99 protein-coding genes, 1 tRNA gene, 6 rRNA genes and 2 riboswitches are annotated in these 115,343 nt (G+C 46.8%); of the genes, 14 read left to right on the top strand and 92 right to left on the bottom strand.

The features are described from left to right. The first annotated feature begins 219 nt into the window (after positions 1–219). Positions 220–2,298: a transglycosylase domain-containing protein gene (locus tag AC1VYS_RS00530; protein ID WP_482912595.1), complete on the top strand. Its 2,079-nt coding sequence runs from the start codon at positions 220–222 to the stop codon at positions 2,296–2,298. A gap of 187 nt (positions 2,299–2,485) precedes the next feature. Here AC1VYS_RS00530 and AC1VYS_RS00525 read toward each other — a convergent pair whose 3' ends face one another. Further along, positions 2,486–2,989, bottom strand: a complete 504-nt coding sequence (locus AC1VYS_RS00525; protein WP_445648387.1) for a YwhD family protein — start codon at positions 2,987–2,989, stop codon at positions 2,486–2,488. Positions 2,990–3,090: 101 nt separating this feature from the next. Here AC1VYS_RS00525 and AC1VYS_RS00520 point away from each other — a divergent pair, with 101 nt between their 5' ends. The 5 genes from AC1VYS_RS00520 (at position 3,091) to AC1VYS_RS00500 (ending at position 8,190) form a co-directional block, all read left to right on the top strand. Then, positions 3,091–5,082, top strand: a complete 1,992-nt coding sequence (locus tag AC1VYS_RS00520) for a M1 family metallopeptidase (protein ID WP_482912594.1) — start codon at positions 3,091–3,093, stop codon at positions 5,080–5,082. A 10-nt stretch (positions 5,083–5,092) separates the two neighbouring features. Beyond that, positions 5,093–5,947 (top strand): hypothetical protein, encoded by an 855-nt coding sequence (locus AC1VYS_RS00515; protein WP_482912593.1) that lies wholly within the window; start codon positions 5,093–5,095, stop codon positions 5,945–5,947. 294 nt (positions 5,948–6,241) lie between these two features. After that, positions 6,242–6,379, top strand: a riboswitch (cyclic di-AMP (ydaO/yuaA leader). A gap of 3 nt (positions 6,380–6,382) precedes the next feature. Further along, positions 6,383–6,853 (top strand): C40 family peptidase, encoded by a 471-nt coding sequence (locus AC1VYS_RS00510; protein WP_441930924.1) that lies wholly within the window; start codon positions 6,383–6,385, stop codon positions 6,851–6,853. Positions 6,854–7,186: 333 nt separating this feature from the next. Then, entirely contained in the window at positions 7,187–7,684 is a 498-nt protein-coding gene (locus AC1VYS_RS00505) for a GNAT family N-acetyltransferase (protein WP_482912592.1), read from the top strand. A 149-nt stretch (positions 7,685–7,833) separates the two neighbouring features. Continuing rightward, positions 7,834–8,190: a c-type cytochrome gene (locus AC1VYS_RS00500; protein WP_482912591.1), complete on the top strand. Its 357-nt coding sequence runs from the start codon at positions 7,834–7,836 to the stop codon at positions 8,188–8,190. 125 nt (positions 8,191–8,315) lie between these two features. Here the strand turns inward: AC1VYS_RS00500 and AC1VYS_RS00495 are convergent, their stop codons facing one another. Continuing rightward, entirely contained in the window at positions 8,316–8,612 is a 297-nt protein-coding gene (locus AC1VYS_RS00495) for a 4a-hydroxytetrahydrobiopterin dehydratase (RefSeq protein ID WP_441930928.1), read from the bottom strand. Between the two features lie 213 nt (positions 8,613–8,825). Beyond that, positions 8,826–9,119, bottom strand: a complete 294-nt coding sequence (locus tag AC1VYS_RS00490; protein WP_441930929.1) for a hypothetical protein — start codon at positions 9,117–9,119, stop codon at positions 8,826–8,828. Between the two features lie 234 nt (positions 9,120–9,353). Here AC1VYS_RS00490 and motA point away from each other — a divergent pair, with 234 nt between their 5' ends. Both motA and motB read left to right on the top strand, forming a co-directional pair. Continuing rightward, positions 9,354–10,154 carry a flagellar motor stator protein MotA gene (motA, locus tag AC1VYS_RS00485; protein WP_342556189.1) on the top strand — a complete coding sequence of 267 codons (801 nt, stop codon included), beginning with the start codon at positions 9,354–9,356 and terminating at the stop codon, positions 10,152–10,154. Beyond that, a complete protein-coding gene (gene motB / locus AC1VYS_RS00480) occupies positions 10,141–10,959 on the top strand; it encodes a flagellar motor protein MotB (protein WP_482912590.1) in 819 nt (272 codons plus the stop codon). The genes motA and motB overlap by 14 nt, the downstream gene beginning before the upstream one ends. 201 nt (positions 10,960–11,160) lie before the next feature. Here the strand turns inward: motB and AC1VYS_RS00475 are convergent, their stop codons facing one another. Both AC1VYS_RS00475 and AC1VYS_RS00470 read right to left on the bottom strand, forming a co-directional pair. Further along, a complete protein-coding gene (locus tag AC1VYS_RS00475; protein ID WP_441930931.1) occupies positions 11,161–11,862 on the bottom strand; it encodes a pseudouridine synthase in 702 nt (233 codons plus the stop codon). Positions 11,863–11,880: 18 nt separating this feature from the next. After that, the gene (locus tag AC1VYS_RS00470) at positions 11,881–14,220 is read right to left on the bottom strand and encodes an ATP-binding protein (RefSeq protein WP_482912589.1); all 2,340 of its coding nucleotides are present in this window, start codon (positions 14,218–14,220) and stop codon (positions 11,881–11,883) included. A 331-nt stretch (positions 14,221–14,551) separates the two neighbouring features. On the opposite strand from AC1VYS_RS00470, the gene tadA reads away from it, so the two are divergent. Next, positions 14,552–15,052 (top strand): tRNA adenosine(34) deaminase TadA, encoded by a 501-nt coding sequence (tadA, locus tag AC1VYS_RS00465; RefSeq protein ID WP_482912588.1) that lies wholly within the window; start codon positions 14,552–14,554, stop codon positions 15,050–15,052. A gap of 60 nt (positions 15,053–15,112) precedes the next feature. Further along, a complete protein-coding gene (locus tag AC1VYS_RS00460; protein WP_482912587.1) occupies positions 15,113–15,679 on the top strand; it encodes a GNAT family N-acetyltransferase in 567 nt (188 codons plus the stop codon). 115 nt (positions 15,680–15,794) lie between these two features. Here AC1VYS_RS00460 and AC1VYS_RS00455 read toward each other — a convergent pair whose 3' ends face one another. From AC1VYS_RS00455 to AC1VYS_RS00390, 14 genes are all read right to left on the bottom strand, one after another. Then, positions 15,795–16,892: a hypothetical protein gene (locus tag AC1VYS_RS00455; protein ID WP_482912586.1), complete on the bottom strand. Its 1,098-nt coding sequence runs from the start codon at positions 16,890–16,892 to the stop codon at positions 15,795–15,797. Between the two features lie 270 nt (positions 16,893–17,162). Further along, the gene (locus AC1VYS_RS00450; RefSeq protein WP_123067169.1) at positions 17,163–17,315 is read right to left on the bottom strand and encodes a small acid-soluble spore protein P; all 153 of its coding nucleotides are present in this window, start codon (positions 17,313–17,315) and stop codon (positions 17,163–17,165) included. Positions 17,316–17,337: 22 nt separating this feature from the next. Continuing rightward, on the bottom strand, positions 17,338–17,514 hold the full coding sequence (locus AC1VYS_RS00445) for a hypothetical protein (protein WP_482912585.1): 177 nt from the start codon (positions 17,512–17,514) through the stop codon (positions 17,338–17,340). 25 nt (positions 17,515–17,539) lie between these two features. Beyond that, complete coding sequence (locus AC1VYS_RS00440) at positions 17,540–17,881, bottom strand: hypothetical protein (RefSeq protein WP_482912584.1); 342 nt, start codon at positions 17,879–17,881, stop codon at positions 17,540–17,542. 136 nt (positions 17,882–18,017) lie between these two features. Beyond that, positions 18,018–18,106 (bottom strand) — tRNA-Ser (locus tag AC1VYS_RS00435). 210 nt (positions 18,107–18,316) lie between these two features. Next, on the bottom strand, positions 18,317–19,600 hold the full coding sequence (gene serS / locus AC1VYS_RS00430) for a serine--tRNA ligase (protein WP_482912583.1): 1,284 nt from the start codon (positions 19,598–19,600) through the stop codon (positions 18,317–18,319). Positions 19,601–19,882: 282 nt separating this feature from the next. Further along, positions 19,883–20,470: a pyridoxal 5'-phosphate synthase glutaminase subunit PdxT gene (gene pdxT / locus AC1VYS_RS00425; protein WP_482912582.1), complete on the bottom strand. Its 588-nt coding sequence runs from the start codon at positions 20,468–20,470 to the stop codon at positions 19,883–19,885. Positions 20,471–20,488: 18 nt separating this feature from the next. Further along, positions 20,489–21,370, bottom strand: coding sequence for a pyridoxal 5'-phosphate synthase lyase subunit PdxS (gene pdxS, locus AC1VYS_RS00420; RefSeq protein WP_062329598.1), 882 nt, complete (start codon positions 21,368–21,370; stop codon positions 20,489–20,491). Between the two features lie 182 nt (positions 21,371–21,552). Next, the gene (locus tag AC1VYS_RS00415; RefSeq protein ID WP_482912581.1) at positions 21,553–22,944 is read right to left on the bottom strand and encodes a D-alanyl-D-alanine carboxypeptidase family protein; all 1,392 of its coding nucleotides are present in this window, start codon (positions 22,942–22,944) and stop codon (positions 21,553–21,555) included. A gap of 422 nt (positions 22,945–23,366) precedes the next feature. Next, complete coding sequence (guaB, locus tag AC1VYS_RS00410; protein WP_090924897.1) at positions 23,367–24,824, bottom strand: IMP dehydrogenase; 1,458 nt, start codon at positions 24,822–24,824, stop codon at positions 23,367–23,369. 358 nt (positions 24,825–25,182) lie between these two features. Further along, a 5S ribosomal RNA gene (gene rrf, locus AC1VYS_RS00405) occupies positions 25,183–25,299 on the bottom strand. A 152-nt stretch (positions 25,300–25,451) separates the two neighbouring features. After that, positions 25,452–28,376: ribosomal RNA gene (locus AC1VYS_RS00400) — 23S ribosomal RNA — on the bottom strand. Between the two features lie 338 nt (positions 28,377–28,714). Continuing rightward, a 16S ribosomal RNA gene (locus tag AC1VYS_RS00395) occupies positions 28,715–30,270 on the bottom strand. Together the 16S, 23S and 5S rRNA genes form the textbook arrangement of a ribosomal RNA operon. 465 nt (positions 30,271–30,735) lie before the next feature. After that, a complete protein-coding gene (locus AC1VYS_RS00390; protein WP_482912580.1) occupies positions 30,736–31,284 on the bottom strand; it encodes a hypothetical protein in 549 nt (182 codons plus the stop codon). 87 nt (positions 31,285–31,371) lie between these two features. On the opposite strand from AC1VYS_RS00390, the gene AC1VYS_RS00385 reads away from it, so the two are divergent. Beyond that, entirely contained in the window at positions 31,372–31,968 is a 597-nt protein-coding gene (locus tag AC1VYS_RS00385) for a TetR/AcrR family transcriptional regulator (protein WP_482912579.1), read from the top strand. A gap of 132 nt (positions 31,969–32,100) precedes the next feature. Here AC1VYS_RS00385 and AC1VYS_RS00380 read toward each other — a convergent pair whose 3' ends face one another. The 37 genes from AC1VYS_RS00380 to pth form a co-directional block, all read right to left on the bottom strand. After that, positions 32,101–33,438 (bottom strand): TrkH family potassium uptake protein, encoded by a 1,338-nt coding sequence (locus AC1VYS_RS00380; RefSeq protein ID WP_482912578.1) that lies wholly within the window; start codon positions 33,436–33,438, stop codon positions 32,101–32,103. Positions 33,439–33,597: 159 nt separating this feature from the next. Then, positions 33,598–35,109, bottom strand: coding sequence for a lysine--tRNA ligase (gene lysS / locus AC1VYS_RS00375; protein WP_482912577.1), 1,512 nt, complete (start codon positions 35,107–35,109; stop codon positions 33,598–33,600). 114 nt (positions 35,110–35,223) lie between these two features. Further along, a complete protein-coding gene (gene greA / locus AC1VYS_RS00370) occupies positions 35,224–35,703 on the bottom strand; it encodes a transcription elongation factor GreA (RefSeq protein WP_090924651.1) in 480 nt (159 codons plus the stop codon). Between the two features lie 251 nt (positions 35,704–35,954). Continuing rightward, positions 35,955–36,974 (bottom strand): tRNA dihydrouridine synthase DusB, encoded by a 1,020-nt coding sequence (gene dusB, locus AC1VYS_RS00365; protein WP_441930317.1) that lies wholly within the window; start codon positions 36,972–36,974, stop codon positions 35,955–35,957. Between the two features lie 157 nt (positions 36,975–37,131). Beyond that, the gene (locus AC1VYS_RS00360) at positions 37,132–37,326 is read right to left on the bottom strand and encodes a helix-turn-helix domain-containing protein (RefSeq protein WP_482934450.1); all 195 of its coding nucleotides are present in this window, start codon (positions 37,324–37,326) and stop codon (positions 37,132–37,134) included. After that, positions 37,287–37,835 carry a 2-amino-4-hydroxy-6-hydroxymethyldihydropteridine diphosphokinase gene (gene folK, locus AC1VYS_RS00355; protein ID WP_482912575.1) on the bottom strand — a complete coding sequence of 183 codons (549 nt, stop codon included), beginning with the start codon at positions 37,833–37,835 and terminating at the stop codon, positions 37,287–37,289. Before folK ends, AC1VYS_RS00360 begins: the two co-directional genes overlap by 40 nt. Positions 37,836–37,844: 9 nt before the next feature. After that, positions 37,845–38,207, bottom strand: a complete 363-nt coding sequence (gene folB, locus AC1VYS_RS00350) for a dihydroneopterin aldolase (protein ID WP_482912574.1) — start codon at positions 38,205–38,207, stop codon at positions 37,845–37,847. Positions 38,208–38,331: 124 nt separating this feature from the next. Then, positions 38,332–39,198 (bottom strand): dihydropteroate synthase, encoded by an 867-nt coding sequence (folP, locus tag AC1VYS_RS00345; RefSeq protein ID WP_482912573.1) that lies wholly within the window; start codon positions 39,196–39,198, stop codon positions 38,332–38,334. Continuing rightward, positions 39,195–40,088, bottom strand: coding sequence for an aminotransferase class IV (locus AC1VYS_RS00340; RefSeq protein ID WP_482912572.1), 894 nt, complete (start codon positions 40,086–40,088; stop codon positions 39,195–39,197). Before AC1VYS_RS00340 ends, folP begins: the two co-directional genes overlap by 4 nt. Further along, entirely contained in the window at positions 40,089–40,667 is a 579-nt protein-coding gene (gene pabA, locus AC1VYS_RS00335; RefSeq protein WP_482914873.1) for an aminodeoxychorismate/anthranilate synthase component II, read from the bottom strand. It abuts the gene before it with no gap. Positions 40,668–40,779: 112 nt separating this feature from the next. Beyond that, a complete protein-coding gene (locus tag AC1VYS_RS00330; RefSeq protein ID WP_482912571.1) occupies positions 40,780–42,366 on the bottom strand; it encodes an anthranilate synthase component I family protein in 1,587 nt (528 codons plus the stop codon). Positions 42,367–42,596: 230 nt separating this feature from the next. After that, complete coding sequence (gene cysK, locus AC1VYS_RS00325; RefSeq protein ID WP_482912570.1) at positions 42,597–43,535, bottom strand: cysteine synthase A; 939 nt, start codon at positions 43,533–43,535, stop codon at positions 42,597–42,599. Positions 43,536–44,117: 582 nt separating this feature from the next. Next, positions 44,118–45,068, bottom strand: a complete 951-nt coding sequence (locus AC1VYS_RS00320) for a peptidyl-prolyl cis-trans isomerase (protein ID WP_482912569.1) — start codon at positions 45,066–45,068, stop codon at positions 44,118–44,120. Between the two features lie 23 nt (positions 45,069–45,091). Continuing rightward, the gene (gene hslO, locus AC1VYS_RS00315; protein WP_482912568.1) at positions 45,092–46,009 is read right to left on the bottom strand and encodes an Hsp33 family molecular chaperone HslO; all 918 of its coding nucleotides are present in this window, start codon (positions 46,007–46,009) and stop codon (positions 45,092–45,094) included. A gap of 77 nt (positions 46,010–46,086) precedes the next feature. Beyond that, positions 46,087–46,857, bottom strand: coding sequence for a type III pantothenate kinase (locus tag AC1VYS_RS00310; protein WP_482912567.1), 771 nt, complete (start codon positions 46,855–46,857; stop codon positions 46,087–46,089). A gap of 6 nt (positions 46,858–46,863) precedes the next feature. After that, positions 46,864–47,730, bottom strand: coding sequence for a carboxylating nicotinate-nucleotide diphosphorylase (gene nadC, locus AC1VYS_RS00305; protein WP_482912566.1), 867 nt, complete (start codon positions 47,728–47,730; stop codon positions 46,864–46,866). Continuing rightward, positions 47,727–49,364, bottom strand: coding sequence for an L-aspartate oxidase (gene nadB / locus AC1VYS_RS00300; RefSeq protein ID WP_482914872.1), 1,638 nt, complete (start codon positions 49,362–49,364; stop codon positions 47,727–47,729). Before nadB ends, nadC begins: the two co-directional genes overlap by 4 nt. A 35-nt stretch (positions 49,365–49,399) precedes the next feature. Further along, positions 49,400–50,338 (bottom strand): quinolinate synthase NadA, encoded by a 939-nt coding sequence (gene nadA, locus AC1VYS_RS00295; protein WP_482912565.1) that lies wholly within the window; start codon positions 50,336–50,338, stop codon positions 49,400–49,402. 297 nt (positions 50,339–50,635) lie between these two features. Then, positions 50,636–52,681 (bottom strand): ATP-dependent zinc metalloprotease FtsH, encoded by a 2,046-nt coding sequence (ftsH, locus tag AC1VYS_RS00290; protein WP_482912564.1) that lies wholly within the window; start codon positions 52,679–52,681, stop codon positions 50,636–50,638. Positions 52,682–52,781: 100 nt separating this feature from the next. Next, positions 52,782–53,321, bottom strand: a complete 540-nt coding sequence (gene hpt, locus AC1VYS_RS00285; RefSeq protein ID WP_482912563.1) for a hypoxanthine phosphoribosyltransferase — start codon at positions 53,319–53,321, stop codon at positions 52,782–52,784. A 52-nt stretch (positions 53,322–53,373) separates the two neighbouring features. Further along, complete coding sequence (tilS, locus tag AC1VYS_RS00280) at positions 53,374–54,813, bottom strand: tRNA lysidine(34) synthetase TilS (protein WP_482912562.1); 1,440 nt, start codon at positions 54,811–54,813, stop codon at positions 53,374–53,376. 50 nt (positions 54,814–54,863) lie between these two features. Beyond that, positions 54,864–55,811 carry a protein kinase domain-containing protein gene (locus AC1VYS_RS00275; RefSeq protein WP_482912561.1) on the bottom strand — a complete coding sequence of 316 codons (948 nt, stop codon included), beginning with the start codon at positions 55,809–55,811 and terminating at the stop codon, positions 54,864–54,866. Then, positions 55,795–56,547 carry a VWA domain-containing protein gene (locus tag AC1VYS_RS00270; RefSeq protein ID WP_482912560.1) on the bottom strand — a complete coding sequence of 251 codons (753 nt, stop codon included), beginning with the start codon at positions 56,545–56,547 and terminating at the stop codon, positions 55,795–55,797. Before AC1VYS_RS00270 ends, AC1VYS_RS00275 begins: the two co-directional genes overlap by 17 nt. 127 nt (positions 56,548–56,674) lie before the next feature. Further along, positions 56,675–59,182, bottom strand: coding sequence for a stage II sporulation protein E (gene spoIIE / locus AC1VYS_RS00265; RefSeq protein WP_482912559.1), 2,508 nt, complete (start codon positions 59,180–59,182; stop codon positions 56,675–56,677). A gap of 498 nt (positions 59,183–59,680) precedes the next feature. Next, complete coding sequence (locus AC1VYS_RS00260) at positions 59,681–60,208, bottom strand: S1 domain-containing RNA-binding protein (protein WP_090924622.1); 528 nt, start codon at positions 60,206–60,208, stop codon at positions 59,681–59,683. A gap of 198 nt (positions 60,209–60,406) precedes the next feature. After that, a complete protein-coding gene (locus tag AC1VYS_RS00255; RefSeq protein ID WP_482912558.1) occupies positions 60,407–60,742 on the bottom strand; it encodes an FtsB family cell division protein in 336 nt (111 codons plus the stop codon). Further along, the gene (gene yabQ, locus AC1VYS_RS00250) at positions 60,735–61,328 is read right to left on the bottom strand and encodes a spore cortex biosynthesis protein YabQ (protein ID WP_482912557.1); all 594 of its coding nucleotides are present in this window, start codon (positions 61,326–61,328) and stop codon (positions 60,735–60,737) included. The genes AC1VYS_RS00255 and yabQ overlap by 8 nt, the downstream gene beginning before the upstream one ends. After that, the gene (yabP, locus tag AC1VYS_RS00245) at positions 61,325–61,609 is read right to left on the bottom strand and encodes a sporulation protein YabP (protein WP_441930342.1); all 285 of its coding nucleotides are present in this window, start codon (positions 61,607–61,609) and stop codon (positions 61,325–61,327) included. Before yabP ends, yabQ begins: the two co-directional genes overlap by 4 nt. Before the next feature lie 180 nt (positions 61,610–61,789). After that, complete coding sequence (locus AC1VYS_RS00240; RefSeq protein WP_090924618.1) at positions 61,790–62,068, bottom strand: RNA-binding S4 domain-containing protein; 279 nt, start codon at positions 62,066–62,068, stop codon at positions 61,790–61,792. Next, positions 62,068–62,340, bottom strand: coding sequence for an HU family DNA-binding protein (locus tag AC1VYS_RS00235; protein ID WP_090924617.1), 273 nt, complete (start codon positions 62,338–62,340; stop codon positions 62,068–62,070). The genes AC1VYS_RS00240 and AC1VYS_RS00235 overlap by 1 nt, the downstream gene beginning before the upstream one ends. Before the next feature lie 304 nt (positions 62,341–62,644). Then, complete coding sequence (gene yabN, locus AC1VYS_RS00230; protein ID WP_482912556.1) at positions 62,645–64,138, bottom strand: bifunctional methyltransferase/pyrophosphohydrolase YabN; 1,494 nt, start codon at positions 64,136–64,138, stop codon at positions 62,645–62,647. A gap of 306 nt (positions 64,139–64,444) precedes the next feature. Next, complete coding sequence (locus AC1VYS_RS00225) at positions 64,445–66,283, bottom strand: putative polysaccharide biosynthesis protein (RefSeq protein ID WP_482912555.1); 1,839 nt, start codon at positions 66,281–66,283, stop codon at positions 64,445–64,447. 301 nt (positions 66,284–66,584) lie between these two features. Continuing rightward, positions 66,585–67,127, bottom strand: coding sequence for a stage V sporulation protein T (gene spoVT, locus AC1VYS_RS00220; RefSeq protein WP_090924614.1), 543 nt, complete (start codon positions 67,125–67,127; stop codon positions 66,585–66,587). Positions 67,128–67,472: 345 nt separating this feature from the next. Beyond that, positions 67,473–68,618, bottom strand: coding sequence for a peptidylprolyl isomerase (locus AC1VYS_RS00215; protein ID WP_482912554.1), 1,146 nt, complete (start codon positions 68,616–68,618; stop codon positions 67,473–67,475). Further along, a complete protein-coding gene (gene mfd / locus AC1VYS_RS00210) occupies positions 68,602–72,129 on the bottom strand; it encodes a transcription-repair coupling factor (protein ID WP_482912553.1) in 3,528 nt (1,175 codons plus the stop codon). The genes AC1VYS_RS00215 and mfd overlap by 17 nt, the downstream gene beginning before the upstream one ends. Positions 72,130–72,467: 338 nt before the next feature. Then, a complete protein-coding gene (fin, locus tag AC1VYS_RS00205) occupies positions 72,468–72,698 on the bottom strand; it encodes an anti-sigma-F factor Fin (protein ID WP_482912552.1) in 231 nt (76 codons plus the stop codon). Between the two features lie 109 nt (positions 72,699–72,807). After that, positions 72,808–73,368 carry an aminoacyl-tRNA hydrolase gene (pth, locus tag AC1VYS_RS00200; protein WP_441930348.1) on the bottom strand — a complete coding sequence of 187 codons (561 nt, stop codon included), beginning with the start codon at positions 73,366–73,368 and terminating at the stop codon, positions 72,808–72,810. 116 nt (positions 73,369–73,484) lie between these two features. Here pth and AC1VYS_RS00195 point away from each other — a divergent pair, with 116 nt between their 5' ends. Then, on the top strand, positions 73,485–73,685 hold the full coding sequence (locus tag AC1VYS_RS00195; RefSeq protein ID WP_110899227.1) for a hypothetical protein: 201 nt from the start codon (positions 73,485–73,487) through the stop codon (positions 73,683–73,685). Between the two features lie 107 nt (positions 73,686–73,792). On the opposite strand, the gene AC1VYS_RS00190 is transcribed toward AC1VYS_RS00195, so the two are convergent. The 14 genes from AC1VYS_RS00190 to AC1VYS_RS00125 all read right to left on the bottom strand — a co-directional run bounded on the left by AC1VYS_RS00190 (position 73,793) and on the right by AC1VYS_RS00125 (position 86,824). After that, positions 73,793–74,746, bottom strand: coding sequence for a ribose-phosphate diphosphokinase (locus AC1VYS_RS00190; protein WP_441930349.1), 954 nt, complete (start codon positions 74,744–74,746; stop codon positions 73,793–73,795). Positions 74,747–74,845: 99 nt separating this feature from the next. After that, positions 74,846–76,237, bottom strand: a complete 1,392-nt coding sequence (gene glmU / locus AC1VYS_RS00185) for a bifunctional UDP-N-acetylglucosamine diphosphorylase/glucosamine-1-phosphate N-acetyltransferase GlmU (RefSeq protein WP_482914871.1) — start codon at positions 76,235–76,237, stop codon at positions 74,846–74,848. 11 nt (positions 76,238–76,248) lie between these two features. Then, positions 76,249–76,389, bottom strand: a complete 141-nt coding sequence (locus AC1VYS_RS00180) for a hypothetical protein (protein WP_482934449.1) — start codon at positions 76,387–76,389, stop codon at positions 76,249–76,251. 203 nt (positions 76,390–76,592) lie between these two features. Next, complete coding sequence (gene spoVG / locus AC1VYS_RS00175) at positions 76,593–76,877, bottom strand: septation regulator SpoVG (RefSeq protein WP_017691372.1); 285 nt, start codon at positions 76,875–76,877, stop codon at positions 76,593–76,595. Positions 76,878–77,065: 188 nt separating this feature from the next. Continuing rightward, positions 77,066–77,893, bottom strand: a complete 828-nt coding sequence (gene purR / locus AC1VYS_RS00170) for a pur operon repressor (RefSeq protein WP_482912551.1) — start codon at positions 77,891–77,893, stop codon at positions 77,066–77,068. Between the two features lie 97 nt (positions 77,894–77,990). After that, on the bottom strand, positions 77,991–78,845 hold the full coding sequence (ispE, locus tag AC1VYS_RS00165; RefSeq protein ID WP_482912550.1) for a 4-(cytidine 5'-diphospho)-2-C-methyl-D-erythritol kinase: 855 nt from the start codon (positions 78,843–78,845) through the stop codon (positions 77,991–77,993). A 149-nt stretch (positions 78,846–78,994) separates the two neighbouring features. Next, on the bottom strand, positions 78,995–79,171 hold the full coding sequence (locus AC1VYS_RS00160) for a small, acid-soluble spore protein, alpha/beta type (RefSeq protein ID WP_090924606.1): 177 nt from the start codon (positions 79,169–79,171) through the stop codon (positions 78,995–78,997). 259 nt (positions 79,172–79,430) lie between these two features. After that, a complete protein-coding gene (gene veg, locus AC1VYS_RS00155; protein ID WP_145336376.1) occupies positions 79,431–79,706 on the bottom strand; it encodes a biofilm formation stimulator Veg in 276 nt (91 codons plus the stop codon). Between the two features lie 221 nt (positions 79,707–79,927). Next, entirely contained in the window at positions 79,928–80,824 is an 897-nt protein-coding gene (yabG, locus tag AC1VYS_RS00150) for a sporulation peptidase YabG (RefSeq protein ID WP_482912549.1), read from the bottom strand. 57 nt (positions 80,825–80,881) lie between these two features. Continuing rightward, positions 80,882–81,784 (bottom strand): 16S rRNA (adenine(1518)-N(6)/adenine(1519)-N(6))-dimethyltransferase RsmA, encoded by a 903-nt coding sequence (gene rsmA, locus AC1VYS_RS00145; RefSeq protein ID WP_482912548.1) that lies wholly within the window; start codon positions 81,782–81,784, stop codon positions 80,882–80,884. 4 nt (positions 81,785–81,788) lie between these two features. Next, the gene (gene rnmV / locus AC1VYS_RS00140; protein WP_441930356.1) at positions 81,789–82,334 is read right to left on the bottom strand and encodes a ribonuclease M5; all 546 of its coding nucleotides are present in this window, start codon (positions 82,332–82,334) and stop codon (positions 81,789–81,791) included. 155 nt (positions 82,335–82,489) lie between these two features. Then, positions 82,490–83,674: a ubiquitin-like domain-containing protein gene (locus AC1VYS_RS00135; protein WP_482912547.1), complete on the bottom strand. Its 1,185-nt coding sequence runs from the start codon at positions 83,672–83,674 to the stop codon at positions 82,490–82,492. 269 nt (positions 83,675–83,943) lie between these two features. Next, positions 83,944–84,197: riboswitch (cyclic di-AMP (ydaO/yuaA leader) on the bottom strand. 241 nt (positions 84,198–84,438) lie between these two features. Next, positions 84,439–85,206: a TatD family hydrolase gene (locus AC1VYS_RS00130; RefSeq protein WP_482912546.1), complete on the bottom strand. Its 768-nt coding sequence runs from the start codon at positions 85,204–85,206 to the stop codon at positions 84,439–84,441. 340 nt (positions 85,207–85,546) lie between these two features. Beyond that, positions 85,547–86,824, bottom strand: coding sequence for an HD domain-containing protein (locus AC1VYS_RS00125; RefSeq protein ID WP_482912545.1), 1,278 nt, complete (start codon positions 86,822–86,824; stop codon positions 85,547–85,549). Between the two features lie 328 nt (positions 86,825–87,152). Between AC1VYS_RS00125 and AC1VYS_RS00120 the strand changes: the two genes are divergently transcribed. Further along, entirely contained in the window at positions 87,153–87,407 is a 255-nt protein-coding gene (locus AC1VYS_RS00120) for an AbrB/MazE/SpoVT family DNA-binding domain-containing protein (protein ID WP_017691383.1), read from the top strand. Positions 87,408–87,643: 236 nt separating this feature from the next. Here the strand turns inward: AC1VYS_RS00120 and rsmI are convergent, their stop codons facing one another. The 16 genes from rsmI to gyrA form a co-directional block, all read right to left on the bottom strand. Further along, the gene (gene rsmI / locus AC1VYS_RS00115; protein WP_482912544.1) at positions 87,644–88,528 is read right to left on the bottom strand and encodes a 16S rRNA (cytidine(1402)-2'-O)-methyltransferase; all 885 of its coding nucleotides are present in this window, start codon (positions 88,526–88,528) and stop codon (positions 87,644–87,646) included. After that, positions 88,529–89,308, bottom strand: coding sequence for a tRNA1(Val) (adenine(37)-N6)-methyltransferase (locus AC1VYS_RS00110; RefSeq protein WP_482912543.1), 780 nt, complete (start codon positions 89,306–89,308; stop codon positions 88,529–88,531). A 75-nt stretch (positions 89,309–89,383) separates the two neighbouring features. Next, a complete protein-coding gene (locus AC1VYS_RS00105; RefSeq protein WP_184190182.1) occupies positions 89,384–89,752 on the bottom strand; it encodes an initiation-control protein YabA in 369 nt (122 codons plus the stop codon). Positions 89,753–89,780: 28 nt separating this feature from the next. Then, positions 89,781–90,581, bottom strand: a complete 801-nt coding sequence (locus AC1VYS_RS00100) for a PSP1 domain-containing protein (RefSeq protein WP_090924595.1) — start codon at positions 90,579–90,581, stop codon at positions 89,781–89,783. 114 nt (positions 90,582–90,695) lie between these two features. Further along, positions 90,696–91,667 (bottom strand): DNA polymerase III subunit delta', encoded by a 972-nt coding sequence (holB, locus tag AC1VYS_RS00095; RefSeq protein WP_482912542.1) that lies wholly within the window; start codon positions 91,665–91,667, stop codon positions 90,696–90,698. Between the two features lie 9 nt (positions 91,668–91,676). After that, entirely contained in the window at positions 91,677–92,120 is a 444-nt protein-coding gene (locus tag AC1VYS_RS00090) for a YaaR family protein (protein WP_090924593.1), read from the bottom strand. Positions 92,121–92,473: 353 nt separating this feature from the next. Continuing rightward, positions 92,474–92,803 carry a cyclic-di-AMP receptor gene (locus AC1VYS_RS00085; RefSeq protein WP_047914178.1) on the bottom strand — a complete coding sequence of 110 codons (330 nt, stop codon included), beginning with the start codon at positions 92,801–92,803 and terminating at the stop codon, positions 92,474–92,476. A 62-nt stretch (positions 92,804–92,865) separates the two neighbouring features. Beyond that, entirely contained in the window at positions 92,866–93,513 is a 648-nt protein-coding gene (gene tmk / locus AC1VYS_RS00080; protein WP_482912541.1) for a dTMP kinase, read from the bottom strand. A 445-nt stretch (positions 93,514–93,958) separates the two neighbouring features. Then, entirely contained in the window at positions 93,959–95,746 is a 1,788-nt protein-coding gene (locus tag AC1VYS_RS00075) for an aminotransferase class I/II-fold pyridoxal phosphate-dependent enzyme (protein WP_482912540.1), read from the bottom strand. A gap of 187 nt (positions 95,747–95,933) precedes the next feature. Then, positions 95,934–96,119 (bottom strand): sigma factor G inhibitor Gin, encoded by a 186-nt coding sequence (locus AC1VYS_RS00070; RefSeq protein ID WP_482912539.1) that lies wholly within the window; start codon positions 96,117–96,119, stop codon positions 95,934–95,936. 1,275 nt (positions 96,120–97,394) lie between these two features. Beyond that, a complete protein-coding gene (locus tag AC1VYS_RS00065; RefSeq protein ID WP_482912538.1) occupies positions 97,395–97,835 on the bottom strand; it encodes a hypothetical protein in 441 nt (146 codons plus the stop codon). Between the two features lie 228 nt (positions 97,836–98,063). Continuing rightward, a 5S ribosomal RNA gene (gene rrf, locus AC1VYS_RS00060) occupies positions 98,064–98,180 on the bottom strand. Between the two features lie 148 nt (positions 98,181–98,328). Continuing rightward, positions 98,329–101,253, bottom strand: a 23S ribosomal RNA gene (locus AC1VYS_RS00055). Positions 101,254–101,597: 344 nt separating this feature from the next. Next, positions 101,598–103,153 (bottom strand): 16S ribosomal RNA (locus AC1VYS_RS00050). Between the two features lie 438 nt (positions 103,154–103,591). Beyond that, positions 103,592–104,707, bottom strand: coding sequence for an HD-GYP domain-containing protein (locus AC1VYS_RS00045; protein WP_482912537.1), 1,116 nt, complete (start codon positions 104,705–104,707; stop codon positions 103,592–103,594). Positions 104,708–104,936: 229 nt separating this feature from the next. Continuing rightward, positions 104,937–107,495, bottom strand: a complete 2,559-nt coding sequence (gyrA, locus tag AC1VYS_RS00040; RefSeq protein ID WP_482912536.1) for a DNA gyrase subunit A — start codon at positions 107,493–107,495, stop codon at positions 104,937–104,939. A 426-nt stretch (positions 107,496–107,921) separates the two neighbouring features. On the opposite strand from gyrA, the gene AC1VYS_RS00035 reads away from it, so the two are divergent. Continuing rightward, positions 107,922–108,881 (top strand): YheC/YheD family protein, encoded by a 960-nt coding sequence (locus AC1VYS_RS00035; RefSeq protein WP_482912535.1) that lies wholly within the window; start codon positions 107,922–107,924, stop codon positions 108,879–108,881. Positions 108,882–108,954: 73 nt separating this feature from the next. Here the strand turns inward: AC1VYS_RS00035 and gyrB are convergent, their stop codons facing one another. The 6 genes from gyrB to dnaA all read right to left on the bottom strand — a co-directional run bounded on the left by gyrB (position 108,955) and on the right by dnaA (position 115,343). Beyond that, positions 108,955–110,865: a DNA topoisomerase (ATP-hydrolyzing) subunit B gene (gene gyrB / locus AC1VYS_RS00030; RefSeq protein WP_482912534.1), complete on the bottom strand. Its 1,911-nt coding sequence runs from the start codon at positions 110,863–110,865 to the stop codon at positions 108,955–108,957. Positions 110,866–110,955: 90 nt separating this feature from the next. After that, on the bottom strand, positions 110,956–111,204 hold the full coding sequence (remB, locus tag AC1VYS_RS00025; RefSeq protein ID WP_090923610.1) for an extracellular matrix regulator RemB: 249 nt from the start codon (positions 111,202–111,204) through the stop codon (positions 110,956–110,958). A 13-nt stretch (positions 111,205–111,217) separates the two neighbouring features. After that, positions 111,218–112,330: a DNA replication/repair protein RecF gene (recF, locus tag AC1VYS_RS00020; RefSeq protein WP_464679107.1), complete on the bottom strand. Its 1,113-nt coding sequence runs from the start codon at positions 112,328–112,330 to the stop codon at positions 111,218–111,220. 58 nt (positions 112,331–112,388) lie between these two features. Next, positions 112,389–112,604, bottom strand: a complete 216-nt coding sequence (yaaA, locus tag AC1VYS_RS00015; protein ID WP_272038174.1) for a S4 domain-containing protein YaaA — start codon at positions 112,602–112,604, stop codon at positions 112,389–112,391. Positions 112,605–112,620: 16 nt separating this feature from the next. Further along, positions 112,621–113,763 carry a DNA polymerase III subunit beta gene (gene dnaN, locus AC1VYS_RS00010; protein ID WP_464679106.1) on the bottom strand — a complete coding sequence of 381 codons (1,143 nt, stop codon included), beginning with the start codon at positions 113,761–113,763 and terminating at the stop codon, positions 112,621–112,623. 233 nt (positions 113,764–113,996) lie between these two features. Next, complete coding sequence (gene dnaA / locus AC1VYS_RS00005) at positions 113,997–115,343, bottom strand: chromosomal replication initiator protein DnaA (RefSeq protein WP_090923606.1); 1,347 nt, start codon at positions 115,341–115,343, stop codon at positions 113,997–113,999.

Below are 115,343 nucleotides of genomic sequence, written 5' to 3'. Positions count from 1 at the left end.
TTAAAATGCATAATCACTGGTCTGTTCGTCCACACATGCTTTAGTATGTTGTGCCGAACCCTACCTTTTCATTACCCTTTTGCATTATACGCGATAGACGATTCAACTGTAAAACGGTTTTCAGGCCAAAATTGGCTAGAATTTGTTCACTTCGCAGCCCAATTGAATATCCCGGTTATTCCCGTCCCATACTGGAAAGAAAAGAGAGGAGCCCGTTCCATGAACAAGCAAAGTGTCAAGACCCGCAAACGCGGGTTCCGTGTACTCCAATTCATCAAATATCTATCCATACTTATGGCGCTCGGCCTGATCGCTACAGCCGCTATTCTGGTATATCTATACGCTACCAGCCTTCCCCTGGCTGACTCGGATCGCAACTCCAGACTACTTGATAGCCAGGGCGAGGTAATTGCCACATTTTCCGCTGGCGGCAAGGATTCGATTCCCGTTCAACTTCAGGATATTACCCCTGATTTGGTGAACGCTACACTAGCCGTAGAAGATCGTAAATTCAGGCAGCACTTCGGATTCGACATTCAAGGCATGGGACGAGCGGTCCTTGTCAATATTCAGCACATGCGGATGTCTCAAGGAGCAAGTACACTGACCCAACAGCTGGCACGTAATCTCTACCTGTCCCACGAGAAAACGTGGACACGTAAAGCCAAAGAAGCTATGTATACTGCACAGCTTGAGATGAAATACAGCAAAGACGAAATTTTGCAGATGTATCTGAATGAAATTTATTACGGTCACGGTGCCTATGGTATCGAAGCGGCTGCGCAGATGTATTTTGGTAAATCCGCTAAAAAGCTGGATCTGGCCGAGAGCGCCATGCTTGCAGGTATTCCGAAGGGACCGACTTATTACTCACCCTACAACCATATGAAAAACGCCAAGGATCGGCAGAAAATCGTGCTAAAAGCCATGATCGAAACGGGTAAAATTACGCAAAAACAAGCAGACTCCGCCTATGAAGAGATGCTGAACTTCAAACCGGAGAGCGAGCGCAAGACGGTGGAGAACGCGCCTTATTTCCGGGATTACATTCGAAGTCTCGCAGTGAAGGAGCTCGGCATCAGCGAAGCGATGCTGGATCACGGCGGGCTGAACATCTACACGACACTGGATTTACGTGTGCAGAAAGCTGCGGAAACGGCTGTTGTCAAAGGCATGGATGCGAAAAGCGAGCTGGAAACAGCCCTCGTGTCCATCGACCCTCGTACTGGCTACATCAAAGCTATGGTTGGCGGCAAAAACTATCGTACTAATCAGATCAATCACGTGCTGGCAACAACACGTCAGCCGGGATCAGCCTTTAAGCCGATTATGTATCTGGCTGCTCTCGAATCGAAGCAGCTTACCAGTGCCTCCATCTTCAACAGTCAGCCTACGCTCTTTCATTATGACAACGATCGCAAAACCTACAAACCCGGAAACTTTGGTGATAAATACCTGGGTGAAATCGATCTCAGGCAAGCCATCGCTGCGTCCGATAATATCTATGCAGTGAACACCATTATGAAGGTTGGCCCAGAGCAGGTCGTGAATATGGCCCAGAATCTTGGCATCACAAGCAAACTAAGTCCTGTGCCTTCTCTTGCACTGGGCACTTCACCTGTCAGTCCGCTGGAGATGGCTTCTGCCTTTTCCGTTATCGCTGCCGGGGGACAACGGACACCACCAATAGCCATTTTACAAGTGACAGATGCTGCCGGACGGGTGCTGTATGAATCCCCACAGACCAAAGCGGAAACGGTGGTTGAACCGGCAGCAGCCTATGTATTGACACGTCTGATGGAGAGTGTGTTCGAGAACGGAGGCACGGGCAATCGGGTATCTGCTACTATTAAACGCCCGGTAGCTGGCAAAACGGGAACAACGAATACCGATGCCTGGTTGGTTGGGTTCACCCCTGAGCTGTCCACTGCCGTATGGGTTGGTTATGATCAGGGCAAAGCCATCTCCACATCGGATGGTCGCCGGGCTGCCCCGATCTTTGCCCAGTTTACGGAACAAGCCCTTGCAAGCGTACCACCCAAAATCTTCTCCGTACCTGATCAGGTCGTGAGTGTATACATTAATCCGGAGACCGGAAAACTCGCAGGCAACGGCTGTGAAGAGAAGCGGCTGGAAGTGTTTATTCAAGGAACCGAGCCCACTGAAGTCTGCCGTGGCGAGGAAGAGAAACGGGATGCTGCGCAGGATGAAAAAGAACGTGCGGCAGAGAATCAAAAGGGAATTCAAGAGCAGAAGCATTCCTGGTGGAGTGATTTCAAACGCTGGTGGGTAGAGTGACGCATATCCGTAATGACTTAATTGCGTCATAGAGCCTCATGTATAATGATTCCATTTACTGAAATGGACATCTCATAAATATGCAGATGTGTGTATAGACCCTCCTCACATCTGCACTGAATACAAAACAAGCCCTGAACCAGAATAACTGGGTTCGGGGCTTGTTTTGCTTTGTTCTTTTTTTACTCTAAGCAAGCGCCTCTTTCAATTCATCGGGAGATGCGTTCCACCACTCTTCATTATGGGAGATCAGCAGGGTCTTCAATGCCGCTCGGTCTTCTGGTCCCAGTTCATCCAGCATAAATCGGCGTTTCATCGCATAATCCATCCGGTTGACGTGATCCGCAAGTAGTTTCCAACCCCGTTTGGCTTCCGTATCAATCCACATCTCACATGCAGTTGCCCCGCCATACAGCTGTCCTTGCTCCGTGCGATCTACAGCGACCCATACCAGCCATACTTGGCGTCCATTTGGAACATCTTCACGATTGGTTGAAAATTTGATGCCTCGTTCCACTTTACTCTTCGCGTGCATTGCACCAACGTCGATTTTGGCTTCGCCCTGATCAATGATGACCGGTGAAAGGTTGTTCAGATCAATGGAACCTGCACCGAAACCTTTATGTTTGCTCTTCGCACTCACGATATTCAAGGCAATCTGTTTCTTGCCGTTTTGCTCATTTTGGTCCATGTTCATAGCCTCCAAGAGTTGATATAAATATTTTAACTAATAATCAGCCCATTGCAAACATATACATGCTGTAGATGCTTGTCAACGGGAGGTATTTAACGATGATTCCACGACGCGCCAAGAGCTGGCTCACCGCATCCCTGGCCTTGTGTTTGCTTGCCGGAGGGATATGGATCACACTCGGTTACAATCGCTCCATTTCATCTGAGTTACCCGTACTCGCTCCAGAATCGGGCAAGCCTCCAGCCAAAACCGGAGCGCCCGCCCCCCCGGAAAGTGTACAATCCCCTACAGCCGAGGTATACAGCAAACGTGTGGTTGAATACCACATGGATGTGAAGCTGAACGAGGGAAACAAACTGCAAGGCACACAGACCATAACCTGGACTCATCCGGGTAAAAAAACGGTGAACGAGCTTTATTTTCATATGTACCCGAATGCATTCTCCTCTGCGGATACTACATTTATGAAAGAATCCGGCGGTAAGCTTCGCGGCGATGTCATGCCTACAGATGGTTATGGCTCCATGAAGTTTATCGACATGCAGACGGAGGACGGGCTTTCCCTGCTGCACCGGATGCAGTATGTACAACCGGATGATGGGAACATCAAAGATAAAACGCTGATCAAGGTTCGTCTGCCCAAACCTGTCAAAGGTGGGGAAAGCATCACAATCCGCACAAAGTTCGAAGTGAATTTGCCAAAAATCTTCGCACGAATGGGCAAAACGGATGATTTTGTCATGGCAGGCCAGTGGTTCCCCAAACTCAGTGCTTACGAGCCTGCTGGAAGACGGGGCCGTACCATAGAAGGCTGGAATCTGCACCAGTATCACGGCAATTCCGAGTTCTATGCTGACTTCGGTATCTACAGTGTGCGTATTCGAGTACCCGAAACATACAAAGTGGCAGCAACCGGATTTCCAACGCAGCAGGCGGTCTTGAAGAATGGCGAGAAAGTATATCAATTTTATGCCGATGATGTGCATGACTTTGCTTGGGCGGCCTCCCCTGACTTTGTCTATACAGAAGAACCCTTCTCTGCCCCCAACGTACCCGGCGTACGTATTAAACTCTACTTGGACCCGGCACATCAGGATCTGAAAGAGCGTTACCTTTTTGCTGCCAAAGCTGCATTGACGAATTACAGCAAGTGGTTCGGCCCTTATCCTTATGCCACATTATCTATCGTTGTCCCGCCAAAAACCGCAAACGGTGCCGGAGGTATGGAGTACCCCACTCTCATTACAGCCTTTGGAGCCGATGACACAACACCGGGTTACGATCTGGAGCGCACAGTTGCACATGAAATTGGACACCAATACTTCTATGGTATGGTTGCCAGCAATGAATTTGAAGAGGCTTGGCTGGATGAAGGATTCACCTCCTACGCAGAAGATAAACTGATGGAACAGGAATACGGATTGATTCCGAATCTACCGGTACAATCAGGTCTGATCACATCTCCTGCTCCTCTAACCCAGCCCTCGTGGAAGTTTGATTCGCAGAATCAATATGCTTCCAACGTATATACCCGAGGCAAGCTCGTGCTTCTCGGCATCGAACAGCAAGTCGGAGCGAAGACCATGGAACGAATCCTTTCGACGTATGTCAAAAAATATCGTTTTAAACATCCCGCAACGGTCGATTTCCAGAAGGTGGTTGAGCAAGTCACCCGCACCTCTTGGGCGGATTATTTTGACCAGTACGTCTACCAAAGCGGCATGGCCGATTTTGCTGTGGAGAAGATCAACGTTTCTTCTATAGAAAAGGACGGCCAAAAAATGTACGAGTCCTCTGTCACTATTGTCAAAAAAGGCAGCGACTTCCCAAATGTTCCTGTCCGGATTGCTTTTGAGGACGGCCATACCGTAACTAAGGAATGGGATGGCCGCGAGGAGCGCATTACCTATAAGCTCACATATACATCTCCTGTCACCTGGGCCATGACCGACCCTTTGTATGACATTGTGCTCGAAAATCGCCATATGAACAATTTCCTGAGAACCGGACTGGATGAGCAAGCCAAATCCCGCTGGAACATGAGTGCTACGAAATTAATTGAAGCCATATTCGGAGGTCTGTCATGGTGAGGTGGAGACAGTGAAAGCAAAAATTCGTGAAGGCTGGTTTCTCGTCCGTCAGCATATGTTTATTGCCGCACTTTTATTTGTCTATCAATTAATCTGGGGATATTTTATCTATCGGCTTGTTCAATCGGCTGTCGTTCCTCTTCTGCTACGTTACCCAACAGACGATGTCGGAGAGCTAAGCACACTTTTATTCAAAATGGAAAGCCAGCTGAGTCTGTCTGGCCCGGAAGTCCAGCGCTATCTATGGATTCTGGGTGCCATGTTGCTGCTTCGCCTGTTGATCAGTCCACTCATTCAAGCAGGATTGCTTTACTCCCTTCAACATTACAATTCTACAGAAGAACGCATTCCTTTTATTCAGGGCATTAAAAAGTTATGGAAACCGATGCTCCTGACGCACACCATACGTACAGTACTCATACTACTTCCTGGATACTGGCTCGTTCCCATTTTGTATTCAACAATAATGGATAGCTTTCATTCTCTTCATCTATTACTTCCTGGCATCCCATATGTAGCAAGCTGGATCATCTATGGCTGGATTGTACACCATGCCGTGCTCTATATGCAGTTTGGCATTTCTGACCCTGAAGGAGAAGGACGAACTCACGGTACATTTAAGGGACTGTGGATTGCTGTACGCCGCATCTTCCCTGTCATCGGCATTGCGCTGGCGCTCGGAGTTGTTCATTTGTTTGTCTTTGGTGCATTCACATCTGCCTCATGGTTCCTGACAGGACTCTCCGGGCTGATCTTGCAACAAACCTACCCCCTTGCCCGCAGCCTGCTCAGCATGTGGAAAATTTGTAGTCATTTTCGCTTATGGCAATCGACATCAACCAGAAATGAAGATCATATAGGTTAATCCCACAATTTCGCATGCAATCTGATATCGCTTTCAAAAATAAAAATTTGTTACCATCTCATGTTAAACATTTCATTCGTTATTGCGTATAAATACACAAACCTCGACCTTTCCCCGTCAAAGGTCGAGGTTTTTTTTGCTAATTTTGCTGCTAAACGTTGCCAAAGTACTAAGCCTCTGGTACAATAATCGCAGTGAGCTTTTAGTAACAACTTTGTAATCTTTAAATCCTTATTTGTAACAACTTAAAATTAAATCCTTAAAATTAAATTTTCTTTTCTTTTTCAGGTGCAATAACTAGCATAGCCAAATTCTTGGCACCTGGGAAGCGGGGGAACCAGTTATGGGTGAATTGATCTTGAAACAGAGGGATCATAGGGGACCTTCAACCGAATCCTTAAGCTAACCTCGCAGGCGTTGGAAGGGGTATATCACTTGTTTAAGAAGAAACTTACAGCAGCAGTACTTAGCCTCACATTTGCATTATCACTTGGAGCAGGCAGCGCGTTTGCAGATTCTAAGATGGATAAAGTCATTGATTCAGCAATGGGAACTACATACAAAAGCGGAGGAACAACACTTGATGGTTTTGACTGCTCCGGATTCACACGGTATGTATTCGACAAACTAGGTATTGATTTGGCTCGTCAATCTAGCTCTCAATACGACATGGGGGATTCCGTATCTCGCATGGAGATGAGACCTGGAGATCTGGTGTTCTTTAACACAACAGGTAAAGGCGTGTCTCACGTAGGTATTTTTGTAGGAAGTGGCAAGTTCGCACATTCTTCTTCTTCCAAAGGTGTAACGATCAGCTCATTGAGTGAAGATTACTGGGCTAACCGCTACATTGGCGCTAAACGGATTATGAGCACGGACGCGTATGAGTCTTTGGCCCTCGACTAGGGACAAGCCGGAATCAACATCATACTGTAACGAAGTATAAACAGAACCGCCCGGTACATTCTCCGCAGGAATGTATCCGGCGGTTTTTTTATGCTTTCTGATCCCATGTGGTTGCTGATGCTACAATTCATGTATATGTTCCTGAACCAACATGTTATCTTCCTTCGTTGATCCGTGCCCTTATGATGTTTTTACCCAACCCGTTATAATATAAACGGAGTGATCCGTACTTTTGTTTCATTTTTTTCTGAGAATTGAAGACTTGTCAAATGGACAGGTCTTTTGTAGAGTGAACAATGAACGGATAACGGAGAGAGGAGCATGCGCTTTTATATGAAGAATGAAGCCCCTTTGACGTTTCATGTGGTGCCTATGCAGGAAGGTCATGCAGAACTCATCTGTAGCTGGCAATATGATCCGCCTTACAATATCTATAGCTGGTTGCCGTGGGAACAGATGAAAGCACTGGAAGTCGAGTTTGGAGATGCACAACTGCGAGAAGAGCAATATGCCATTGTCCTGAATCAGGATAATCATGTGTATGGTTTTGCACAGTATTTTCCGCTCCAGAATGTTACACGTATTGGCCTCGGCATGCACCCGAATCAATGTGGTCAAGGTCATGGCAAAGCTTTCGTTGAAGCCATCGTACAAGAGGCCATCCGCCGCAATCCGTACAATGAGATCGATCTTGAAGTACTTACTTGGAACAACCGTGCTATTCAAGTATATCTAAAGAGCGGATTTATCATTCAGGATACATATGAACGCCAAACCCCAAGTGGTTTAAAGCCCTTCTATTGCATGGTCTATGAAGGCCCTAGAGCGTAAAATAATGATTAAAATGGTTTCAATTTGTCTCTCTTTGGTGATTAGTTCAAAAAATTACCACAAAATGCTATGATGTAATGACAGCTTCCGTTATAATGATAGGGATAGTTTGAGTTAGATGATCTTTCATTCTGGAGGGGACATAAGGGATGCACAAATGGATCATGAGCGGGGTATTTTTTGCAGCATGTGCTTTAGCTATTGTTTTAATGTTTACGCTTCCAGGTAAAGAGGAAGTAGAAAAGGAAGCCAAACCGTCCATGCCTGAAGTAGCTATGGATGCTGGACAGGCTGAAACACTGGTGAAAGCCAACTGTATTTCCTGTCACGGTGATCAGCTTCAAGGTGGCGTAGGCCCGGCTCTTGCAAACATTGGTAGCAAGGACGATGTGGAGAAAATTTATTCCACGATTGTCAAAGGTAAAGGCGGCATGCCTTCCTTCAAAGGCAGACTGCAGGATGAGGAAATCGCCCATATCGCTATGTGGTTGGCAGAGAAGAAATAAGTGTCACGACGCAAGGCATCAAAGAGAGGCTCTCGTTTTCCCGTTTGGGAAGCAAGAGCCTCTTTTTTTAGTGGTTAAGGGCAATATTCTGTAGGCAGATTTTAGAACTAGGATGCTACTGCAGATTATTCTGTTCTCATTTTCTCAAATGCTTCATTGTATTGCTCTGCTTCCTTAATGTCTACCGATGTAATGCCGCCCTCATCCCATGACGTAAGACGCAGCGTAACCGTTGTATAATCAATAGTAATAAAAGGATGATGATTGAATGCTTCCGAAATCGCGGCGACTTCGTCTACAAATGCAATCCCTTTCATATAGTTAGAAAACATAAATTTGCGGACAATCCACCGTCCCTCTTCCAGTTCCCAGCCTTCCAGCCTTCCCAGATGAGCTTCGACTTCCTCTTGCGTAAAAACCATGCGTTATCTTCCTCCCCATATGATGAGACATCGCGGACTTGAATCCACGTGACCATCGACACCTTCGCACGCTGCCCTACAGCTTTAAAGGCAGGCCACCGCCCTGCGGCACCTTTTTTCATGAGTATCATCTTACCACGTCAAAGCGCCAAAATCCATAGAACAGACGGCTCAGCGCCTTGATGCGCAAGGTCTTATCGTCGATACATTTTCTTAAATTAAAGGAACAAATGTTAATTCTTCTTCTCCAATTAAAATATGAATTCGATGCTGTTCCTTATCATGGATCACGACGCCGCTACCAACCGGTATGACCGCTTCCTCCCCGAGAGCATAAAACAGATCCTCTGCCAGGGCCTCATCTACTTCATGCTGTTCCGTTTCCCCCAGTCTCCCCCACTCTTCCGCATCCATTTCAAAGAAAACATAGCGATCCGGGATGCGCCCGATGGCCACAGTTAAATCTGTCAATATTCCTTCATAATCACGTCCATGCTTTACGCCCATTGACTTTTCACTCCTACTCACCCCGAAAGAGGCGGATTTGTTCTTATTATACCTGAAAATAACCCTTAAAAAAAAAGGCCCTCTGGTCGATAAATACTATACATGACCGTTTCAATCGTTTCGGCAGCCATGGAGGCAGCCAAACATGCAACGGATTGCGGCAGAACGTTCGTCCGGAAGCCCGAATTCAGCCGCTTGAAAGGATTCAATTTTATCTCATGGATGAGGTGTATGATGGAAATTTCAACGATTATCGGACTAGTTTTGGGTTTAGTCTCCCTTGTACTTGGTATGTTTCTGAAGGGTGCCCCGCTGATCAACCTCGTTAATAACCCGGCAGCTTACGTTATTATCTTCGTTGGTACGGCAGGAACCATCTTTATGGCGTTTCCTATGTCTGAAGTTAAGAAGATTCCGAAGTTATTCGGTATCCTTTTCAAAAAGCAACAATTGATTGACCGCGTCTCTCTGATCGGCACATTTATGGACTGGGCTTCCACTACCCGTCGTGAAGGTTTGCTAGCACTGGAGTCAAAAGTAGAAGAGATTGATGATCAATTCCTTCGTGGCGGTATGCGGATGATTATTGACGGCAACGATCAAGAATTTGTAAGTGACGTCCTGATGGAAGATATTCATGCGACCGAAGAGCGGCATCGCGGCGGTGCACTGATCTTCGCTCAAGCAGGGATGTATGCACCAACACTGGGGGTTCTCGGGGCTGTAGTAGGTCTCATCGCTGCACTTGCCGACCTCAGTGACATGGAGAAGCTCTCTCATGCGATTGCAGCCGCATTCATTGCAACACTCCTTGGTATCTTTAGTGGTTACGTGTTGTGGCATCCGATGTCCAACAAGTTGAAACGGATGTCCAAGAAAGAGATGGAAATCAAGTTGATGATGGTTGAAGGGCTCTTGTCTATTCAATCGGGTGTATCAACCATTGCCATCAACCAAAAGTTATCCGTATTCCTGACACCTTCCGAACGTAAACAACTGGAAGAGAAGGAGGGATCATCAGGTGAAAAAGGCTAAAAAGCACGAACCGCATGAAGAACATATCGATGAAAGTTGGTTGCTTCCCTATTCCGACTTGATGACCTTGCTGCTCGCCTTATTTATCACCCTGTTCTCCATGAGCTCACTTGATGCTGCCAAATTCGAGCAAATGGCTTCAGCACTAAGCAGTGCACTCAACGGAGGCTCAGGTGTCCTGGATCATACCTCCATGAATCCGACTGAATCCAGTACGGATCTTGGCAAGAACAAGGATATCCCTAAGGAAATTACGAAGAAGACACCTGCACAGATCACTGATGCTCAGATGGCTCAGAAGGAACAAGAAAATCTGGAGAAGCTGAAGAAACAACTCGACAAGTATATTGCTCAAAATGGGCTTTCAGACCAGTTGAACACGAAGCTCAACCAGTCTGAACTGAAGATCACCATCAGTGATAAGGCCCTGTTCTCCTCCGGACGGGCAGATGTAAAACCTGAATCACGCTCACTGGCCAAGGCGATCTCCAGCATGCTTCAAGAGTTCCCTGAGTACGAAATTGTCGTATCTGGTCATACCGATAATGTGCCCATTTCGAATAACCAATATAAGGATAATTGGGATTTGAGTGCAGATCGTGCCTTGAATTTTCTGAAAATCCTGTTATTAAATACTCAGTTGGACCCTTCGAAGTTCACGCCTAGTGGATATGGCGAGTATCACCCAGTCGCCAGCAACGATACAAATATCGGAAGAGCGCAGAATCGGCGTGTAGAAGTGTCGATTATCCGGAAGTATCAAAGTAAGAATACCAATGCAAAATCCGTGAGTGGCAGCAATTAGAAGCCCTCAGCAATACATGAGTTCAAGACCGTTCTCCATTAAGCTTAAGGGGAACGGTTTTTCTCTCTTTTAAACCATAGTATAGGTCGTCCCCCTGTATTTAAATCAAAAAAGCATTGCCTCCTCTTGTAAGGAAACAATGCTTCTCTTCACTCTTACTAATGCAGAACAAATCATTGACTGATTCTCGTTCTTCACTTCCTATTCCAGCGAATAGTCCAGCAAGCTGCCCAGCTCTGCCTTTTCAGCGGCTGTAAGCTCCCTCCATGATCCTGTCGCCTGTTCTCCAAGGTGAATGTTCATAATGCGAATCCGTTTCAGCTTGCGAACCTCGTATCCGAATGCACTAACCATGCGGCGAATCTGACGATTTTTTCCTTCCGTCAAAATAATTCGGAACACACGATCTGTCATTCTGGTTACTGTACAAGGCAAAGTCATTTCACCCAGAATTTTGACTCCTGTACTCATGCCTTTAAGGAAACTCGGCGTAATGGCTCGATCAACCGTAACGATATATTCCTTTTCATGACGGCCTTCCGCTCTCAGAATCCGATTCACGATGTCACCATCATTCGTCATCAGAATCAAGCCTTCCGAATCCTTGTCTAGACGTCCAATAGGGAAGATCCGTTCATGGTGACCAACAAAATCAACGATATTTCCCTGAATATGCTGCTCGGTCGTGCTGGTGATGCCCACGGGCTTGTTCAGCGCGATGTAAACATGCTTTTTCTTCTCACTAATGGGCTTGCCGTTAATTCGAACATCATCGCCCTCTTCTGCTTGACTGCCCAGCTCCGCCTTAACGCCATTAATGGTCACCTGACCACTCTCAATTAACTTATCAGCTGCTCGACGGGAGCAGTAACCTGTCTCACTAATAAACTTATTAATACGCAAAAGGTCATCTCACCTCATCTAGTTCTCTTCGTCTGGTTGTTGTTCTTCCGCTGTCTGTTCTGCCTCTTGTAACTGCGGGTGGAGTTCAGAGGCTGGCAGTTCAATAATGACCGTCGTTCCTCTCTTCATTACACTCTTAATATCCATCATGCCCTTATGTGATTGAATAATGCGTTGACTGACCATGAGGCCGAGTCCCGTGCCTGATTCTTTATTGGTGAAGAACGGCTCCCCAAGCTTTGACATCATCTCTTCAGGAATACCGATCCCTTCATCCTTGATTTCAATTCTTACCCGCTTGGCAAGCTCATCAGCCTTAAGTTTGATATGGATGCTTCCTCCATTCGGCATCGCTTCCATTCCGTTTTTCAGCACATTGATAAATACTTGCTTCAACTGATTCTCTTCACAGTGTACCATAGCCGAGTCTGATGAGGCATGCAATACAAACTCTACCCCGTGCAGATGAGCCTGACTATCCAGCAGCGAGATGACATCTCCAAGAATGAAACGAATATCCCGTTCCTGAAAATGAACGGCCTGCGGCTTGGCCAAAATAAGAAACTCACCTACAATCAGGTTGATTCGATCAAGCTCGGATAACATCAGATCCAGATGGCGATGGTTTAATTTGTTGCTTTCCTGTTGAAGTTGTAAAAAACCGCGCAGTGTCGTAAGGGGGTTACGAATCTCATGAGCTACACCAGCTGCGAGCTGTCCAACCGTTGTTAACTTCTCGGACCGTCTAAGCAGCTCTTCCATCCGATTACGGCTAGTAATATCCCTTGAGACACTGATGAGTGCTGTAATCTCACCAGCCTCGTCCCTCACAGGCGCTGTACTAACACTGACCTCGACCCTTGTCCCATCTTTCTTCATCCAGATTGTTTCGTTGGACGTAATTGACATGCCCTCAACCAGCTGTGCATGCTGCTTCTTCATTTCCTCTTCCGCCTCTGGCGGGATAATCTTCAGCAAACGCCCTTCTACCTCACGGCTACGGAAACCATATAGTTGTTCAAAAGCTCGGTTGACCCGCAGCACTTTTCCTTCGAGATCTGTTATATGAATTGCATCGGCGGTTTGATTGATGATAGACTCCAAATGCTCCTTAACTGCCCGGTTTTCTTCATACATCTGTTTCAAGCGGCTTGTGTAGTGACCAAGATTTCGAATCATGGCATTAATCCGGTTGGCAAGTTGTCCAAGCTCATCCTTGCGTTTAATTTTCAAACGGAAATCAAAGTGCCCATCCGCCACATCATTCACCTTGCCCAGGATCGATTGGATTGGCCGCGTGATGTAACCAGCCAGCAAGTAACTACCAAAGATCACAATCTCCAGCAACACCAAAGATATGGAAGCATGGCTGACCAATTGCTCAGAGACCATCGAGGATATTTGTTTATAATCCATGACAATACTGATCACATAGGAAGACTCATTCGGTGTGAAGATCGGAATAAAACTCTTCAAAACCTTCTGATCATGTGTCTCACTAACAAATGATACATTCTGCCCGGTGCGAACAGCCCTTACTACAGCGCGATGATCTTCATCTACCGAGCCATACTGATATGTACCAAAACGAATCGGTCTGTTGTTCAGTTTGCTAAAGTTCGTATCTCTTCCGTCACCACTCATCTCCGGACTGGCAAACGTCAACGGATTAATGCCTGTAATCTCCAGAATGGAAGGATTGACTTCACGAATTTTATTTAAAATTTCATCCGGGCTAGAGATTTTCACATAGTCATCTACTTCAGTATTATTATAGAAGGGATTGATTATGTAGTTTCTCTTTCCATCATGGTAATATCCCCAGATATCAATATCTGTAGGACTGGAAGTCGAATATTCGAACCCATCTGACCAGAAATGATCCAGTTTCTGCCCTTGGGGAATCGTTACCTGATGCTTCTCAAATAACTGCTTAAACGCCTGGTACCAGTATGTCATCGATTTTGTAGACAAACCAATCTCTCTTGGATCAGAAGAACGGTTAACCACGATGTCATCATCCGTCTGTTCCAGAAGGGAGATATGAGATACACCTACTCTTTTACTCAAACGAACCAGGTCTTCATTGGTAATATTTTTGATGTCTGGATCTAATTCATCTGCTGCCATTATAGAAGCAAGCCACAAGTTGTTGCCGATCTGCCTTTTTACATATTCAGCACTGTACTGATTCTGTTCGACAGAAATTGCAATCTGTTTGGCTGTGAGCACCATCTTGTTCTCACTATCCTGCCTCAGATTCTCTTCTGTAGTATAATAGCTCAGTGCGATATTTAATACCAAAATAACAAGCACAGAGCACGACATAATCATGGATAATTTCGTTTTAATAGACAAATTTTTTGTTCACCTCTCGGCTTATGCCCTCTGGCGATATATGGCAAAACCTATATCCATCATAACGCTTGTATGACTATTTGAAAAGGATAATTGCCCTTTGCCCAAAAGTTACCGCTCAGGCTGAACAGGTCGAATATTGTTGTTTATTCAATTTCCATGAAATGCAATGAAATTTATCACTTGATTTATTCACAAATCCACAGGGTTGTGGATAGTATGTTCATAACTATGTGATTAACTACTAGTTATCCACAATTCTATACACAACATGTTAACAAACCGAATACTTGTTCGCTGAATAAACGGGAACGGAAGGAGTTTTTCACTTATGAATGATGATTTTTCCCAGCCTGATCTCATAAAGATGACCGAGGAAGAGCTGCATGAGTATTGGATGAGACAAGCGATCGCAGAAGCCCAGAAAGCTGAAGCGCTTGGTGAGGTACCTATAGGAGCCGTCATCGTGCGTAACAACGAAATTATCGGACGTGGGTATAATCTGCGGGAAACTACACTGGATTCTACGGCACATGCGGAGATGGTAGCCATTCGTGAGGCCAGCAAAGTCATTGGAGCTTGGCGCTTACTGGACTGTTCACTGTATGTTACTCTAGAACCTTGTCCAATGTGTGCTGGTGCGATTGTACAATCCAGAGTTCCACGCGTCGTCTTCGGTACTGCTGATCCCAAAGCAGGCTGTGCAGGGACACTGATGAATTTGTTGCAAGAACCACGTTTTAACCATAGAACCGAGGTTATTGCGGATGTTCTGCAACTGGAGTGCTCTTCCATGCTGACCCAATTTTTCAGACGTTTACGTAAAAAATAAGTTTCAAGACACACCATAATTCCATCGCAAAAAACTGCATAAGAAAGGAAGTCTGCTGGAATGACACTAACACTTTATGATACAGCCCATGGAATAAGTCTTCGGTTACTCACCACCCAGAATGCACAAGCCTATCTTGAATTGATTAGTCTTACCCGAATCCCTTATCAAGCAGTTGAACCGGTTCGGGAGAATGATTTTTATACACTTGAAGCGCAGACTCGGCGGATCCAGGACCGTGTGCAAGCGGCTGACGAGGGTAACGGTTATCAGTTCGGAATTTTCAACATTAAGGATGACCTGCTCATCGGGCAGATCAGTCTGAACAATGTTGTACTCGGCGTTGCTAACTACGCAGATATAGGTTACTTTATCCATCCGGACTATCAAGGCGGCGGTCGTATGTCAGCAGCTGTGAAGCTAGCTGTAGCCTATGGCTTTCGCGCTCTAAAATTAAATCGTGTACAAGCTGCTGTACTGCCTTCAAACCACGGCTCAAAGCGGGTTCTTGAGAAAAACGGATTTCAGCCTGAGGGGATCGCTAGGAAATATTTGAAAATCAACGGGATCTATCAAGACCACCAAATATACGCTGTGCTTGCTGAGGATTTGGAGAAGGACTTTTAGCGCTGGTTGATGCGATATGTGGCATTGGGTCAACATAATAAAACCGTCTGACATTCAGGCTGGAGAAGTTCATCCTCCAGTTGAATATCAGACGGTTTCGTTTTAATTCTAGGTTTTAGTACCCGCCGTAAGAGGAATTCATCATTTTCTCGAACTCTTCCATCGTGATTACATCATCACCCGTTGGGATATTGATTTTGAATTCAGGTTTTTCGTTAATCTTAGTGTACGTATTCGATCCCGTAAACGCCAATTTCACTTCGTCTTTGGTATCTTCCGGTTTGATCAGCATATCAGCAACCATTTTTTGATATACTGGGAAGTCATTTTTATCCAAAGCAAAATCGATGTTAAATGTGTTGATTGTCAGAACATCTTTTAATTTATCCAGATCTTTCGTCATCTTAGCTTGATCTGCTTCGGAAATTTTCAAATCTTCTTTGGCTTTATCGATATCCGCTTGGCTCAGTTGCAGCATATCCCGGTACTCTTCTTTGGAGACAATGTCCATTACCTTAGGCAATGCTTTGGTTACTAGTACTGTAAGAGCTTCTTTCACATTGTCATTGTTCACCGAAAATTGTACAACTTGCTTTGCATCTACGCCTTCTGGCAGCTTAGCATCTTTGGTATCGAGATTTTTGAAAAATTTATTTTGATCATATTCACCCAATACCGCATCCATGATTTCATTGCTCAGCTTTTGTGTTTTGGCAGCATCCAGTGCATCAGGGTTAAATTCAGTACCCTCTTGCTCCGCCAACTTTTTCAAGTCAAATTCAATGAATTTGTTCACGATATTTTCCGGAATTGGCAGGAATGGAATGTTTGGCACCTTCACATACATTTTCTCTTTAGTCAACACCATAGGAATATTAAAGGTCATTCCCATATCACCTTTAAGCTCGATGCCAACGGTCATCTCTGTCTGCATTGGCTCGCTTTGGTATACACCTGTGACATTCAGTTGCGCATCTTTCAGCATGCTCATAAACTGGGTCATGCTTGGATCCGTCTGAGATGCATCACCAGGTTTATAACTCAATTCATTAATTGTAAAGTTAGAACTCATTTCATACGATGTTAATTTAGAAGCATTTGCTGCAGCCGTCTTCAATGCCTCTTTTGGCTCTTGCTTGCTACTACATGCTGTTAAAGCCAAAGATACCGTTAACAACAACGTAAGAAGAAGCGCCCCCATGCGTTTAGTCATTTGTTTCTCTCCTCTCGTGATAACCCCAAAAAAATAATTCAATATCAATGATATACCATCTCGGCTGATACTGAAACCTCATTTGGGAAAATTGTGTTTTTTCCTCTTGAAAATGGCTACAAAGACCTAGGTCAGGAACGGGATGATCTGACTGCTAGTCTTTCCATATGTATGAATACGCAAAAGCCCCCTGTTTGGTAACAAGGGACTTTTGAATTTTTATATTTTTATATGTGTGATACTTATCTTATGACCAAACACTTGATAGGGTTATCCCTCTGGATTCAGATGATCCACATGGTTCTGATTCTTCACTTTTTTAGAGCCAGACAATGGTTCCTGCATGGAAGAGCGCTTGGATGAATGACGTTGCTGATGGTTATCCTGAGCTTCAGGTACAGGAATTGCTTTGGGTTTACTCATACAAGTGCCTCCTCATCATAAGTCAAGAATGGGATGGGTCTCTGTCTTCCGTTTTATCATGATTTAAAGCATCCTGATGACGGCGATCATTGGAATCCTGCTGTATTTGATTGGCATGATGACTATTAACTCCAGTTTGGTCGAGATCTCCAACAACATTTTGTAGGTTTTTGTCCACACCTGACTTAGCTTTAGTCACACCATTCAACTCCTTTTGGTTCACGTTAAGATTTCGTTATCGACTGCAGAGACTGGGCACATTCGTGAATATGTCTGGTGTAATCATGCGCCAGTTCCTGAATGGGCTCTGTACGTTCATCCGTTGCTCGCCCATCCCGTTCCACATCCACCAGCTCTACACGAACTTCACGGGAATCAACATATTGGCATTTAAAATCAAAAGAATACATTTCATGACCTGCTGTTGCAATGTGTATCCGTATCGCCTGGTTATCAGCTTCATCAGCCATGATCTGTGCCTGATCACCCACATTCAGGACTTGGGGCAAACGATCCTGCCATGCACCTACAAGTTCGTTCTGTTCGATGTTTAGCTCGCGGTTCATCTTTACCACCTCCACTTCTATAACGTGTGGAAATGATGTTGTTTTTATGCATGCTAAGTTTGCACTCTTTTTTATATATAAAATACAAAAAAAGGACCTGAGCATTAACGCTCAAATCCTTGTTATAAGTGTGGTATGGCGGAGAGGGTGGGATTCGAACCCACGTGGGCTTGCACCCTAACGGTTTTCAAGACCGCCCCGTTATGACCGCTTCGGTACCTCTCCATACATTCATTTATAAACTTGCCACGAAAAGTATCATACCATAGATCGATATCAGAGTGCAAGTTTTTTATTATCTTTTTTTAATCAAAAACCAACTTCTATTCTCAACCTTCTAGCCAACGTTCTATTGCATCACCCATTCCGCCCGTCACCATGCAGATGACGGATGGAGTCAGATGATAAATATAGTGTCCGATCTCGTTTCCGGCTTTACGCGCGGCGAGCGATGACGTCAATCCCGCCCATATAAGGACGTAATGCTTCAGGAATAATTACCGTACCGTCTTCCTGCTGATAGTTCTCCAGGATCGCTGCTACCGTGCGTCCCACAGCCAGTCCAGAACCGTTTAATGTGTGTACAAATTCTGGCTTCGCCTTAGGCTCTCTGCGGAAGCGGATATTCGCACGACGTGCTTGGAAGTCTTCACAGTTGGAACAAGATGAAATCTCACGATATGTGTTGCTTTCTGGCAACCATACCTCGATATCATATGTTTTGGCTGAAGTGAAGCCCATATCAGCTGTACAGAGCGTCAAGACACGGTAAGGCAAGCCCAGAAGCTGCAGCACACGCTCTGCATTCTGTGTCATTTTCTCCAACTCGTCATAGGATGTCTCTGGTGAAGACAGCTTGAGCAGCTCTACTTTGTTGAACTGATGCTGACGAATCAAGCCACGAGTATCACGTCCAGCCGAACCGGCTTCAGAGCGGAAACACGAACTGTACGCCACAAAATGCTTCGGCAGATCATCTGCATTCAAAATCTCTTCTCGATGGTAGTTCGTTACCGGCACTTCTGCTGTTGGAATCAGATAATACTCTGTATCTCTAAGCTTAAACAGATCTTCCTCAAACTTCGGCAGTTGTCCTGTTCCAAACAAACTGTCCCGATTCACAATGTATGGAGGCAAAATTTCTTCGTATCCATGCTGATCACTGTGCAAGTCCATCATGAAGTTAATCAAAGCACGCTCTAACCGTGCTCCAAGCCCTTTGTAGAAGGTAAAACGGGAACCTGTTACTTTGGCTGCTGCTTCAAAATCAAGGATGTCCAGCTCCTGTGCAATCTCCCAGTGCGCTTTAGGCGTGAAAGAGAATGACTTTGGCTCTTCCCAGCGACGAATCTCAACGTTGTCCTCTTCCGATGTACCGATAGGCACACTCTCATTAGGGATGTTGGGAATCGCCATTGTCAGATCATTAATTTTAACCTCAAGTTCACGTACTTCTTCATCCATCGCTTTGATGCGATCAGATACCTCACGCATTTCGACAATTAAATCATCCGCGTTTTCACGGTTCTTTTTCAGTCTGGCTACCTCTGCAGATACCGTGTTGCGGCGGCTCTTCAGATTCTCACTCTCCTGAAGGAGCTCCCGGCGCTTTGCATCCAATTCGGTGAATCCAGCAATCAGGTCTAGTGATTTGCCACGGTTGTTTAATGCTTCCTCTACTCGTGCATATTCATTCCGCAATATTTTAACATCAAGCACTACGTACCCCTCCTAATAAACCTACAATATCTGGCCTCATGTTAGACCCATTCTCGAAACCTTCAATATAAAAGACAATATATTTATTATAACCTACTTCATAGCAATAACCGAAAAAACAACCTATGTCCTCAGGTCTGCCTACTGCTGCAATTCCCGCTATGCAGCAGTGACAAGCAACATGAGGCATCCGTTCAGATGCAGCTGCCACAGCAGCCTGAAACAGACGTCTGAGGAAGTGATCCGATGACCGGGAGATCATAGGTTGTACATCATACTTTATTATAGTTCTTCCGATTGTTGATATGCTCTGGCCATGTCTACAAAGTAAGCATGCAAACGATAATCATCCGTTAGCTCCGGATGGTAGGAGCAAGCCAGCAGATGCCCCTGGCGAGCTGTCACAATCTCATCTTTGTACGTTGAAAGAACCTCCACCTGGTCGCCAACACTTTCAATTAACGGCGCACGTATAAATACCGCTCGCACCGTCTGATCAATGCCTTTGACTGGCAGATCCGTCTCAAAGCTTTCTCTTTGTCGTCCAAAAGCATTACGGGATACCGTCATATCCATAAGCTCCAGATGAGCCTCATCCTGACCCTGAATGTGCTTCGCCATGACAATCAGACCTGCACAAGTGCCGAATACCGGCTTTCCTGCTGCCGCAAAGGATCGAATGGCTTCCATGAACCCATACTTGCGCATAAGCTTACCGATAGTCGTACTTTCTCCACCCGGCAGAATCAGGCCATCCAGTTCTTCTAGCTGCTGGACTTGCTTGATTGCTATGCCCTCGGCCCCAGCACGTTCAATACTACGTATATGCTCTGTAACAGCACCCTGAAGTGCCAAAACGCCGATCTTCATCTGTTAATTCCCCTTCTCTTACCAGCCGCGATCCTGCATACGCTCGGAAGGTGCAAGTTTGGAAATTTCGATGCCTTTCATTGGTGCTCCAAGATTTTTGGAAACCTCGGCAATCAATTTATAGTCTGTATAATGTGTTGTTGCTTCAACGATCGCACGAGCAAACTTCTCCGGGCTATCGGATTTGAAAATGCCGGAACCTACGAATACACCGTCTGCTCCAAGGTGCATCATAAGAGCTGCGTCTGCCGGAGTAGCTACGCCACCCGCTGCAAAGTTAACTACTGGCAATTTCCCGTTCTCATGTACATCAAGCAAAAGCTCGTATGCAACGCCAAGGTTCTTTGCTTCTGCATATAGCTCGTCCTTCGACATATTAGTTACTTTACGAATTTGGCTGTTGATGAAACGCATATGGCGTACCGCCTCAACAATGTTGCCTGTTCCCGGTTCACCTTTCGTACGAATCATGGATGCTCCTTCACCGATCCGGCGAAGTGCTTCACCCAAGTCTTTCGCTCCACATACAAAAGGTACAGTGAACTCGTGCTTATCAATATGGAATACTTCATCCGCAGGAGTCAGTACTTCACTCTCATCCAAGTAATCCACACCCAGTGATTCAAGTACTTTGGCTTCTACATAATGACCAATACGTGCCTTTGCCATAACAGGAATCGTTACGACCTTCATCACCTCTTCAACAATCGTTGGATCAGCCATGCGAGCTACTCCACCTGCTGCGCGAATATCGGAAGGAACACGCTCAAGTGCCATTACTGCTGTTGCACCTGCTGCTTCCGCAATTTTAGCTTGCTCAGCGTTCATGACATCCATGATTACGCCGCCTTTTTGCATTTCAGCCATACCTCTTTTAACGCGTGATGTTCCCGTTTCCATATTCCTAGCCCCCCGTAGTGTATGTGTTGTCTCCCATTTTTCAATAAGCATAATGACGCTTCTATTCAGATGAAAGAACCTTAGACTTTTATACTGTAATACGTAGAATTCTAACTTGATATTTTACCGGAAAAGTTGTAAATATACAATCCACTCATGCAGTATTAGTTTGTATTTTTCGGTTAAAACAAGTTTTTGATTCCATCGAACAGATCAACGAAGAAGTCTTTGATCGCACGGAAGAATAGACGGAACCAGCCACCTTTTTCTGCCTCTTCGGCTGTAATCAGGTTTACCGTTTTTTCCTGAGACTCCATTCCCTCTGCTTTGTATGTGTAAGTGACCGTACCAACCTTAGTACCTGCTTTGATTGGTGCAACCAGTTTATCCGCTTCGGTTACACTTGCTTTGAATGTTACGTTCAGGTCTTGAGTACCTTTAGGGATAACAAAACTTACCGCGTTATCAGTCACGACAGGAACTGTTGTTTCTTTCCCTTTTTTCAAAGGTACCGTTTCCCATCCCTTGACTTTGGTTTTACCTGCAACAGCCTGTTTTACTTCAAAGTTATCAAAGCCATAATCCAGCACCTTTTTTGTTTCTCTAAAACGTGCGGATTCGGAATCTGTACCCATCACCACGCTGATCAAACGCATGCCGTTACGCTCAGCCGTACCCGTAAAGTTATTCCCTGCATTGCTCGTATGGCCTGTTTTCATGCCATCCAGACCTTCATAGGCGTAGCTTTTGAAGTTGGTTATATTTTTATTCGCTTCCAGCATCCAGTTATAGTTGATAATCGGTGCTTTGTCGTTTGGGCGGAATTTGTAGGATTGAATCGTTGTAAAATCTTTGTAGTCCGGATGATCTCTAACGATATATCTACACAAAATAGCAGCGTCCAAGGCAGACATCACCGTTTCCTTGTCTTCCGCTGGACGGAATTCAGCCGGCATATCCGCACGATCCAGACCGGTAGAGTTAATGAAGTGGGTATCTTTCATGCCCATTCTCTTCGCTTCTTCATTCATCATTTTCACGAATTCAGCTTCCGAACCCGCAACATATTCAGCCAAAGCAACAGTTGCATCATTGGCCGATCCAACAGCCATGGCAATATACAGATCTTTCACAGTGTGTTTGTCACCTTCGGCCAGGAAAATACGTGATCCGATGCTTTTAGATGCATTCTTTCCGACCGTAACTACTGCATCCCAGCCGAATTTCCCTTGTTTAACCTGTTCTGCAACAATATACTCCGTCATCATCTTCGTCATACTCGCTGGCGGCATTGCCTTATCTGCATCAACTGACAGTAAAATCTGGCCTGTGGAAGCTTCCATCAGGACTGCCGATCTTACATCAAGTCCAAGCGAGTCTACTGAGGGAATGCTGACAGCCTTTGCTGGCGTTTTCGTTGTTGTCGCTGCCGCGGTCAGAACCTGGCCAGAGTCGCTTGCTGCGGCCATAACAGGCATCACTGCAGACATGCATAGCATGTTAAGGAGCATAACCGAGGCTACGCTCTTTTTGAGGATCTGACGTTTTTTCTTATTCATGTGTTTGGCTTTCAATGATGAATACTCCCTTCGATCTGAAGCTTCTGGAATGATGCCTCAGAGCAGCTCAAGCTGCTATTTTCATAGTCCCTGTCATTGTGTCAAATGGATATGTGATTCTCTGCTGAATGCGCTGTATCGAAATGAGCAAGTTCGTTGCTCTATTATTCAGATCAATTGTCACTTCGCTCGCATCTTGCTGAATGCTTATCTTATGTAAAACGTAATAAACATTCTTTCTAGTAGGATAAGCCGTAATTGGCTTACCTTAAGTCGTATAAAAAGTTCATGGCTCACGTCAAAAAATCGCCGCAACGCCCAATTCCATCCTAGGACGGTCACCGCTTGTTCTATTCTATCACAGGGGTATCCGCAAAAAAAGACAAGCCCAGCGAAAATCGCCGAGCTTGCCTTGGAAATCATTAACTCTCTTCGGATTACAACGAGTAGTTAGGTGCTTCTTTTGTAATCTGTACATCATGCGGGTGGCTCTCACGAAGACCAGCGCCTGTAATACGGATAAAGCTTGTATCATTCCGCAATTGATCCAGATTGCTTGTTCCGCAGTAACCCATACCGGAACGAAGACCACCGATTAACTGATGGATTGTATCAGACAGTGGACCTTTGTAAGCTACGCGGCCTTCAATACCCTCAGGTACCAATTTCTTGTCATCGTCTTGGAAGTAACGGTCTTTACTGCCTTGTTTCATTGCAGCCATCGAACCCATACCACGATATACTTTATAACTACGTCCTTGGAAAATTTCCGTTTCTCCTGGACTCTCTGCTGTTCCTGCAAACAGGCTTCCCAGCATTACCGCATGAGCACCGGCAGCAAGAGCTTTGGTGATCTCACCAGAGTATTTAATACCGCCGTCAGCAATGATAGGTACGCCGTATTCACGCGCCACACTTGCACAATCATATACAGCTGTAACTTGAGGAACACCAATACCCGCAATAACACGAGTTGTACAGATGGAGCCTGGGCCAATACCTACTTTGACAACCGAAGCCCCAGCTTCAATCAGATCACGTGTGGCTTCACCTGTAGCGACGTTGCCTGCAATGATGGTGAGCTCAGGGAAACGTTCGCGCAACTTGCGAACCGCTTCAATAATGTTAATATGATGGCCATGAGCTGAATCTACTGTAATCAGATCCACACCCGCTTTGACCAGAGCGTCTGCACGTTCAAAAGTATCTTTCGAGATACCAATTGCTGCACCAACCAAAAGGCGACCTTGCGCATCCTTCGCAGCTTGCGGGAACTGAATGGCCTTCTCGATATCTTTAATCGTGATAAGGCCCTTCAATGTGTTGGACTCGTCCACCAATGGAAGTTTTTCAATTTTATGCTTCTGCAAGATACCTTCTGCCTCTTGCAGTGTTGTACCGACAGGAGCTGTAACCAAATTTTCACGAGTCATAACTTCACTAATCTTGATGTTGAAATCATGGATAAATCTCAAGTCACGGTTTGTCAGAATCCCTACGAGCTTCTGATCTCCTTCAACGATAGGCACACCAGAAATCCGGTATTTTGCCATAACTGCCTCAGCATCAGATACCAGGTGTTCAGCCGTTAATGAAAAAGGATTGGTGATAACACCGCTCTCCGAGCGTTTAACCCGATCCACTTCTTCAGCTTGTTGCTCGACGGACATATTTTTATGAATAATACCGATACCGCCCTCACGCGCAATGGCAATCGCCAATGTCGCTTCAGTAACAGTATCCATCCCTGCACTAATCAAAGGAATATTCAATTTGACGTTATCGCTCAAACGAACGGATACGTCTACTTCTTTTGGCAGTGTCTCGGATTTCCGCGGCACTAGCAATACATCATCAAAGGTGAAGCCTTCCTTACCAAATTTATCTTCCCACACGCAAGTGTTCCTCCTTATGTTTGCTCAGCTTTACCGACCAAAACCCGAAGATTCCAGGCTGTATTGTATGCCGAAAATTCGTTTTCTGAAAATATATTATTGTCCATCTTAGCAAAGCGATATTTACAATGTCAAGGGAAACTCCTTGGAACAATTCGTTGTACTCCCCCATGTATACAACTGTATCCCTTAGGTGGACACACTTAAATAATATAGCAAAAAAGCGCCCTTTCATTCAGATCGGTACGCATGCTTTCATTGTCTTTTAAGTATTCCTTGAATGAAGACTTTTATGTTCTTCACGTACTAATTAAACAAAATAAAAACCACCACCGAATTGCATCGGCAGTGGTTCTTTGCTTGGCGGCGTCCTACTCTCCCAGGACCCTGCGGTCCAAGTACCATCGGCGCTAGAGGGCTTAACGGTCGTGTTCGGGATGGGTACGTGTGGAACCCCTCCGCCATCGCCACCAAACGCGATTGGTCGAAGAAATGCTTCTTCCATTCATTTTGGAATTGAAAATCAACCACACAGTCAGTGATGTACCGATTTTCATTTCACCATTCAGAGTGTTGTTCTCTGAAAACTAGATTCGAAACGAAACGTACGCGATTTAAAACTTGCTATTGGATAAGCCCTCGACCGATTAGTACTGGTCAGCTCCATGCATTGCTGCACTTCCACCCCCAGCCTATCTACCTCGTCGTCTTCAAGGGGTCTTACATACTGGGAAATCTCATCTTGAGGGGGGCTTCACGCTTAGATGCTTTCAGCGCTTATCCCGTCCGTACATAGCTACCCAGCGGTGCTCCTGGCGGAACAACTGGTACACCAGCGGTACGTCCATCCCGGTCCTCTCGTACTAAGGACAGCTCCTCTCAAATTTCCTACGCCCACGACAGATAGGGACCGAACTGTCTCACGACGTTCTGAACCCAGCTCGCGTACCGCTTTAATGGGCGAACAGCCCAACCCTTGGGACCTACTTCAGCCCCAGGATGCGATGAGCCGACATCGAGGTGCCAAACCTCCCCGTCGATGTGGACTCTTGGGGGAGATAAGCCTGTTATCCCCAGGGTAGCTTTTATCCGTTGAGCGATGGCCCTTCCATGCGGTACCACCGGATCACTAAGCCCGACTTTCGTCCCTGCTCGACTTGTAGGTCTCGCAGTCAAGCTCCCTTATGCCTTTGCACTCTTCGAATGATTTCCAACCATTCTGAGGGAACCTTTGGGCGCCTCCGTTACTCTTTAGGAGGCGACCGCCCCAGTCAAACTGCCCACCTGACACTGTCCCCGTACCCGCTAAGGGCACCAGGTTAGAACCTAGATACGATCAGGGTGGTATCCCAACGGTGCCTCCACGCAAGCTGGCGCTCACGCTTCAAAGGCTCCCACCTATCCTGTACAGATCGTACCCAAATTCAATATCAAGCTGCAGTAAAGCTCCATGGGGTCTTTCCGTCTTGTCGCGGGTAACCTGCATCTTCACAGGTATTAAAATTTCACCGGATCTCTCGTTGAGACAGCGCCCAAGTCGTTACGCCATTCGTGCGGGTCAGAATTTACCTGACAAGGAATTTCGCTACCTTAGGACCGTTATAGTTACGGCCGCCGTTTACTGGGGCTTCGGTTCACAGCTTCGGATTGCTCCTAACCACTCCCCTTAACCTTCCAGCACCGGGCAGGCGTCAGCCCGTATACTTCGCCTTACGGCTTCGCACAGACCTGTGTTTTTGCTAAACAGTCGCTTGGGCCTTTTCACTGCGGCCCCCTCGTGCTATTCACACTACCGGGGCACCCCTTCTCCCGAAGTTACGGGGTCATTTTGCCGAGTTCCTTAACGAGAGTTCTTCCGCGCGCCTTAGAATTCTCTTCTCGCCTACCTGTGTCGGTTTGCGGTACGGGCACCTTCATCTGGCTAGAGGCTTTTCTTGGCAGTGTGAGATCATGACCTTCGCTACTGTAATTTTCACTCCCCATCACAGCTCAGCCTTACGGTTAGCGGATTTGCCTACTAACCAGCCTTACTGCTTGGACAGGCATCCATCAGCCTGCGTCACTACCCTACTGCGTCCCCCCATCGCTCGTAACGATTTACGGTGGTACAGGAATTTCGACCTGTTGTCCTTCGACTACGCCTTTCGGCCTCGCCTTAGGTCCCGACTTACCCTGAGCGGACGAGCCTTCCTCAGGAACCCTTAGGCTTTCGGCGGATCAGATTCTCACTGATCTTTTCGTTACTCATACCGGCATTCTCACTTGTATGCTCTCCAGCGCTCCTTACGGTACACCTTCAACGTACATACAACGCTCCCCTACCCCTGATGCAAGCATCAAGCCATAGCTTCGGTGGTGTGTTTAGCCCCGTTACATTTTCGGCGCAGAGTCACTCGACCAGTGAGCTATTACGCACTCTTTCAATGGTGGCTGCTTCTAAGCCAACATCCTGGTTGTCTGTGCAACTCCACATCCTTTCCCACTTAACACACACTTGGGGACCTTAGCTGATGGTCTGGGCTGTTTCCCTTTTGACAATGGATCTTAGCACTCACTGTCTGACTCCCGGAAGTAAGTCTATGGCATTCGGAGTTTGACTGAGCTTGGTAACCCTTGCGGGCCCCGCACCCAATCAGTGCTCTACCTCCACGACTCTGTTTTCCGAGGCTAGCCCTAAAGCTATTTCGGGGAGAACCAGCTATCTCCGAGTTCGATTGGAATTTCTCCGCTACCCCCACCTCATCCCCGCATTTTTCAACATGCGTGGGTTCGGGCCTCCAGTGCGTGTTACCGCACCTTCACCCTGGACAGGGGTAGATCACCCGGTTTCGGGTCTACGTCCACGTACTATGTCGCCCTATTCAGACTCGCTTTCGCTACGGCTCCGGCTCTTCACCTTAACCTTGCACGGGAACGTAACTCGCCGGTTCATTCTACAAAAGGCACGCCATCACCCCTAAAACGGGCTCTGACTTTTTGTAAGCACACGGTTTCAGGTTCTATTTCACTCCCCTTCCGGGGTGCTTTTCACCTTTCCCTCACGGTACTGCTTCACTATCGGTCGCTAGGAAGTATTTAGCCTTGGCAGATGGTCCTGCCGGATTCATACGGGGTTTCACGTGCCCCGCACTACTCGGGATCCGTCTCGGAGGGAACAGACTTTCAATTACAGGGCTTTTACCTTCTTTGGCGGGCCTTTCCAGACCTCTTCGCTTAATCGGTTCCTTTGTAACTCCATGTGAGACGTCCCACAACCCCAAAGAGCAAGCTCTCTGGTTTGGGCTTCTCCGCGTTCGCTCGCCGCTACTGACGGAATCACTATTGTTTTCTCTTCCTCAGGGTACTTAGATGTTTCAGTTCCCCTGGTATGCCTCTACATAACCTATGTATTCAGTTATGAGTAACTGGAAATTACCCCAGCTGGGTTTCCCCATTCGGACATCCCCGGATCAAAGCTTGCTTACAGCTCCCCGAGGCAGTTTCGTTGTTCGCCACGTCCTTCATCGGCTCCTAGCGCCTAGGCATCCTCCGTGTGCTCTTAGTAGCTTAACCAGGTCGCTCGTGTTCGAGCTGTCGCTTCCCTTGTTTTGGACTACGTCCAAAGCCAAAAGTCACTCCATTTCGATCACTCGCTCCAGCAATCTACCGTTTTTATTGAAACTTGTTGAACACAAGTTCAGCTAAAAAGGAATGTTCTAATTCGCGTTTGTTTCGTTTCGATATCTAGTTTTCAAAGAACAAATCGTTTGGTTCGGGCCGTTCACGGATGTGTCGGTCGAATAAACGAGTTGGTTTGAGAGTTTGAGCTCTCAAAACTGAGCAACGAGTGAGTCGTTTGCAGCTGAGCTGCTTATTTGAATGTCTTCGTTGCAGAAGACGATTCTCCATAGAAAGGAGGTGATCCAGCCGCACCTTCCGATACGGCTACCTTGTTACGACTTCACCCCAATCATCTATCCCACCTTCGGCGGCTGGCTCCTTGCGGTTACCCCACCGACTTCGGGTGTTATAAACTCTCGTGGTGTGACGGGCGGTGTGTACAAGACCCGGGAACGTATTCACCGCGGCATGCTGATCCGCGATTACTAGCAATTCCGACTTCATGCAGGCGAGTTGCAGCCTGCAATCCGAACTGAGACCGGCTTTGGTGGGATTAGCTCCATCTCGCGATTTCGCAGCCCGTTGTACCGGCCATTGTAGTACGTGTGTAGCCCAGGTCATAAGGGGCATGATGATTTGACGTCATCCCCACCTTCCTCCGGTTTGTCACCGGCAGTCTATCTAGAGTGCCCACCCGAAGTGCTGGCAACTAAATATAAGGGTTGCGCTCGTTGCGGGACTTAACCCAACATCTCACGACACGAGCTGACGACAACCATGCACCACCTGTCTCAACTTTCCCCGAAGGGCACCTAATGCATCTCTGCTTCGTTAGTTGGATGTCAAGACCTGGTAAGGTTCTTCGCGTTGCTTCGAATTAAACCACATACTCCACTGCTTGTGCGGGTCCCCGTCAATTCCTTTGAGTTTCAGTCTTGCGACCGTACTCCCCAGGCGGAGTGCTTAATGTGTTAACTTCGGCACCAAGGGTATCGAAACCCCTAACACCTAGCACTCATCGTTTACGGCGTGGACTACCAGGGTATCTAATCCTGTTTGCTCCCCACGCTTTCGCGCCTCAGCGTCAGTTACAGCCCAGAGAGTCGCCTTCGCCACTGGTGTTCCTCCACATCTCTACGCATTTCACCGCTACACGTGGAATTCCACTCTCCTCTTCTGCACTCAAGTCACACAGTTTCCAGTGCGATCCGGGGTTGAGCCCCGGGATTAAACACCAGACTTACATGACCGCCTGCGCGCGCTTTACGCCCAATAATTCCGGACAACGCTTGCCCCCTACGTATTACCGCGGCTGCTGGCACGTAGTTAGCCGGGGCTTTCTTCTCAGGTACCGTCACCTTGAGAGCAGTTACTCTCTCAAGCGTTCTTCCCTGGCAACAGAGCTTTACGATCCGAAAACCTTCATCACTCACGCGGCATTGCTCCGTCAGGCTTTCGCCCATTGCGGAAGATTCCCTACTGCTGCCTCCCGTAGGAGTCTGGGCCGTGTCTCAGTCCCAGTGTGGCCGATCACCCTCTCAGGTCGGCTACGCATCGTCGCCTTGGTGAGCCGTTACCTCACCAACTAGCTAATGCGCCGCAGGCCCATCCCCAAGTGACAGATTGCTCCGTCTTTCCAGTTCTCTTCAGGCGAAGAAAACAAGTATTCGGTATTAGCTACCGTTTCCGGTAGTTGTCCCAAGCTTGAGGGCAGGTTGCCTACGTGTTACTCACCCGTCCGCCGCTAAGTATCAGGAAAGCAAGCTTTCCATCAACTCCGCTCGACTTGCATGTATTAGGCATGCCGCCAGCGTTCGTCCTGAGCCAGGATCAAACTCTCCAATAAAGATGAATTTCGCAGCGTCGTTAAACGCTGTGCAACTCATCGGGGTATTGAAAAGAGCGATAAGCTCATTTTGAATCTGACGAGATTAAAAATCTCAATTTTGATCTTGCAAGCAAGATCGATACTCACTCGTTGTTCAGTTTTCAAAGATCAAACTTGTTTAGTCACTGTCACTCATTCGCTTCAGTAACTTTTATATCATACCATTTCCGAACCAACTTTGCAAGCTCTTTTTTTCAAGTTTCTTTCGAAGCTTGTATCATTCGCTTGCCGCACCGTGTAAACCGTGTTTTCTTGGCCGGAATTAGAATATACCATGTATGATTTTTGAATGCAAGCTTTTTTTCACTTTTATTACTTTTATCTAGAATCTTGATCATTTCCTAAGAAAACCTCAACTACCTGAGCAAATAGGACATTAAATGAGTAATACATCTTATATATACCGGTTACCCTTATGGAACATTAACCTATATTTTTAGCAGGAGCTTTCCTCGGCCAAAAGCTATAACTAATACTTATCATGAGGTCGATCCCCAGCACCATTGCCCATACTCGGATTAGACCTGAAAATACCTCTGTTCGATCCGGATCACCAATCCACCATATCATAATATACAAAAGCGCACTTCCAATACTCCAAGCCAAAAGATGTCTGACCCACCCTATACGCTCGCTCCTCGCATGCTCTCTTCCATATAACTTATTCTGCCTAGGATTCTCTCCCCCTCTAAACCAGTATTGAAAGTAACGATCAGCCCAAGCGATCATCTGATGTCCAAAAGCAATGCTTACTCCAATATAGATAGCTGCTATACCATGAACCATACTTGCTGTTGCTCCGCGTTGAAGATCTACTACAGTAGCTACGAGCAACAAAACATCAACAATCGGTGTGGCCGCAAGCAGAGCCAATCCCAATCGCTTCTTACCCAGCATATACCGAACACTTAGCCCTGCCGCGACAAATATCCAAAATGCAATCTCACAGGCAATAATGAAATAAGCAATCATAATTACACCCCTTTTATATAATACGACTGTATTACAATTAATTTAACACATTTGTACCATAATATTCAACGGTGTTATAATCATGACATGCCTAAAATCGTTGATCATGACAAACAGCGCTTGCTCGTAGCCGAGGCCGCTTGGCGTATTATCCGGAAAAATGGTATGGAACAAGCTTCTGTTCGAAACATCGCTGAGGAAGCTGGAATCTCGGTCGGATCCATGCGCCACTATTTTTCCACTCAATCGGAACTTCTGTTATATGCAATGAATCTGGTTTCGGAACGGGTGACTGCCCGGATTCAAAGCATGTCTTTTGACGGGCCTCCGATGGAACATATGAAACAGTTACTGCTTGAATTCATACCTAATACGGATGAGAAAATGGCTGAAATGGAGGTGTGGTACGCTTTTACTGCCAAATCCAAAACGGATCCTGGACTCAAAAAACTGGCTGACACTGTATATAATGATATTAGACAAGCTGTCGAGATTGTTATTACTTCTCTGGTGAAGCTCGGCATCTTCAGACCAGATCTAAATCAGGAACTTGAGATCGAGAGACTATATGCTCTCATTGATGGCTTGGCTATCCATGCCGTACTTAGACCCGATCAGGTAAATGGTCAACTTATGGACGAGGCTATCACCCTACATCTGGCGTCTTTATGTCCTAGAACTTAGCCCACGTCGGGAATTTCTTTCTAAGGTTATTCAGGCGTGGACGTGTAGAGCAATAGAAAAAAACGCAGCGCATTCAATGTCGTCCCCTTTTTCCATATAAGGAGTCCGTACTGAATGCCTGCGTTTTTTGTTTTATCCAATAATAATCCGGCCTTCCGGGTGGCGATACAATTTCTTCTCTTTACGTGGACGAAGTGCATACGCAATCGTTAGCGGCCCAATTCGACCAACAAACATGGTAAAAGTAATTATGATTTTGCCCCAATTGGTCATCTCATGGGTTACACCCACCGACAGACCCACCGTACCAATAGCAGATGCTGCTTCGAACATGAGTGAAAGGAAAGGTGCATCCTCTGTCGTCAGCAGAAGCATCACCACAATCATGAATATAATCAAGGAGACCATAATGATGGTCAACGCCCTCATCAGCAACTCTTTTGGGACGCGCTGACGGAAAAAGACAATGTCTTTGTTCCCACGAATCATGGCATATACAGCTCCAATCATAATCAGAAACGTGGTTGTCTTGATTCCTCCACCTGTTGAACCTGGAGAAGCACCGATGAACATGAGCAAAATAAAGAAGAATTGAGTCGCTTGTCGCATCTGTGTAATATCAATAGTGCTCGTTCCAGAAGAACGTGTAGAGACGGACTGGAAGAACGATGCATATATTTTCTCGCTCCAATTCAATGAACCCAGGGTATGACTATTGGTGAATTCAAAAATAAACAGCACCACCGCACCTATGCCAATCAGCGCACCTGACACGGACAGCACCAGTTTGGATTGCAAAGATAAACGACGGCGTTTGCGATACTCAAACAGATCATTCAGAACAACAAAGCCAAGTCCACCCGATACCACGAGAATTGAAGCTGTGATGTTAAAAATCCAGTCTCCAGTATAATATTGAAAACTGTTACCAAACAGATCAAATCCGCCGTTGTTAAACAAGGATACGGAATGGAAAATACCATAGTATACGGCCTGCATAAATGGCATCTCGGTAACCCAGCGCAAAGCCAGAACGACCGCTGCTACCCCTTCAATAGTGAAAGAAAAGATCAGAACCTTGCGGATAATCCGCACAATCCCCTCCATGCTGTCTGCATTAATGGCCTCTTTCAGTAGTAGTCTATCCTTAAGAGAGATACGTTTACCCAGCACGAGTGCAAACAACGTAGCCATAGTCATAAAGCCAAGTCCGCCAAGCTGCATCAGGATCATGATGACAATCTGACCAAACAGATTGAAGGTTGTCCCTACGTCTACCACTACCAGCCCAGTTACACATGCAGCCGATGTAGCTGTAAATAGAGCATCGATAAAGGCAAGATGTTTGCCACTCTGATTGGAGAACGGCAACATCAACAAAACGGTACCAATAGAGATAATCAGCAAGAAACCGCCAACCAATATCAACGGAGGAGATATGAACCTGGCGATGTGAAGCCTGAACTTCATGAATGGCACCTCTTTTAGCTAAAATAAATAATGTGAGCAACGGTGTAAACCTTAAGCTATCTGCCTGAGTTGTCTATGTAAACCCAAAGAGGAACTTGCCCAGCTTCGAAGCAAGTGGCAGGTTCCTCTTTTATTATGAACGAAAGATACGTTCCTTATTTACTCTTGTGTACGTGGACGCATATGCGGGAAGAGCAGTACGTCACGGATGGACGGCGAATTGGTCAGCAACATGATCAGACGGTCGATACCGATCCCCAGACCCCCTGTTGGTGGCATACCATATTCAAGCGCACGGATGAAGTCATCATCCATCTCATGAGCTTCGTCATTGCCGTGCTCTTTCTCCAACATCTGTGCTTCAAAACGCTGACGCTGATCGATTGGATCATTCAGCTCAGTGAAGGCATTGGCATGCTCACGTCCAATGATAAACAACTCGAAGCGATCCGTGAAGCGTGGATCTGTATCGCTTTTCTTCGCTAGTGGCGAAATTTCAAGCGGATGCCCCATGATGAATGTTGGCTGAATCAATGTCTCTTCAACAAACTCTTCAAAAAAGGCGTTCAGGATGTGACCAAATGTCATATGTGGTTCAACTTTTACATTATGCTGTTTAGCCAAACTGTGCGCTTCCTCATTGGTCATATGAACGGAGAAGTCTACACCGACAACTTCCTTAACCGCATCCACCATGGTAACACGGCGCCATTGCGGCGTAAGATTCACTTCATGATCCCCGTATTGAATCACTTGTGTACCCATGACTTCCTGAGCAATGTGAGCAACCAGGTTTTCAGTTAAAGCCATGATATCCTTGTAATCCGCATATGCCTCATACAACTCAATCATCGTAAATTCCGGATTGTGGCGTGTAGACATACCTTCGTTCCGGTATACGCGGCCAATCTCATATACTTTTTCCAGACCGCCGACAATCAGACGTTTCAAGTGAAGTTCAATCGCAATCCTCATGTACAGTTCCATATCAAGCGCATTGTGATGGGTAATAAACGGACGAGCCGCCGCACCACCTGCGATCGTATGCAATGTTGGTGTCTCCACTTCCAGATATCCATGGGAGTCGAGGTAACGACGCATGGATTGAATGATTTTGGAACGCATAATGAAGGTCTGCTGCACATCAGGGTTCATGATCAGATCTACATAACGCTGACGATAACGCAGTTCAACGTCTGTCAGACCATGGTATTTATCCGGCAGTGGATAGAGGGATTTCGACAGTACTTCCAAATCCTTCACTTTAACGGAAGTCTCACCTGTTTTGGTTTTGAAGACAACGCCAGTTACCCCAACGATATCTCCAAGATCAAGCAGACTAAATGCTGCAAATTTGTCCTCAGGCACGCTATCCTGACGAACATAGATCTGGATTCGGCCGCTCAGGTCCTGAATATGTGCAAAGCTTGCTTTACCCATGCCCCGCTTCGCCATAATCCGTCCGGCAATACTGACTTCGATGTGCTTCTCTTCCAGCTCTTCCTTGGTCAGTTCTTCATACTTCTTCAGAATGGAGCCGGCTTCTTCGGTACGTACGTATTTTTGGCCAAAAGGGTCGATTCCTAGGTTGCGGAGCTCGTCCAATTTGTCGCGGCGAATCTGTAACAGCTCGCTAAGTTCGGTTTCCTGATTCAAGACTTCATCCGTCATGATCTGTATTCATCTCCTTATTTACATTGCAGCCTGTACGTGTAGGCTTGTCCGTAATGTTGAAAAAAGCTTCCCTAAGGAAGCTTTTGTCTACTACGCCTGACTGCTCCGTTACTACAGCTTTTTAATATCTACAATTTTATATTGAATTACGCCAGCAGGCACACTTACATCAACCACTGTACCTTTTTTCTTGCCCAAAATAGCTTTACCTACAGGACTTTCATTGGAAATCTTGTTCTGAAGCGGATTGGATTCCGCTGTACCTACAATCGTATATTCTGTGATATCACCGAATTCCAAATCTTCTACAGTTACGGTTGCACCCACACTTACGGAATCGGTATCGATTTCGTCGCTGTTGATAATTCGAGCGTTACGCAACAGCTTCTCGAGTGTAATGATACGCCCTTCAATAAAAGCCTGCTCATTTTTCGCATCTTCGTATTCGGAGTTCTCACTGATATCACCATAGCCAATAGCTACTTTGATCCGTTCAGCCACTTCGCGGCGCTTCACTGACTTCAGTGTTTCCAGTTCTTCTTCCAGCTTCTTGAGTCCTTCTGGTGTAAGGATAACTTCCTTGTCGCTCATCTCAACCGATTCTCCTGTCATGGGAATAATTTGATTGTACGGCAACGGAATCAGTGCTGATGACAGAACTCCGCCCGCATACATCTTCAAAACTATATGAAGTTCTCCAGAGAAATAGAATATTCCTCCTGATGCACTATACTTAGTAAACGCACATGGCGAATTTATACTGAGAAATTATAGGTGAACGATCTCGAAAAGTCAATGTTACATCCCCTGCGGCTGTAAACGTTTTACGACATGCCTCCTAATTAAGAGGCATTACCCGCAATTACCGGCTCAGACTCCAGATTCCCCTCCATTTTCAACTGCTCCACAAAGTTCTCCAGAATGCCCACCATCTCATCCCGCTTGGTTCCTTCCATAATAACATCCTTGATTCGGGCAGATCCTTTTAATCCCTTCAGATACCAGGCCAGATGTTTGCGCATTTCGCGTACAGCGACCGTTTCGTTCTTGAGTGCAATGAGTCGATCCATATGCAAAACAGCTACACGAATCTTTTCCTCTGCATTTGGATCAGGAGGCAGTTCGCCAGAGCTCAGGTACTGGATTGTACGATATAACATCCATGGATTACCCAAGGCGGCGCGCCCGATCATTACTCCGTCACAGCCTGTTTCATCCAGCATACGGCGGGCGTCCTCAGGTGAAGAGACGTCACCATTCCCGATGACTGGAATGGAGACAGCCTCTTTGACGTTTTTGATATGTGACCAATCCGCTGTGCCTGTGTAGAGTTGTTCTCTTGTCCGTCCATGCACGCTGACAGCACTTCCTCCAGCGCGTTCTACGGCAAGAGCGTTCTCCACCACATAGATGTGTTCGTTGTCCCAACCGATCCGCATTTTAACGGTGACCGGTTTCTCAACTGCTTCTACAACGGCAGATACCATCTCGTAGATTTTATTCGGATCCAAAAGCCAGCGCGCACCTGCATCACACTTCGTTACCTTCGGTACAGGACAACCCATATTAATGTCGATGATATCTGCATTGGTTTCCTTATCTACGATTCTGGCTGCCTCGACAAGCGATTCCCTGTCGCCTCCCCAAATCTGCAGACTGAGCGGTTTCTCACGTTCATCCACAAATAACATCTCGCGTGTCCGCTGGTTGCCATGCACAATGGCTTTACCACTCACCATCTCAGCACAGACAAGACCCGTACCAAACTCTTTGGCGATCAAGCGAAAGGCTGGATTACATACACCAGCCATCGGTGCGAGAACAACTTGATTTTTCATTTCGATATTACCAATTTTAAGCATCTTTGCTGTTTCACCTCTTTATCCATTCCGAGCCCGGACGTATTCGACATTCCAGAGCTATGGTAGTTTCATTTTGGTCGTACATTGGTGCACGTATTACTCATATATTGTTGCTCACTTAGAGTCGTTCTCTGTGTTGTTCGTTGTCCGTCATTCTCTATTTCCCTTGTAATTCCTCGATACTAATGGCCAGCACCCCTGCAATTTTGCTGAGTTCCCTTGGTGTCACCTTGCGATTTCCCCGTTCAATCGTTCCAAGAATGGCCAAGGATATGCCTGTCTCAGCTGCAAGCTCATGCTGGGTCAACCCTTTCAACTTCCGGAATGCCCGGATTCGATTGGCCAATTGCATGTTTTCCAACGCTGTATTCCATCCTTTCCATCCAGTACAGACAACGATGCGTGTACAAAGGTATGCAGACCTGATACCTCGTCCTGAGGTACGATATCCGATAGCGGAACCAGTACAAAAGCCCGCTCTCCCATACGGGGATGCGGCAGTTGAAGCAGTTCAGTATCTCTTGTCTCCCCTTGCATCCAGAGCAAGTCCAGATCCACCGTACGCGGACCCCAACGAATATCTCGAACCCGCCCAAGCTGGTTCTCTACACTCAGCAATTCGCCAAGAAGTTGCTCTGGTGTCAGACTAGTGCTGACCGCAGCGGCCATATTCAAAAACGCAGGCTGATCCACATATCCTACAGGCTCTGTCTCATATAGCGCAGAGCAGCGCAGCACAGATATATGAGGGTGTGCATCCAGAAGCGTTAACGCTTCAAGTAACGTCTGCTCCCGGTCACCCAAATTAGCCCCTAAAGCAATATAAGCCTCTGAGGATTCAGAGGTCGAATGTGCAATCATGATCGGTTCTCACTTTCTTGAGCGGCGAAGCTCTACCGTTACGCCTTCAAAATGAATATCAAATGGCGGATGTGGCTTCGTCACCTTGACTGTCAATGCATTGATAATAGTATAAGTGTCTAGTAAAGAAGATGCAATATGTTCACCCAACGCTTCAATTAACTGGAATGATTTATTTTCAACGATCTGTTTCACCAGTTCATGAATCTCTGCATAATTAATCGTTTTGGTCAGATCATCATTACGCCCGGCCTCACCGAGGTCCATATCGATCTCCAGATCGATGTAATAACGTTGCCCAAGTTTCCGTTCTTCTGCGAACACACCGTGATAACCGTAATACTCCATGCGGTGCAATACCATTCTGTCCATACATTTCGCCTGCCTTCTATTCAAAAATTGATGTAAGTAGAGGGATGACTGCCTAGATCTTTCCCTTAGTTTTCTATATCAAAACGCTTCGCTCCAACATGGACGGGCCGGTAGAGGCCCTCCATTATGATCTTCTCCGTAAGCCCGGAGAACGATATAACATCGCATCGCACATGTCCGCCGTCCGCCGGATCGGCTTCACATTATGGACCCGTACCAACTGGCAGCCTTGGGCAATGCCAAATGCCACTGTAGCCGCGGTGCCTTCCAATGTATCATCTGCACTTACGTTGAGTGTATGCTGGATGAACCGTTTGCGGGATGTGGCAAGCAGCACAGGATACCCCAATTCGTTCAGCAGACCAAGGGAAGACATCAGCTCCAGGTTCTCCGAGAGGTCCTTCACAAAACCAATCCCCGGATCCAAGATAATCTGATCCTCTTGTACACCCGTTGCAAGCGCAAGCTGAATGCTGGCTTGTACATCACGTACAACATCGGGCAGATAATCGGTATAGTCCCGCGCCTGCCGATTATGCATCAGAATAATCGGGCAACCCAGCTCAGCTGCAGTCCGCGCCATATCCGGGTCGGCCTTGGCCCCCCATACATCGTTGATGATATGTGCCCCCGCCAGAACTGCCTGACGAGCCACTGCCGCCTTGTAGGTATCCACCGAAATCGGGATATGCGGTGCCTCTGCGTGCAAAGCTTCAATGACCGGAATAATCCGGTGAAGCTCTTCGTCCGCACTGACAACATCTGAGCCTGGGCGAGTGGATTCTCCGCCGATATCAATCAAATCGGCGCCGTCTTCCATCATCTGTTTGGCATGAGCTACAGCCCGCTCCACGCTATTGTATCGCCCACCGTCCGAGAATGAATCTGGTGTCACGTTCAAAATGCCCATAATCTGTGTTCGGGTTCCCAGCGTAATTGAAGCTGGTCCCCATTCATATTTCCGTTCATAAATGACTGGTGTAAGTGTCATGAAGTATACCCCGCTTTCTCCCGGTACATACGCAGCAACGCTGAGGTAACCGGGCCGATATGTCCGCGACTGACCGAAGTCTCTGTGCCTTCCAGATCCCGTAGTGTCGTCACTGGAACGATCTCAGCAACCGAGCCTGTCAGAAATATTTCATCCGCTTGCAGTAAATCTCCCCACGGTGCCTTTACTTCTCTGCAAGCGAAGCCTTGCTCCGTAGCGATCTTCATCACCACCGATCTGGTAATCCCTGGCAGAATGCCAGTGGACAACGATGGGGTGTAGAGGATTTTTTCATGCACCCAAAACACATTGCTAACAATGCCCTCCGCCACATAGTCATCCCGGGTAAGCTGCAACCCTTCTGCTCCCCATATTCGCTGGTCGTGCTGACCATAGCGGTTTAATTCACGTTTTGCCAGTATACTGTTCATGTAATGAAGTGACTTGAACCTGACCTGCCCTTCCGGCGTATTACGCGGTGTAGAGAGACGCTGGAGCATTTTCCCCCTCTCATACAGGGTTGGAGATGGTTCAGGTAGTGCTTTTGCCAGTATGACATGGGTAGGGTTTGTATAGTCTCCTGAAGGTAGACCAAGCGGCGCTTCACCAGCAGATACCGTATAACGCACGTACGCCTCTTCAAGATGATTGGCATGCATCAGACGGGATATCCCGTCTTTTACTTCCTCTGCTGTTACGGAAAAAGGAATCCCTAACTCTTCACAGCCTGCAGCCATGCGCTCCAGATGCTGTTCCAGAAGGTAAGGTACGCCTTGGTATGTTCGAAAGGTCTCAAACAGCCCAAGCCCGTACAAAAAGCCGTGATCCGTTACAGGAACCACGGCTGCCGCCAGTTGAACCAGTTGTCCGTTAATCGCGGCATATTGCATTTATACGTTCGCCTTTTGTTGTGAAAGGAAATTGCGAAGCATCTGATGACCATGATCTGTAATAATAGATTCCGGGTGGAACTGTACACCTTCAATTGCATACTCTTTGTGACGCAGACCCATAATCTCTCCCTCAGCTGTTTCCGCTGTAATTTCCAAGCAATCTGGCAGACTGCTCCGCTCCACAATCAATGAATGATAACGGGTTGCTGTAAACGGGGAAGGTAACCCGGCAAATACCGATGTGCTCTGGTGGTGCATCTCGGATGTTTTGCCATGCATCATACGATCTGCGCGAATCACATTGCCACCGAATGCCTGTCCAATCGCCTGATGTCCGAGACAAACGCCAAAGATGGGAATGCTCCCTTTGAAATGTTCAATGACTGCCAGACTAATTCCCGCTTCATTCGGTGTACATGGGCCTGGAGAGATTAGAATATGATCCGGTGCCAGCGCTTCTATGCCTGCCAGATCAATCTCATCATTGCGCCTTACTTCCACCGTCTCCCCCAATTCACCCAGATATTGAACCAGGTTGTAGGTAAAGGAATCGTAATTGTCGATAACCAGAATCATAGGTCTGCTCCCCCTCATCTTCCACCGCAGGTTACGGCGGATGCCTTGTTTATTTTGCTTCATTTAATTTTAGTTTAATTGCTTTATTCCGTTCTGCCCGGTTGTTTCTTGCTTAGGTCTTGGTTACTCCTTCTGATGCCTGCGTTGTGTCAGCCTCCGCTCGTTCACTGTAATTCACAGCTCTCATCATTGCTCTGGCCTTATTGTGACACTCCCTGTACTCGCGATAAGGATCAGAATCAATAACGATACCAGCCCCAGCCTGAACATAACCCGTTCCATCCTTAATCGCAAGTGTACGAATGACGATATTTAGCTCCATATTGCCACTGTAGTCCATCCATCCAATGGACCCTGTATACGGTCCGCGTCTTACCGGCTCGAGCTCTTCAATGATTTCCATCGTGCGTACTTTCGGAGCACCCGTTATCGTCCCACCAGGAAACGTTGCGGCGATGACATCAAACACAGTTAATCCTTCGGCCAGCTTGCCTTCGACCTGTGAAACGAGGTGCATAACATGCGAATATCTCTCGATTGTCATTAATTCAGGCACATGAACCGATCCATATGCAGCGATCCGTCCAATATCATTGCGCTCCAGATCAACCAGCATAATATGCTCGGCCCGCTCCTTTTCACTGCCAAGTAACTCATGCTCCATCGCCTGATCCTCTGTCTCATCGCGCCCTCTTCTTCTTGTTCCAGCGATAGGACGTGCGCTGACTTTGCCGTTCTCTACTTTCACGAGTAATTCCGGTGATCCGCTGACCAGTTGAAATTCGGGACTGCGAAGCATCCCCATATAGGGTGAAGGGTTCACGATTCGCAACCATTCGTAGATGTGCTCACTACTGGATTGAAGTGACTTTTCATGTCTTAGTGACAGATTAACTTGGAACACATCGCCTTGCCGGATATATTCCTGTATCTTACGCACAGCTTGTTCAAAATCCTCTTGTGTGAAGGACGTCACCCATCCCTCTGTTTCCCGCTCAGATTCTTCTTTGCGCAGTGCAAGATGGACCTGCTGATGACGGAGCTCTAGCGCCTGTAGCTGCTCTTCTGCCTGGGCAAAACCCATAATATGAAGCCATCGCTTCTGCATCGCAACCGCGCGTGTCTCTGCTGCAGTATAGAGACTACGTAGATCCATTTGCTCCTTCTGCTTAGAATCTACTTCCACATGCACCATACAGAAAAGAGCCTGCTGCTCGTGATCATATGCCCATATTTCCTCAAATCGCATCCACCAGTAATCTGGTAAAGCAGGATTGTCTTCAGCCATTGTTGGTAGTTTCTCGAGAGATCTGGCCACATCATAACTAAGATATCCAGCACAACCGCCTGCAAAATCAGGCGCTCCATTAACCTTAGGTGCGTGGTATGGCTCCGTCCATCGCTTTAATACCTCCAGTGGTTTGCCCCGATCTGTCCTTGTTGTCCCTTGAAACACATCATGGATTGTAGCTTCCTGCCCTTTACCAGAAATAATGGACACCGGATGTAAGCCGAGGAAGGTATACCTTCCTCCTTTGCCATTCTCCAGTACGATTGCATTAGGAGATGCATGCTGCCATGCGGCTTCCCACGTCAACGGTAAACCGCCATGATACGGCCCCTCATCCGACTTCGTTATATAAGGTAGCATTGTCCAGCCTTGTCCAGCCCACGCTTCCCAGTCGGCATATGTTGTCATCAGGTGTGTCATTGCGGCCCGCCGCCCTTTCCTATGTCACTATAAAAGCTGTGCAAACGAGTGTTCAACTTATATAGTTCTTATTGTTTGATAGTATACTAAAGCGTCGTTGCTTTTAAAAGCATTACGCAAAAAATCCTCCCCACCCGTCAGGGCAGGAAGGATCCATATAAACTATTTCGGAATATCAAGCTGATTCGTGGCCGAATGAACTTGATCCTTGTAATTAATTACGCCTCGAAATTATAAAGCGGTGTGCTCAAATAACGTTCACCGTTACTTGGCACGATCACGACAACGCGTTTACCTGCACCCAGCTCTTTCGCTACTTGAAGTCCTGCGCGAATTGCAGCACCGGATGAAATACCGGACAGAATACCCTCTTCTTTCGCAACAGCACGAGCTGTTTCAAATGCATCATCATTCTCGATGTGAATGATTTCGTCATACACTTCCTGATCCAGAATCTCAGGAATAAAGTTTGCACCAATCCCCTGAATTTTGTGAGGACCCGGTTTGCCACCCGCCAGAATTGGCGATGCAGCAGGCTCTACTGCCACAATTTTGATCCCAGGGAATGCTTCCTTCAACACTTCTCCCGTACCTGTGATGGTACCACCGGTACCGATGCCCGCAACAAATGCATCAAGTGTGCCACCTACAGACTGAATCGCTTCAACGATTTCAGGACCTGTCGTTTCACGGTGAATCTTCACATTCGCTTTGTTTTTGAACTGCTCTGCCATGAAGTAAGATGGGTTTTCCTTCAGAAGCTCTTCCGCTTTTTTGACTGCACCGTTCATTCCCTCTGCTCCAGGTGTAAGCACAAGTTCCGCACCATAAGCACGAAGCAGGTTACGACGCTCCAAGCTCATGGTTTCAGGCATTACAATGACCGACTTGTAGCCTTTAGCAGCAGCAACCATCGCGAGGCCGATCCCCGTGTTACCACTTGTTGCTTCAATAATCGTACCGCCCGGTTTCAGCTTGCCTTCTTTTTCCGCTTCTTCAACAATGCTAATCGCGATACGATCTTTCACACTTGAGCCTGGATTTTGGTATTCCAGTTTCACCAGGATTTCAGCACTGCCTTCAGGTACGATATTGTTCAGACGAACAAGCGGAGTACCCCCGATGAGTTCAGTTACGTTATTAACTACTTTAGCCATATGAATGCCCTCCTTAGTGGTATAAATGACACTTATATAAGTTAAACTAAAGATTTACACCTTTCACTCCAATGACAGAATAACCTTCCAATTGCTGTTATCCCCAGATTTTTTGATCCCCTTTTAAAAGGGAAAATCCGGTGATAAAGGCGAACGCTTCGCTTCTCCAGGTTTTTTCTGTCCTCTCCGTTATTGTGTAAAAAAACGTTCAACTTATATAGTTCCTGTAAATTTATGCGATCTGTGCCAATAAGCCTCTGGATGTGTATGAAGAACTGCGGAAATCCGGTGATTATCCGTTCCATTCTGCAATGAAACACGCATACAGGTATAGGCAACGCCGAGTTTTCCGAAAGTTTCTTTAGTTCCATTGAATCTTATCAATTCATGTTTATCATATCTTGAATCATTTATATCCGAGTAAACGAGTAGGTATTTGATTATTTTCATCTTATCAACGTTACACGTCATTGTCAATATGAGTACTCAAAAAAATACTTTGCCTTGGGCCCTGAGGCCGTAGACAAAGTATTTTTATCAAGATGCAACTCCTATAAGACAGGACATTTTACATTCATCGTATCAGGAGGCAGGGATTTCGGAGAGAATCACAGCCTCATATTTATCTCGCAGCATCTGTTCAACCTGCGGAAGGGGATCCGCCTGACTTAGTGCCAGTTCCATACGAATCTCTTCATGCACTTCCTTTGCTGACTGCTCCTGGCGTTCGGCTCTGTCATTCATTTTAATGATTGCGTAGCCGTTCTCTACCTGTACCGGACCAGCAATTTCACCGACTTTCATATTGGCAGCAAGCTGCAGAATTGATTTGGGCTGGAACGGGTCGTGTTGCTCGATCCATCCCAGTCTACCTCCCGCATCTCGGGAGTAACTATCCTCGGATTCGGAGCGAGCCGTTTCTCCGAAATCTTTCCCGTTGCGGAGGGCCGTCAGCAAAGCCTCGGATTCGGATTTTCCTTTTACAACAATAATGGACAGGTCATATTTCTCAGGGGTGATATAGTCTTCACGATGTTCTACCCAATACTGCTCAATAGCATCATCCTTAACCTGAATACCTGCTGTAGCAATTTTTTCAAGCAGTAAACGGTAACCTGCCTCAAGTTCGAGATCCTGCTTCGACAGGCCGAGCTGTGATTTCATGGCATCATAATATGACTTCTCTGAATCATACCCATCCATCGCTTCAGACATTTCTCTTGCGATTTCTTTGGGCGTGACCACCAAGTTGCGTTGAACAGCCTCCGCATATACCGCTTTTCGGTTCAGCATCTGCAGCAAGATTTCACTGCCGTAACGTCGCTTTAATGCATCCGTCCAAGCTTTATCCGTAATCACTTCACCGTTAATCGTAGCAACCGTACTTCCTTCTTCCTGGTTGGCATCATGAGGTGTCTCTGCTTCGTCCTTACCCTGATTGATCATTTGCATCGCCATAACCGTACCCATCACGAGCACACCAATTGTCAAAATAACAACCGCCGTCCACAATCCTTTTTCCTGTCTGGTCATACCGCATCCCGTCCCCGCATTGATCAGTTCTTGGCTTGTTCTAGGATGGCTTCTAGTTGCTCTTTGTCAAAATCATACGCTTCATTGCAGAATTGGCAGACCACTTCAGCCTGGCCTTCTTCTTCAATTAACTGCTCCAGCTCGGACTGACCGAGACTGATTAAGGTTTGTTCCAGACGCTCACGAGAACAACTGCAGCTAAAAATAATATCCAATTCACCCATAACCTGTACATCCGGCAGAAGACGGCGCAACAATTCTTCCAGCTCCAGCCCCTCATTCAACAAGGTTGTCACCGGAGGCAAGGCACCAATAGCATTCTCGATTTCTGTAATTTCCGGGTCAGTGAGGCCTGGGAGCAACTGTATTATAAATCCACCCGAGACGATAACCGAGTTATCCGTATCGACCAGAACACCCACTCCAACAGCGGAAGGTGTCTGTTCTGACTGAGCGAAATAATACGTAAAGTCTTCGCCCAGTTCGCCCGAAATAATCGGAATGCTGCCACGATACGGGTCTTTTAGTCCCAGATCCTTTGTGATATTAATGAAACCTTCTGTGCCGACAGCGCCAGCTACATCCAATTTACCAAAACGATTGCTTGGCAGATGTACATGCGGATTGGATACATAACCACGCACCTCACCTCTCGCATTGGCGTCGGCTACGATCTGGCCTATTGGGCCATCTCCATTCACTTGTATGGTCAGTTTCTCATCACCTTTAAGCATCGCACCCATAATGGCTGCTGTCGTTACTGTACGCCCCATAGCTGCTGTAGCCGTGGGAAACGTATCATGTCTTCTGCGCAATTCTTCTACCAGTTCTGTGGTTTGAACGGCAAATGCTCTTACCTTTCCATTCATCGCTGTACCACGGATCAACCGGTCCTGTTTGTTGTTGTTTTCCAAGTCATTCAGCCTCCTTTGGCGTGTCATTTTAATATCCTAACAGAAAAAAACGGCTCAACATTTAAGCTGTAATCCCAGCCTGCTGTATGCCGCCCCTTGTATGTCTATCTTTCCCGGTTCCGCTCATAGATGACACGCAGCCCCTCAAGCGTAAGCAACGGATCGACTTTCTCAATGCTTCGAGTCTCTTCTGCAATCAGAGCAGCAAGGCCTCCCGTAGCGATGACCATAGGCTCGGCTTTCATCTCTTCGCGAATTCGTTTTACGATGCCGTCCACTTGCCCAGCGTATCCATAGATGATGCCCGATTGCATAGCATGCACGGTATTGCGCCCAATAACCTTCTTTGGCTTCTCCAGCTCAATTCGCGGTAGCTTCGCTGCCCGCTCGTAAAGCGCTTCGGTAGCAATGTGAATGCCAGGTACAATTGCGCCTCCCAGGTAATGGCCCTTCTCATCAATACAATCAAACGTTGTAGCTGTACCAAAATCAACAACCACCAGGGGTCCGCCGTATTTCTCTACGGCCGCTACAGCATTTACGATCCGATCCGCTCCAACTTCGCGCGGATTCTCATAGCGCAGATTTAGGCCGGTTTTAATTCCCGGCCCAACAAGCAGAGGTTTTTTGCCCACGTATTTGACACACATCGTCTCAATAACATTCACCAGCGGTGGAACCACGGATGAAATAATAACTCCCTCAATGTCGCGAGCCGAGATACCGGACATATGAAATAAATTATAAATCAATACGCCGTATTCATCCACTGTGGACTGACGAGATGTACTCAGACGAAAATGGTGCAACAGTTCACGGCCCTGGTATACCCCGAGCACAATGTTACTGTTACCCACGTCTACGACTAAAATCAAAGAGGTTCACCCCTCTTTCTTTTCATTTAAATCCAGGCTGATATCCAAGCTCTCAAAAGAATAGGTTAACCTGCCAACCGAAATTACATCCACACCCGTTTCTGCAATTCCACGAATGGTTTCGAGAGACACGTTGCCAGATGCTTCTACCTTCACATGGGGAGCTTGTTCACGAATCAGGACGATCGCTTCTCGCATCTGATCAGGCCGCATGTTATCCAGCATAATGATATCTGCACCAGCTTGCAAGGCTTCCTGCACCTGGGTTAGGTTTTCCGTCTCGACTTCGATTGTCATCGTATGCGGTATAATGGCTCTTGCACGCTGTACAGCCTCGGTAATGCTTCCTGCCCCTTTAATATGATTGTCTTTGATCATAACGGCATCATACAGGCCAAACCGGTGATTCGCACCACCACCAACACGTACAGCATACTTCTCCAGCAAGCGGTGACCTGGCGTTGTTTTGCGTGTATCAACAAGTCTGGTGTTCAATCCCTGAAGGGCCTCCACGTAGGAACGTGTACGTGTAGCGACACCCGACATGCGCTGTAACAGATTAAGTGCCAAGCGTTCCCCTGTAAGCAGAGAGTGAGTATTCCCTTCGACTTCTGCCAAAATAGTGCCAGGAGTGACTGTATCACCGTCTTTTACTTTTGCCATATAACGAAGCTCCGGATCTACGACTTGAAATACAAGCTCTGCAATTGTTATGCCCGCAATGACCCCCTGATCTTTAGCATGGATTACGGCTTTAGATTCACTTCCTGCCGGAATGGTCACATTGGTTGTGACATCTCCCGCACCTACATCCTCGCGCAGCCAGCCTTTGATCGTCTCAATTAGTTCCTCATTATATCCGTTCAGTATCATGACATCCATTCCTCCACAATCGCTTGTTCTCGCTGCTGCAGACTATGCTTCTGCCATATTACATCGTCCCGTGCAGGGAAGTCCTCACGGTAATGTGCTCCTCGGCTTTCCTCACGGTGCAGCGCTCCGCTGGTGACAAGCCACGCACATGTCAGAAGGTTCGCATACTCCAGTTCTTCTCTTTGGATAAGTCTCTGATCAAAAAAAGACAACTCCTGTTGCAATTTATCCATGGCCTGCTGCAGGTTCTTCCCGTTTCTTCGAAGTCCCACTTGACGAACCATCATCTTTTGCAGGCGTAAACGTCTTTCCGATACCGGCTTGGAATGTTGCTGTTCTTTTGCAAGGTTAATATTCTTATTCTCCTCACTCAGAGATTTCACATCTCTTCCAAGTGAATCTTCAAGTTCTGGCAACGAATGAATACGATCCACGATTCTGCGGCCAAATACAATCGCTTCAGATAAGGAATTGCTTGCTAGTCGATTCGCTCCATGTACACCGGTAGAGGATACCTCACCGCAAGCAAATAAACGGGCGATACTGCTCTCACCACTCAAATCCGTCTTTACTCCACCCATCATGTAATGAGCAGCAGGTGCAACCGGAATCCAATCTGTGGTCATGTCGAGGCCATAGCGCATACAGGTTTCATAAATAGTAGGAAAACGATGCTTCACCATCTCCGGTTGCTCATGGGTAATATCGAGATAAACAAAGGTACTGTTTGTCAGTTCCATCTCACTTACAATTGCTCTAGCTACAATATCACGCGGCGCCAGTTCGAGCTGGGCATGATATTTCTCCATGAAACTCTCACCCTTCACATTGCGAAGGTAAGCCCCTTCCCCGCGTACTGCTTCCGACACCAGGAAGCGTGGAGCCCCTGGGTAACATAAGGATGTCGGGTGAAACTGGATAAATTCCATATCCCGAACTATAGCCCCCGCACGGTATGCCATAGCTACCCCATCAGCTGTAGCCACATCAGGATTCGTTGTATAGCGATACAACTGCCCTGCACCACCAGAGCAAAGTACCGTTGCTTTCGCTTTGACAAATACTTTGGAGCCGTCATCTTTCAGAACCAGAGCACCGATACATTCTCCGCGATCCGTGATGAGATCAATGACAAAATGTTCATCCCAGACGTCGATGCCAGGATGTTCGTGCACCTCTACAGCGAGTGCTCTTACGATCTCATATCCTGTTGCATCTCCGTTGGCATGTAAAATACGGCGGTGGCTGTGCGCACCTTCCTGCGTCAACGCCAACTCGCCGTTCTCCAGGTCAAACAATGTCCCCAGCCGGATCAGCTCTCTGACACCGTCCGGCCCCTCGTTTACCAATACTTCAACGGCCTCGGATCGGCATAAGCCCGCTCCCGCAACAAGGGTGTCTTGCAAGTGGTATGCCGGCGAATCATCTTCAGCAATAACGGCCGCAATCCCCCCCTGCGCATATCTGGTATTACTCTCAAGCAAAGACTTCTTCGTAATCATCAGTACCCGATGCTGCTCACTGGCCTTAATGGCCGTGAACAGACCGGCAATGCCTGACCCAATTACCAGTACATCTGTCTCCACCATCGGCAGCGCAGAGAGATCAAAATCATCTATATATTGCGGTATCATCGTATTCACCTGTCTCGGAGCAAGAGTAACGCATGTTACTTCACCAGTAACATGCGCTCTAGTGATTCTCTGGCTTTATCAGCAACAGCCGGTGGGACATATATCTGCGGTTTCATCGTTTCCAGACATTTGACTAGCTTCTTCAGGTTGTTGACCTTCATGTTTGGACATACCAGGAACTTGGTTGCAAAATGGAACTGTTTATCCGGACTGTCGAGGCGAAGCTGATATCCTGTGCCATCTTCCGTGCCAACAATGAATTCCTTAGTGGACGATTTCTTGCAATACTCCAGAATGGCTGTCGTACTACCTACAAAGTCACCCATCTCTACAACCTCAGGACGACACTCCGGGTGTACAACAAACTCAGCATTCGGATATTTAGCCTTCATTTCAACGACATCTTTGACGGTCAGCATATCATGCGTGTTACAGTAACCTTCCCAGATAATCATTTTTTTGTCTGTATGCTGCTGCACATAATGCCCCAGGTTTTTATCCGGTACCCAGATGATCTCCTCGGAGTCTACAGACTGGATTACACGAACAGCGTTAGCAGATGTACAACAAATATCTGTTTCTGCTTTGATCTCAGCCGAGGAATTAATGTATGTTACGACTTTGGCATTTGGATGCTGTGCCTTGAGTTTACGTAATCCATCCACGTTCACCATATCGGCCATCGGGCATCCCGCACGTTCATCAGGAATCAGCACCGTTTTGTTCGGAGCAAGAATCTTAGCGCTTTCACCCATAAAATGAACACCACAGAATACGATCACATTTGCATCTGTCTGCGCTGCTTTCTGGGCCAGTAGGAAAGAGTCCCCACGGAAATCTGCGACTTCCTGTACCTCGTCACGTTGATAGTAATGAGCCAAAATAATAGCATTGCGTTCCTTCTTAAGTTCCATCAGCCGCTCACGCAACTCACGATTCATCTCAGCCTTGCGCTCTAAAGCCAGAGCTTCCACTTGTGATCCTCTCCTTATCGGGACAGCGCCTGGCGCTGTTTCATAGGGTTAATCTAAGTCGTTATGTTCGCTGGTGAAACGAATCACAAGCGGTTTAACAACTAATGTACACAACGTTCACGACTCTGTCAATAAATGAAAAAAGGCAGGATATCCGCCCTTATCCCCCTCATACTGTCCGGTTCGCCATCTAGCTCGTGATTATCTATTCCTCCACCAAATGAATAATTATTGCAAAAAAAGAGAGCCACAAGGGCTCTCTTTTCATTCCGGTAGTATTACCAGACATGTAACCTATTAAGATGTCGGCTTCGAGCCACCATCATTCGGATCATTGCTGCCCTTATCCAGGTCAGGAGCTTCATTCGGGATATCTCCAACCGGTGGCTCAGATGTTTCATCTTTACCCTGAATGCGTACGCGAACATCGCCGATGTTATCAACGATTGGCTCACCGCCTTCATTTGGCGTACCTTCTCCCGAATTGTCATCGCCATCTACTTTTGGTGTCAAGGAACCTGTTTCGATCAATTGCTTGATCTGATCCATTTCGAGCGTCTCCACCTCAAGCAGTGTTTCAGCAATCAGATGCATCTCTCTCGTATGTTTTGTAAGGAGAGCTTTACATTTTTCATAACAGTCGTTAATAAAACGCTGCATCTCTTGGTCAATCTCATATGCGATCGAATCCGAGTAGTTCTGTTCGTGACCGATATCCCGTCCAAGGAATACCTGTCCTTGCGAACTTCCGAACTGCATTGGACCCAGTTTTTCACTCATACCGTATTCCATAACCATGCTACGCACGATACCTGTCGCTTGCTGGAAGTCACTGTATGCACCGGTACCAATCTCACCGATGAACAATTCCTCCGCCACGCGACCACCAAGGAGTCCAGTTACTTTATCCAGCAGTTCCTGTTTGGTAACGAGCATACGATCTTCTTTTGGCAACATGATTACATATCCACCCGCACGTCCGCGCGGAATGATGGTCACTTTATGTACCATATCAGCATGTTCCAGGAAGTATCCTACAATGGTATGGCCTGCTTCGTGATAAGCGACTATACGTTTCTCGCGATCACTGATGACACGGCTTTTCTTCTCCGTACCCACGATAACACGGTCAATCGCCTCATCCACTTCACGCATGGAAATATCTTTTCTGTTACGACGCGCCGCAAGCAATGCCGCTTCGTTCAGTAAGTTCTCCAGGTCTGCACCAGAAAAACCTGTTGTACGCTTCGCAATAATGTCCAGTCTCACATCTTTCGTGAGTGGTTTATTACGAGAGTGTACTTTCAGAACAGCTTCACGGCCCTTAACGTCTGGACGATCCACTGTGATCTGACGGTCAAAACGACCTGGACGCAACAACGCAGGATCGAGAATATCTGCACGGTTTGTTGCAGCAACGATGATAATACCTTCGTTTGCACCGAATCCGTCCATCTCGACGAGCAACTGGTTGAGGGTTTGTTCACGTTCATCGTGACCGCCGCCCAGACCAGCACCACGCTGACGACCCACTGCATCAATCTCATCAATAAAGATGATACATGGTGCATTTTTCTTCGCATTTTCGAACAAATCACGGACACGTGACGCACCGACACCGACAAACATTTCGACGAAGTCAGAACCTGAAATGCTGAAGAATGGTACTCCCGCTTCACCGGCTACGGCACGAGCGAGCAATGTTTTACCTGTACCCGGAGGACCTACAAGCAATACGCCCTTCGGAATACGTGCACCAACCGCTGCGAATTTCCGAGGGTCCTTGAGGAAGTCTACGACTTCAACAAGCTCTTGTTTCTCCTCGTCTGCACCCGCAACATCTTCGAATGTAACCCGCTTCTTCTCTTCATTGTAGAGACGAGCGCGGCTTTTACCAAAGTTCATTACTTTACCACCGCCGCCTTGAGCCTGATTAAACAGGAAGAAGAACAGCAGGAACATAATGATCAAAGGAATAAAGGAGGTCAGCAGTGTCAACCAGATGCTGTCACCTTTCATTGGTTCCTGGTGATATTCAAATTTGTTAGCTTCACTTGCAGCTACAAGTTCGGTAATTGCCTCATCCGTAGGAGGAATATACGTTGAGAAATTTTCTGATTTGGCCCCATCAGGTGCCTGTTTGTATCGGCCGGTCACGAGATATGTCTGACCGTTGAATTGAACAGTCACTTCGGCAATATTATTGGCTTTAACCTCAGCACGAAACTGATCATATCTAGGGTTTTCTATAACATCGTTTCCATCTGTGATAAATCTAACTAAACCCACCACAACTAAAAAAAGAATCAAATAAAAACCAGAATTCCGGATGAACCGATTCATCCCCTACCTCCTCTCGAGACACTTTAATTATTTTAACATAGCCCGACATGGCTTCTCAATAGAAGCCAAGAACAGCTCAAGGCTTGGGCCTTGCAGGATATCAGTTCGTGTAGATTTCCGGTTTGAGAATCCCGATATAAGGCAGATTCCGGTATTGTTCCGCATAATCCAAACCGTATCCCACGATAAATGCGTCAGGGATGTCAAAGCCAGTGTAATGGGCTTCCAATTCCACTTTACGGCCAGATGGTTTATCGAACAGCGTAACCACACGTACCGTTTCAGCACCGCGGTTTTCCAAAAGTTCAATCAAATAGCTGAGGGTAAGTCCACTGTCGATAATATCTTCGACAATCAGAACTTCACGTCCTTCAACCGAAACATCCAGATCCTTGATGATTTTGACAACACCGGATGACTTGGTAGACGCACCATAACTGGATACGGCCATAAAATCCATCTCAACCGGTACCGTTATGTTTTTAACCAAATCAGCCATAAATATAAACGCACCTTTGAGCACGCAAATGACCAAAGGATTCCGGTTAGCATAATCGGCACTTAGTGTTGCGCCTAATTCCTTAACTTTACTCTGAATTTCTTCTTCACTGATCAATACTTCCTGAATGTCGTTCTGCAACTGTGCGAACCTCCTAAGTTATACTATGAAAGCCTTACCTGAACCATAACCACTACCCCTGAATCGCTGAATCGCCTACAGTCATGTACAGGATTGCGGAAGTACTCTCCCTGACAGGGGCTACATCGGACCGGCGAACACCCGGTAACCAGATGACATTACCTGCTCCATCACACACCACAGGAATACGTGGTCTGACAGAGGGGGGAATTTTCTCGTCGATGAAAATATTTTTCACCTTTTTGCTTCCGTTTAATCCCATTACTTTCATGGTATCTCCAGGTAACCGTGAACGTACAACCAGCGGCATCTGAAGCCCATCCGCATCGAACGCGGCTTGATCTGCCGATTCCGGTACATGATAGTTCTCGGGACTCATCGGCACTAACCGAATATATCGGTCAATTTCGGTGAGTGAAAGCTCATAAGTTCCGCTCCATTGTGCAAGACGATACTCGTAAGATTGACCCTGTGCACCTGTCTGTTTGCCGAAAGAGATCAGACCATACTCCCGGGTACATACGAGTGTCTGTCCAATATCCAGGCTCCAGGTCGTCACTTCGGTCTCCATGACCTTGCGACGAATAGATTCGATACGGGTAAAGTCGACAAAATCACTGTCCAAAGGCAGATAATTCAATATTAGTTTAATCAACCTTCGTTGTAAAGCGACATGTAACTTCAAGAAGGAAGGCACCTCAAAGGTTTGCCTTCCGCCGTTCACCTGCACTAGACACCTGTATGTGTCATGAGTACTCTGCTCCATGAAATCGTCTTCGTCACCCACAATTTCGGCAAGTCGATTCAGTGACGGCGTGAGTTGTCCATTATATTGCCCCAAAAAAGGAAGCACATCCAAACGAATCGCATTACGCCGATATTTGCGTTGGTCGTTGCTCTCATCATGAAAATAAGTAAAACCCTTTGTATTACAAGCTTCTACAAGGTCTGTCTTGTTTATACGAAGGCATGGACGGATAAGTTCCACATTTTTTTCACGACGTTTGAACTTCATACCTGCCAGCCCCGAAAGCCCGCTGCCTCGTAACAAATGGAGCATGACCGTCTCGGCCTGATCATCGGCATGATGTGCCAAAGCAATGCTGGCTGCCCCATATTTATCAGCAACTTCATGCAAAAAGGCATAACGCCGGTTACGCGCTGCCTCCTGTGGACCTTGGCCAGTCTGCTTCATATAGGAAGGTATATCAGCTTTTACCCATTCAAATGCAAGGTCAAGCTGACGTGCCAGATCCATCATCTGACGGGCTTCTTCATCCGACTCGGCCCGAAATCCATGATGCACATGGGCACAGATCAATTCAAGCGGTACATGCTGCTTGCTGATCTGATGCATGATATGCAAAAAAGCTACCGAATCCGGCCCGCCTGATACAGCGACGATAATCCGGTCTCCGGGAACCCATAACCGATGCTCTTCCGCTGCATCCAGTACGTTATTCACCAGTGTGTCCCAGCGTAAAGCTTCCATACCTGTTCCTCATTCCTTGCGTTATGTATATGCACCCTCAAGATCCAAGATCAAAAACGTAGTGCATAGATAAGTACACCGATAAGTAAAATGACCGATAAAGCAAATGCATTTTTTAGCCATCGCGGTGTGCTTCTTCTGGAACGGCGGCCCACCTTTGTAGGACGTGCCATCAATTCCTTCCACGATTTTGCAGCATGGTCCGCATTCTTGAATCGTCCCTGAAGCGCCTCAATGATCCATCCACGAAAAGGGGATAACCGTTCACTTTTTTCCACAAGTAACACGAGTTGATTCACATTTCGCAATTGCGGAAGTCCGTCTGCAGCCAAAGAATTCAGTGCGTCTGCTTCCAAAATATGAATCATCAGCAGCGCGTAAGCGAACACATCATATGTAGCATCTGCAGTTCGGCTGCCTGCATTCCAAAATCCCCGGTCATACCATTCCGTGAACTGTTTGACACTGCGCCCAATGGACGTAACTCCACCATAATCAATCAGTTCGACATGTCCATAATCAGACACGAGTACATTCTGAGGTTTGAGATCACCAAATACCCAGCCTGCCTGGTGTAATTGAGCGAGTCTCTGCAGCAGTCTTAATCCGACCAGCAGTGTCCAGTCCGTTCCCTGACGGCGAATGAAATGATGAAGAGCCTCACCCCGAACGTAGCGCATCACGTAAAAAGGGATATCCCGGCCCCGAACGGCATAATCGTCCACATCTTTAAGATAGGAAGGAATGCCGCTCTGCCGAAGGGCTTCATGATTACGCTGTAACTGAAACGATTTGAGAACATTGATCTCGGATTGCAAATCAATCGGATCAAATCCCATCTTAAGCGCATAATGTTTGCCATTCTCGCCGCGCTGGACAAGGAAAACAACCCCATTGGCGCCTCTGCCCAGCAATTTTCGAATCGTATACCGACTTCGATTCCATTTCCCCGTAATCACGGTTCCTGGCGGGAAAGAGGCATCAGACAACGTTGTCACCGAGCATCCCTTCTCTTTCAATGCGATAGTTCCCTTCTATTTCCTGCTGTTCCTCCAGTGTACCATAACGGTAAAAATCAATCACCTTCTGAATTGCAGGACCTGTCGGCGTTGCCCCCTTTGTCTGCAACCGTCCGAACAGGGAACGAACACGCCCTGGGTCATCGGTCCAGTCAATGTCCATTACCGCATCCTCTCCGCTGTGGCGCCCTGGAAAATGAAATACAGATAGCCTGCTCTTGCCGACTCTTGCCTGTAAGCTTAACATCAAATCTCGAATCCCTTCTTCTACTGCTGCCAGCTTCGGTTTCATACTTGCACTGACATCAATCAGAAGCGTGACTTGCAGCGCAGCATTCTCCGTCAAATTATCGATCACTTCCACGACCTGCGAGCGCTGGGATGGCTCCAAATCAGTTACCGTTTTGGTGCCCTTCTCTCCCAAAATTTGTGTTAACTCTCTATTAACCGCCTGTTGGATGGTCTGAACCACTGTCTTTCTCGTCATCATCTGCATCGTATGGGCAAGCTGTCTTGTGCCAACGATCTGGCTGATTCCTCCGCCCGCATTCGCAATATCCTCAATCTCCCGGCTACCTAGCTCACCAATCGTACCATAATCAATTACGCCTACAACATTGACTGTAATACCCTCTTCGCGTGCCTCAGCTGCTGCCAGTACCGGGCTTACCCCCACATTGGAACAACCGTCGGTGATTAACAATATTTGTTTCATCCGCTATCCCTCCGTTTTTTTCGCACTCTCCAACTCTATGACTAGCATTGCCAGATTGAAGAGAGTTCAAACAGATTCGAAAGGGTTAGGCTATGGAACGAGTTAGATGATCATGACAACGGAGCACTTAACTTACGGTGCGAGGACGCTCCATACGATTGATCCCAGGCACACGTAGGGTCGCCCATTCGGGGCGATAATGCTCCACTTTGCCAACTACCACAGTCATGTCATCCAAAATCTCTTGTTGCTGGTAGCGAATCACACTTTCGAGCAAGCAGTCTGCCAGTTCCTGCGGATCATCCGTATGGATCTCCTGAATAAGGCGTTTCATCCATAACTCCTTGTTCACCGCATATCCTGGAGCATCATATATACCATCTGTCATCATGATCAAAATATCACCCGGCTGTAATTGAAGTGTTACCAAATCCACCTCAATATCTTTAATAATGCCAATCGGCAGATTACTGGCCGAAACCTGGATAACCTCCTGTCCACGTTTAATAAAGCTTGGTGTTGAGCCGATTTTCATAAAGGTTGTCTCTGCTGTATATTCATCAATGAGTGCCATATCCACTGTAGCGTACATTTCCTCTGGAGAACGCAGCATCAGTACAGAGTTGACTGATTTGATCGCTAGTTTCTCATCCATTCCCGATTGAAGCAGTTGCTCCAAAATATTCAGTGCAGCGCTGCTCTCCATACGAGCCCTTTCTCCGTTTCCCATCCCATCACTAAGCGCAACAGCAAAGGTACCATTGCCTAATTCCACCGTGCTGAAACTGTCCCCTGACATCACATCTCCTCCCTTGGCAGCAGCAGCCACACCTGTTGTGACCTCAAATGTCTTTGCTGAACCGAAGGTCACGGTTGCCAGTCCCTGCCTAGGGTCGGTCATCGTCTCATGCAAAACAGCAATATGCTCGTCCAGTACGTTAGAGATGAGCGGAGCGATCATTTTACGGCATTCATCGAATCCTCTGGTATAGGCATGTACAATCTCAATTTCTACATTGCCCGCTTCCAAATTAATAATCTCAATGGAATGAATGGACAGTCCAAGTGACTCCAGCGCATCTCGAATTTGTTCCTCCTGCTGTACCATCTCCTCACTTTCACGTTGAATTTCTTTGGCCAGGTCCTCCATCACCTGTGATACTCCGGACAATTGCTCGGCAACCAGATGCCTGCTATCCATAATCTGACGTTTCCATTGCATGTTATGCTGATGCAGACCATATTGGGCACGCATCACTTCAAATACCTCCTCCGGCTTGGCGCACACTCTGTTCCATTCCACCGGTATTTGTTTGCCGGACATCTCCGGGTTTGACTCAATGGAACTCATCACATCCGTCATATAACTGTACGTTTGAATAAACTTTGCATCCCAGCATTGCGCACGTTTGAAGCAGCCTGCGCACGTTCCCTCCGCAACCGCGTTCATGAAATGATCCATCCCGCCCTCTTTATGTACCGGTTCCCCCGTACCGGACATCTGGTCAAAGCTTCGGGATAACTGACGGAAAACCTGTGAGAATCGGGTAACCCGTTCCGCGGTAATATCTCGAATACGTTTTGCATACTCATGCTGGGATTTAGTATGATCCTGTGTACCCGGTACGTATTTGGAGATCGCCGTAAGCATACTCTTTGGTGTTAACATAAACAGCACAATGGCTGCGCACGTTTCCCACAAGGAATTCATCACGTCACTCGGGCCACCCAAGTAAATCGATAGAATAGATGAACCTAGCAACATCCCTAGGGCAACCCCCATACGTTTCCCCTCACGAAGCATACCTGCTAACATTCCGGCAAAAGCAAGCAAACTCATCTGATATACCGCCGACATGTCGGCCAGACTTAGAATCAAACCTGTGATCACACCAACCGATGCCCCCAGAGGGGCTCCGCCCACTAGTGCAAAAATCAGAATAAGGTAACGAGAAAGCATGTGCTCCACAGAAAGGGACTGAATCGTCCAACCCACCGCCCCGGTCATCACAGACGCCAGCAGAATGATCAGGCAAAGGATCTCCTCGTTCTTTAGGCTGAACTTTTTTTTGCGATACGTAAAAATCGGAATGGCCTGAATGAACACCAGGGTTAATACGAAACTTAGTACGGAGTCCATGGTGAGCATCATCATGGCATACCAACTGAACGAAGGCCCAATCACAACAGCAAACAATTTCACCATAAAAGTTGTCGTAAATACCATCGTTGGTGCATAAGATAATTCAGCACGGTCATAAGACTCCAGTCCTCGGAACAACAGATAGAAGATAGCGATCTCGGAGGCCACGATCAGTGAAACCGGAAACGGAGCAAACAAGCTTCCCGCGATCAGCGCCGCACCCACCGGAATAATGTAATCCCTGCGCATAAAAGCAATAACGGCGAAGTATGCAATGGCAAAAGGAGATAACTCGTTCAGGATCATCGCCTTCCCCAGTAAAAATCCCATAAAAGTAAGAAGCAATACCCACTTGCGCGATGCCACAGCCTGGACAGCCTTGCGGGAACCAAGCCACTGTTTCAGACGTGCCGACAGCTCCTCCCGAGCTGCTGCACCTCCTTTGCCTGCTTTCATCCCCGGAAATTGAATGACATTCCACTTCTCCATCATGCTCAAGGCACCCCATTCGATTAATTTGATTTCGTGTTTCATTCTCGATGGTTCTGATTATAGATAGATTAGAAGACGTAGTTTGTCAGAATAGCTGGACGAGCTTCAAAAAGTTTACGACAAAAGAAACCGCTGCGGCGCGATGGTGTGAAACCCTCGGCCTTATTGTAGTTTTCAGGATTTTCGAGCAGACTGAACAAGGGCAGCATGTCTGATTTTGAACGAGAAGTTATAGGGTGTCGCCATGATCTGAGCAGAATAACTGGGGAATGCCACGGAAACCTGTCGGTAAAAAATGGAAGACGACAAATGTTCTTATCCTTCCGTTGGACGTTGCAAATCGGGAAAGGATCGTGTCGTGCCTTACCTAAAAATCAATTCCTCTCCGATGTTTCGTCGAACTACGAAATTCATTGAATTATAGTAGGAATGCACAAAAAAACCGTTAGCCGATTGGCTAACGGTTTTACTTATATATTCATATCAGGTTGAAACAGATTACACACGCTTGGCGCCACGGCCACCGCGTTTGCCCTCTGTATTCTTCTTGAGCGAAGAGATCCGTTCTTCGCTATCTTTCAGGAAGCGTGACATTTTATCCTCAAATGAAGGTTTGCCTGCTGCGGGCTTGAAAGAACGGCCTCCGCGGTCACGGTTAAATCCACCGCCGCCACCACCACGACCTTGGCCACCACTTGGGCCTCCGCCGCTGAATCGTTCGCGATCTCCTCCACTGCGTTCCGGTCTAGGAGCTCTTGGGGGTCTGGATTGGGTTTGTTGCTCTACCGGTTTGTCAACAGCCTGTTTGATGGAAAGTCCGATCTTGCCGTCTTTGTCAACGTTGATAACCTTTACTGTAACTTGGTCATTCAGCTTCAGGTGGTCGTTGACATCTTTGACGTAATTGTCGGCGATTTCCGAGATGTGAACGAGACCCGTGACACCTCCTGACAGATCCACAAATGCTCCAAAATGCGTGATTCCTGTCACCTTGCCCTCTAACTTGGTGCCCACTTCAATTGCCATAGAATAAAATGATCCTCCCTTAAAAATATACAACCCGATTTTTTGAATGCCAAAATCATGCTGCGCTACTTGTAATTATACCTTATGCCATAAACCAAGGTCAACTGAGCACTAACCTATTGTAGAGCCTATTTTTTCCGTTTTACGCGCATAAGACTCATGGAAAACTAACCTTGCTAAGCAAAGGGCTGGATTCCATTAGTTCCCTGGACCTTCGACCTGAATTGGTGTTTCTTCAGGAAGATAGTATCCTTTTTTTCGTGCCAGCTGTCCTATGTATTCAGGGTCTTTCAACCGACTGACCTCATACTTCAGCTGCTCGAGCTGTTTCTGCGTATCCTGCTGCGAAATTTGCTGTGTGGCCAAATAAGCACTCTTGTCCGAAATTTGCGCGTTCTGTACCAGAAAAGTATACCCTGCCCAGATCGCAAATACAGCTACAAATGTCAACCAAAGCATCAGACGCCTTCGTACACCAGCAGACTTTCCCTGATTAGCGGGGCTCTTCTTGCTACCCACAGGTGTTCTACTCATTCCCCGGACGACCTCCTTGAAACCAGCGTTTCCATATCGCTGCAATTCTTGTACCCGCTTGGATCATCCACCCAGGCGTTACCCAATATCTCAGGAGCGGCCTAAACATCCAGCGGAACAGCTTGCCGAAAGGGATTAAACATTGCAGCACCAGCTTGCCCAGGAATAGCAGGATCGCCATGACGAAACCGATTAACACGCGAACCAATCTGTATATTCCCTTCGCTGGCACAACAATCAGGATGTTAAGGATATGTCCACACCACTGGATGAGTGTTCTTGCGAGTTTAATTAACATTACCACAAAACGCTGGGTTGTAACACTTAAAAGCCAAAAATAGAAGCAAACCCCGATAATCAGCCCCAAAAAGACATAAAACCGCAACTGTCCGTGGTTTCCGGCATACAGCATCCGAAAAACGAAGAGTGCGGAGGAGATCCAATACAACAAATCCAGTGTATGGATGCTCCATCTCGGGAATCGCAATTGCCCAGACAGTACCCGGTAACTGTCGTAAGCCACACCCATCACGACTCCCGATAACACCATCCAGGCCAGTGTGAGCCACTGCGTATCCAGAATCATCGGAACATCTTGCCAAACAGGCCTTTACTATTTTTGGATTGGGAACCGGGATCGAGATACTGAAGCGAACTAACCGTACCCTCAATAGATAAGAGACCTTCCTCCAGGCTCAGGTTTTTGATATGTAAATTGTGCCCCCGGATCGTCAGATGCCCAAGTTCGGTCTGAAGCAGAAACTCCTCGCTGTCAAAACTCTCTACATTCGAGACCCCTGTCAGATCCAGCAGTTTCCGATTTTGCATGTTCAGATGGTGCTGTTTGGCCTTTCCGTGCTCAACCATGGCATGTACCCCTCCTTCTTTAGTACCTAGCATATGGATGAGAAACTCGGATTAGAACTGCTGACTCACCGATCCTTTCAATTCCCTTTGGCACGTAACATAAAAAACGCCCACCCGTTACTGGGAGGACGCTTCATTCATACGATATAAACAAAATTAAACATCTTTATGGAAGTCCTGTTACCAGTCCATTCCGTTATCCTTGGCGATCGGCTCTTCCTTAACCAAGGTATAGAGGCTACTCGCCTCATCCTTCTTGGTACTCTCAGCAAGACGCTCCACCTTCACGGTAACAAGCTTCTGACCGAACTGAACCGTAAGCTCATCGCCTACTTTAACAGCAGCGCTGGGCTTGGCTTCCCGTCCGTTGACCAAGACACGTCCCTGTTCGGAAACGTCCTTGGCTACCGTACGGCGTTTGATCAGCCGAGATACCTTCAGGAATTTATCAAGACGCATTATTTTACAGCTTCTTTAAGTTTGTTACCTGCTTTGAACGCAGGAACAGTGGACTCAGGAATCACGATCTCATTCCCTGTTTGCGGGTTACGTCCCGTACGACCGGAACGTTTGCGGGTCTCAAAAGTGCCAAAGCCGATCAATTGTACTTTGTCTCCGCTAGCAAGTGCATCTGTAATTTCTCCTAAAAAGCCATTCAATACGGACTCGACATCTTTCTTTGTCAAACCGCTTTTGTTTGAAATGTTGTTGATCAGGTCTGTTTTGTTCATGTTAAAAGCCTCCCAAATTAAAGAAAAAGTATCTGCGAGCCTTGGTAGCCTTATCTTAACCAAGTCATATCTCGCACGGTTACTACACATGTATTCTGGCTTGCATGTTAAATTCCTGCCTTGACCTGCGACTTTTTTTAGCTTTTGTCGCTTTATCGCAGAGAATCGTCTAAGTCCAGTACCCGAAACGATGTCTCATTAAACACCAGACTTAAAATGAGGTTGAACACATGTTCGTATCATCATAACACACTGCCCACTCTGATGGAATAAGGTATTTGGATATTTTTACAATCAGAACAAATCAAAGCCCGGCTTTCTTCGCCTGTTGCCAGAATTGCTCCATCTCTTCTACCGTACTATCCGCAGGTGTCTTGCCCTGCTCACGTAACCGATCCTCGATATACTGAAATCTCGCGACAAACTTGCGGTTTGTCGCAGCAAGAGCTTCCTCCGGATCTGTATCAATAAAACGTGCTACATTCGCCGTGGCAAACAAAACATCACCCAGTTCCAGCTTGCGCGCTTCCGCATCATGTCCCTGCTGCACTGCTTCTCTTAATTCGGCCAGCTCTTCTTCAATCTTGCCGAAAACACCCTCCACATTATCCCAGTCAAAGCCGACTTTGGCTGCTTTCTTCTGGAGCTTGTACCCTTTCATCAATGCAGGCAAGTCACGCGGCACACCGTCCAATACTGAAGTCTTTTCCGCATTCTGACCTTTGCGTTTCTTCTCCTCTGCTTTCATCTGTTCCCAGTTTTGCAGGGCTTCATTCGCGTCTTCAGCCTGATTGTCGCCAAATACATGCGGATGACGGAAGATTAACTTGTCATTCAATCCCTCAATGACGTCATAAACGTTGAATGTGCCGATCTCTTCTTCCATCTGAGCGTGCAACATAATCTGCAGCAGCAGATCACCCAGTTCTTCTTTCATATGATCCGGGTCGTCCTCATCGATCGTTTCAATGACTTCGTACGTTTCTTCAATCAGATTTTTACGAATCGACTGATGTGTTTGCTCCTGATCCCATGGGCAACCGCCCGGACTGCGAAGAATATTCACGATCTCGTGCAAACGCGCGAAAGAGCGGCGGCGCAAAGCATCATCTGTATTTTTCGGCACATAGATCAGCGACAGATTGCCATAACCAGGAGTCCTATCCAGCTCATGCAGTGGTACCTTGTGGATGACTTCCTGACCTTGCACACCAAGTGCATGGCCCACAAACACCGGATAATCATCGGGATAAACTTCCATCAGGCACAGCTTCACATCCGAAGCCGTAAAACCATCGTAAACTTGCCCAATCAACGTATGTAACTGAGGCTGCACCAGTTCGGGATTCAGACTGCTGGCATCCAGTAGCTGGAAACCTTCAATGGGATCAAAACCGAGCCGGATAAAGGCTTCATCCAAGAAACTCTCTCCACCCATAACACGTAACGAGATGCCTTGCTGCGGACAGCGTTCCTTCAGTAATCTTACACTGGCTTCAGCTACCATTGGATGGCCCGGTACGGCATATACAATCTCGGTGCCTGCATCCCCGCTGCGAGCAGCCTCGATCAATTGGTTCGCGATCTCATCGTAAACCTCCGGGAAGGAGGATTTTGATTCATAGATGGCGTCAAACGACGTCATCTCTAGTCCCTCTTTCTGCAGATCATTCATTACCGGATGATCCAGTGTGCGTACATACAGAGTAGTCGCATGTTTCATTTTTTTAATAATACCTAATGTCAGTTGGTCTGCATCCCCAGATCCAAGACCTACCACTGTCAAAGCTGCACTCATATCGCTTAAACCTCCATCCGAACCATCCTGCTATTCCGGCTGCCCACTTAACATAACATATCTGTGTCCATAAGCATCTTACATCTCGCCTTAACAGGATGGCACTCAATAATTAAACGTATTATACCAGAATCTGTCGATATCCTATAATCGCATCTGTCTAGCTGTTTCATGCTGCTCATGTCTACTAGTCATTAAACAACCCATACGATCCTCAGGTTTATAGTGAGATGAGAAGATACCACAAGGCGCGCAACGGCACCTTAAGCAGGTGTAGCAGGTGTATACCATTAGCGCCGGATTTGGCTAGCGCAGTACACGCAGTCTGCGCAGCAGCTTGGCCAGACGCGGCCCCAGCTTCGGCAAGGCCGACAACTCTGCTGCGGTCAGAAGCCCTGTCCGGGCCGCGGCCAGCACAAACATGGCTGCACCTGCGGCTATGCCCAGCAGGCTCACGCCCATCGCAGCCAGCCGATGCGTGGCTGCGATGCCCAAGCCGCCGAGTATCACTTCGGCGGCCCAGGCCATGCCTAGCGCCGCCAGACTCATGGCGGCGACCACCAGCGCCGGCTTCGCCAGGACGGCGCCAGGGGTAGGGCGCATGGCGGTGAGCCGCGCCAGCAGCGCCACATTCAGGCCAGCCGCCAGCATATAGGCGGCTGCACCTGCAAGCGCCGCGCCGCTAATGCCCAGCGCCGGCACAAGCATGACGTTCAGCAGCACCTTGACGCCTGCAGCGGCCAGCATGCTGAACGCGGGAGCGCGCACGGCGCCGATGCCTTGCAGCAGCGCCGCCGCAATAATGCTGACGGTGCTGCCCGCTGCCGTCAGCGCCATGTACCGCAATGCTTCGGTGCCTGCGGCATCCCCGTACAGCATGCGGTTAATCGGATCTGCCAGCACCGCAAGACCTGCGGATGCTGCCAGACCGATGAGCCAGAACCAGCGCAGCGCCATCCCTGCTTGCTGCCTGACGGCTTCTGGCCCGCCCTTCAGGCGCGCTTCGGCCATCGCCGGGATAAACAGCACCGAGAGTGACGTGGCAAGCATCGTCACCAGCTGCACCAGCGGCAATCCACGGTTGTAAATGCCGAAGGATACCATGGTTTGCAACTCATCCAGCCCTTGGCCGCGCAGCAGCCGTGGAACCGTGAAGGTATCCACCAGATTCATCAGGGGTACGGCGAGTGACCCCAGACAAACCGGAATGGCATAGATTAGCAAAATGCGTATCCACGCTGTGTTCGAGCGTCTGGTCTCCCGAGCTTGTACCTTTCCTTCCACTGGAGCAACATCATGTGCTACTACTACTCCAGCATTCGCCCTTGGCTTGTTTTCCAAGTCTTGGGAAGCATCTGCGGACTGTCTAATCTGATTAATATTCCTTAGCCGCTCCACTTCTGCATCTAACGCCTCACCATATACCTGCTCGCCCTTGTTCTCTTGATCTTGTGCACCCAAAGCCTTATCATCCACCGGATGCTCTGTCCGCTCTTTCCGGCGATGTCGGTATACAAATCCCAGCATTACGGCAAGCCCCGCGCAACCTCCTGCCACCGAACCTAACATTGCCCCTGCGGCAACATTCTCAAGTGAAGCCTCCTGACGAATTAACCACAATAACACCACAATCATGACCGTGACCCGTACCATCTGCTCTACTACCTGAGAGAGAGCTGTGGGCACCATCTGCTGCATTCCCTGAAAATATCCGCGCAAACCTGTCATCACTGGTACACATAACAAGGCTAAAGAGGCAGCATGGATCGAAGGAATGACGTGCTGATTACCAATCAGATCTGCGATCCACGATGCGCTCACATACATTACCATAGCTGTGAGCAGTCCAAGGCCTCCGAGTAGAATCGATGATAATCGTATAATTCTACGGCTCTCGTCAGGTCTTCCGAGGGCATGCTGTTCTGCTACAAATTTGGAGACGGCTAGCGGAAGCCCCGCCGCAGCCAGCGTAATAATGAGCATATATAACGGATAGACCGTGTTGTAGATACCAAAAACACCGTCTCCCCCTAGATTCTGAAGTGGAATCTTTTGAAAAGCACCAATGATTTTAGAGATAATGGCGGCAAGACCAAGGATAAACGCCCCTTGTAATAGCCTTGTACCTGAAGATGGTTGTTTCATAAGTCTGTGGTTCCTCCTATGTGTACCTTGGCATTCAAATAAAGCAAAAGCTCCCTTTGCTATTATACCTGCCAGAAGGCACACAATACGAACATCCTTTGAGCCAGCCACAACCTGTGATCAGATCAAAACCTCTAGCCTCCCCCCATCTATGAAGGTGAAATATTTTTTGGGGATAACCGCTACTCTCCAGGTTATTCTGTCATCGGAGTACTTGTGTAAACACTTATAGTTCAACTTATATGTAAAAAGCAAAAACTCCCGTATGCCCGGTTCAGGCTCACAGGAGTCCATCTGCTGTCTATTGTTCCATTTGTTTGCCGAGGAATCCTGCAGCCGTCTCAGCCATTTTAGTTTCCATCTGAGACATCTTCACGGATTCATCTTTGTTAAACAGGATAACGGTTCCGATGGGATCACCACCAGAGATAATTGGCGCGATAACAAAAGAGGATAACGTCTCGTCATGATCTTTGCTAAGCTCATAAGTACCATTGGTTGCTTCCATAATGGTCTTACGGTTTTCCATGCAACTCTCCACTAGGCTTCCAACCTGTTTATCCAAATACTCTTTCTTGGAACCGCCTGCCACCGTGATAATGGTATCCCGGTCAGAGATCATTGTAACGTGCCCTGTACTCTCATACAGTGATTCCGCATATTCTTTGGCAAAGTCGCCAAGTTCACCAATAGGCGAATATTTTTTAAGAATAACTTCTCCATCACGATCCACAAAAATTTCAAGAGGATCTCCCTCACGAATACGTAACGTACGACGGATTTCTTTAGGAATGACCACACGACCCAGGTCATCTATACGGCGGACAATACCAGTAGCTTTCATTTACATGTTGCCCCACTTTCTCGAGAAGATTTTTCAACTACTGTTCCTTAATGGGTAGAGGAAAGTCCCAGAACGTTTAGTGTGATTTCTTGACCATAGTATTCATCTGTTCCCATATCCTTATACATGCTTTGCAGAATATCGTGAATTAACTTTTTTACAAAGTAATAAAAACTGTATCTCTAATCGTTTACGCTCCATGTAAACAAAAAAACGAAGCAACAGAAAGAACCGTAGTTCTCCCTGTACTTCGTTATAGGTTTTCCATATTAAGGTGAGTATAACCCGTTTCAGCAAGCTTCTTAGGCTTTTCTGAAACGCATGTTAAAATCACTGCGAATCAAACTATTTACTGCTTGTACCTTCTTCGGTTTTCGCGTCTTTGTCTGTTCCTGTAGTACCTGCATCTGTTTTTGCATCTGTACCTTTGGAATCTGTTTTGGATTCATCTGTTTTCGTACCTTCTGTACCTGTACCTGTCGTACCTCCTGTTGTGCCTTCCTCTTTCTTCTCCGTCTTAGGAAGTTTCACTTCTTTGATGATTTTATCCAGCTCTTTTTGCATAAACGTATCGATTTGAGCAGCAGCTAGCTGGCTTTTCAGCGTTTCTTTCTGCTCTGGTTTCAATTTGGAGTAATCTGCCTCCGTACGTGCTTCTACCTTCATAACGTGATAACCGTATTCTGTTTCAACCGGATCACTGATTTTGTTAAGCGGCAATGTTTTCGCAGCTTCTTTGAAAGCTTCTACCCAAGTCGCAACAGGTGTATCTTTATACAATCCACCCTCCGGTACAGAGCTAGCGTCATCTGAATATTTTTTCACCACTTCAGCAAAATCAGTTCCGCCTTCAAGTTTCGCTTTTACTTCTTTCGCTAACTTTAATGCATCTTCTTTCTTACGTTCTTTCTGCGTTTTTGAATCCGTGAATCCGATCAGCACGTGACGTACAGAAGCCGTTGTGAACTGATCTTTGTTTTTCTCAAACTCTGCCTTGATCGCATCTTCAGTTACGCCTGTTTCTTTATCTTTAATCACCGTCATAATGCGAGTCATGTAGTCTTTAATGTTTTGATCTGTCAGATTTTGAGCTTTCAACATCTCAGCCCACTGATCCTCTTTCACTTGAGCTTTCATTTTGTCGAATTGTTCGGATGCTGTTTTGGCACCAGCTGTTTTTGCTTCTGCACTTGCTTTGCCGCTCAAATATTCATAAGCAATCTCTTGCTTTACAAGGTACTCTTTAAAATCATCCATATCCATCATCTGTGCATATTCCGGATAGAGGAATTTCATGACACGTTGTTCCATGTCGAATTCATTCGCCGTGATCGTGCCACCATCATACGTAGCCACTACAGCGCTCTTATCTGTTGATTCCGGTGCTTTCGCTTCTTCCTTCTTGCCGCATGCAGCAAGCAAGGACAGGGACAGTACTGCAACCATACCTACGGACAGTACTTTTCCCACTTTTTTATACTTTGCTAACATCTTTTAGTTCCCCCTTTGATTTAAAAGCAGTCTTCATGGACTCCAGAAACTTCTCTACCAGTTCCATCAGTTGCTTATCCCCAAGACCCTTGCCTTTTACATGAATCAGCATATGGGGTCCTTGTTCAAATTGTACACGTCTTTCGAACTGATTTCCAATGTGTGAGATTTTTGAGAGCTCGAAGGCATGTTCACGCCCTTCATAAAACTTGACTGTAAGATCGTCACCACGCTGTGTGATGGACTCAATGCCATAGATTTTGCCATACACTTTAAGGCGGGCCACCGCCATCAAATTGATTACAGCCTCCGGCAGATCACCGAATCGGTCAACCAATTCGTCTTCAAGTTCCATCGCGTCGTCGAAGGAAGCAATAACTGCGACCTTTTTATAGATCTCAATCTTCTGAATACTGTCATAAATATAATCCGATGGCAAGTAAGCATCGATACTGAGATCCAGCGTTGTATTCCATTGATCGGAAGGAACAGGCTCCTCGCCGAGCATTGTAACTTTACGTTTGTTGATTTCTTCTGCCAGCATCTGTGAGTACAGGTCAAACCCGACAGAAGCAATAAAGCCATGCTGTTCCGCTCCAAGCAGGTTACCTGCACCACGAATGGATAGATCTCGCATCGCAATTTTGAAACCTGAACCAAGCTCGGTGAATTCCTTAATGGACTGCAGGCGCTTCTCCGCAACTTCGGTAAGCACTTTGTCCCGTTGGTACGTGAAATACGCATAGGCAATACGGTTAGACCGGCCTACCCGTCCACGTAGCTGGTACAACTGGGAAAGTCCCATTTTATCTGCATCATGCACAATCAGTGTATTTACATTCGGAATATCGACACCCGTCTCGATGATGCTCGTGCTTACCAGTACATCATACTCTCCGTCCAGGAAGTCGAGGATCGTCTTCTCCAGCTCGGTTTCACTCATCTGGCCATGCCCGACACCAACCTTGGCTTCGGGTACCAGATCTGAAATTTCGGCAGCCATCTCCTGAATGCCTTGCACCCGGTTATAGAGATAATACACCTGACCACCACGGGCCAATTCCCGTTCAATTGCTTCACGGACAAGCGCCTGGCTGTGCTCCACCACATAAGTCTGAACCGGAAAACGATTTTCCGGCGGTGTCTCAATAACCGACAGGTCACGTACACCCAACATGGACATGTGCAAAGTACGCGGAATTGGCGTTGCTGTAAGAGTCAGCACGTCCACGTTTGTTTTGAGCTTTTTCAGTTTCTCCTTGTGTGTTACGCCAAAACGCTGCTCCTCATCAACAATGAGCAGTCCCAGGTCTTTGAACACCAGATCCTGTGACAACAAGCGGTGTGTACCGATAACAATGTCGATTGTACCGGCTTTGATGCCTTTGGCTGTCTCATTCTGTTCCTTGCGGGAACGGAATCGGCTAAGGACATGAATGTTGAATGGATAACCGGAGAAGCGCTCACGGAATGTTTCATAGTGCTGTTGAGCCAAAATTGTGGTCGGAACCAGCACCGCCACCTGTTTACCTTCGATTGCCGCTTTGAACGCAGCACGAATGGCCACTTCTGTTTTGCCGTATCCAACGTCTCCACACAATAAACGATCCATGGGACGGTTTTGTTCCATATCTTTTTTGATTTCTTCAATCGCACGCATCTGATCCCGGGTTTCATCATAAGGGAACATATCTTCAAATTCCTGTTGTTCTGCAGAATCCTTGTCGAATCCATAACCTTTGGACGTCTGACGCTCTGCGTACAGCTTGATCAGATCATCGGCGATATCCTGAACGGATGAACGAACTTTATTTTTAACGCGTGTCCATTCATTGCCGCCCAGCTTGTATATTTTCGGTTCCTTTTCTTCAGAACCCACATATTTCTGGATCAGATCAATCTGTTCAATCGGAACAGACAACTTATCGCCACCAGCATACAGAATGTGCATGTAGTCTTTGTGAATACCGGCAACTTCAAGCGTGCCAATCCCGAGGTATTTACCAATCCCGTGGTTCTGGTGAACGACATAATCGCCCACTTTCAGCTCACTATAAGACTTGATACGCTCGGCATTGTCAATGTTTCGAATCGGTTTGCGCGCTTTACGTTGCTTCTGTGAGAACATCTCACCTTCTGTGATCACCGCCAAATGAATGGACGGCATCTCGAATCCCGTTTGCAAATTGCCATTCAGCATCTCCGGCTCAGGAATGTCGTAATCCTGCAATACCCGGCGCATCCGATCCATCCGTTCCTCACCATTCGCAAGCATCAGCACCTGAACACCGGCTTTCTGCCAGCGTTCCATCTCTGCCTTCAGCACGTTCATCTGTCCGTGGAAATCCTGCATGCCCCGGCTGATAAAGTTCAGAATGTTCTGTGGTTGCGTATGCGGCACCTGGCGCAGAAAGATCGACATAAAGATCGTCTGGAACGAACGCTCATAGAGCAACTCATCCCCATCTGCCGATAGCGGTAGATCTGGAAGTGTTTTCCCATTTTGCATCAGATGCAGATTCCACTCCGACTCGTCCCGATCCAGTTGCTTGGATGTCTCCGATAGTCTTGCCGGCTCATCCAATACCAGAATCGTATCTTCTGGCATGTAGTCATAGATCGTTTTATTCTCCGGATAGAGTGGGGAGATGTATTTGTACATTTCCGAAAAATAAACATGCTGACGCAACAACTCGATCTCGCGATGCATCTCTTCACGCAAACGAAGCTTAGCCTGACGATCTGTCATTTTTTCCAGTTGCTGTTCAAGCAGAATTGCTGCCGTATCGGCTGCTTTCTCCATACGCTGCCGATCTGCGATCAGTTCTTTACACGGCAGTACCGTGATTTCCTCTATCTTTTCAATAGAACGCTGATCTGCCGGATCAAATGTACGAATGGAATCGATTTCGTCGTCAAATAACTCCACCCGATACGCAATCGATGAAGTTACTGGATAGAAGTCGATAATACCACCACGTACACTCATCTCTCCGCGTGACTCAACGCGTTCCACACGCTCATATCCAAGCTTCACCATCTCCAGCAAGAACGAATCCAGTTGAAGCGTGCTGCCCTGTTTAATCTGAATATGTGCGCTTGCCATTACTTCAGGCAGAGGAACATAACGTCTTACCCCGGAAAAAGGAATGACAACAACGCCCCTGAACCCTTGGGCGCAACGAACCAAAACTTCTATACGCTGAGCGAGCGTTTCCGGACTGGATACTGCAGCCTCGGCCGCAACGAGCTCATTGGCAGGATAGATCAACACCTGATTTGGTGTAAGCGCTTCCTGTAAATCTTCTGCAATTTTTTGCGCAGCAAACATGTTATGTGTGACGACGAGCAATGGCCGGTCCATCTCTTGATGCAGCGCTGCCAGCATAATCTGGCGAGCCGAACCGGATAAACCCGAAACCAACTGCTCCTTCATGCCAGATTTAACTCCAGCCGTAATGGACGCAAAGTCCGGATCTTTGGAAAAAGCTTTTATGAGTGCTTGTAACAAAAGGGGCACCTCTCTTATAACTTTCTTGATTATTGATCATTGCACGCTGTTGTGCAGTATCTGCATAGTCATTGGGATTTTTAAAAATTGGATAGTTATTCCTTTTCGTCCTGTTTCATCATAAAGGATTCATCGCAACATTGCCACATCTGTTCATTCAGCAACCCTCTAATTTAGAATTCAGGTTTGAATATATCCTGTTTTTGTTCCAACTGAAAAGAAGCCTCAGCAGGCTGCCAAGGCTATAAAAGTCAGGTCGCTATAACTGCGGCCTTCCTCTCTTTCATTTTTTCAATGTTCATCCTTTCACTTCACTCTAATCCCACTGCAGGCGATAGCTACTGAAGCGGGTTCGCAAGCAAACTAAGCTCGGGGTTATGTTCTAACGCTTCCTTACAATAATCACATGTAATCCGAACGGTAACATCACCACCCGAATTATACGCTATTATATCCCTCCGCTCGTCGGGGGTCAAGAAATGAAAACCGAGCTGTGTTTCTGTAATTTTAGCCGAATCAATTCGTCCAATAAAGGTACGGCAATGCCGACATACATAATTCACTGACATAGTTATGCCTCCTGAACATGGTTTATACATCCAGTATGCCCAGGTTGTTCGATTAAAAGTCACGCATTTGATCTTTTTTCCAGTGTAACTACCTTAATACTGGATTGTATCAGCCGTTGAATTTGGCCATCGTTTGCTCAAACGTATTCGTCAGGCTATGCTCCAGTGCATCACATGTTTGCTCAATCGTCTGCTCCAGCGCTTCTTTCTCTTTCTTCATGAAGGTTGACAGTACATAGTCTACAATGGCATGTCCTGGATCAGGCCGGGATATACCCATACGGACCCGGTTAAACTGCTGTGTACCTGTGTGCTGAATAATGGACTTGATTCCATTATGTCCACCGGCACTCCCTTGATATCTCAAGCGTACCTTGCCAATCTCTGTATCCATATCGTCATATACAACGATCAGGTCTTCCAGACTGACTTTATAAAAATCCATGTAAGCTCGTACCGATTCACCCGAAAGGTTCATATAGGTCATTGGTTTAATCAATACCGTTTTGACGCCGCCAATGTTACCTTCTCCGATCAGTGCTTTACACTTGTTTTGTGTAATCGAAATGTTATGGCGATCTGCCAATCGATCTAGCGCCATAAAACCGATATTATGCCGCGTTTTGGCATAGTTCGAGCCTGGATTCCCAAGTCCTACAATCCACTTCATCTGATTCCCTCCTTCAATTATCACTTAGGTGAGGCATAGACTTCGAATGTTATATTTCATATAATATCAGGAAAGTACGTATCGAACATTTATCCACCCAGGAAGGTGAGCGGGTTTTGCGCGAAGATAATGGACAACTGACTCAACATAGTGACTTTATTTATCATCTGGAGCATCATGTGCCTGTACAAGTGTATGACCGTGACACTCATATCGAAATTGGTCTGATTACCCGTTTCGATAGTCAATTTGTCGAAATTGCTGACACGCTGTTTCACAGACGCCGCTTCCGCTTTATTTCCCGCCCGGGATATTAATGCGCCAGCATCCTTTTTAATCATCGTTAAAAACGGCACGCCGACAGGGGTTACATTTTCCGTTCAACCGGAAGACGTAACCCCTCTACTACGTTATGCAGACATCCTTATTCAATTTCAAACAGCTTGCTGATTGACAATTCCTCATGAACCCGGATGATCGCTTCCCCAAGCAATGGCGCTACAGAGAGCACTTTAAGCTTGCTTGTTGGATTCGGATGTGTAATTGGAATCGTATCCGTTACAATGACTTCCTTCAGCGGTGCATTTTCCAGACGTTCCATCGCAGGTCCGGACAATACCGGGTGAGTACAGCATGCATATACTTCCTTCACGCCGCCTTCCATCAGGGCATTGGCTCCCAGAACAATTGTCCCGGCAGTATCAATGATGTCATCAATCAAAATCGCTGTTTTGCCTTCGATGTTACCGATAATATTCATGACTTCGCTAACGTTTGGCTCAGGGCGACGTTTGTCGATGATCGCAAGCGGTGCATTCAGGAAATCGGCCAGTTTACGCGCACGAACCACACCACCGTGGTCAGGTGACACGACAACCGGATTTTCAATCTGTTTCGAGCGGAAATATTGCGCCAGGATCGGCACGCCCAGCAGATGATCGACTGGAATGTCGAAGAATCCCTGAATCTGCATGGCATGCAAATCCATTGCAATTACACGGGTTGCGCCTGCCTTTTCAATCAGGTTAGCTACCAGCTTGGCCGTAATCGGATCACGTGAACGTGCTTTGCGATCTTGACGTGCATAGCCGTAATACGGAATAACGACGTTAATTGTTTTGGCCGATGCACGTTTCAATGCATCAATCATCACGAGCATTTCCATCAGGTTGTCATTAACCGGCAAGCAAGTTGACTGCACGATATACACGTGACAGCCACGAACACTCTCGGAGAGTTTCACTTGAATCTCGCCATCACTAAAGCTGGTTGTATGCGATTCACCCATAGGAATCCCGATATAATCAGCAATTTGATGAGCAAGCTTGGGGTTAGAATTGCAAGTAAATATTTTTAATTTCGAGTCAAAATAAGTCATAAAATAAAAACCCTCCGTGCTGGTTCATTGGAATCTATAAGCGTCTGCGACATGTCGGCACCTCCCGATTAGCGGGAGGCAATTCGTTATCAAAACCCCTTATTCGGGTTTAGCGTTTTGTTTCTTGGCTTTCGCACGTCCGCGGATTTTTTCCGCGTAACCTGCTTTGTTCTCCTGACGTGGACGAGCAATCGCCAGATCATTCTCAGGAACGGAATGTGTCACGGTGGAACCTGCAACGACATAAGCGCCTTTTCCAACCGTAATCGGTGCAATCAAATTGACGTTGCTGCCTACAAAGGCATCATCCTCAATCGTGGTTACAGCCTTATTATATCCATCATAATTGACCGTTATTGCCCCGCATCCCACATTTACGTTCTTGCCTACCTGTGCATCCCCGATATAACTGAGATGTGACACTTTAGATCCTTCATCAATTGTAGCATTTTTCACTTCAACAAAGTCACCAATTTTTACGTTGCGACCTAACTTAGTGCCAGGGCGCAGATTGGCAAAAGGACCTACGGTTGCATCAGGGCCAACTTCTGCCTTCGAAAGCACTGAATGTTTAATTGCAGCACCATCTTGTATGATGCTGTCTTCAATGTCTGCATGAGGACCGATATGACATGCCTCACCAATCGAAGTAGTACCTTTAAGAACGGTTCCCGGATACAATACCGTATCTGATCCAATCGTAACATCTGCTCCGATATATGTCGATGACGGATCAATGATGGTTACACCGTTCAACATATGACGGACAGCCAGACGCTCGCGCATATAAGCTTCAGCTTGTGAAAGTGCAAGTCTGTCGTTTACTCCGATGGACTCGGCAATATCATCAGACATATAAGCCTCAACCACTTCACCTTCGCTTTTAAAAATGCCAACCACGTCTGTCAGATAATATTCGCCTTGTGCGTTCTGGTTAGTCACCTTCTCCAGTGCGGCAAACAACTTCGCATTATCAAAGCAGTATGTGCCTGTATTAATTTCCTTTACGGCATCTTCCTGCGGTGTGCAATCCTTTTGTTCCACGATCCGTTGAACGGAACCGTCTTCCCCACGGATCACCCGTCCATATCCCTTGGGATTATCGAGCTGAGCCGTAAGCACTGTCGCTGCTGCGCCGCTTTCCTCATGCAGCTTCATCAGACCTTCCAGCGTTTCACTTGTAACGAGCGGTGTGTCACCACATACCACAATCGTTGATCCATTCTCACTACCGAGCAGGGAGTTCACCTGTTTTACAGCATGCCCTGTTCCGAGTTGTTCCGCTTGAAGTGCGTACTCCGCTCTGGAACCTAAAAATGACTGCACTGCTTCGGCCCCATGTCCGACAACAACTACGCTACGTTCAACGCCTGCGCGAAGTGCTGCATCCAGCACATGTCCGACCATCGGTTTACCGCATACAGGATGCAGCACTTTGTACAATTTCGATTTCATTCGTTTGCCCTGCCCTGCGGCTAGAACAATTGCCATGCGTTTCAAAATTAACGACCTCCTGTTCTGAAAATCCCATTGAATACCTTACACATTTCATCTCCAATGAGTATCATCCAGCCGGCTTCAAGCCGGTCTTGTTCATCGCCTGCTGTCTCTGTAATCACGCGTAACAACAGATTCACGATCAATCCATGACCTCATATGTTACGCCGTGTACCCGCGAGCTTAACTGAATCCCAACGATTCCTAAGATGCCGCTCTGCAACCGAACGCAGGACGCGCTCCGGTTCTCTTTTGAATAAACTCAATACTGAATATATCTTATTCCGGTCAAAAAGAAAAGAGAGCCATAAGACATGGCTCTCTTTTCCTTCGAACCCCAATAATGTTCTCAGGCACCTTCTTCAATGACTTCTTCCTCAGTAGCTGCACGATCGTACTCAGTTAATACTGCTGCCTGAATCTTCTCACGCGTACCGGAAGAGATCGGGTGGGCGATATCACGGAACTCTCCGTCAGGAGTCCGCTTGCTCGGCATTGCAACAAACATTCCGTTGTTACCATCGATGACACGAATGTCATGAACGACGAATTCGTTATCGATGGTAATGGATGCGATAGCTTTCATTCTCCCTTCCGAGTTAACGCGGCGGAGTCTGACATCCGTAATTTGCATGTGTGTGTTCACCACCTTTTTCCATCAGAACTTGGTGTATAATTCCACACAGCCTATACGAACTCCTTCTTTTCACGACCATAAAAATATCCTAATTTCAGGAATTTTTTTATTTAATACACAATTCGACAACGTTAGTGCCAGGTCGATGGAAAAGAACCTTTCCCGACATGTTATTCGCCATTATTCTACAGGTTAAAATAGTTACCAGGTGAGACAGATATATGTCTGGTCTTGGCATCAACTGCTGTCAGCTTCGCGAGAGATACATAATCCGTCAGCAGACGTTCTTCTGAATCTACTGAGCCGGATTCTACCAAAACGCCTACTCCGGCCACTTTCGCATTAAACTCCGCAAGCAGGTCGATCATACCTTGAACAGTACCCCCGGCTTTCATGAAATCATCCACGATCAGTACTCGGGAATGTTCCTTCATCGCCCGGCGAGATAGGGACATGGTATGCAGACTTTTGTGGGACCCCGATACATAATTAATACTTACGGCCGATCCTTCCGTAGCCTGATGGTCCCTGCGAACGAGTACAACAGGAAGGTTAAGCTGGGCTCCAGTCGCATAAGCAAGCGGGATTCCTTTGGTTTCCACCGTCATGACTACATCAATATTCATATCGCCAAAGGCCGTTGCAAAGATTTTGCCCGCTTCATTCATTAGAGCTGGCTGTCCAAGAAGATCTGACATATACAGATATCCTCCTGGTAAAATCCGATCCGGCTGCGCAAGCTGTGTAGACAGCCGCTCAGCAAAAGCGAGAGCATGTTCCACAGGTACCTTTGGAATCCACTTCACTCCTCCAGCTGCCCCTGCCAGCGTATGCAGTTCTCCTGACCCACCTTCTTCGAACACTTCCTTGATAATAGCCAGATCCTCACTAATGGATGACTTGGCAGCACCATAACGTTCGGCAAATGTGGTGAGTGGAATCACCGTATGTGGTCTGGACAATAAGTATTGCGTCATTTCAACCAGCCTTGCACTTCGTTTTAACTTCTTCACAGAGATCCATCCTCACGATCACGGAAACATCTAAATCCGAATAATTATTTAAAAATATACCACCTTTATACGTGTTTGTACATTATAAAAAGTGACTTTACGTTAACAACCGTACAGCATAGACCTCTTTACAGAATCCACGAAGTCCGTTATAAATTCGCGCCACCTTGGCTTCTTTGGACACAAGTCCAAATACCGTTGGTCCACTGCCAGACATCAGTACACCGTCTGCTCCGAGACGAATCATGGCATCCTTAAGATGCTGCACTTCTGGATACAGTTTCAACGTCACATCCTCCAGCACATTGCCCATCTGGCTGCACACCTCTGTAAAGGATTGACTGCGAATGGCCTGCTCCATTCTGGCTGCGCTTGGATGCCGAACAATCTTGTCACTGCGGAAACGTCCATATACATCTGCGGTAGACACATTGATTGGAGGTTTGGCTAAAATAACCCAGCATTGCGGCGGATTAGGCATCGGGGTTAACTTCTCCCCCCGCCCTGTTGCCAGTGCAGTGCCACCGGTGATGCAGAATGGCACATCCGATCCCAGCTCTGCACCCAATTCCTGCAATTCCTGATCCGGTATATTAAGCCGCCATAGACGGTTTAATCCGCGCAGTGTTGCTGCTGCATCACTGCTACCACCAGCAAGACCGGCAGCAACCGGAATTTTTTTATCCAGATGAATATGAACTCCTGTACGAACGTTGTATCGTTCCTTAATCAGTCTTGCCGCTTGAAACGCCAGGTTTTTCTCATCAAGCGGAATATAGCCAGCCTGGCTGGAGATGACAATCGTATCTCGTGGCAATTCTGACATTTCCAGTCGATCAGCAAGATCAACCATCGTCATGATCATTTCAACTTCATGAAATCCATCACTTCTTTTATGTAGAACATCCAACATCAAATTAATTTTAGCAGGCGCTTTTTCGTAAATTTTCAAGACGTTCACCCGTCCTCACCTTTTCCCTAAGACAACTTAACATATTATATCAAAATGGGGCTGTCAAGTCATTTGTATTCCGCATCTTATCGGGAAAAAGCGGGGCGATTCCGGAGAATTGCCCCGCTCTTCAATCTGGTAGAACCTGATTAAGATTTACGCGCTGCTTGCTCTGCCATTTGGATTGCCCGTTTCACCATGTTACCGGCATCCTTGGCTTTGATTCCGCCCCAGCCTTCCTGCTGAACGGTATCATAGAAACCCAGATCCTTCGCCAGCTCATACTTCAGTTCCTCCGACATGACACTTCTTCTTCTCCGACTCATGAACCATCCTCCTCCAGATCTTATTCAAGACACAATGAGTCCCTTCAATTCGGGATTGTTCATCCCCAAGCCCCAAGTCCTGGTTTAACATCCCCGTCTTAACAGAGAGCTTCCCCTGACCTGTTCAGATAGTATGCCGCCTGCATTCCTCCGTCATTCCTGCATATGTATGGTTTCGTCCTTATTAAGAAACAGAAGCGCTACGAGGAAAATACAAAAAGCGATCCACCTAAGAGGTGAATCGCCCGTAAACCAATGCTTACGTCTCCATGTTGTAGGAATTAGTCTCACTGCCCGGGTCAAAGACCATGACTTCTACAGACTCCGTAAGTATATCCGCATAGCTGTATGATACTCGCTTGAAGGTTTCTTGCTCTTCATCAAGCTTTACAATAAAAACAGAAGGGTACGTTTCTTCCAATACACCCGTACGCTCAATCGTCTTACGGCGGCCACCATTAGCCCGCAGCGTAATTTTCTGACCAATATGTGCATCGAGATTGCGTTTGATATCCAACAGCGTATTTTTAGCCATTGTGGACGTCCACCTCTTTTCTTGTCCATTATACTGTATTTTACAGTCATTGTCAAATCAAAGCTAAATATTATATCAGCACTAAAAAGTCGTTGTCAATGAATTTTTTCGCAAATAAAAAAAGCCCTCAATCGGGCTTTTCTGATTCGGGATTAAACCTTTACATAACTTCATCATCATACTTCCGTATCACATGATCATTATACTTCCACATCACTTCATCATACTGCGGATGGATTCACTTTTAGTGTAGATAAATCATTAAGTCCCGGCAAACCAACTCGGTAGCTCCCCTTGGTTTCCACGCCGCCCACACCTTGGATGCCGCTAATCGTGTTATTCAATACATCAGTCATGTTTACGGTATCACGAACAGACGTGAAGGAAGCCTTGGCAGCCACGTAGACCGGATCAAGCGCATGGATGAGAATTCGGCCTGGCGAACTGGCAAAGTTTGCACCGGCACGCAGCAATGCCTCAAAGTGAGACTGACAGGCTCCGGCAATAATCGTCAGCGCATCCAGATGACGTTCGTATTGCCTTGCAACCTGAATGGCCGAGACAAAGTTTTGTGAGTTTTTGTAGCTTCCCAGACTGTAAAGATCATAAGGCTGTCGTGTTTTTAGCACACCGTCATGACCCGTGATCACGACGATATCCGGACGGACTTTGGGCAGCAGACGATACAACGTATCAGCCATAGCTGATTCATGTACATACTGTCCTTCCGCAGGAACACGAAGTTGCTCATACAGGTTCATACTTTTTTTCAAGTAATTTGGGTCACCATCCAGATGTAACACCTTGCCAGGCATTTCAAAATAAGCGGGTTCCTGCTGAGCAGTCCATTCTTGCATCAGACCTTCCCGGTTACGCTCTGCCTGCTCCATTCGATTCTGCTGCAAACGTGAGAGCGTCTGATGGGCTTTAATATGTGCCTGACGCGTTTTTGCGCTCTGTGGTTCGTAAGGAACCTGTATCAAATCGTCCACCGGGGAGTCTGCTATCAGCCGGAACTCGGTCCCTTTAATAACCGCAGCATCCGACTGAAGTCCTTCTACCCGGAAAGTCACATCGCCACCATATGACTTCCGAACGACCAAGTCTCCGATATTCATCACCATTATCACCTCTACCCCATCGTATGGGCAGAGACCCGGATTGGTTCATTGAAATTAAAGCTCGCCGCGAACCCCCGCTTCCCACATCACGGTGCTGAGGGTCGCGTATTCCTGCAAACTTAGGGTTTCGCCGCGCCGTGAAGGCTGGATGCCAGCTTGCTCCAACAATTGATCTGCCTGTTCTCTGTTCTCCTTCGTGAAGAAACGGGCTTTAAGATTGTTAGAGATTGTTTTTCTCCGCTGGGCAAAAGAAGCTTGTACAACCTCGAAATAGTGTGCTTCGTTCGGAACCTGTACCGGTGGTTGCTCACGCACCTTCAGTTTAATTACCGCCGACTCTACATTCGGCTGCGGAATAAATACGGTAGGCGGAACCACGCAGACCAGTTCCGGCATACTGTAATACTGCACGGCAATGCTTAGGCTGCCATAATCTTTGGAACCTGGTGCAGCGGCCATGCGTTCAGCAACTTCCTTCTGAATCATGACCACGATGCTGTCTACGGGCAGCTTCTCTTCCAGCAGCTTCATCATGATCGGCGTCGTTACATAATAGGGAAGGTTCGCTACAACGCTGACTTTATCGACTGAAGCGAAATCCGTAGCAAACAGCTCGGCCAGATCCAGCTTGAGTACATCCCCATGATGAACACGTACGTTGGGATAGGGCTCCATTACTTCTCCCAGAATCGGCAACAGGCGCTGATCAATCTCTACAGCCGTAACAGGGCCAGCCACACGCGCAAGACGCTCGGTAAGAGCTCCTATACCCGGACCAATCTCCAGTGCCCCCTTGGACTCGTCCAAATCAGCTGCGCCTACGATTTTGTTCAAAATATTTTGATCGATCAAGAAGTTCTGACCCAGACTTTTCTTGAAAGAGAATCCATGCTTTTGAATAATTTCTTTGGTACGTTTCGGTGTTGCTATTTCAATGGTTTGTTCCATGTCCTTCATATGCTCACAATCCTTCACGTTCAATTTGCGCTAATGCAGTGGAGAACTCTTCTCTTGTAATCTGGAATACACTCAACCGTTTGTGGAACTGTTTGCCGTTACAATACCCGATACCGAGCAAATTTCCCATCTCCATACGACGTGCAGCTGCTTGCGGGTGTATAATCAATCCTGCTTCGATCAGATCCTCCCAATCAATTAGACTAGGTGCACCCTCATAGGATGTGTGTACGCGAGCGAGCGCATGACGAATGGCTTCCGGTGAAGCATTCTCTACCCCGATATCCCCTTTACGCGTTGCGTCTGCCTCTGGAATAAAAGCATGCTTGCAACCAGGCACCTTATTGGCGATGATTTTGCGAATACGCTCCCCTGCATGATCCGGGTCTGTCAGAATAATGACACCACGCCTCTCCTGAGCAAGTGCAATTCTTTTCAGAATACGCTGATTAATGGCAGAGCCTCCGGTTTCAATCGTATCCGCTTCGACCGCCCGACGAATGGCTACCGTGTCGTCACGACCCTCCACAACAATCACTTCTTTTATCATGTTCCGTTTCTTCCTTTCTAACGCAAAAAGAAGAGGAATATCCTCTTCTCTGCCAAACGGCGGAGGAGACTGAATTCAGACCCCTCCGCCGCATATTCCGCATGAATCATTCATGCAACTATTTTATAGCATTCCCATTTCAAAGTAAAACGATTTTAGTTCGCTTCCGGCTTCACTGGACCAATCACATAGACCGTTTTGCCTTTTTTACGTCCGAAATTCAGGGCGTGCTTCACACTGTCGTAATAAACGTCGATTTTATTCCCTTTAATAGCGCCACCTGTATCTTCCGCACGACGGAAGCCGAGGCCTTCGATGTATACCCACCAGCCGATTGGAATGACCTTGGGATCAACCGCAATGGTGCGCCCTTCCGTTACACGAGTACCAGAAGCTGTTTTTGTACCAATACCCGGCTCTTCTGAAGAGTAGGCAGTCATCGATACATTTTTCAAAACTTTAGAATATTTAAAAGAATTCCCGGAGACCGTAATCACCTTGCTGCCCGAGGCAGATGTTTTCTTCGAGTTCGTTGTTACTGCTTTTTTGGTCGTTGAAGTTTTGGCCGATACCAATTGAACTTCAGGTTCTTTCACAACCGGCTTCGCCTTCGTACCTACAGCGATCACCTTATCTACACGATTGGTTGCGACCGTTTTACCCACCATCTTTTTGGAGACCAGTTCTCCGTCTTGAAATACCTTTTCGATATGCTGCACGATTGTGCCTTCCTTGCCTTTCACTACAACACGGTTATCCCCTTGGAATAAACTCGGGTCTGCCGTTTTCACAACCTTGTAAGCCATCGGTTGTTTCACATCCACTGTATGCTTTGTTACACGCACTACACGTATCTTCATATCCGCTTTAATTGCGGTTCCGAGCGCTGGATACACTTTATCATGATTTGCAACTTTAATACCTGATTGCTGAATTACACCCTGTACCGATGAATCGGTTGTATAAAGAGTCTTGGTGTCTCCGTCTGCCGTGATTTTAACTGGAACGGCCCGCTCAATAACGATTCGGTCTCCGTCGGTAATTGCCCCGTTCATGGGCATGGATACCTTGTCGTGAGGGCTGACTGTGATTGATTGCTCCTCTAACATTTCCTGAAGCATTCCTGTACGAGTCTCTACCACCTGAGCTTTGCCGTCAATAACCAGTGATACCTGCTTCCCGGCCTGACCGTAAACGACTAACAAGATCATGATTGCAAGCGCAATTGAGAATATCGCGATCAATGCCATTTGACGCAAGTTCTCATGCTTCCACCGCAACGCGAAAGACTTACTGGATGATCGTGACTCATGGGTCTCTTCTGGTTGGAATATGCCCACTTCTCCGTCCTCCTTCATAGCCTCGCCGTCTAAAGTAATGCATGATGTCTTTGACGCGACTATACCAAATTTTCTACAGAACACAGATCAGAGATAATGACCGGTTCTGCACCATGAACCCCTCTTCGCAACATGATGTCATCCTCCTGAATACCTACCGTATGATGACAATATTTCTTTTATTCAAAACAAAAAAAGCCAAAGAAAGAGTGTAAGAGACCCTTTCGTGGCTTCCGAATGATTTTGAATATCGGAAATTCATGCACGAGGTTGCCTCTCTTTTTCCGCTTGCGAGGTTAGCTGTCGGGTTCGGGCGAAAGAGAGCCGCCCTATCTTAGGTCACCCGCTCATGGCGGACGCCCTTGAATTCACCCCGAGACCCAAAGAAGAAATCAAATATGGCTTCGCAGAACATTCCGCTGCTTTTGGGTCAGCGAACGATGCGCACCGGCTAGAATCACCGATGTTTAAGCCCTATTGGTTCCCCCGCTCTCCGATAACGGAGACTCAGCGAGATTGATTCATGAAAGTAATGTTGTTTCATCGGAAAGTGTCCCTTTGTTCATCCCCCGAACATCTGTCCAATTTTCCGCACAACAATTCACTGAAAAGATGATATCCTGTTTTGATGCATGTTGTAAAGCATGGATCAAGTACGTTTTTCTAAATATTTGGTTAAAATATTGTAATATTCTTCAATTATTCGAGGCAAAGAGCAAATTACCTCTCTATAACTCCCTTTTTCACCTGATTTACTCGATTTCTTATCGAATCCCAAAACGTTCCATGGCATTTTTGGTGGTTATTGCAGCAATTTCCTCCACCGAAATGCCTTTAATTTCCGCAGCTGCTTCGGCAACCAGACGTACATGCGCTGTCTCATTCCGTTTTCCACGATAAGGGTGGGGTGTCAGATACGGGGAGTCTGTTTCCAGGAAAAATCGATCCATCGGCACTTTGGCTAGCACCTCTTTAGGCTGTTTGGCATTCTTAAATGTGACAGGTCCCCCAAAGGACAAATGGAATCCTAAATCCAGACACATTTTCGCTGTTTCCCAGCTGCCTGAGAAGGAATGCATCACACCGCCGACCTCCCCAGCCTTCTCTTCACGCAAAATACGCACAATATCCTCATGAGCATCCCGATTATGGATAACAATAGGCATATTTAATTCACGTGCCAATGCAATTTGTTGTCGTAATACGCGGTGCTGTACCTCCTTCGGTGAAGTGTCCCAGTGATAGTCAAGACCAATTTCACCGATTGCTACCACTTTTTCATGTTTGCACAATGATGCAATCCATTCCAGATCACCCTCTTGCATCGTGATCGCATCCACCGGATGCCACCCTACAGCTGCATGGATAAAATCATACGTTTCAGCCAATTTCATCGTTGTCGGAATGGTTTCCCGATTAAAACCGATGTTGATCATACGAGTAACGCCTGCATCAATGGCCCGCTGGATCATGTCCTCTCGGTCTTCGTCGAATTGTGGTGCATCGAGATGTGTATGTGTGTCGAATAACATTCTCTTTATTTCTCCCTTCATGTCGAAAGTTACATTCGGATTATTTCCTGCGTTTGAATTCAAAATTTATTTTTTTCATCATAAATTGATTGGGACAAACAACCATTTCAGTTATTTTCATTTTTAATACTCAAGCTACTATATATAGAAGAAAAACAAAAAGTCAAATCAACATCTTGCAAGAACAGGTGTGTGAAACTGTATATTTATTCACATGGATTACAAAATTATGTCGATCTACACATCCTCGCCATTAAAGCAGATTAATGTATCATGTAAAATAGCTCTCTTAGAAAGTCTTTTAGTATCAAAATGTTTCACCCTGCTGCATCACTCATGATTACAGAAAATAGGGGCGTATATGGGACGGTAATTCATGAAGGATAGCATCCACCTTATTTTGCGGATAGTACAGATGATGTTTGCCCAGATGAAGTCCGCTGATGGAACGCACAATATCAGAAACTTCTGATAACTCATGTAGCTTGTCCTGCCGATCCAGCAAAAGTATTTGCTTATCCGTGGATTGATCTGGACGAAACACATCATACGGATTATCCGTTGGGAAATCAATTTCAAGATCGTACTCGGGATTCAGGCCTACTTTTACAAACGCTTCCCGAATTTCTTCGATCATATCCAGATCCATCTGTTCGAGTTCCACATACTTATACAACCTGCGATTCATAAAACGTTCGCATAACTCACTCAGAACAGAATCGTCCTCCTTACGCCACTGCATAAAAGCTGTTTGAATTAACGATTCATCAAGCTGCAGATATTCATCAACTGAAATTTCTCCAAGAAACAGTTTTGGCAGTGGCTCCACCATGAAATGGAATGGAAAGCCTTGCTTCACAAGTTCTTTTGCCCGTTTGAAGATTTGCCGCAATATAATCTCGGAGCTGCGTGTCACAGGATGGAAGTAAATTTGCCAATACATCTGGTAGCGCGACATGAGGTAATCTTCTACAGCATGCATGCCGGACTCTTTGACTACAATTCGTCCATGAAACGGACGCAGCATACGCAGAATGCGATCCAAGTCAATTGTGCCATAATTGACGCCTGTAAAGTAGGCATCTCTGAGCAAGTAATCCATTCGGTCCGCATCAAGTGGACTGGTCACCAGATTTACGACAATCGGTTTATCATACGTCTTCTGGATAACGGAAGCCACTTTCTCATCAAAATCAGGAGCATACCGTCTTAGAATCGCCCCTACTTCGGTGTCACCCTTGATAATGCGGCATGTCCAATCTTCATGATTCATATCAAAAGCCTCTTCAATAGAATGAGAAAACGGTCCATGTCCAAGATCATGAAGTAAGGCTGCGCACAATGTCACCAGCTTTTCTTCCTTCGGCCAGTCGGAATAGTGACTTCGTTCGAACTGAGAGATAATTTTGCGAGTAATCTCGTATACGCCCAGGGAATGAGAGAAGCGACTATGCTCTGCCCCGTGAAAAGTAAGATAAGATGTCCCTAGTTGACGAATACGACGTAACCTCTGAAATTCAGGTGTATTAATCAGTTGCCAAATAATCGGTTCTTGCACATGAATGTAATTATGTACCGGATCTTTAAATACTTTTTCTTCCGTCAGACGATGTTCCATTTCGATTCACTCCTTTTATAATGTTCTCTTGTCCTAAAGAATAATGCTTCCCGCTTCATTTCCGACCAAAGATTCGACACACTATGACGAATTTTGTCGAATAAAGCACTTTTGTCGGTTTCCAAATCGACAAAGCTTACATGGATGTTCAAATACGAAAAATTGCTCCTAATCCCTTACCACCAGTAAACTTAAGAAAAACACCCTATATTTTAAGCTAATTTTAAGGTTGACTGTTTTGGGAATCGTTGGTATGATGAGTATCATAAAACATAAAATAATGTCGAATAATGACAATGATAGTTAGCTGAGAGGAGCACTGATTATAATGATGAAATCAACAGGTATTGTAAGAAAAGTGGATGAACTGGGACGGGTAGTTATTCCAATCGAATTGCGTCGTACACTCGGTATTGGCGAAAAGGATGCTTTGGAAATCTACGTTGATGGTGAGCGCATCATGCTCAAAAAATACGAGCCAGCTTGTATCTTCTGTGGTAACGCTGAGAACGTAACTTACTTCAAAGGTAAAATCGTTTGTAACGAATGTATTTCTGAAATCCCTGCACCTGTAGCAAAATAAGAAAACAGGTATAATGGAATTATCCAATCATTAATTCTAACCTTTTTATATTTCTCCATTACCTTCCCGGTGTGAACCCACCGATGGAAGGTTTTTCTTTTTCAACTTTAAGAGCAGTCACATATCTTTCACATTTAGGTGTACTGCTCTTTTTACATTTTAAGGTTATATTAAGCTTGAATTTAATGTCTCTTTAAGGTATTTAAAACCAAAATTGGAATTTTGAATAGAGCTAACTATTCAATCAATGCATTATAGACGTCTCGTTTCGTCAAACCCCGATCTGTTGCTGTTTTTTTCATCGCATCCTTACGACTGTTTCCTTCATTTTCGTAATGCTCCACATGTTCCTCCAGCGACAGCACCTGCCACCAAGCCTCTCGTTCAGCCTTACGCTCTTCTTCTCTGATTCCTTCAACCAATAAACAATATTCACCCAAAGGTGGATGCTCCTCAAGCCATTCCATGCATTCCTTCAGACTACCTCTGACAAATTCCTCATGCCGCTTGGTTAACTCACGAGCCAGTACAATCGAACGTTCACCCAGGATTTCCTCCAGATACATCAACGTTTTGCGAATCCGGTGAGGCGATTCATAAAATAGCAATGTACCATTGGACTCATCAAAAGATTCCAGTACCTTACGCATATCCTTTTTCTCCCGCGGCAAAAAACCACCAAAGGTAAAACGCTCCGTTGGTAATCCGGATACAATTAGAGCTGATAATGCCGCATTCGGCCCAGGGATCGGAACCACTGCAATACCTGCTTCAATTGCAAGCTTCACCAGATCAGAACCAGGGTCCGAAATAGCCGGTAGTCCGGCATCACTAACCAATGCCAAATTTTTTCCTTCTATTATATAGCGTATCAGTTCAGGGCCACTTGCACCCTTATTATGTTCATGATAGCTAAACAGCATGGAAGGTGTAATCTCAAAATGAGTGAGCAGCTTTCGGGTCTGACGTGTATCTTCAGCAGCAATAATCTCACAGCCCTGCAATGTCTTGATCGCCCGGAAGGTCATATCCTCCAAGTTTCCGATCGGTGTCCCAACCAAATATAACTTTCCTGTATGTTCGGACTGCTCACTAAAGCTTTTCTGAACTTGTAAAGACATCTAGCTTCCTCCTTCCTTCGTACGTTCAGCATGCTGCTGGCCATAGTATATCTCCATAATCTCATCACAATAACTTCCCTGTTCATTGTAAACAATAAGTGGCGGCAACATGCGTACCTCTGGCTTGCCATCCTTCATCGCTTCAATCAGCACCATGTTTGCTTCCAGATGAGCACGCGGGTGTACCATACGAATTCGCTTTGGCTCCAGCTTATATTCACGCATCAACGAGATGATCTCGCCGAGACGCTGCGGCCTGTGAACCATAGATACTTTACCCCCATTGCGCACGAGACGATTACATGCTTGAATCACTTCCTCCAGTGTACATCCGATCTCATGACGTGCCATAGCTTGATGGGTATTCATCTTGAGGTCACTTCCATTCAGCGGCATGTACGGGGGATTCACCGTAATGGCATCATACACTGCATGTCCTGTTTCTTTAACCAATTCTCGCAAATCTCCTTCTCGAATATGGATGGACTCCCCCAATTCATTCAGCTGCACACTCCGTCGTGCCATATCGGCCAATCTCGGCTGGATCTCAATGCCTTCTAGGCTTGCCTGTGTACGTGTTGTCATTAATATAGGGACGACCCCATTTCCCGTGCACAAATCGAGAACACGTCCTCGTTTCGGCACAGAAGCAAATCGGGCCAGCAATACAGCATCCATAGAAAAGCTGAACACTTCGTCACTTTGAATAATTCGCAAATTATGAGAAAGCAGATCATCGACCCGCTCCGATTCCTTTAAAATTACTTCTTGGTCTGTCATAGGGTACTCTCATCCTCCGGTACGTTAAACGTTTATAACCTTGAAAAAAAACCGTAGGGAATCCCTACGGTCACTTCATTTATTCAAAAAAGACAGGCAGAACAGACAATCGCCTTCCGTCCGCAAATGTCCGTAATAGACGTTGCAGATATGGAATCCTTCATGATACAGCCGAGCCAAGTTATCGTAACCTTCACCCACCACATCTTCACCTGCAGCTGGACCAGCCGGTCTTGCCACAGGAGCAAGAGCAGATGAGATCGGCAGATCTGCTGGCGCTTCACGCTTAAGCAGTTTGCGTAACTGCTCATTTTCGATGGTAAGCCGCTGATTATCTTCCAGCAACTCTTTGACAATCATTTTTAATTCTGCTAAATCACCGTGCAACTGACCCATTTGGGTTTCCATTTCATGAATGTGCGTAAACAGATTTTTCTTTTCCAAGTTTCCACCCCGAAGCAACCTTTATGGTTTACTTGATAACGACGTCATCCAGCGGAAGTTCTTTGACTTTACTGATGTCGAACAGTTGAACATGCACCGTGCGGTTACCAGCATTAATTCCGACAACTTTGCCCTCACCCATTGAGGTGACAACCAGTTTGCCTACAGCCGGCAGCTCTTCTCTCACGCTCTCATAATTATCATGCTCAAATTTCAGACAGCACATAAGTCTTCCGCACAACCCTGAAATTTTCGTCGGATTCAGTGACAGGCTTTGATCTTTAGCCATCTTGATTGATACCGGCTCAAAGTCCCCCAGCCAGGAGGAACAACATAATACACGTCCACAAGGTCCTATTCCGCCGAGCATTTTTGCTTCATCACGAACACCAATCTGTCTCAGTTCGATTCGTGTCCGGAAGATGCTTGCCAGATCCTTGACCAGCTCGCGAAAATCGACTCTTCCTTCTGCTGTAAAATAAAAAATAATTTTATTGCGATCAAACGTGAATTCTACATCGACCAGCTTCATTTTGAGGCCATGGTCTCTGATTTTATTTAAACAAGTCCCGAATGCCTCTTTGGCTGCGCGCTTGTTCTCATCCACCACACGGGCATCTGTATCGCCTGCAACACGGATAACCTTTTTGAGCGGCAAAACCACATCAGCCTCGCCAACTTCCTTCTTGCCCACGACAACCTTACCGTACTCAACCCCTCGTGCCGTTTCCACGATCACGCAGTTTTCTTTCTCGATAGGAAGGTCTAGGGGATCGAAGTAATAAATTTTGCCCGCCTTTTTGAAACGGACACCCACTACACTATACAAAAAATTAACCCCCTTGTAAGCCAACCCCACTTCGTCTGAAGCCCTGACTTCTTAGGGAACCCGCCGAAGTTATAACCGTTTGCATAGGATTGGAACTCACATGATCCTCCAGCCTTATGCCAAACCGATCAAAAATTGCTCCAGACAAAGCTGGCCATTGACATTAAAACGCAATTTTTTTCTGCATGCCGCGGCCAAATCCATATAGGAGACCCACTGCTCTGTGCTGCGGGTATTTGCCAACTGAGACAGCATGTCTAACTGATCTATAAAAACGATATGTTCATGCCTACCATACTGGACATACAGCATGTCCCTGAACCACAAATGGAACAAACTAAGCAGCATGTCCAGGTGTTCCGAGAGTCCTGTTTTGAAAAGCTTCTGCTGTGCCGAGATCAAAGATGTACTTCCTCTGCCCAGGGACTCCTTCCCTAATTGTAACATTACGTTTCTAATTTCTGCAAACCAATTCTGCTGGAGAATTTCTCTACTTGCTTCCAATCCTGACGCTAAATGGACAGCAGAGCGTGCAAGATTCACAGGATAACCTTCCTCAATCAACGATTGAAGCATTTCCTCCGGATTCAGAGCACTGAACGGCACCATCTGAGAACGTGAGCGAATAGTAGGCAGCATGGCTTGTCCATTATCTGTAATCAGAATGCCTACTGCGGGAACTTGAGGTTCCTCCAGAAATTTCAACAAGCTGTTTGCCGCCTGAACCGTCATTTTCTCAGCTTGCTCTATAATATATACTTTGGGATGCCCAGCTTCCGAACGATAGGAGAAAATACGCTGCAAATCCCGAATCTGATCTATTTTAATGTTATTGCCATCCGGAGCAAGCATCGTCAAGTCTGGATGGTTTCCGTGTTCTACTTTGCGGCATTCAAGACATTGCCCGCAAGCGTCATCCTCAAGCTCTGTGCAGAAGATTGCCTTGGCAAACGCCATTGCTGTCTGTAACTGCCCACTGCCAGATGGACCGCTAAACAAATACGCATGACTGATGGCCTGACGTCTCAAACTGCTCTGTAACAATTGCTTGGCTGCCTGCTGGCCCATAATCTGTTGAAAAGACATACTTCCTCCTCAGAAGCTTAAATTAATAAGCATTCCCCGAATTTCTCCTACTTGTTGTAAAAGAGAGATTTTTCCCTCTTCTGTATCCAGCAATTCATCTGCCATGGATAACAGAGCGGAGTCGATCTCATCAATCAGTTTATATCGTTTACCCCTACCCCGGCGATCCCAACCCCTTGTCTCTTTCATAGATACACCGCGGCGGACCGTCTCTTCCAGAAATCTTTTGACAAGCTGTTTGTATGCCTTCAGTTCACGAATCGTCATGGATCGAGCCAAACGATCACCCTGAAGCTGGATTTCGCTTAATCGGCGATTGAGCTCTGCCTGGGAAGCCCGTTCCCCCTGGTGGTTCATCATATCAGAGAAATTTTTGGATTGAACCGGCTTCGAGCCTGAATCATTCGTATTGATTCCAGTCTGTAGCGGTCTAAATCCAGGATTGATTTTCATGGACACGCCTGCTTTCTATCATCGTTAGGCCAATCGCACATCAGCACAGAGCGCATTGCGCCTGTGCGTAAGATGGACCTTATGGGTTGAGATACACTGTATATATAATGGTAGAAAGATAATCTTATCTACAATTGTATTCTAAGTCGCCTCTCCCAAAAGAAGCATATTCCTTCGGAATAAAGTTCCTTTGGGAGAGAGTGTGCCGGTTCTTGTCATCAAGAAGGGCGCTCCACAAGTGGCACGTATGCATACCGGATACGTCCTTTTACATCATTCGTTATCATCATGCAAGATGCAGTCATGCTATCGATAAATGAAAAACACTCATGGAGTTCATCTGTGCAAACGGATTAGAAATGCTCGAAACGATCAACTGGAAGAACAAATACGGTTGCTCCACCGACTTGGACTTCAACAGGTAGCGGCAGGTAAGAGTCGGTCGTTCCGCTCATCGGTGTAACCGGAGTTACGAGCTGTTCACGAACCTTACAGCTGCTGCGAATGACATTCATCACGGATTCGACTTGACTATCATCGACACCGATCATAAACGTCGTGTTGCCTGCCTTCAAAAATCCACCGGTACTGGCAAGCTTGGTTGCCCGAAAATTCGCTTTGACCAATGCGCTGGATAATCGGTTGCTGTCTTTATCCTGTATAATCGCAACAATCAGTTTCATCCTGCATAACCTCCTTTAGAATAAGCACTTCTAACAAAATGCCCTGTCTATATATTAGACAATTACTCGTCAAAATCCTTCAAAATCCCGGCTTCTAGCGACAAAATCATCGCTTTTTCCACTTCATCAGGAGGCAGTGAAGCATCGATAACTTTGATCCGCTCCGGAAACTGTTGCTGGAGCAGGAAGTAAGCTTCACGTACTTTGCGATGAAACTCCAGGTTCTCCAGATCAAGACGGTTAATTTCACGACCATCGTGGGCCTCAATACGACCAAGCCCCTGTTCTGGCTCAATATCCAGATAGAGCGTCATGTCGGGCATCAAATCCCCGATCGCAAAACGATTGATTGCCCATACATTCTCTATCCCGAGTCCGCGAGCATACCCTTGATAGGCCAGACTGCTGTCTACAAAACGATCACAGATCACGGTTATGCCAGCTTGCAGTGCTGGTTCTACCTTTTCCGCTAGATGCTGACTGCGTGCGGCTGCATAGAGCAGTGCTTCGGTTCGGGCATCCATCGCCGTATGAAGAGGGTCAAGGATGATGCTGCGTATTTTCTCTGCAATCTCAATCCCGCCAGGCTCTCTTGTGACTAGGTAAGGTATACCCCGTTCTTCAAAATAAGAACCGATTCTACCGATCATCGTCGTTTTCCCTGAACCCTCTCCTCCTTCCAGCGTAATGAATTTACCTCTGCCCTGCATATGCTTCCCTGCCTTCTATATTCATAGCTGCATCCATTCGTGGCCATTATGCATTTGCCCAGACCCTCTTGCTTTTAGGATATGAACTTCTTCGCCCAGAGGTGTATAGGAACAACTGCATTTAATAACACAAAAATAATACAAGCTTGTTTTCTTTCTATCATACTATAACGTGGCTTTTACTCCAACAGGCATCCTGTGTCCTTTTTCAACCATACGATTTACCCTTGTAAAGTGGCACAACAATGACCCTTTGATCCCGTAGTGGCTTGTATTCCTGCTTAAGGGAGATATAAGCTGGAATCCGTGGCTTCTAATACTCAATGAGGTTCTCTGGAGTAGTCTTTATTTCAAAATGATCCTAGAAAATTATCTATTCAAATAATGATATTCACCTTCACGATGAACCTGAGATGCCTTTTACTGGCTTCACAGACGAGTACATCTATACCTCAGGCTTCATGATCTTTAATTTCCGATTGTTATGGTCTGTAATCCCCTGAAACTTGGCCCCTGCATCGCGTAGAATTTGAATTCGCTCTGCAACCTTTGAATGTATTCGCTCACCGGGATACACTAATGGAATGCCTGGAGGATACGGAATAACCATCTCTGCTGATCGATAGCCCGCACAGTCTTCGATCGGCACCTCAATCGTATCTGTGTCCTTGATCGGTTGAAGAGAGAAAGCAACAGGCTCTGAGAAAGGTTCTCTTTCTGCTATATTGTTCCACGTGGAAACATAGAATGGTGGGCCATGCTGAGAATCTGGTTTTACAGGCTCTGTTGATGTCAGTAATTGTTTTGGTGCATAGGCAGTGCTGATATGCTTCAAAGCCCGTAGCACATGCTCGGCATCCTGCAATGTCGAGCCAAGACTGAAGAGTAAGACGACGTATCGTTCGTCGCTCATCTCTGGCACGCAGCCGCAGGCTTCCAGTTGCTGCTGCAGCCCGTAACCGCTCAGTACCCCTGTGTCGTCATAAATGACGACCTTGAATGGGTCCTGAGCGGTGTATCCTCTGCGGCCAGGCATCGTCGCCGGAACTTCCTCGCCGTAGGCCGGCTCTTGCTGCAGCGTGTCCGCAGGCTGCAGCCATTGAAAGCGCGGCAACTCCGCGAGGCCGCGCTTCAATGCATTCACGGCAGCAAGTCCTGCCGTGAATGCATCCGCGCCGTGCACATGCAACAGCCGGCGCGACAGATCAAGCGAAGCCATCACCGGGTAGGATGGGCTCGAGCTCTGCACCATGGCCAGACGTTGCCGAAGCAGGGACCGATTCAATCGCGGCCCCTGAATGTGCAACATGGCTCCCATGGTGAAAGCGGCCAGCATCTTATGCGTCGACTGCACTACACCGTCTGCTCCGCAGGACAGTGCAGAGACAGGCAGCTCCGAATGCTGCCCATAATGCGCGCCATGCGCTTCATCCACGAGTAAAGGCATGCCAGCCTCGTGGCAAATCCCGGCAATAGGCGTCAGATCCGCGCCCATGCCATAATAATTCGGCAACGTGACAAATACGCCCTTTGCCTCAGGATACTTCTGGACAGCAGCCTGAACCGCCTCAACCGGCGGCATGACAGCAAGTCCAGATCCAGGGTCAACCCATGGCTCCAGAAATACTGCTCTTGCGCCCGCTAACATCAATCCGTGAATAACAGATTTATGTACATTACGCTGTACCAGCACGATGCTCCCTGGTTCATCACAGATTGCGAGCAATAAAGACAGGTTACCTGCTGTACTGCCCCCAACCAGAAAGAAACTTTCTTCCGCACCAAAACAATCCGCAGCCAGTTCCTGTGCTTCCTTGATCGCTCCCTCCGGGTGATGAAGATCATCTGTGCCGGTAATCTCCGTAACGTCCATTTCCATCATATCCAGATAGGCATGCACCGGTACGACATGTTTGGAAGAATATGAATTCCTCAACGAACCAGCAGTAACTTTGTTTTGTTCCGTCTCTTTTCTCTCTTCTTCTTCATTTCCCTGCTCTTCTTGCCTCTTTTGTTTCGCTTTTAGAGTGTTTCCAACCTCTACAGTATTTCCTATTTCTCCTTGCTGGCCCTCTCCCACCACCTCGGATTGTTGCATCCATTGACGATAGACTTGTCCATTTTTGTGCCCTGGCACATGAAATGAACGCTGCTTCGAATCACGATATGCGAGCAACGCTTCATATAGAGGAGCCTTATTTTTTTCTATATCTGATGTGTTATGTTCATTCATAAGATATCCATCCTGTAACTGTTATTTTCGTAAATTATACCTCTTCGTTCTTTATTTCAGCATACGCTTTCTGCACATGTCAGACAAGGTAATCCCCTCTCAAACAAAAAAAGGCCCCGCGGGCCCATATATAATCAACAATATCACGATAATCATGTCTAGCCTCTACGTGGAGAATAAACCATCCTTAAGCGTTCTTTTGCACCCAAATCTGCTTCATCTGATGAATAAAAAAGTTATACTTCGCATCCTGCGCATCGGTATGAACCATTTCTGATTCACAAGCATCACATATGAATTCAGATACAATAAAAATGCCTTCTCTCTTCCGCTGCTCGCAAATAATACATGTGTGTTCGGCATGTTCTTCCATGAACCATCCCACCTTGTTTTACGTTTACTATCAGTATTGCACAGTTTCTATTATTTTAAACATTTTCATAGTGCTTTCTTTCTATAAAATATATATATTCGCTCCACCCTTAATAGGTGTCTGTACAGATAATATACAATGGACTGTTCCCAGTAAACGTTTATCCTTGAACCTCAGCCCCGTTCTCTTTTCATGAAATACACGGTATTTCCCTATATCGCTTTACGTTAATCCAATCTACGATATAATAACCTTAAAAAAACTTGGAATTTCTGCCGATATATAAGATATGATAACGATAACATAGTCTGACATGCCTCATAAATAATTTCGTCAACATCTTCATTTTCTCAATACATATGTATGCACTACTCTACTACTTACTCGTATATTTGAAGGAGGATTTAAAATCGTATGATCGCCGAACCGGAGAATAAGGCAACCTTTTATCAATACCGCCTTCTAAAAAAGAAACCCATCGCTCGTAGTGTAATATACAGCTACCTGTGTCTTCCTGTTATCATGCTCTTATTCAATCTGATAGCCTTCTCCTGGAACGGCCTCTTCTTCTTTTTACTGGCAGGGCCGATAACTGTCTGGATCCATTATGTCATTGCAAGAACCATATTGCTACTGGTTCGTACCTCGTATACCAAGCGTTGGCACTGGAACCTACGTATGCCCTGGTTTGGCTATATACCAGATCAGCACTTTAGTTACCGTATGTTTGTCCGGGTTCACCTGAACATGAGTTGGATTGGATTGTGTATCATTACCGTTTGCCTGCTATGGTCTCCAATATCGTTCACACTGTCCCTCATATTCTGGCATCTATGGTTACTCGGACCTCGTTTATACGTTATGCTGATTCTCGCTCGTGGACGTAAAGATGGTCTTATCAAATTAAATGATCAAGATGTATCTTATTACTTGCAGTAAATTAGTTCTATTCGTTTACTACCCTTCTTCCTTCTCCAGAAAAGGTTATCCACTGTGGATAACCTTTTCTCCTCTTTTCCTTTCTTTTTTATCCACAAATATGTATTCTCAGGCCATACCCGTTTTGAAGTGCCCCTCAGTTCGATTCACATATGCTAATCTTCTATGTAATGTTTAATGTAATCTTTAATGTAATCTTTAATGTAATCTTTAATTTCAAATTTCTGAAGCCTTCAACTTCTGATGACATAAAAAAAGCCCTCACCCCAGTCGATGAGAACTTAAACTTATTAGGAACATCACAATGTTAATCCGTACACGTTAACAAAATCAGATTCAATCATCTTCATCAAGTGATTTGATTGTTGTCTGCGTTGTTTCATTTCTAGGAACCATTATGGTAAAAGAACCATCATGAACAGCCAACTGCACAATGTGTCCATCTTTAGAGAAAACATGCAAGTTACTAGAGGCATTCGACGACCGTTTGGCCTGTCTTTCCGTCCATCCCCAACTTTTTATCTCATCAAGGTATACCTCAGGCAAACTAGTACTTTCACTGACTCCAGATAATGTATATCGAACATAATCCATATCCGAATTATTTTCGGACTGGTCAGATTTATTCGCTACTTTTGGTACAGGAAAACTCTTTTCATTAACTGCACCTTCATATGAGATCCACATAGAACCTGAAGCTTCACCACATCCTGCAAGGACGAATGCTAGACAAAGCAACAAAAACGAATGAAGTCCCCATCTCCGCCAACTTAACACACACACCCTCCTTTTCACAGCTGCACAATCCAGCTCTTCGGTCAGGTACTTTTAGCATATTTAACATAGTCCTATTATACTGGTTTTATCTCTGTCATCCGTAACAAAAATGTTACCTTCCCATAACGAAGATGTCAGAGCTTTATACCTGCATTAGAGCTATTTTTATATTTTTTTATGAACAACAAAATAAAAACCACCACCGAATTGCATCGGCAGTGGTTCTTTGCTTGGCGGCGTCCTACTCTCCCAGGACCCTGCGGTCCAAGTACCATCGGCGCTAGAGGGCTTAACGGTCGTGTTCGGGATGGGTACGTGTGGAACCCCTCCGCCATCGCCACCAAACGCGATTGGTCGAAGCAATGCTTCTTCCATTCATTCAGAACTGAAAATCATACACACACTCGGTGATGTACCCATTTTCACTTCATTCAGAGTTGTTGTTCTCTGAAAACTAGATTCGAAACGGAACGTACGCGACTAAAACTTGCTATTGGATAAGCCCTCGACCGATTAGTACTGGTCAGCTCCATGCATTACTGCACTTCCACCCCCAGCCTATCTACCTCGTCGTCTTCAAGGGGTCTTACATACTGGGAAATCTCATCTTGAGGGGGGCTTCACGCTTAGATGCTTTCAGCGCTTATCCCGTCCGTACATAGCTACCCAGCGGTGCTCCTGGCGGAACAACTGGTACACCAGCGGTACGTCCATCCCGGTCCTCTCGTACTAAGGACAGCTCCTCTCAAATTTCCTACGCCCACGACAGATAGGGACCGAACTGTCTCACGACGTTCTGAACCCAGCTCGCGTACCGCTTTAATGGGCGAACAGCCCAACCCTTGGGACCTACTTCAGCCCCAGGATGCGATGAGCCGACATCGAGGTGCCAAACCTCCCCGTCGATGTGGACTCTTGGGGGAGATAAGCCTGTTATCCCCAGGGTAGCTTTTATCCGTTGAGCGATGGCCCTTCCATGCGGTACCACCGGATCACTAAGCCCGACTTTCGTCCCTGCTCGACTTGTAGGTCTCGCAGTCAAGCTCCCTTATGCCTTTGCACTCTTCGAATGATTTCCAACCATTCTGAGGGAACCTTTGGGCGCCTCCGTTACTCTTTAGGAGGCGACCGCCCCAGTCAAACTGCCCACCTGACACTGTCCCCGTACCCGCTAAGGGCACCAGGTTAGAACCTAGATACGATCAGGGTGGTATCCCAACGGTGCCTCCACGCAAGCTGGCGCTCACGCTTCGAAGGCTCCCACCTATCCTGTACAGATCGTACCCAAATTCAATATCAAGCTGCAGTAAAGCTCCATGGGGTCTTTCCGTCTTGTCGCGGGTAACCTGCATCTTCACAGGTATTAAAATTTCACCGGATCTCTCGTTGAGACAGCGCCCAAGTCGTTACGCCATTCGTGCGGGTCAGAATTTACCTGACAAGGAATTTCGCTACCTTAGGACCGTTATAGTTACGGCCGCCGTTTACTGGGGCTTCGGTTCACAGCTTCGGATTACTCCTAACCACTCCCCTTAACCTTCCAGCACCGGGCAGGCGTCAGCCCGTATACTTCGCCTTACGGCTTCGCACAGACCTGTGTTTTTGCTAAACAGTCGCTTGGGCCTTTTCACTGCGGCCCCCTCGTGCTATTCACACTACCGAGGCACCCCTTCTCCCGAAGTTACGGGGTCATTTTGCCGAGTTCCTTAACGAGAGTTCTTCCGCGCGCCTTAGAATTCTCTTCTCGCCTACCTGTGTCGGTTTGCGGTACGGGCACCTTCATCTGGCTAGAGGCTTTTCTTGGCAGTGTGAGATCATGACCTTCGCTACTGTAATTTTCACTCCCCATCACAGCTCAGCCTTACGATGTGCGGATTTGCCTACACATCAGCCTCACTGCTTGGACAGGCATCCATCAGCCTGCGTCACTACCCTACTGCGTCCCCCCATCGCTCGTAACGATTTACGGTGGTACAGGAATTTCGACCTGTTGTCCTTCGACTACGCCTTTCGGCCTCGCCTTAGGTCCCGACTTACCCTGAGCGGACGAGCCTTCCTCAGGAACCCTTAGGCTTTCGGCGGATCAGATTCTCACTGATCTTTTCGTTACTCATACCGGCATTCTCACTTGTATAATGTCCAGCGCTCCTTACGGTACACCTTCAACCCTTATACAACGCTCCCCTACCCCTGATGCAAGCATCAAGCCATAGCTTCGGTGGTGTGTTTAGCCCCGTTACATTTTCGGCGCAGAGTCACTCGACCAGTGAGCTATTACGCACTCTTTCAATGGTGGCTGCTTCTAAGCCAACATCCTGGTTGTCTGTGCAACTCCACATCCTTTCCCACTTAACACACACTTGGGGACCTTAGCTGATGGTCTGGGCTGTTTCCCTTTTGACAATGGATCTTAGCACTCACTGTCTGACTCCCGGAAGTAAGTCTATGGCATTCGGAGTTTGACTGAGCTTGGTAACCCTTGCGGGCCCCGCACCCAATCAGTGCTCTACCTCCACGACTCTGTTTTCCGAGGCTAGCCCTAAAGCTATTTCGGGGAGAACCAGCTATCTCCGAGTTCGATTGGAATTTCTCCGCTACCCCCACCTCATCCCCGCATTTTTCAACATGCGTGGGTTCGGGCCTCCAGTGCGTGTTACCGCACCTTCACCCTGGACAGGGGTAGATCACCCGGTTTCGGGTCTACGTCCACGTACTATGTCGCCCTATTCAGACTCGCTTTCGCTGCGGCTCCGGCTCTTCACCTTAACCTTGCACGGGAACGTAACTCGCCGGTTCATTCTACAAAAGGCACGCCATCACCCCTAAAATGGGCTCTGACTTTTTGTAAGCACACGGTTTCAGGTTCTATTTCACTCCCCTTCCGGGGTGCTTTTCACCTTTCCCTCACGGTACTGCTTCACTATCGGTCGCTAGGAAGTATTTAGCCTTGGCAGATGGTCCTGCCGGATTCATACGGGGTTTCACGTGCCCCGCACTACTCGGGATCCGTCTCGGAGGGAACAGACTTTCAATTACAGGGCTTTTACCTTCTTTGGCGGGCCTTTCCAGACCTCTTCGCTTAATCGGTTCCTTTGTAACTCCATGTGAGACGTCCCACAACCCCAAAGAGCAAGCTCTCTGGTTTGGGCTTCTCCGCGTTCGCTCGCCGCTACTGACGGAATCACTATTGTTTTCTCTTCCTCAGGGTACTTAGATGTTTCAGTTCCCCTGGTATGCCTCTACATAACCTATGTATTCAGTTATGAGTAACTGGAAATTACCCCAGCTGGGTTTCCCCATTCGGACATCCCCGGATCAAAGCTTGCTTACAGCTCCCCGAGGCAGTTTCGTTGTTCGCCACGTCCTTCATCGGCTCCTAGCGCCTAGGCATCCTCCGTGTGCTCTTAGTAGCTTAACCAGGTCGCTCGTGTTCGAGCTGTCGCTTCCCTTGTTTTGGACTACGTCCAAAGCCAAAAGTCGCTCCATTTCGATCACTCGCTCCAGCAATCTACCGTTTTTATTGAAACTTGTTGAACACAAGTTCAGCTAAAAAGGAATGTTCTAATTCGCGTTTGTTTCGTTTCGATATCTAGTTTTCAAAGAACAAATCGTTTGGTTCGGGCCGTTCACGGATGTGTCGGTCGAATCAACGAGTTGGTTTGAGAGTTTGAGCTCTCAAAACTGAGCAACGAGTGAGTAACTAGCCGACCTGGCTAGATTTAAAATTTGAATGTCTTCGTTGCAGAAGACGATTCTCCATAGAAAGGAGGTGATCCAGCCGCACCTTCCGATACGGCTACCTTGTTACGACTTCACCCCAATCATCTATCCCACCTTCGGCGGCTGGCTCCTTGCGGTTACCCCACCGACTTCGGGTGTTATAAACTCTCGTGGTGTGACGGGCGGTGTGTACAAGACCCGGGAACGTATTCACCGCGGCATGCTGATCCGCGATTACTAGCAATTCCGACTTCATGCAGGCGAGTTGCAGCCTGCAATCCGAACTGAGACCGGCTTTGCTGGGATTAGCTCCATCTCGCGATTTCGCAGCCCGTTGTACCGGCCATTGTAGTACGTGTGTAGCCCAGGTCATAAGGGGCATGATGATTTGACGTCATCCCCACCTTCCTCCGGTTTGTCACCGGCAGTCTATCTAGAGTGCCCACCCGAAGTGCTGGCAACTAAATATAAGGGTTGCGCTCGTTGCGGGACTTAACCCAACATCTCACGACACGAGCTGACGACAACCATGCACCACCTGTCTCAACTTTCCCCGAAGGGCACCTAACGTATCTCTACCTCGTTAGTTGGATGTCAAGACCTGGTAAGGTTCTTCGCGTTGCTTCGAATTAAACCACATACTCCACTGCTTGTGCGGGTCCCCGTCAATTCCTTTGAGTTTCAGTCTTGCGACCGTACTCCCCAGGCGGAGTGCTTAATGTGTTAACTTCGGCACCAAGGGTATCGAAACCCCTAACACCTAGCACTCATCGTTTACGGCGTGGACTACCAGGGTATCTAATCCTGTTTGCTCCCCACGCTTTCGCGCCTCAGCGTCAGTTACAGCCCAGAGAGTCGCCTTCGCCACTGGTGTTCCTCCACATCTCTACGCATTTCACCGCTACACGTGGAATTCCACTCTCCTCTTCTGCACTCAAGTCACGCAGTTTCCAGTGCGATCCGGGGTTGAGCCCCGGGATTAAACACCAGACTTACATGACCGCCTGCGCGCGCTTTACGCCCAATAATTCCGGACAACGCTTGCCCCCTACGTATTACCGCGGCTGCTGGCACGTAGTTAGCCGGGGCTTTCTTCTCAGGTACCGTCACCTTGAGAGCAGTTACTCTCCCAAGCGTTCTTCCCTGGCAACAGAGCTTTACGATCCGAAAACCTTCATCACTCACGCGGCATTGCTCCGTCAGGCTTTCGCCCATTGCGGAAGATTCCCTACTGCTGCCTCCCGTAGGAGTCTGGGCCGTGTCTCAGTCCCAGTGTGGCCGATCACCCTCTCAGGTCGGCTACGCATCGTCGCCTTGGTGAGCCGTTACCTCACCAACTAGCTAATGCGCCGCAGGCCCATCCCCAAGTGACAGATTGCTCCGTCTTTCCAGTTCTCTTCAGGCGAAGAAAACAAGTATTCGGTATTAGCTACCGTTTCCGGTAGTTGTCCCAAGCTTGAGGGCAGGTTGCCTACGTGTTACTCACCCGTCCGCCGCTAAGTATCAGGAAAGCAAGCTTTCCATCAACTCCGCTCGACTTGCATGTATTAGGCATGCCGCCAGCGTTCGTCCTGAGCCAGGATCAAACTCTCCAATAAAGTATTGAAAAGAGCGATAAGCTCATTTTGAATCTGACGAGATTAAAAATCTCAATTTTGATCTTGCAAGCAAGATCAATACTCACTCGTTGTTCAGTTTTCAAAGATCAAACTTGTTTAGTCACTGTTACTCATTAGTTTCAGTAACTTTTATATCATACCATTTCCGAACCAACTTTGCAAGCTCTTTTTTTAAGTTTCTTTCGAAGCTTGTATTTCGCTTGCCGCACCGTGTAAACTGTGTTTTCTTGGCCGGAATTAGAATATACCATGTATGATTTTCGCATGCAAGCTTTTTTTTATAAAAGTTAATATACTTCAATACATCACAACTTCACTCACCAATGTATATCACTTATATCCTTGATGACTGCTTCTTAAACTAACAAAGACCCTCTCATCGCGAGAAGGTCTTTACTTAATACAATAAATTCGACTCTAACCCATTACTTCCTGAATGTATAGCTGTCTTTGCTGCATCAGGTTAATAATCGTCCCTTCTACAGATACCATCGGTCGTGTAGGATGATCTCGATCCGAGAAAATAATTTCTCCAATCTGGTTATTACTTAGTTTTACTCGAATTCCGTTATGAATCTGTGTGGAGCGCTGTATAAATATATTCACAATAGAAGGATCCAGTTTGCCAAACGCCTCACTTTGAATTTGCTCCAATACCAGATACGGAGACTGGGCTTTTCGATAAATCTTTTCCAATGTCATTGCGTGGAAAATATCTGCAATCGCTACGATTTTGGCATAGATGTGAATCTGTGTTCCAGTAAGCCGTAGCGGATATCCCGAACCATCCACTTTTTCATGATGCTGCAGTGCTGCGAGTCTGGCTCCCTCATTAATGGCCTTAGCCTGTTTAAGAATTTGGTACCCATACTTCGTATGATGCCGGATCTCCTCCTGCTCGGCAATGGTCAGAGAAGAGGGCTTATGAAGAATCTGCGGATCAACCTTATTATTGCCGATATCATGGAACAATCCTGCAAAAGCGACCTGCATCCAATCCTTGGAGGGGAGTTCCACCCATTGAGCCAATTGATACGAAGTAATTGCACTCAGCACAGCATGATGATACACATAGTCATGTTCTTTCATGTTGCGGGGGCTGAAGGTGAGTACATTATATTGTTTTAGATATACAAACAAAACCTCAAGCTGCGTCCGCAACTCATATACAGGCAATTCTGCTGCCAAAGACGAAAGGAAGGCATTTTTAGTTAACGCGACCATTTTCTCGTACTCTTCCTGAAGGGTACTAACCGTTGTTGAGACTATCGTGCTTGTCCGATCCACGCTTTTCTCTGCAACGGCTGTCCCTGTGGCTCCAGTCAATCCAGATGCCCCCTTGGAGGTTGTACTGCCCGTTCCTGTTCTTTCTTGTTCAATATCTACCTGATGAATCATAAAAGCCCTGAGGACTTCCATGTCTTTAGGTAAAATGATTTTCCCCTTTTGAAGCAACACATTGCCACGCAATGTATGCACATCACTTCCTAATTTCAGTCCTGGTTTGACTTCTGACAGGGTGATTAATCCCATATAGATTCCCCTCACTCATCGTTCTACTCTATTTAAGATGATGACAATACAAGACCATAGTCCCGGTTTCTCATGTTATTTCCCATTATATTACTCAGAAAACAGGCTGTACATCCTAGATTTTGAAGCCCCCATCATTTCATCTATACATATCAAAAAGGCCCCCTTAAAGGGAGCCTTCCGTATCCTGTTTCCATCGTATTAACGATTCGATAACAAGATGTTTATGTTATTGTTCTGAACCTGAATCTTCACCAGAAACATCATCTTCCGACTCCGATGTCATGCCTTCTTCCGGATTTAACTCTGTATCGGAGGTTGCCCCGGATTCTGTTGCTTCATCGTTATCTTCATCTGGTTCTTCTTCATTTTTATCAATTCGGCTAACCGTAGCCACGGCATCGTCCTCACGGATATGAATCAGCTTCACACCCTGTGTGTATCGACCCATGGTCGAGATGCCATCCATGCTCATCCGAATCAATGTACCACTGGACGTAATGATCATGAGATCCTCTTCTGTTTTAACCATTTTGAGGCTAACAACAGCACCGTTTTTCTCAGTAACATTAATGGTCTTGATCCCTTTACCACCCCGGGTTTGCATCCGATAGTCGCTAACTGGTGTACGTTTGCCGTAACCTTTGGCTGTAACGATCAAAACATCCAGTTCAGCATCCACAACATCCATACCGATAACTGCATCCTGGTCATCGAGTGTGATACCTTTAACCCCGGTAGCACTACGTCCCATAGAACGTACATTACCTTCGGAGAAACGAATGGACATCCCATGAGCTGTACCCATGATAATCTCTTGCTGCCCGTCCGTCAGCTTCACATCAATCAGGCTGTCATCATCACGCAAGGAAATCCCGATGAGACCCCCTTTGCGAATGTTCGTGTAATCTTCAAGTGGCGTTTTCTTTACTACACCCTGACGTGTCGCAAAGAAGAGATACTTGTCGCTCTCGAATTCCTGTACCGGAATAACCGCATTGACGGACTCACCCTGCTCAATCTGAATCAGATTGATAATCGGAGTTCCCCGTGCTGTACGCCCAAGCTCTGGAATCTCGTAAGCTTTCAACCGGTATACCTTACCTTTGTCCGTAAAGAACATCAGGTAATTGTGAGAGTTGGTTACGAAAAGATGCTCGACAAAGTCGGTATCCTTCGTGTCCATCCCTACAACACCACGTCCTCCGCGTTTTTGACTACGGTAGGTAGATACAGGCAGACGTTTAACGTAACCTGTATGGGTAATCGTGATGATGACTTCTTCGCGTGGAATCAGATCCTCATCCAGAATGCTCTCTTCCCCAACCGTGATCTCAGTACGACGATCGTCACCAAAACGCTCACGAATCTCTTGTAGCTCTGTGCTAATGATCTCTAGTACAAGATGCTCATTAGCCAAGATTTCACGATACTCGCGGATTTTGACCATCAATTCGTTGTACTCGTTCTCGATACGTTCACGTTCCAAACCTGTGAGACGTTGCAGACGCATATCCAGAATCGCCTGAGCCTGGTCATGGCTGAGTGAGAAACGCTCAATCAAACCTTCTCTAGCAGCATCTGTATTACTGGATGAACGGATCAACGTAATAATCTCGTCGATGTGATCGAGTGCAATACGCAAACCTTCCAGAATGTGAGCACGAGCTTCCGCTTTTCTCAGTTCGAATTGTGTACGACGACGAATAACCTCGATCTGGTGTTGCAAATAGTGATAGAGCACTTCACGCAGATTCAGAATCTTCGGTTCTTTATTCACGATCGCCAGCATGTTGATCCCGAACGTAGACTGCATCGAAGTATGCTTGTACAAATTGTTCAGTACAACGCCAGGGTTAACGTCCCTGCGAAGCTCTATCACAATCCGCATACCGTTACGGTCCGATTCATCACGCAGGTCGGTAATGCCATCGATCTTTTTGTCACGTACCAGCTCAGCAATTTTCTCTACGAGTCTTGCTTTGTTCACCTGGTACGGAAGCTCTGTCACGACGATACGAGCTTTGTTGTTGTTCTCTTCGATATTGGTTCTGGCACGCATCGTTACGGATCCGCGTCCAGTCTGGTAAGCTTGACGAATACCTGAACGTCCAAGAATATAACCGGATGTAGGGAAGTCAGGCCCTTGGATATACTCCATCAGTTCCATGGATGTAATATCCGGGTTTTTGATCATGGCCTGTACGCCGTCAATAACCTCTCCCAGATTATGAGGAGGAATATTGGTGGCCATACCTACGGCGATCCCGCCGACACCGTTAACTAGCAAGTTAGGAAAACGAGCAGGAAGGACAATTGGTTCATTTTCTTCGCCATCATAGTTTGGTTGGAAGTCAATGGTGTCCTTGTTGATATCTCTGAGCATCTCCATCGCAATCTTGGATAAACGTGCTTCCGTATAACGCATCGCTGCAGCCATGTCACCATCGACTGAACCAAAGTTACCGTGTCCATCTACATGCATGTAACGCAGGGAGAAGTCCTGTGCCATCCGTACCATCGTCTCATATACAGCAGAGTCACCATGTGGGTGATACTTACCGATAACTTCGCCAACGATTCTGGCTGATTTTTTATGTGGTTTATCAGGTGTCATGCCAAGCTCCGACATTGCATACAGAATGCGCCGGTGAACCGGCTTCAATCCGTCACGCACATCAGGCAGGGCACGGCTCACAATGATGCTCATCGCATAATCCATAAACGATTCGCGCATCTCGACGCCAATATCCCGATCTTTAATCTGCGAGTTCATTTCTTCCGCCATGCTGGACCTCCTTCTTGTCCTTCAACAAACGTTCCAAATCAATCACTTCAAAAAAATTAATATATGTGAAAAGCCTAACAAGGCTAAAACCGCACAAGAACGCTACTCTTTATTATATTACTTTCACAAAAGTTACACAATTAAACGTCCACTGGGCAATAGCCTTTCTTCCAGGAACTTGAGCGTGTCTGGGGATTCGCCCTGCCTTCCTCTGCAATTGCACATACAATGCTAGAAAAGCGGCATATGTACTGTCCAATCAAGGCTAGAGCCGTTCCCACTGGGCAACCAAACCACAATTATAGCGGCTGACAGCACAAATCGCCATATTCCTCTATTATACCACTGAAATCGTCTCTTGTCCTTTGATTTTCTGCATGCTGCCCCTCAGACCAACCGACCAAAACAAGAAAGGACCGATGCATATTGGGTATCCAGCGTGTCTCCAGCAAATGGACCAAAACAGCCATTTTGCAGCGCAGTCGTCATGTCAGTCAATATATACCTGTGACCCGAAAATATAGTCCGCAAACACTGGAACGAATGACCGAATTATTCCCGGCAAATTATATTAAACCGGACCGGGGAACCTACGGTAACGGGGTAATGCGTGTGAAAACAACCCGAACCATGCTGCCCTCCCCTCTGGCTGAAGATACATCAACCGATGCAATAAACGATGAGGGGACCGATGAAGCAACAGTAACAGAAACAGAGATAAAAGATTCAGAACCTGCTCTTTCAGCCATGATTGAGCTTACAACTTATCATCTCCAACACGGAACAGAAGAACGAGTCTTTCATTCTTTAAGTGAACTTGAGAACGCATTGAATGAACGCATTCAGAAGCGTGACTACATCATCCAACAAGGCATCCCACTCATGACACATGAAGGATTACCTTTTGACTTGCGTGTATTAACCCAGAAAAATCCGCGACATAGTTGGGAAACGACAGGTATTCTCGGACGGGTTGCAGCACCAGGAAAAATTATTACCAATATCCACGGAGGCGGGCGTCTGGCTACCTTTGAAGAACTTGTACTCCCGCAACTACAAAAGGACGGATACAAAAAGCTCGAGCATGAATTGTACCGACTTGGTATCCATACCGCGGTCCAGTTGCAAAGCTCTTTTCCTAGACTCAAAGAAATCGGGATCGATATTGCACTAGATGATTACGGTCGTCCTTGGATTCTAGAGGTCAACACACTACCTGGCATCTATGCCTTCGGTCTGCTTCCCGATAAGGAGGCTTACCGCAAAATCAAACGTTATGCCATTGCCTACGGACGCTTGCCCTCCAAAAAAGGTAAAACAAAAAAGACAATATCCAAAGCTTCTAAAGCGCATGCTTCCGCCATCAAACGCTGGCCTGCCAGATGAATAGGTCACACCAGTAGGACAGAGCACTCATAATATAAAAAAGGCGCCCTCACAGGCGCCTCTTCGCAACTCATTAAATATCGAGGTTTTTCACGTATTTTGCATTTTCCTGAATGAAGTCACGGCGAGGTTCGACGTTATCTCCCATCAAGGTGTCAAACATAGCATCTGCGAGCATCGCATCGCTGATCGATACTTGCAACATTGTCCGGCTTTCTGGGTCCATCGTGGTTTCCCACAGCTGTCCCGCATTCATCTCGCCCAGACCTTTATACCGCTGAATGTTGAACTTGGCGTTTTCACCAAGGGATGCAATAATCTCATCACGCTCTTTCTCGGAGCCTGCATAACGGATAACTTTGTTACGCTCAATCTTGAACAGTGGCGGCTGTGCAATATATACATAACCGGCCTCAATGATTTTGCGCATGTAACGATACAAGAATGTCAGCAATAGTGTCCGAATGTGGGCACCATCGACATCGGCATCAGTCATCAGAATGATTTTGTGATAACGGGCTTTGGCAATATCAAAATCATCGCCGATCCCTGTTCCCATCGCTGTGATGATCGCGCGTATCTCAGCATTGCCCAGAATACGGTCAAGGCGTGCCTTTTCCACGTTCAGAATCTTACCACGAAGCGGCAAAATTGCCTGGAAGTGACGGTCACGACCCTGTTTGGCCGAACCGCCAGCAGAGTCCCCTTCGACGATGTACAATTCACTGATGGACGCATCTTTGGATGAACAGTCCGCCAACTTACCCGGCAGAGAGCTGACTTCAAGCGCACCTTTACGGCGTGTCAGTTCACGAGCTTTACGAGCCGCTTCACGAGCACGAGCCGCCTGCAAACCTTTCTCCAAAATACGACGGGATACGGAAGGATTCTCCTCGAGGAACTCCTGAAGCTTCTCTGCAAACAAAGATTCCACAATACCACGTACTTCACTGTTCCCCAGCTTTGTCTTCGTCTGTCCTTCAAATTGCGGCTCAGGAATTTTGACCGAAATAATGGCCGTCAATCCTTCACGCACATCATCACCAGACAGATTACCAGTACTATCTTTGATTACACCCGCTTTACGGGCGTAGTCATTAATAATTCGTGTAAGTGCACTCTTAAAACCGGATTCGTGGGTTCCGCCTTCATGGGTGTTGATATTGTTGGCAAAGGAATAAATATTCTCGGTATAGTTGTCATTGTATTGCAGCGCAACCTCCACCTGAATGTTATCCCGCGAACCTTCAACATAGATCGGATTCTCATGCAGCACTTCACGCTTTTGATTCAAGAAGGATACATACTCAATGATCCCGCCTTCGTACATGAAGGAGTTGGTTACACCTGTACGCTCATCTGTCAGAGTCAGGCCGATTCCTTTGTTGAGGAAGGCAAGCTCCCGGACACGGGTAAGCAGCGTTTCATAATCGTATACGGTTGTTTCTGTAAAAATTTCCGGATCGGGATGGAACGTCACCGTTGTTCCCGTTTCGTCGGTTGTGCCAATGACTTTTAGATCATATTGCGGAGCACCACGGCGGTATTCCTGCTGATGGATATGACCATCCCTTTTTACAGTCACGACTACTTTTTCAGAAAGCGCGTTAACAACGGATACACCTACACCGTGCAAACCACCGGATACCTTATATCCGCCTCCGCCGAATTTACCCCCTGCATGGAGAACAGTCATAACGACTTCCAGAGCTGGCCGTTTCATTTTGGCATGTTCGCCAACCGGAATACCCCGTCCATTATCCACAACGGTTACGCTGTTGTCTTCATGGATACTGATCTCAATATGATCACAGTAACCCGCCAGCGCTTCATCGATACTGTTGTCCACTACTTCCCAGACCAGATGATGCAGACCTTTGGCACTGGTGGAACCGATGTACATCCCCGGACGTTTACGTACGGCTTCCAGTCCTTCAAGGACCTGAATTTCATTCGCATCATATGACGGTTGATTCATAGACATGCCTTTCACCTACTTCTATAGATTCAATATCTTGAATATGCGTTAACTTAAGAATATTAGCAGACACAGAAATTCTCTCTTGAATATCCGCTATAGATCAGGAAAATGGTGCGCACGCTTCTTGAGCGTGGCAGAGGAAATTGGTGAGTAATACACAATGTTTTTCGTCACCACGATGGACTTCGCTTCCTCTTCGCCGATATGTTCGACCGTTTTTTCCTGTTCGGCATGTGTAACATACTGCTTAGATATTTTTGAGGATTTCTCAATCGATATATCAAAAATAGCGACCAACTCAGAAGAACGGATGATTTTTTCACCGCCCAGATGAATGTACATAAGCCCTCACCCCTTAGCGTTCCACCTGTCCGGCATGAACGTGATAGATACTAGCATCTTTAAGCTTGTCAACGTTCAGGCTCTCAATTCCCGTAGCCGTAATAAAAGTCTGTACCTTGCTTTGGAATGTTTCGATCAGCTGGGTCTGACGAAAAGGATCAAGTTCGGATAATACGTCATCCAGCAACAGAACCGGATATTCACCGATCTCTTCATGAATCAGTTCGATTTCTGCAAGCTTAAGAGACAACGCCGTTGTGCGTTGCTGCCCCTGAGAGCCATACGTTTGTACTTCCCGTTCGTTAATGAAAAAGGACAGGTCATCCCGATGCGGCCCACTCAGCGTTGTGCCTCGGCGAATCTCCTGCTCTTTCATTTGTGATAATTTTATCATAAATTGCTCGATTAAGACAGCTTCATCTTCTTCAGCAGCTTCACTGAAGGAGGGAAGGTAGGCTAGACGCAGGACTTCTCCACCTCCGGTGATCCCCTGATGGATGGTTTCTGCCCACTTTTGCAGTTTCTTTATGAATTGTTTCCTTTTTTTGACGATTTTAACACCGTGCTCAGCCAGCTGTTCATTCCAGATCTCCAGCATTGCTTGGGCTGAATCTCCTTTTCCCCATAATTGCTTGAGCAGGTTATTCCGCTGCACCAGCACTTTTTGATACTGTTGCAGGTGATATAGATAGCCCGGGGCCACCTGACCGATTTCCATGTCAAGGAACCGGCGGCGAACCCCCGGTGTGCCTTTGACAATCTCCAGATCCTCGGGTGCAAACATCACCACATTGAGTGATCCGACAAAATCGCTTAACTTCCGCTGTTCCAGACCGTTAATCTTTGCTTTTTTGCCTTGTTGTGACAAGGACAGCTCCAGCTTGACCGCTCCGTATTTCTTGTCGACCTCTGCAGTTAACCTTGACCGGTCTTCGCCAAATCGAATCAGTTCCTTATCACGGGAGGTGCGGTGACTCTTGGTGAGTGCAAGCACAAAAATAGCCTCAGCCAGATTGGTCTTTCCTTGAGCATTTTGCCCAATCAACAGATTGACAGGACCAAACGACTCCAGCTTCAGATGTTCATAATTGCGGAATTGCTGCAGCTCTATGCTGTTTACAAACACGCGGTAACCTCCCTTTTATCCCGTCCGTCAGGAGGCAGCAGGATTGCACCTTGGTTTTCTACTCTGCAACCACTTCAAACGTGCCCTCTCCGTCCACCTCAACGATATCCCCAGGGTATAACTTCCGTCCACGACGTTCCTCAGACTCTTTATTCACACGTACAAGCCCTTCTTGCAGGATGGCTTTCGCCATGCCTCCGGTAGGGATGCAGTCGGCCAGTTTCAAAAATTGGTCAAGCTTAATATATTCCGTACGAATCGATACTTGCTTCATCGTGATCTTCCTTTCGTTAGTTGGTCGTCCGGTAAGGCAGGATGACGTATAAGCTTTGGCTGTCATCCAGCGGTTTCAGGATAATCGGACTCATGACACCGGTAAAGGCAATCATCAGTTGCTCACTTTCCACCACTTTCAGCACATCCAGCATGTATTTCGAGTTAAACGAGATTTTGAGTGGATCACCCGTAAATTCGGCTGGTTCAATCTCTTCTCTAACTTTACCAAGCTCGGAGGAGCTGGAGGATATTTCAATCGTGCCGGAGTCCATCGTCTGCATGCGCACAATGTTTGTTTTTTCCTCACGCGACAGCAAATAAGCCCGGTCAATCGATTCACTTAATTTTTTAGTGTCCAAAACTAGTTCTGTTTTGTATGCCGTTGGAATAATTCTAGAAGTATCCGGATATGTTCCGTCCAATATACGGGAATAGAACAATACGCGGTCAATTTTGAACAGTACCTGATTGTCTGCGACAACGATATCCACAAGTGTATTCTGATCCGGAACAATTTTGCTAAGTTCGTTTAGCGTTTTACCAGAGATCACGACGTTGTTGAAACGGATACCCTCTGCATTATCCAGCATTGCCGAACGTGTAGCAAGACGGTGGCGGTCGGTTGCCACAAATTTCAACTCGTTATCACCCAGGCTCCACAGTACGCCCGTCAGAATGGGTGTCGTTTCATGGGTTGAAATGGAGAATACAGTCTGTTTAATCATATTTTTCAGCAAATCGCCAGGAATGGATACCGTTTGATTCTCTTCGATGCTTGGCAGCACCGGGAACTCTTCCGGGTCCAGACCAACCAGCTGGATCTCTGTTGCACCTGCAGAAATAAAGGTATTGAAGTTCTCTTTGACCTCCATATGTACTTCCTGGGAAGGCAACTTCTTGATGATCTCTACGAAAAATTTGGCCGGCAGTACAACGCTACCCGGTTGCTCTATTTGCACAACACTTTTGTCTCCCTCTTCAAGCGGGATAAATGACTGAATAGAAATATCCGTGTCACTTGCTGTCAACGTCACACCTTGGTGATTCACGTCGAATTTGATACCGCTGAGAATCGGAATCGTTGTACGGCTGGAGATCGCTTTGGATACCTGTTGAATGGATTCGTTTAGATAGCTTTTCATTATGCTGATTTTCATGATTTCACTCCTAGTGGATTTTTGGGATGTTTTTTGGTTTTGACTTGGTTTGAAAAAGGTGTTTATCGAAAGGCCGAAGGCCGTGCTTTGCAACGGCTTTTTGGAGAAGATATCTTTAGATCTTTATAGTAATAATAGTAATAGGGGCACTGAATATGTGGATAAGTAGGGTTAAACCCATAAAATTAAGCCTATCCACATGTGTACACGTTGTGCATAGGCTTGGGACTTGTTCAGGTTGGATTCTTAATTTTTTCGGTTAAGTTGTTGATAACTTTATAGAGATCCTGATCATTTTTGATCGCTTGAGAGATCTTTTCATGGGCATGAATGACCGTGGTATGATCTCGTCCTCCAAAAGCCTCCCCAATTTTGGGCAGAGAAAAGTCCGTCAGTTCACGAGAGAGATACATGGCGATCTGTCTTGGAAAAGCAACCGCTTTTGTCCGTTTCCGTGCTTTGAAGTCTTCAAGCTTCAGGCTGTAGTACTCGCCGACCTTTTGTTGGATGTCTTGAATGGTGATCATTTTGGGACGGCTGGAAGGAATGATATCCTTCAGTGCTTCAGCGGCCAGATGAGAACTAACGTCCTGATTGGTCAGTGAAGAATAAGCAACGACACGAATCAGAGCTCCTTCAAGCTCACGAATGTTCGTATCAATCTGATTCGCGATGTACATCATCGCTTCATTCGGTATATCCAGATTCTCCGCACGCGCCTTTTTACGCAAAATCGCAATCCGCGTCTCCAGATCCGGAGGCTGAATATCCGTAATTAATCCCCACTCAAACCGGGAGCGCAGCCGCTCCTCCAGCGTTGGAATTTCCTTCGGTGGTCTATCGCTGGAGATGATGATCTGCTTCCGTTCCTCATGCAGCGCATTAAACGTATGGAAAAATTCCTCTTGTGTTGATTCTTTTCCGGCTAAGAACTGAATATCATCAATAAGCAGAATATCTACGCTCCGGTACTTGTTACGAAAGCTTTCCCCGCGATTATCACGGATGGAGTTGATGAACTCATTCGTGAATTTCTCAGATGACAAATAAACAACCTTGCTGCTCGGATTGTGCTCCAAAATGTAATGTCCGATGGCATGCATCAAGTGGGTTTTGCCAAGCCCTACGCCTCCATATAGAAAAAGAGGATTGTAGGCTTTGGCGGGCGCTTCAGCGACCGCCAGCGATGCGGCGTGGGCAAAACGGTTGCCCGGCCCAATGACAAAGGTATCGAATGTATATTTTGGATTCAGCATGCTGAGCACGGCTTCTTCCTGAACGACTGTCGGCGTCGGCGCCGGTAGCTGCGGGTCTGGTTCTACAGGTTTGTTCTCCTCGATGACAAATTTCACATCGACCTGTTTACCAAGCAGTTCATAGACCGTCGAACCGACCAATTTGGTGTAACGGCTCTCCAGCCATTCAACGGCAAACGTGGTTGGGGCGGAGATGACGATAGTCTGATCGTTCAGCTTAGTAGCCTTGGTTGCTTTGAACCAGGTGTCGAAGCTGGGTTTGCTGAGTTTGTTTTGTATGATTGATAAAATTTGCTGCCATAAATCAGAAGTATGGCTGTCCAC

It is taken from the genome of Paenibacillus sp. G34 (assembly GCF_056856875.1).
The sequence above is the reverse complement of the archived record's forward strand: the minus strand, read 5'-3'. Positions and strand labels throughout refer to the sequence as shown.

What these genes read in the sequence shown, in the direction of transcription:
- pth (WP_441930348.1), bottom strand. Translation starts at nt 73,368, where the DNA reads ATGAAGTGGATTGTAGGACTTGGGAATCCAGGCTCGAACTATGCCAAA.
- pdxT (WP_482912582.1), bottom strand. Translation starts at nt 20,470, where the DNA reads ATGAAGATCGGCGTTTTGGCACTTCAGGGTGCTGTTACAGAGCATATA.
- AC1VYS_RS00450 (WP_123067169.1), bottom strand. Translation starts at nt 17,315, where the DNA reads ATGAGTAAACCCAAAGCAATTCCTGTACCTGAAGCTCAGGATAACCAT.
- rsmA (WP_482912548.1), bottom strand. Translation starts at nt 81,784, where the DNA reads ATGAAGGACATGGAACAAACCATTGAAATAGCAACACCGAAACGTACC.
- folB (WP_482912574.1), bottom strand. Translation starts at nt 38,207, where the DNA reads ATGGACAGAATGGTATTGCACCGCATGGAGTATTACGGTTATCACGGT.
- AC1VYS_RS00190 (WP_441930349.1), bottom strand. Translation starts at nt 74,746, where the DNA reads ATGACTTATTTTGACTCGAAATTAAAAATATTTACTTGCAATTCTAAC.
- tadA (WP_482912588.1), top strand. Translation starts at nt 14,552, where the DNA reads ATGAATGATGATTTTTCCCAGCCTGATCTCATAAAGATGACCGAGGAA.
- gyrB (WP_482912534.1), bottom strand. Translation starts at nt 110,865, where the DNA reads ATGTCTATGAATCAACCGTCATATGATGCGAATGAAATTCAGGTCCTT.
- AC1VYS_RS00525 (WP_445648387.1), bottom strand. Translation starts at nt 2,989, where the DNA reads ATGGACCAAAATGAGCAAAACGGCAAGAAACAGATTGCCTTGAATATC.
- spoVT (WP_090924614.1), bottom strand. Translation starts at nt 67,127, where the DNA reads ATGAAAGCTACTGGTATTGTCCGCCGTATAGATGACCTGGGTCGTGTG.
- gyrA (WP_482912536.1), bottom strand. Translation starts at nt 107,495, where the DNA reads ATGGCGGAAGAAATGAACTCGCAGATTAAAGATCGGGATATTGGCGTC.
- dnaN (WP_464679106.1), bottom strand. Translation starts at nt 113,763, where the DNA reads ATGAAAATCAGCATAATGAAAAGCTATCTAAACGAATCCATTCAACAG.
- folP (WP_482912573.1), bottom strand. Translation starts at nt 39,198, where the DNA reads ATGACACTTACACCAGTCATTTATGAACGGAAATATGAATGGGGACCA.
- AC1VYS_RS00160 (WP_090924606.1), bottom strand. Translation starts at nt 79,171, where the DNA reads ATGAGTCGGAGAAGAAGAAGTGTCATGTCGGAGGAACTGAAGTATGAG.
- rsmI (WP_482912544.1), bottom strand. Translation starts at nt 88,528, where the DNA reads ATGTCTTTACAAGTTCAGAAAAGCTTTAGTGAGCAGTCCGAACATACA.
- AC1VYS_RS00385 (WP_482912579.1), top strand. Translation starts at nt 31,372, where the DNA reads ATGCCTAAAATCGTTGATCATGACAAACAGCGCTTGCTCGTAGCCGAG.
- ftsH (WP_482912564.1), bottom strand. Translation starts at nt 52,681, where the DNA reads ATGAATCGGTTCATCCGGAATTCTGGTTTTTATTTGATTCTTTTTTTA.
- motA (WP_342556189.1), top strand. Translation starts at nt 9,354, where the DNA reads ATGGAAATTTCAACGATTATCGGACTAGTTTTGGGTTTAGTCTCCCTT.
- AC1VYS_RS00330 (WP_482912571.1), bottom strand. Translation starts at nt 42,366, where the DNA reads ATGACAACATATGCCGACTGGGAAGCGTGGGCTGGACAAGGCTGGACA.
- greA (WP_090924651.1), bottom strand. Translation starts at nt 35,703, where the DNA reads ATGAGCGACAAGGAAGTTATCCTTACACCAGAAGGACTCAAGAAGCTG.
- veg (WP_145336376.1), bottom strand. Translation starts at nt 79,706, where the DNA reads ATGGCTAAAAATACGCTGTTGGATATCAAACGCAATCTCGATGCACAT.
- AC1VYS_RS00360 (WP_482934450.1), bottom strand. Translation starts at nt 37,326, where the DNA reads ATGCAATTGGCCAATCGAATCCGGGCATTCCGGAAGTTGAAAGGGTTG.
- yabG (WP_482912549.1), bottom strand. Translation starts at nt 80,824, where the DNA reads ATGAATATCGGAGACTTGGTCGTTCGGAAGTCATATGGTGGCGATGTG.
- glmU (WP_482914871.1), bottom strand. Translation starts at nt 76,237, where the DNA reads ATGGCAATTGTTCTAGCCGCAGGGCAGGGCAAACGAATGAAATCGAAA.
- AC1VYS_RS00120 (WP_017691383.1), top strand. Translation starts at nt 87,153, where the DNA reads ATGATGAAATCAACAGGTATTGTAAGAAAAGTGGATGAACTGGGACGG.
- dusB (WP_441930317.1), bottom strand. Translation starts at nt 36,974, where the DNA reads ATGCTTAAAATTGGTAATATCGAAATGAAAAATCAAGTTGTTCTCGCA.
- AC1VYS_RS00045 (WP_482912537.1), bottom strand. Translation starts at nt 104,707, where the DNA reads ATGGGATTAATCACCCTGTCAGAAGTCAAACCAGGACTGAAATTAGGA.
- AC1VYS_RS00520 (WP_482912594.1), top strand. Translation starts at nt 3,091, where the DNA reads ATGATTCCACGACGCGCCAAGAGCTGGCTCACCGCATCCCTGGCCTTG.
- pabA (WP_482914873.1), bottom strand. Translation starts at nt 40,667, where the DNA reads ATGATTCTGGTTATCGACAATTACGATTCCTTTACCTACAACCTGGTT.
- yabN (WP_482912556.1), bottom strand. Translation starts at nt 64,138, where the DNA reads ATGAGTGCAGCTTTGACAGTGGTAGGTCTTGGATCTGGGGATGCAGAC.
- pdxS (WP_062329598.1), bottom strand. Translation starts at nt 21,370, where the DNA reads ATGGAAACGGGAACATCACGCGTTAAAAGAGGTATGGCTGAAATGCAA.
- AC1VYS_RS00390 (WP_482912580.1), bottom strand. Translation starts at nt 31,284, where the DNA reads ATGATTGCTTATTTCATTATTGCCTGTGAGATTGCATTTTGGATATTT.
- holB (WP_482912542.1), bottom strand. Translation starts at nt 91,667, where the DNA reads ATGTCTTTTCAACAGATTATGGGCCAGCAGGCAGCCAAGCAATTGTTA.
- tmk (WP_482912541.1), bottom strand. Translation starts at nt 93,513, where the DNA reads ATGCAGGGCAGAGGTAAATTCATTACGCTGGAAGGAGGAGAGGGTTCA.
- AC1VYS_RS00440 (WP_482912584.1), bottom strand. Translation starts at nt 17,881, where the DNA reads ATGAACCGCGAGCTAAACATCGAACAGAACGAACTTGTAGGTGCATGG.
- AC1VYS_RS00240 (WP_090924618.1), bottom strand. Translation starts at nt 62,068, where the DNA reads ATGCGTCTTGATAAATTCCTGAAGGTATCTCGGCTGATCAAACGCCGT.
- rnmV (WP_441930356.1), bottom strand. Translation starts at nt 82,334, where the DNA reads ATGATAAAAGAAGTGATTGTTGTGGAGGGTCGTGACGACACGGTAGCC.
- spoIIE (WP_482912559.1), bottom strand. Translation starts at nt 59,182, where the DNA reads ATGATGGAGAAGTGGAATGTCATTCAATTTCCGGGGATGAAAGCAGGC.
- AC1VYS_RS00075 (WP_482912540.1), bottom strand. Translation starts at nt 95,746, where the DNA reads ATGAATGAACATAACACATCAGATATAGAAAAAAATAAGGCTCCTCTA.
- tilS (WP_482912562.1), bottom strand. Translation starts at nt 54,813, where the DNA reads ATGGAAGCTTTACGCTGGGACACACTGGTGAATAACGTACTGGATGCA.
- AC1VYS_RS00215 (WP_482912554.1), bottom strand. Translation starts at nt 68,618, where the DNA reads ATGTTAGCAAAGTATAAAAAAGTGGGAAAAGTACTGTCCGTAGGTATG.
- cysK (WP_482912570.1), bottom strand. Translation starts at nt 43,535, where the DNA reads ATGGCTAAAGTAGTTAATAACGTAACTGAACTCATCGGGGGTACTCCG.
- AC1VYS_RS00125 (WP_482912545.1), bottom strand. Translation starts at nt 86,824, where the DNA reads ATGGAACATCGTCTGACGGAAGAAAAAGTATTTAAAGATCCGGTACAT.
- remB (WP_090923610.1), bottom strand. Translation starts at nt 111,204, where the DNA reads ATGTACATTCATCTGGGCGGTGAAAAAATCATCCGTTCTTCTGAGTTG.
- hslO (WP_482912568.1), bottom strand. Translation starts at nt 46,009, where the DNA reads ATGACACGCCAAAGGAGGCTGAATGACTTGGAAAACAACAACAAACAG.
- AC1VYS_RS00070 (WP_482912539.1), bottom strand. Translation starts at nt 96,119, where the DNA reads ATGGAAGAACATGCCGAACACACATGTATTATTTGCGAGCAGCGGAAG.
- AC1VYS_RS00340 (WP_482912572.1), bottom strand. Translation starts at nt 40,088, where the DNA reads ATGCAATATGCCGCGATTAACGGACAACTGGTTCAACTGGCGGCAGCC.
- lysS (WP_482912577.1), bottom strand. Translation starts at nt 35,109, where the DNA reads ATGACGGATGAAGTCTTGAATCAGGAAACCGAACTTAGCGAGCTGTTA.
- AC1VYS_RS00460 (WP_482912587.1), top strand. Translation starts at nt 15,113, where the DNA reads ATGACACTAACACTTTATGATACAGCCCATGGAATAAGTCTTCGGTTA.
- AC1VYS_RS00255 (WP_482912558.1), bottom strand. Translation starts at nt 60,742, where the DNA reads ATGAGTAGAACACCTGTGGGTAGCAAGAAGAGCCCCGCTAATCAGGGA.
- AC1VYS_RS00260 (WP_090924622.1), bottom strand. Translation starts at nt 60,208, where the DNA reads ATGGCAATTGAAGTGGGCACCAAGTTAGAGGGCAAGGTGACAGGAATC.
- AC1VYS_RS00110 (WP_482912543.1), bottom strand. Translation starts at nt 89,308, where the DNA reads ATGACAGACCAAGAAGTAATTTTAAAGGAATCGGAGCGGGTCGATGAT.
- yabQ (WP_482912557.1), bottom strand. Translation starts at nt 61,328, where the DNA reads ATGATTCTGGATACGCAGTGGCTCACACTGGCCTGGATGGTGTTATCG.
- AC1VYS_RS00455 (WP_482912586.1), bottom strand. Translation starts at nt 16,892, where the DNA reads ATGACTAAACGCATGGGGGCGCTTCTTCTTACGTTGTTGTTAACGGTA.
- AC1VYS_RS00530 (WP_482912595.1), top strand. Translation starts at nt 220, where the DNA reads ATGAACAAGCAAAGTGTCAAGACCCGCAAACGCGGGTTCCGTGTACTC.
- AC1VYS_RS00500 (WP_482912591.1), top strand. Translation starts at nt 7,834, where the DNA reads ATGCACAAATGGATCATGAGCGGGGTATTTTTTGCAGCATGTGCTTTA.
- fin (WP_482912552.1), bottom strand. Translation starts at nt 72,698, where the DNA reads ATGTCAGTGAATTATGTATGTCGGCATTGCCGTACCTTTATTGGACGA.
- nadC (WP_482912566.1), bottom strand. Translation starts at nt 47,730, where the DNA reads ATGATACTGAACGGATATAATGAGGAACTAATTGAGACGATCAAAGGC.
- AC1VYS_RS00270 (WP_482912560.1), bottom strand. Translation starts at nt 56,547, where the DNA reads ATGAAACAAATATTGTTAATCACCGACGGTTGTTCCAATGTGGGGGTA.
- AC1VYS_RS00495 (WP_441930928.1), bottom strand. Translation starts at nt 8,612, where the DNA reads ATGGTTTTTACGCAAGAGGAAGTCGAAGCTCATCTGGGAAGGCTGGAA.
- AC1VYS_RS00505 (WP_482912592.1), top strand. Translation starts at nt 7,187, where the DNA reads ATGAAGAATGAAGCCCCTTTGACGTTTCATGTGGTGCCTATGCAGGAA.
- folK (WP_482912575.1), bottom strand. Translation starts at nt 37,835, where the DNA reads ATGATTGCACATTCGACCTCTGAATCCTCAGAGGCTTATATTGCTTTA.
- yaaA (WP_272038174.1), bottom strand. Translation starts at nt 112,604, where the DNA reads ATGAAGCAAGTATCGATTCGTACGGAATATATTAAGCTTGACCAATTT.
- AC1VYS_RS00085 (WP_047914178.1), bottom strand. Translation starts at nt 92,803, where the DNA reads ATGAAACTGATTGTTGCGATTATACAGGATAAAGACAGCAACCGATTA.
- spoVG (WP_017691372.1), bottom strand. Translation starts at nt 76,877, where the DNA reads ATGCAAATTACGGATGTCAGACTCCGCCGCGTTAACTCGGAAGGGAGA.
- AC1VYS_RS00090 (WP_090924593.1), bottom strand. Translation starts at nt 92,120, where the DNA reads ATGAAAATCAATCCTGGATTTAGACCGCTACAGACTGGAATCAATACG.
- nadB (WP_482914872.1), bottom strand. Translation starts at nt 49,364, where the DNA reads ATGATACCGCAATATATAGATGATTTTGATCTCTCTGCGCTGCCGATG.
- yabP (WP_441930342.1), bottom strand. Translation starts at nt 61,609, where the DNA reads ATGGTTGAGCACGGAAAGGCCAAACAGCACCATCTGAACATGCAAAAT.
- AC1VYS_RS00225 (WP_482912555.1), bottom strand. Translation starts at nt 66,283, where the DNA reads ATGAAACAACCATCTTCAGGTACAAGGCTATTACAAGGGGCGTTTATC.
- AC1VYS_RS00130 (WP_482912546.1), bottom strand. Translation starts at nt 85,206, where the DNA reads ATGTTATTCGACACACATACACATCTCGATGCACCACAATTCGACGAA.
- AC1VYS_RS00235 (WP_090924617.1), bottom strand. Translation starts at nt 62,340, where the DNA reads ATGAACAAAACAGACCTGATCAACAACATTTCAAACAAAAGCGGTTTG.
- AC1VYS_RS00380 (WP_482912578.1), bottom strand. Translation starts at nt 33,438, where the DNA reads ATGAAGTTCAGGCTTCACATCGCCAGGTTCATATCTCCTCCGTTGATA.
- AC1VYS_RS00320 (WP_482912569.1), bottom strand. Translation starts at nt 45,068, where the DNA reads ATGACCAGACAGGAAAAAGGATTGTGGACGGCGGTTGTTATTTTGACA.
- AC1VYS_RS00490 (WP_441930929.1), bottom strand. Translation starts at nt 9,119, where the DNA reads ATGGGCGTAAAGCATGGACGTGATTATGAAGGAATATTGACAGATTTA.